91 protein-coding genes, 1 tRNA gene and 1 pseudogene (1 of these 93 running past the window's edge) are annotated in these 115,343 nt (G+C 67.5%); 47 read left to right on the top strand and 46 right to left on the bottom strand.

What is annotated here, in order from left to right:
- The 4 genes from J8I82_RS18905 to dnaA form a co-directional block, all read right to left on the bottom strand.
- Positions 1-826 carry the 5' portion of a DNA cytosine methyltransferase gene (locus J8I82_RS18905; protein ID WP_209760197.1) on the bottom strand. The gene continues 515 nt to the left of window position 1, outside the view, so 826 of the gene's 1,341 nt are visible here — the first part of the coding sequence; the start codon lies at positions 824-826; its stop codon lies beyond the left edge, outside the window.
- Between the two features lie 581 nt (positions 827-1,407).
- A complete protein-coding gene (gyrB, locus tag J8I82_RS18900) occupies positions 1,408-3,933 on the bottom strand; it encodes a DNA topoisomerase (ATP-hydrolyzing) subunit B (RefSeq protein ID WP_209760195.1) in 2,526 nt (841 codons plus the stop codon).
- 251 nt (positions 3,934-4,184) lie between these two features.
- Positions 4,185-5,300: a DNA polymerase III subunit beta gene (dnaN, locus tag J8I82_RS18895; RefSeq protein ID WP_115686551.1), complete on the bottom strand. Its 1,116-nt coding sequence runs from the start codon at positions 5,298-5,300 to the stop codon at positions 4,185-4,187.
- A gap of 369 nt (positions 5,301-5,669) precedes the next feature.
- Positions 5,670-7,502, bottom strand: coding sequence for a chromosomal replication initiator protein DnaA (gene dnaA / locus J8I82_RS18890; RefSeq protein ID WP_209760193.1), 1,833 nt, complete (start codon positions 7,500-7,502; stop codon positions 5,670-5,672).
- 804 nt (positions 7,503-8,306) lie between these two features.
- Here dnaA and rpmH point away from each other — a divergent pair.
- The 5 genes from rpmH to tam all read left to right on the top strand — a co-directional run bounded on the left by rpmH (position 8,307) and on the right by tam (position 12,057).
- The gene (gene rpmH / locus J8I82_RS18885; protein ID WP_008650850.1) at positions 8,307-8,441 is read left to right on the top strand and encodes a 50S ribosomal protein L34; all 135 of its coding nucleotides are present in this window, start codon (positions 8,307-8,309) and stop codon (positions 8,439-8,441) included.
- A 142-nt stretch (positions 8,442-8,583) separates the two neighbouring features.
- Positions 8,584-9,048 (top strand): ribonuclease P protein component, encoded by a 465-nt coding sequence (gene rnpA, locus J8I82_RS18880; RefSeq protein ID WP_209760191.1) that lies wholly within the window; start codon positions 8,584-8,586, stop codon positions 9,046-9,048.
- Between the two features lie 19 nt (positions 9,049-9,067).
- A complete protein-coding gene (yidD, locus tag J8I82_RS18875) occupies positions 9,068-9,388 on the top strand; it encodes a membrane protein insertion efficiency factor YidD (RefSeq protein ID WP_209760189.1) in 321 nt (106 codons plus the stop codon).
- A 21-nt stretch (positions 9,389-9,409) separates the two neighbouring features.
- Complete coding sequence (yidC, locus tag J8I82_RS18870; RefSeq protein WP_209760187.1) at positions 9,410-11,080, top strand: membrane protein insertase YidC; 1,671 nt, start codon at positions 9,410-9,412, stop codon at positions 11,078-11,080.
- A gap of 206 nt (positions 11,081-11,286) precedes the next feature.
- Positions 11,287-12,057 carry a trans-aconitate 2-methyltransferase gene (gene tam / locus J8I82_RS18865; RefSeq protein ID WP_209760185.1) on the top strand — a complete coding sequence of 257 codons (771 nt, stop codon included), beginning with the start codon at positions 11,287-11,289 and terminating at the stop codon, positions 12,055-12,057.
- A gap of 24 nt (positions 12,058-12,081) precedes the next feature.
- On the opposite strand, the gene J8I82_RS18860 is transcribed toward tam, so the two are convergent.
- The gene (locus J8I82_RS18860) at positions 12,082-12,468 is read right to left on the bottom strand and encodes a VOC family protein (protein WP_133096638.1); all 387 of its coding nucleotides are present in this window, start codon (positions 12,466-12,468) and stop codon (positions 12,082-12,084) included.
- Between the two features lie 29 nt (positions 12,469-12,497).
- Positions 12,498-12,935, bottom strand: a complete 438-nt coding sequence (locus J8I82_RS18855) for a PaaI family thioesterase (RefSeq protein ID WP_209760183.1) — start codon at positions 12,933-12,935, stop codon at positions 12,498-12,500.
- Positions 12,936-13,113: 178 nt separating this feature from the next.
- Between J8I82_RS18855 and J8I82_RS18850 the strand changes: the two genes are divergently transcribed.
- The 6 genes from J8I82_RS18850 (at position 13,114) to J8I82_RS18825 (ending at position 17,988) form a co-directional block, all read left to right on the top strand.
- Positions 13,114-13,944 (top strand): CHAD domain-containing protein, encoded by an 831-nt coding sequence (locus J8I82_RS18850; protein ID WP_209760181.1) that lies wholly within the window; start codon positions 13,114-13,116, stop codon positions 13,942-13,944.
- 98 nt (positions 13,945-14,042) lie between these two features.
- Positions 14,043-15,470 (top strand): tRNA uridine-5-carboxymethylaminomethyl(34) synthesis GTPase MnmE, encoded by a 1,428-nt coding sequence (gene mnmE, locus J8I82_RS18845; RefSeq protein WP_209760179.1) that lies wholly within the window; start codon positions 14,043-14,045, stop codon positions 15,468-15,470.
- Positions 15,470-15,769, top strand: a complete 300-nt coding sequence (locus J8I82_RS18840; RefSeq protein WP_209760177.1) for a hypothetical protein — start codon at positions 15,470-15,472, stop codon at positions 15,767-15,769. Before mnmE ends, J8I82_RS18840 begins: the two co-directional genes overlap by 1 nt.
- A 127-nt stretch (positions 15,770-15,896) precedes the next feature.
- Complete coding sequence (locus J8I82_RS18835; RefSeq protein ID WP_209760175.1) at positions 15,897-17,141, top strand: glycosyltransferase; 1,245 nt, start codon at positions 15,897-15,899, stop codon at positions 17,139-17,141.
- Between the two features lie 43 nt (positions 17,142-17,184).
- Positions 17,185-17,760, top strand: a complete 576-nt coding sequence (locus tag J8I82_RS18830; RefSeq protein ID WP_209760173.1) for an OB-fold putative lipoprotein — start codon at positions 17,185-17,187, stop codon at positions 17,758-17,760.
- A 27-nt stretch (positions 17,761-17,787) separates the two neighbouring features.
- Positions 17,788-17,988 carry a hypothetical protein gene (locus J8I82_RS18825; RefSeq protein ID WP_029046432.1) on the top strand — a complete coding sequence of 67 codons (201 nt, stop codon included), beginning with the start codon at positions 17,788-17,790 and terminating at the stop codon, positions 17,986-17,988.
- A 94-nt stretch (positions 17,989-18,082) separates the two neighbouring features.
- Here J8I82_RS18825 and J8I82_RS18820 read toward each other — a convergent pair whose 3' ends face one another.
- The gene (locus J8I82_RS18820; protein WP_280907491.1) at positions 18,083-19,189 is read right to left on the bottom strand and encodes an RNA-guided endonuclease InsQ/TnpB family protein; all 1,107 of its coding nucleotides are present in this window, start codon (positions 19,187-19,189) and stop codon (positions 18,083-18,085) included.
- 198 nt (positions 19,190-19,387) lie between these two features.
- On the opposite strand from J8I82_RS18820, the gene J8I82_RS18815 reads away from it, so the two are divergent.
- Entirely contained in the window at positions 19,388-19,936 is a 549-nt protein-coding gene (locus J8I82_RS18815) for an Sbal_3080 family lipoprotein (protein ID WP_209760168.1), read from the top strand.
- Positions 19,937-19,967: 31 nt separating this feature from the next.
- On the opposite strand, the gene J8I82_RS18810 is transcribed toward J8I82_RS18815, so the two are convergent.
- The 4 genes from J8I82_RS18810 to J8I82_RS18795 all read right to left on the bottom strand — a co-directional run bounded on the left by J8I82_RS18810 (position 19,968) and on the right by J8I82_RS18795 (position 24,433).
- Complete coding sequence (locus J8I82_RS18810; protein ID WP_209760166.1) at positions 19,968-20,939, bottom strand: M14 family metallopeptidase; 972 nt, start codon at positions 20,937-20,939, stop codon at positions 19,968-19,970.
- 269 nt (positions 20,940-21,208) lie between these two features.
- A complete protein-coding gene (locus J8I82_RS18805; RefSeq protein ID WP_209760164.1) occupies positions 21,209-22,180 on the bottom strand; it encodes a Bug family tripartite tricarboxylate transporter substrate binding protein in 972 nt (323 codons plus the stop codon).
- A 124-nt stretch (positions 22,181-22,304) separates the two neighbouring features.
- The gene (locus tag J8I82_RS18800) at positions 22,305-23,258 is read right to left on the bottom strand and encodes a LysR family transcriptional regulator (RefSeq protein WP_209760162.1); all 954 of its coding nucleotides are present in this window, start codon (positions 23,256-23,258) and stop codon (positions 22,305-22,307) included.
- Between the two features lie 119 nt (positions 23,259-23,377).
- A complete protein-coding gene (locus J8I82_RS18795; RefSeq protein WP_209760159.1) occupies positions 23,378-24,433 on the bottom strand; it encodes an AraC family transcriptional regulator in 1,056 nt (351 codons plus the stop codon).
- Positions 24,434-24,560: 127 nt separating this feature from the next.
- On the opposite strand from J8I82_RS18795, the gene J8I82_RS18790 reads away from it, so the two are divergent.
- Positions 24,561-25,175: a hypothetical protein gene (locus tag J8I82_RS18790; RefSeq protein ID WP_209760157.1), complete on the top strand. Its 615-nt coding sequence runs from the start codon at positions 24,561-24,563 to the stop codon at positions 25,173-25,175.
- An 8-nt stretch (positions 25,176-25,183) separates the two neighbouring features.
- On the top strand, positions 25,184-26,779 hold the full coding sequence (locus tag J8I82_RS18785; protein WP_209760155.1) for a GMC family oxidoreductase: 1,596 nt from the start codon (positions 25,184-25,186) through the stop codon (positions 26,777-26,779).
- A gap of 138 nt (positions 26,780-26,917) precedes the next feature.
- Here J8I82_RS18785 and J8I82_RS18780 read toward each other — a convergent pair whose 3' ends face one another.
- The 3 genes from J8I82_RS18780 to J8I82_RS18770 all read right to left on the bottom strand — a co-directional run bounded on the left by J8I82_RS18780 (position 26,918) and on the right by J8I82_RS18770 (position 32,889).
- A complete protein-coding gene (locus J8I82_RS18780; protein ID WP_209760153.1) occupies positions 26,918-28,405 on the bottom strand; it encodes an efflux transporter outer membrane subunit in 1,488 nt (495 codons plus the stop codon).
- 1 nt (position 28,406) lies between these two features.
- A complete protein-coding gene (locus J8I82_RS18775; protein WP_209760151.1) occupies positions 28,407-31,559 on the bottom strand; it encodes an efflux RND transporter permease subunit in 3,153 nt (1,050 codons plus the stop codon).
- A gap of 79 nt (positions 31,560-31,638) precedes the next feature.
- Positions 31,639-32,889 (bottom strand): efflux RND transporter periplasmic adaptor subunit, encoded by a 1,251-nt coding sequence (locus J8I82_RS18770; protein ID WP_209760149.1) that lies wholly within the window; start codon positions 32,887-32,889, stop codon positions 31,639-31,641.
- A gap of 573 nt (positions 32,890-33,462) precedes the next feature.
- On the opposite strand from J8I82_RS18770, the gene J8I82_RS18765 reads away from it, so the two are divergent.
- Complete coding sequence (locus J8I82_RS18765) at positions 33,463-34,209, top strand: TetR family transcriptional regulator (protein WP_209760147.1); 747 nt, start codon at positions 33,463-33,465, stop codon at positions 34,207-34,209.
- 30 nt (positions 34,210-34,239) lie between these two features.
- On the opposite strand, the gene J8I82_RS18760 is transcribed toward J8I82_RS18765, so the two are convergent.
- Entirely contained in the window at positions 34,240-35,427 is a 1,188-nt protein-coding gene (locus J8I82_RS18760) for an ABC transporter substrate-binding protein (protein ID WP_209760145.1), read from the bottom strand.
- Between the two features lie 170 nt (positions 35,428-35,597).
- Here J8I82_RS18760 and J8I82_RS18755 point away from each other — a divergent pair, with 170 nt between their 5' ends.
- Both J8I82_RS18755 and J8I82_RS18750 read left to right on the top strand, forming a co-directional pair.
- Entirely contained in the window at positions 35,598-36,272 is a 675-nt protein-coding gene (locus tag J8I82_RS18755) for a response regulator (protein ID WP_063239986.1), read from the top strand.
- A gap of 34 nt (positions 36,273-36,306) precedes the next feature.
- Complete coding sequence (locus J8I82_RS18750) at positions 36,307-37,770, top strand: sensor histidine kinase (protein WP_209760390.1); 1,464 nt, start codon at positions 36,307-36,309, stop codon at positions 37,768-37,770.
- A 78-nt stretch (positions 37,771-37,848) separates the two neighbouring features.
- On the opposite strand, the gene J8I82_RS18745 is transcribed toward J8I82_RS18750, so the two are convergent.
- From J8I82_RS18745 to J8I82_RS18685, 13 genes are all read right to left on the bottom strand, one after another.
- Positions 37,849-39,333, bottom strand: a complete 1,485-nt coding sequence (locus J8I82_RS18745; RefSeq protein ID WP_209760143.1) for a dihydrolipoyl dehydrogenase family protein — start codon at positions 39,331-39,333, stop codon at positions 37,849-37,851.
- Positions 39,334-39,399: 66 nt separating this feature from the next.
- Entirely contained in the window at positions 39,400-40,299 is a 900-nt protein-coding gene (locus J8I82_RS18740) for a patatin-like phospholipase family protein (protein WP_209760141.1), read from the bottom strand.
- Positions 40,299-40,721 (bottom strand): PaaI family thioesterase, encoded by a 423-nt coding sequence (locus J8I82_RS18735; protein WP_051320415.1) that lies wholly within the window; start codon positions 40,719-40,721, stop codon positions 40,299-40,301. The genes J8I82_RS18740 and J8I82_RS18735 overlap by 1 nt, the downstream gene beginning before the upstream one ends.
- A gap of 63 nt (positions 40,722-40,784) precedes the next feature.
- The gene (locus J8I82_RS18730) at positions 40,785-41,843 is read right to left on the bottom strand and encodes an AbrB family transcriptional regulator (protein WP_209760139.1); all 1,059 of its coding nucleotides are present in this window, start codon (positions 41,841-41,843) and stop codon (positions 40,785-40,787) included.
- A gap of 117 nt (positions 41,844-41,960) precedes the next feature.
- Complete coding sequence (locus J8I82_RS18725) at positions 41,961-43,475, bottom strand: tripartite tricarboxylate transporter permease (protein WP_209760137.1); 1,515 nt, start codon at positions 43,473-43,475, stop codon at positions 41,961-41,963.
- A gap of 28 nt (positions 43,476-43,503) precedes the next feature.
- A complete protein-coding gene (locus J8I82_RS18720; RefSeq protein WP_209760134.1) occupies positions 43,504-43,977 on the bottom strand; it encodes a tripartite tricarboxylate transporter TctB family protein in 474 nt (157 codons plus the stop codon).
- A 254-nt stretch (positions 43,978-44,231) separates the two neighbouring features.
- A complete protein-coding gene (locus tag J8I82_RS18715; RefSeq protein WP_209760133.1) occupies positions 44,232-45,200 on the bottom strand; it encodes a Bug family tripartite tricarboxylate transporter substrate binding protein in 969 nt (322 codons plus the stop codon).
- Positions 45,201-45,556: 356 nt separating this feature from the next.
- Positions 45,557-46,396 carry a ChaN family lipoprotein gene (locus tag J8I82_RS18710; protein WP_209760131.1) on the bottom strand — a complete coding sequence of 280 codons (840 nt, stop codon included), beginning with the start codon at positions 46,394-46,396 and terminating at the stop codon, positions 45,557-45,559.
- Positions 46,397-46,448: 52 nt separating this feature from the next.
- Positions 46,449-49,646 carry an efflux RND transporter permease subunit gene (locus tag J8I82_RS18705; RefSeq protein ID WP_209760129.1) on the bottom strand — a complete coding sequence of 1,066 codons (3,198 nt, stop codon included), beginning with the start codon at positions 49,644-49,646 and terminating at the stop codon, positions 46,449-46,451.
- Between the two features lie 3 nt (positions 49,647-49,649).
- The gene (locus tag J8I82_RS18700) at positions 49,650-50,909 is read right to left on the bottom strand and encodes an efflux RND transporter periplasmic adaptor subunit (protein ID WP_209760127.1); all 1,260 of its coding nucleotides are present in this window, start codon (positions 50,907-50,909) and stop codon (positions 49,650-49,652) included.
- 261 nt (positions 50,910-51,170) lie between these two features.
- The gene (locus tag J8I82_RS18695; RefSeq protein WP_209760125.1) at positions 51,171-51,809 is read right to left on the bottom strand and encodes an MOSC domain-containing protein; all 639 of its coding nucleotides are present in this window, start codon (positions 51,807-51,809) and stop codon (positions 51,171-51,173) included.
- A 174-nt stretch (positions 51,810-51,983) separates the two neighbouring features.
- Positions 51,984-53,168, bottom strand: coding sequence for an MFS transporter (locus J8I82_RS18690; protein WP_209760123.1), 1,185 nt, complete (start codon positions 53,166-53,168; stop codon positions 51,984-51,986).
- Positions 53,169-53,377: 209 nt separating this feature from the next.
- Positions 53,378-54,403, bottom strand: a complete 1,026-nt coding sequence (locus J8I82_RS18685) for a D-2-hydroxyacid dehydrogenase family protein (protein ID WP_209760121.1) — start codon at positions 54,401-54,403, stop codon at positions 53,378-53,380.
- A 521-nt stretch (positions 54,404-54,924) separates the two neighbouring features.
- Here J8I82_RS18685 and J8I82_RS18680 point away from each other — a divergent pair.
- Positions 54,925-56,781 (top strand): phosphoenolpyruvate carboxykinase (GTP), encoded by a 1,857-nt coding sequence (locus J8I82_RS18680; protein ID WP_209760119.1) that lies wholly within the window; start codon positions 54,925-54,927, stop codon positions 56,779-56,781.
- 176 nt (positions 56,782-56,957) lie between these two features.
- On the opposite strand, the gene J8I82_RS18675 is transcribed toward J8I82_RS18680, so the two are convergent.
- Both J8I82_RS18675 and J8I82_RS18670 read right to left on the bottom strand, forming a co-directional pair.
- Complete coding sequence (locus J8I82_RS18675) at positions 56,958-57,632, bottom strand: response regulator (protein WP_209760117.1); 675 nt, start codon at positions 57,630-57,632, stop codon at positions 56,958-56,960.
- Positions 57,629-59,047, bottom strand: coding sequence for a cache domain-containing protein (locus J8I82_RS18670; RefSeq protein ID WP_209760115.1), 1,419 nt, complete (start codon positions 59,045-59,047; stop codon positions 57,629-57,631). The genes J8I82_RS18675 and J8I82_RS18670 overlap by 4 nt, the downstream gene beginning before the upstream one ends.
- A gap of 399 nt (positions 59,048-59,446) precedes the next feature.
- On the opposite strand from J8I82_RS18670, the gene J8I82_RS18665 reads away from it, so the two are divergent.
- From J8I82_RS18665 to J8I82_RS18655, 3 genes are all read left to right on the top strand, one after another.
- The gene (locus tag J8I82_RS18665) at positions 59,447-61,519 is read left to right on the top strand and encodes a carbon starvation CstA family protein (RefSeq protein WP_209760113.1); all 2,073 of its coding nucleotides are present in this window, start codon (positions 59,447-59,449) and stop codon (positions 61,517-61,519) included.
- Positions 61,520-61,539: 20 nt separating this feature from the next.
- On the top strand, positions 61,540-61,734 hold the full coding sequence (locus J8I82_RS18660) for a YbdD/YjiX family protein (protein WP_012354346.1): 195 nt from the start codon (positions 61,540-61,542) through the stop codon (positions 61,732-61,734).
- A 226-nt stretch (positions 61,735-61,960) separates the two neighbouring features.
- Positions 61,961-62,413: a hypothetical protein gene (locus J8I82_RS18655; protein WP_209760111.1), complete on the top strand. Its 453-nt coding sequence runs from the start codon at positions 61,961-61,963 to the stop codon at positions 62,411-62,413.
- A 290-nt stretch (positions 62,414-62,703) separates the two neighbouring features.
- Here J8I82_RS18655 and J8I82_RS18650 read toward each other — a convergent pair whose 3' ends face one another.
- Positions 62,704-62,994 carry a hypothetical protein gene (locus tag J8I82_RS18650; RefSeq protein WP_209760388.1) on the bottom strand — a complete coding sequence of 97 codons (291 nt, stop codon included), beginning with the start codon at positions 62,992-62,994 and terminating at the stop codon, positions 62,704-62,706.
- Positions 62,995-63,192: 198 nt separating this feature from the next.
- Here J8I82_RS18650 and J8I82_RS18645 point away from each other — a divergent pair, with 198 nt between their 5' ends.
- Complete coding sequence (locus J8I82_RS18645) at positions 63,193-64,134, top strand: LysR family transcriptional regulator (RefSeq protein WP_209760109.1); 942 nt, start codon at positions 63,193-63,195, stop codon at positions 64,132-64,134.
- 58 nt (positions 64,135-64,192) lie between these two features.
- Here the strand turns inward: J8I82_RS18645 and J8I82_RS18640 are convergent, their stop codons facing one another.
- From J8I82_RS18640 to J8I82_RS18625, 4 genes are all read right to left on the bottom strand, one after another.
- Positions 64,193-66,895, bottom strand: a complete 2,703-nt coding sequence (locus J8I82_RS18640) for a DNA topoisomerase III (RefSeq protein ID WP_209760107.1) — start codon at positions 66,893-66,895, stop codon at positions 64,193-64,195.
- A gap of 147 nt (positions 66,896-67,042) precedes the next feature.
- Positions 67,043-67,447 carry a thioredoxin family protein gene (locus tag J8I82_RS18635; RefSeq protein WP_209760105.1) on the bottom strand — a complete coding sequence of 135 codons (405 nt, stop codon included), beginning with the start codon at positions 67,445-67,447 and terminating at the stop codon, positions 67,043-67,045.
- An 86-nt stretch (positions 67,448-67,533) separates the two neighbouring features.
- Positions 67,534-68,688, bottom strand: a complete 1,155-nt coding sequence (gene dprA / locus J8I82_RS18630) for a DNA-processing protein DprA (RefSeq protein ID WP_284183089.1) — start codon at positions 68,686-68,688, stop codon at positions 67,534-67,536.
- A 19-nt stretch (positions 68,689-68,707) separates the two neighbouring features.
- The gene (locus tag J8I82_RS18625; RefSeq protein WP_209760103.1) at positions 68,708-69,877 is read right to left on the bottom strand and encodes a LysM peptidoglycan-binding domain-containing protein; all 1,170 of its coding nucleotides are present in this window, start codon (positions 69,875-69,877) and stop codon (positions 68,708-68,710) included.
- A gap of 161 nt (positions 69,878-70,038) precedes the next feature.
- Here J8I82_RS18625 and def point away from each other — a divergent pair, with 161 nt between their 5' ends.
- The 9 genes from def (at position 70,039) to J8I82_RS18580 (ending at position 79,381) form a co-directional block, all read left to right on the top strand.
- A complete protein-coding gene (def, locus tag J8I82_RS18620) occupies positions 70,039-70,545 on the top strand; it encodes a peptide deformylase (RefSeq protein ID WP_209760101.1) in 507 nt (168 codons plus the stop codon).
- Between the two features lie 176 nt (positions 70,546-70,721).
- Positions 70,722-71,735, top strand: a complete 1,014-nt coding sequence (gene fmt / locus J8I82_RS18615; protein WP_209760099.1) for a methionyl-tRNA formyltransferase — start codon at positions 70,722-70,724, stop codon at positions 71,733-71,735.
- 182 nt (positions 71,736-71,917) lie between these two features.
- Positions 71,918-72,778 (top strand): zinc metalloprotease HtpX, encoded by an 861-nt coding sequence (gene htpX / locus J8I82_RS18610; RefSeq protein ID WP_209760384.1) that lies wholly within the window; start codon positions 71,918-71,920, stop codon positions 72,776-72,778.
- A gap of 180 nt (positions 72,779-72,958) precedes the next feature.
- Positions 72,959-74,374 carry a 16S rRNA (cytosine(967)-C(5))-methyltransferase RsmB gene (rsmB, locus tag J8I82_RS18605; protein WP_209760097.1) on the top strand — a complete coding sequence of 472 codons (1,416 nt, stop codon included), beginning with the start codon at positions 72,959-72,961 and terminating at the stop codon, positions 74,372-74,374.
- Positions 74,375-74,383: 9 nt separating this feature from the next.
- A complete protein-coding gene (locus J8I82_RS18600) occupies positions 74,384-75,298 on the top strand; it encodes a DUF4390 domain-containing protein (RefSeq protein ID WP_209760095.1) in 915 nt (304 codons plus the stop codon).
- On the top strand, positions 75,295-77,730 hold the full coding sequence (locus J8I82_RS18595; protein ID WP_209760093.1) for a sensor histidine kinase: 2,436 nt from the start codon (positions 75,295-75,297) through the stop codon (positions 77,728-77,730). The genes J8I82_RS18600 and J8I82_RS18595 overlap by 4 nt, the downstream gene beginning before the upstream one ends.
- Positions 77,731-77,784: 54 nt before the next feature.
- The gene (locus J8I82_RS18590) at positions 77,785-78,495 is read left to right on the top strand and encodes a response regulator (protein WP_209760091.1); all 711 of its coding nucleotides are present in this window, start codon (positions 77,785-77,787) and stop codon (positions 78,493-78,495) included.
- Between the two features lie 60 nt (positions 78,496-78,555).
- Positions 78,556-78,631: transfer RNA gene (locus J8I82_RS18585), tRNA-Phe, on the top strand.
- 285 nt (positions 78,632-78,916) lie between these two features.
- Entirely contained in the window at positions 78,917-79,381 is a 465-nt protein-coding gene (locus J8I82_RS18580) for a hypothetical protein (RefSeq protein WP_209760089.1), read from the top strand.
- A gap of 7 nt (positions 79,382-79,388) precedes the next feature.
- Here the strand turns inward: J8I82_RS18580 and J8I82_RS18575 are convergent, their stop codons facing one another.
- Positions 79,389-81,170: a diguanylate cyclase gene (locus J8I82_RS18575; protein WP_209760087.1), complete on the bottom strand. Its 1,782-nt coding sequence runs from the start codon at positions 81,168-81,170 to the stop codon at positions 79,389-79,391.
- 380 nt (positions 81,171-81,550) lie between these two features.
- Here J8I82_RS18575 and J8I82_RS18570 point away from each other — a divergent pair, with 380 nt between their 5' ends.
- Positions 81,551-82,318: an aquaporin gene (locus J8I82_RS18570; protein WP_209760085.1), complete on the top strand. Its 768-nt coding sequence runs from the start codon at positions 81,551-81,553 to the stop codon at positions 82,316-82,318.
- Here J8I82_RS18570 and J8I82_RS18565 read toward each other — a convergent pair.
- The gene (locus J8I82_RS18565; RefSeq protein WP_209760382.1) at positions 82,302-84,029 is read right to left on the bottom strand and encodes a carbohydrate porin; all 1,728 of its coding nucleotides are present in this window, start codon (positions 84,027-84,029) and stop codon (positions 82,302-82,304) included. The genes J8I82_RS18570 and J8I82_RS18565 overlap by 17 nt on opposite strands.
- Positions 84,030-84,562: 533 nt before the next feature.
- Between J8I82_RS18565 and J8I82_RS18560 the strand changes: the two genes are divergently transcribed.
- From J8I82_RS18560 to dinB, 3 genes are all read left to right on the top strand, one after another.
- Positions 84,563-85,699, top strand: coding sequence for a TRAP transporter substrate-binding protein (locus J8I82_RS18560; protein WP_209760083.1), 1,137 nt, complete (start codon positions 84,563-84,565; stop codon positions 85,697-85,699).
- Positions 85,700-85,818: 119 nt separating this feature from the next.
- Positions 85,819-86,721, top strand: coding sequence for an EamA family transporter RarD (rarD, locus tag J8I82_RS18555; RefSeq protein ID WP_209760081.1), 903 nt, complete (start codon positions 85,819-85,821; stop codon positions 86,719-86,721).
- A gap of 47 nt (positions 86,722-86,768) precedes the next feature.
- The gene (dinB, locus tag J8I82_RS18550; protein WP_209760079.1) at positions 86,769-87,872 is read left to right on the top strand and encodes a DNA polymerase IV; all 1,104 of its coding nucleotides are present in this window, start codon (positions 86,769-86,771) and stop codon (positions 87,870-87,872) included.
- Positions 87,873-87,926: 54 nt separating this feature from the next.
- On the opposite strand, the gene J8I82_RS18545 is transcribed toward dinB, so the two are convergent.
- Together J8I82_RS18545 and J8I82_RS18540 are read right to left on the bottom strand one after the other, a co-directional pair.
- Entirely contained in the window at positions 87,927-88,922 is a 996-nt protein-coding gene (locus tag J8I82_RS18545) for a DUF2272 domain-containing protein (protein ID WP_209760077.1), read from the bottom strand.
- A gap of 261 nt (positions 88,923-89,183) precedes the next feature.
- Positions 89,184-89,462: an HU family DNA-binding protein gene (locus J8I82_RS18540; RefSeq protein WP_012354324.1), complete on the bottom strand. Its 279-nt coding sequence runs from the start codon at positions 89,460-89,462 to the stop codon at positions 89,184-89,186.
- Between the two features lie 1,032 nt (positions 89,463-90,494).
- On the opposite strand from J8I82_RS18540, the gene J8I82_RS18535 reads away from it, so the two are divergent.
- Positions 90,495-90,998 carry an SET domain-containing protein gene (locus tag J8I82_RS18535; protein WP_209760075.1) on the top strand — a complete coding sequence of 168 codons (504 nt, stop codon included), beginning with the start codon at positions 90,495-90,497 and terminating at the stop codon, positions 90,996-90,998.
- Between the two features lie 13 nt (positions 90,999-91,011).
- On the opposite strand, the gene J8I82_RS18530 is transcribed toward J8I82_RS18535, so the two are convergent.
- From J8I82_RS18530 to phhA, 4 genes are all read right to left on the bottom strand, one after another.
- A complete protein-coding gene (locus J8I82_RS18530; protein WP_209760074.1) occupies positions 91,012-92,670 on the bottom strand; it encodes a sensor histidine kinase in 1,659 nt (552 codons plus the stop codon).
- Positions 92,671-92,753: 83 nt separating this feature from the next.
- Positions 92,754-93,458: a response regulator transcription factor gene (locus J8I82_RS18525; RefSeq protein WP_209760072.1), complete on the bottom strand. Its 705-nt coding sequence runs from the start codon at positions 93,456-93,458 to the stop codon at positions 92,754-92,756.
- A gap of 150 nt (positions 93,459-93,608) precedes the next feature.
- Complete coding sequence (locus tag J8I82_RS18520) at positions 93,609-93,914, bottom strand: 4a-hydroxytetrahydrobiopterin dehydratase (RefSeq protein ID WP_209760070.1); 306 nt, start codon at positions 93,912-93,914, stop codon at positions 93,609-93,611.
- A 143-nt stretch (positions 93,915-94,057) separates the two neighbouring features.
- Positions 94,058-94,990, bottom strand: a complete 933-nt coding sequence (phhA, locus tag J8I82_RS18515) for a phenylalanine 4-monooxygenase (protein ID WP_209760069.1) — start codon at positions 94,988-94,990, stop codon at positions 94,058-94,060.
- A gap of 169 nt (positions 94,991-95,159) precedes the next feature.
- On the opposite strand from phhA, the gene J8I82_RS18510 reads away from it, so the two are divergent.
- From J8I82_RS18510 to J8I82_RS18490, 5 genes are all read left to right on the top strand, one after another.
- Complete coding sequence (locus J8I82_RS18510; protein WP_029046491.1) at positions 95,160-95,645, top strand: Lrp/AsnC family transcriptional regulator; 486 nt, start codon at positions 95,160-95,162, stop codon at positions 95,643-95,645.
- A 146-nt stretch (positions 95,646-95,791) separates the two neighbouring features.
- Positions 95,792-101,878: an alpha-2-macroglobulin family protein gene (locus J8I82_RS18505; RefSeq protein WP_209760067.1), complete on the top strand. Its 6,087-nt coding sequence runs from the start codon at positions 95,792-95,794 to the stop codon at positions 101,876-101,878.
- Positions 101,875-102,579, top strand: coding sequence for a lysoplasmalogenase (locus tag J8I82_RS18500; protein WP_209760064.1), 705 nt, complete (start codon positions 101,875-101,877; stop codon positions 102,577-102,579). The genes J8I82_RS18505 and J8I82_RS18500 overlap by 4 nt, the downstream gene beginning before the upstream one ends.
- Before the next feature lie 5 nt (positions 102,580-102,584).
- On the top strand, positions 102,585-104,825 hold the full coding sequence (pbpC, locus tag J8I82_RS18495) for a penicillin-binding protein 1C (protein WP_209760062.1): 2,241 nt from the start codon (positions 102,585-102,587) through the stop codon (positions 104,823-104,825).
- A 58-nt stretch (positions 104,826-104,883) separates the two neighbouring features.
- Positions 104,884-105,837: a delta(1)-pyrroline-2-carboxylate reductase family protein gene (locus tag J8I82_RS18490; RefSeq protein WP_209760059.1), complete on the top strand. Its 954-nt coding sequence runs from the start codon at positions 104,884-104,886 to the stop codon at positions 105,835-105,837.
- Positions 105,838-105,855: 18 nt separating this feature from the next.
- Here the strand turns inward: J8I82_RS18490 and J8I82_RS18485 are convergent, their stop codons facing one another.
- Positions 105,856-106,485, bottom strand: a complete 630-nt coding sequence (locus J8I82_RS18485) for a TetR/AcrR family transcriptional regulator (protein ID WP_209760057.1) — start codon at positions 106,483-106,485, stop codon at positions 105,856-105,858.
- 141 nt (positions 106,486-106,626) lie between these two features.
- Between J8I82_RS18485 and J8I82_RS18480 the strand changes: the two genes are divergently transcribed.
- The gene (locus tag J8I82_RS18480; protein WP_209760056.1) at positions 106,627-108,603 is read left to right on the top strand and encodes an alkyl/aryl-sulfatase; all 1,977 of its coding nucleotides are present in this window, start codon (positions 106,627-106,629) and stop codon (positions 108,601-108,603) included.
- A gap of 279 nt (positions 108,604-108,882) precedes the next feature.
- Positions 108,883-109,608: an OmpW/AlkL family protein gene (locus tag J8I82_RS18475; protein ID WP_209760054.1), complete on the top strand. Its 726-nt coding sequence runs from the start codon at positions 108,883-108,885 to the stop codon at positions 109,606-109,608.
- A 76-nt stretch (positions 109,609-109,684) separates the two neighbouring features.
- On the opposite strand, the gene J8I82_RS18470 is transcribed toward J8I82_RS18475, so the two are convergent.
- Positions 109,685-109,885 (bottom strand): heavy-metal-associated domain-containing protein, encoded by a 201-nt coding sequence (locus tag J8I82_RS18470; protein WP_209760052.1) that lies wholly within the window; start codon positions 109,883-109,885, stop codon positions 109,685-109,687.
- 182 nt (positions 109,886-110,067) lie between these two features.
- On the opposite strand from J8I82_RS18470, the gene J8I82_RS18465 reads away from it, so the two are divergent.
- The 3 genes from J8I82_RS18465 (at position 110,068) to J8I82_RS18455 (ending at position 114,059) form a co-directional block, all read left to right on the top strand.
- Entirely contained in the window at positions 110,068-112,551 is a 2,484-nt protein-coding gene (locus tag J8I82_RS18465) for a heavy metal translocating P-type ATPase (RefSeq protein WP_280907462.1), read from the top strand.
- Positions 112,548-112,988 (top strand): Cu(I)-responsive transcriptional regulator, encoded by a 441-nt coding sequence (gene cueR, locus J8I82_RS18460; RefSeq protein ID WP_209760049.1) that lies wholly within the window; start codon positions 112,548-112,550, stop codon positions 112,986-112,988. The genes J8I82_RS18465 and cueR overlap by 4 nt, the downstream gene beginning before the upstream one ends.
- A 90-nt stretch (positions 112,989-113,078) precedes the next feature.
- The gene (locus tag J8I82_RS18455; protein WP_209760047.1) at positions 113,079-114,059 is read left to right on the top strand and encodes an alpha/beta hydrolase; all 981 of its coding nucleotides are present in this window, start codon (positions 113,079-113,081) and stop codon (positions 114,057-114,059) included.
- On the opposite strand, the gene J8I82_RS18450 is transcribed toward J8I82_RS18455, so the two are convergent.
- On the bottom strand, positions 114,056-114,943 hold the full coding sequence (locus J8I82_RS18450) for a LysR family transcriptional regulator (protein ID WP_209760045.1): 888 nt from the start codon (positions 114,941-114,943) through the stop codon (positions 114,056-114,058). The two genes, J8I82_RS18455 and J8I82_RS18450, sit on opposite strands and share 4 nt — an antisense overlap.
- 221 nt (positions 114,944-115,164) lie before the next feature.
- Between J8I82_RS18450 and J8I82_RS39365 the strand changes: the two are divergent.
- Positions 115,165-115,343 (top strand): annotated as a pseudogene (locus J8I82_RS39365) (methylmalonate-semialdehyde dehydrogenase (CoA acylating)); the annotation flags it as partial.

Here is a 115,343-nt window from a genome sequence, read left to right as displayed (position 1 = left end):
CAGTTTTTGGGCCAAGATAGTGGATTTCCTGAAAACCCTTAGGAGAAATAGGATCAGTACAAGGCTTAGTAAATGTTCGCTTGAGTAGGAGATCAGATATGGCGTCCTGAGCGGAAATCGATTTCGTTTTTGGAAGGCCATGCTTGGTGAGAAGATCCCCTCGCTTTGCTTCGAGTAGCTCGAAAGCTCGAATGACCCCGCCACTTAATCGGCTAGCAAGATCTTTTCTAAGACCTATTACAATCAATCTCGACCGCCGTTGAGGCACACCGAAGTGTGATGCATCAACAATCTCGCCATGTACCTCATAGCCGATTGCTTCGAGCCCTTTCTTAAGCTTCTCGTAGTATGACTCGGCGGCGTGTTTTTCTCGACCGTCGCTTAGGTCCATTTTGCTGGAATGCGCTACCTTCATCCCCGGTACATTTTCTAGGACCAGAGCTGATGGCTTAATTGCATCGACAGCCTCAATATATTTCTCAAAGAGCAAGTTCCGAGGATCTGCCTCCCGACGCTTGCCAGCGAAGCTAAATCCTTGACAGGGCGGCCCTCCCGCAAGGACTTGGATTTTTCCCTGTAATTCAGTGAGACGCTCAAAATGCTTAGCAAGTAGCTCATCAATGCCCCATGCCCGCTTTTCGAGCCAGGACGGCCACGCGAACTTGGTGATCGGCACCTTCCGCGGGCCAAGAAAGTTGTCGCAGAACGTTTCGAACGCCATCGCGTCACGCTCCACAGCAAAGTGGCCCTGAAGGCCCGCCATGGTCAGGCCAAGTGATAGGCCTCCACAGCCTGAAAAAAGGTCTACGAACTTGCCCTTGATCATATTTTAGACTTCCATTACGCCCTTATCCAACTAAGCAGAAAGGACTCGGTGCTTACGCAGCACGAGGGCGCTTTAAGATTCGTATGGAGAGTTTCGTTGCTCCGAAGACGGCCAGTCGTAAGTGGGTCGTGTTTTTTCGTGACATCCAGCCGACTACTGAGTACTCAAACACGCCGTGCTCCTGCCACTACCCTCCTATAGGAGTCAAAGACGCGATTGGAAGCGCCAGACTAGCGTGCACGGTTGGGCAATTGTAAGTGAGATTGAAGTGCCTAGATAGGTAACTTCAAGCTGCCATGCACCGGTAAAGGTTCGATGGGGCATAGGCTGGATCTAGTAACCGAGATTCGACCCAACCTATCAGCTGCCTATGCCGCAGAAGTCAGTGGCTACCCTGCCCAGATAAGTCTTTCCGCCAAAAAAAAGAGCTCGAGAACTTCGAGCTCTTGTACTTGGCACGACAATGGGGTCGCTCTTGTTCGTCCCCAGCCTAGTAAACACATTGCACTTACAAATGCTTGACAGCCGGCGACCATTGCGTCCACTGCAACTACTTCGACACCCTCAGAAGCCTACACTGCTCAAACGTCAATATTCCGCGCCACCAACGCATTACTCTCAATAAAGTTCCGCCGCGGCTCCACCTCATCCCCCATAAGGGTGGTAAAGATCTGATCCGCCGCAATAGCATCCTCAATCTGTACCTTCAGCAGGCGCCGCTGGGTAACGTCAAGCGTCGTCTCAAACAGCTGCTCGGGGTTCATCTCGCCAAGGCCCTTATAGCGCTGACGCGACACGCCACGCTCGGCCTCAGCCAGCAGCCACTGCATAGCCCCATGGAAGTCATTCACAGTCTGATCCCGCAGCTTATCCCCTTCACCACGCTGCACCTTAGTCCCCTCCGGAGTCAGCCCCTGGAAAGTCTTGGCAGCATTAGAGAGGGCAGCGTAATCAGCCCCGTGGACAAAATCCGCATCCAGGTGCGACAACCGCACATTGCCATGATGACGACGCGCAATCATCAGCCGATGCTTGTCAGTCTTCTCATCAAACTGCGCATACACATCAGCCGTACCATCGTCGTTAACGGCAGCGCCAATCAACGTCTTGGCATGCATCTCCGCCAGCTTGGCCTTCAGCGCCACCGCTGACGCCTCCGCCGCCGCAGCACTATCCAGATCCAGCGTCACGCCGTCCGCAATGGCACGCAGGGCGTCGGTATCAACAACGCGCGACAAGCGGCCAATCACCCCCTCGGTCAGCTGATACTGCCGCGCCAGTTCGGTCAGCGCATCCCCGCTGATCTCCGACCCATCCGGCCGCACCAGCGACGCCTTTTCCATCGCCAGCTTCAGCAGGTAGGCATTGAGCTCAACATCATCCTTGATATACCGCTCTTCCTTGCCGTGCTTGATCTTGTACAGCGGCGGCTGCGCGATATACACATAACCGCGCTCGATGATGTCAGGCATCTGCCGGTAGAAGAACGTCAGCAGCAGCGTGCGGATGTGTGAGCCGTCCACGTCCGCGTCGGTCATGATGATGATGCGGTGGTAGCGCAGCTTTTCCAGGTTGTAGTCGTCCTTGCCGATGCCGGTGCCCAGCGCTGTGATCAGCGTCAGCACTTCCTGGCTGGAGAGCATCTTGTCGAAGCGGGCGCGCTCTACGTTCAGGATCTTGCCCTTGAGCGGCAGGATGGCCTGGAACTTACGGTCGCGGCCCTGCTTGGCGGAGCCGCCTGCGGAGTCGCCCTCCACCAGGAAGAGTTCGGACTGGGCCGGGTCTTTTTCCTGGCAGTCGGCGAGCTTGCCGGGCAGGCCCATGCCGTCCATCACGCCCTTGCGGCGGGTCATTTCGCGGGCCTTGCGGGCGGCTTCGCGCGCGCGGGCGGCGTCTACGATCTTGCCGCAGATGGTCTTGGCGTCGTTGGGCGTTTCCAGCAGGAAGTCGGTCAGCGCCTTGCTGACGAGTTCTTCCACGGGCAGGCGCACTTCTGACGAGACCAGCTTGTCCTTGGTCTGCGAGCTGAACTTGGGCTCGGGCACCTTCACGGAGAGCACGCAGGCCAGGCCTTCGCGCATGTCGTCGCCGGTGGTTTCCACCTTGGCTTTCTTGGCGACTTCGTTCTCTTCGATGTACTTGTTGATGACGCGCGTCATCGCGGCGCGCAGGCCGGTCAGGTGGGTGCCGCCATCCCGCTGCGGGATGTTGTTGGTGAAGCAGAGCACCTGCTCGTTGTAGCCGTCGTTCCACTGCATGGCCACTTCCACGCCGATGCCGTCTTTTTCGGTGTTTGCGTAGAAGATGTTGGGGTGCAGGACGGTCTTGGCGCGGTTGATGTACTCGACAAAACCCTTCACGCCACCGGAGAAGGCAAAGTCTTCTTCCTTGCCGGTGCGCTGGTCGACCAGCTTGATATGGACGCCGTTGTTCAGGAACGAGAGCTCGCGAATGCGCTTGGAGAGGATCTCGTAGTGGAACTCGACGTTGGTAAAGATTTCTTCGTCGGCCAGGAAGTGGACTTCGGTGCCGCGCTTGTCGGTGGCGCCGATGACCTTCATCGGGGAGACTTCAACGGGCTGGCCGTCGGGGCCGGGCACGGTCTCGATGATGCGGTTCTGCACATCGCCCTTGGCGAACTCGATCAGGTGGACCTGGCCGTCGCGGCGCACGGTCAGGCGCAGCCACTTGGAGAGCGCGTTCACGCAGGACACGCCCACGCCGTGCAGGCCGCCGGAGACCTTGTAGCTGTTCTGGTTGAACTTGCCGCCGGCGTGCAGCTCGGTCATGGCGATTTCCGCCGCGCTGCGCTTGGGTTCGTGCTTGTCGTCGAACTTGACCAGGGGCGGGATGCCGCGGCCGTTGTCGACGATGGAGATCGAGTTGTCGCTATGGATGGTGACCTGGATCTCGGTGCAGTAGCCGGCCAGCGCTTCGTCGATGGAGTTGTCCAGCACCTCGAAGACGAGGTGGTGCAGGCCGGTGCCGTCGGAGGTGTCGCCGATATACATGCCCGGGCGCTTGCGTACCGCCTCCAGGCCTTCCAGGATCTGGATCGAGGAGGCTCCGTAGGTGTTTTCCTGTTGCGGTTTCTGCTGTTCGGTCATGTCTTTCCTACTTGCGGCAAAGCGTCGTGGCCGGGCGGGGTTCGGGCCGGGCCGGCATGCAGGGCATGCTGGCGGGGCGCGAAGGGTCCGCGTGGCGGGTTACTAAAAACGGCAAAAGGGGCGCGGATCGTTCCGATCCTGCCCCCGCTGCGGGATGGTCATCCCATGGACGTTCCGGCCGGGGCCGGGTGTCAAAGCGTGCCGTTTGCTGCTCCGGTATCTCGTGGTCTGCGTGTCCTGTTACCGGATCATCAGATGCGCATCGGCATGACGACGTACTTGAAGTTGTCGTCTTCCGGCACGGTAATCAGCGCACTCGAATTCGAGTCGCCGAGGCTGACCTGCACTTGCTCGGTCTTGAGGTTGGCAAGGACGTCGAGCAGGTAGGTCACGTTGAAGCCGATGTCGAGCGCGTCGCCCGAGTAATCGAGTTCCAGCTCTTCCTGCGCCTCTTCCTGGTCGGCGTTGGTGGAGCTGATCTTGAGCATGTGCGTGTCGAGGATGCAGCGCACGCCCTTGAATTTGTCGGTGGTCAGGATCGCGGTGCGTTGCAGCGCCTGCTGCAGGCGCACGCGGTCGATCGCGAAGGCGTTCTTGTAGCCCTTGGGGATCACGCGCTGGAAGTCGGGGAACTTGCCTTCGACCAGCTTGGAGATCAGTTCGATATTGGCGAACGTGAACTTGACCTGGTTGGCGGCCAGTTGCACCGTCACCGGATCGTCGTTGTCTTCCAGCAGGCGCTGCAGTTCCAGGATGGTCTTGCGCGGGATGATGACTTCCTGGCGCGAGCCAACGCCAGCGGCTTCCTGTTCCAGTTCCACGCCGCAGTAAGCCAGGCGGTGGCCGTCGGTGGCGACTGCCATGACCTTCTTGCCTTCCACCACCAGCAGCATGCCGTTCAGGTAGTAGCGGATGTCCTGCTGCGCCATGGCGAAGTGGACCATCGCCAGCAGGTGCTTGAAGGTCTTCTGCGGCAGCGTGACGCTGGCGTTGAATTCGCTGGCTTCGGCAACGGTCGGGAATTCTTCGGCGGCCAGCGTTTGCAGTGCGAAGCGGCTCTTGCCGGATTGCACGGTCATGCGCTTGTCGTTGAGCGACAGGGCCACGTCGCCGTCAGGCATGGCACGCAGGATGTCGAGCAGCTTGCGCGCGGCCACGGTGGTGGCGACGCTGTCGTTGCCGACGCCGCATTCTGCATGCGTGGTGATCTGGATCTCGATGTCGGTCGACAGGAAGGACACGTTCGACCCGGACTTGCGAATCAGCAGGTTGGCCAGGATCGGGAGGGTGTGGCGGCGCTCCACGATGCCGCTCACGATTTGCAGCGGACGCAGCAGGTTGTCTCGCGAGGTTTTGACCAATTGCATTGAATTTATCCTTCGTCGTTTGTAGTCGGCGACCGCAGAACGCAAACAACTCCAAATTCACTTAGGAATCAAGGAGTTAATGTGCCATTGTACCAAGGATAAGCCGCTGCGGTGAAGCGGGGCGGGACCGGCTGGCGGGCCAGCTGTGCACAAAAAGCCACGCTGGCACTGAACGCGCCTGCCATCCCGGCCCGACTCACCGCAAAGCCTTATCGGTGGCCACTTTCCGGACTTTTGCTCCGGCGATGCTGACGTTAATTCCCCAGGCGCCACGGGTTGTCCGTGGCGCGCACCCTACAGTATGCCAGCCTCGGGGGGCCGGCCCTTCAAAATGCGCCTTTCCCGGTCTACGGCCGGGAAGGCCCTACATCAACCCTTGAGCGTCTGCTCCAGCACGTGCAGCTCGTGATTGAGCTGCGCATCCTTGCTGCGTTCGTCGGCGATCTTGCGCACGGCGTGCAGCACGGTGGTGTGGTCGCGGCCGCCGAACAGCTCGCCGATCTCGGGCAGGCTCTTCTGCGTCAGCTCCTTGGCCAGGTACATCGCGATCTGGCGCGGACGGGCAATATTGGCAGGCCGCTTTTTCGAGTACATGTCAGCGACCTTGATGTTGTAGAAATCCGCGCAGGTCTTCTGGATGTTCTCCACCGAGATCTGCCGGTTCTGCACCGTCAGCAGGTCCTTCAGCGCCTCGCGCGTCACCTCGATGGTGATGTCCTTGCCGTGGAAGTTGCTGAACGCCAGGATCTTGCGCAGCGCGCCTTCCAGCTCGCGCACGTTGGAGCGCAGGTGCTTGGCGACGAAGAAGGCAACTTCTTCCGGAACGTTCACGTTCTCGGCGGCGGCCTTCTTCATCAGGATCGCCACGCGCATTTCCAGCTCGGGCGGCTCGATCGCCACGGTCAGGCCGGAGTCGAAGCGCGAGATCAGGCGGTCGTCGATGCCGGTGATTTCCTTGGGGTAGGTATCGCTGGTGATGATCACCTGCGCCCGGTTGGCGATCAGGGCCTCGAAGGCGTAGAAGAACTCTTCCTGCGTGCGGTTCTTGCCGGAGAAGAACTGGATATCGTCGATCAGCAGCAGGTCGAGGGAGTGGTAGTAGCGCTTGAACTCGTCGAACGCCTTGCGCTGGTAGGCCTTCACCACGTCGGACACGTACTGCTCGGCGTGGATGTAGCGGATGCGCGCGCGCGGGTTCTCCATCAGCATGTGGTTGCCGATGGAGTGGATCAGGTGGGTCTTGCCCAGGCCCACGCCGCCATAGAGATACAACGGGTTGTACGACTTGCCCGGGTTGTTGGCGACCTGGATGGCGGCGGCGCGCGCCAGCTGGTTGGCTTTACCGGTGACGAAGTTGTCGAACGTCAGGATCGGGTTCAGGCGCGAGCGCTCGTGGACCGTGTCGCTGGGCTGGTGGCCGGGCATGCCGTTGGCGCCGCCCATCGCTTGCTGCGACGGATGCTGCTGGTGCGACGGATGCGGCTGCTGCGGCTGCACGCGGTAGGAGCGGGCGCTGGCTTCGGCGGGGTCCATGTGGGCCACGTCGATATCGCCCATGTCACCGGCGTGCTGGTTGCCATGGGCGCCCATCTGGCCCATCTGGCCATGGTTCTGCTGGCCCATGCCTGGCATCGGCGCACGCGCGCCGGCCGGGACCGGCGCGGCGGACGGATTGCCCGGATTGCCATATGGTGGCTGGCCCATGCCATAGGAAGCGGCGGCGGGATAGTCGCCATAGCCCGGCTGGCCGGAATGGCCGGATTGGCCGGATTGGCCGGCCATGGGGTAGGGCGCCTGCGCGCCCATCTGCTGGCCGCCCGGGTAGCCGCCCATCCCCGTACCCGGGGCTGCGTGGCCGTCCATGCCCGGCATGCCCATGCCCCCTTGCTGCGCGTGCGCGCCCGGCCCGATGGCCGGTTGCGGCGCCTGCATATAGGCAGCGGCACGGCCGGAGGCCGCGGGATCGAGCACGAACTGGACGGTGACCTGGGCTTCCCAGTACTCGCAGGCCAGTGCGGTGATGCGCCCCGAAAACTGACTCTTGACCCAGTCGAGCTTGAAACGGTTGGGCGCAGCAATCCGCAGCGCATGCGTTTCTTCATCGAACGCAACGGGCGCCAGCGGCTTGATCCACGTTTTGAACTGTTGCGGCGTCAGCTCGCGCTCGAGTTGCGCGGCTGCCGCCTGCCAGAAATCTTGCATTGTTTGTTGTTTAGTAGTGGCACCCGGGGATCGCGGCCCGGGCACATCAAAAGCGGCGTTTACGTTGCGTCGACCGGGCCTTGCCTGCCGAACGGGTAATCACTACCAGTCGGCGTACCTTCGCGACATGCCGCGCTCCCAGCCAGCGAGCTACCGGCTCGCCGCACTGAGCGTGCGTTAACTCTTGCGTTCTTCGCGGAGGGGGCCCGGGTTGCGCCTGCGCCACGCAGCCCGTGATGTGTTTGGACCGGGATTGTACCCCCGCCCCCGAGTTATCCACAAAGGATAAGTCTGTGGACAACTTGTGCAAATTCAGTGGATTGCTGTGCACAACCCGTGCTGCAATGCGGGGTAGCGGCCTGTGGAAAGCCGCGAAAAACCAGGCAAAACAGGGACTTTGGTCCGGGTTGTCTTATATGTTGGCGGCGCCGCACGCACAAAAGTTTATGCACTGGCCACTGTGGACAATGGCGCACTGACAAGTTCTTCGGTATGTGGCATATGTGCCGGCGCACAACACCGTTTACCTTGACACCTTCGTCAAAACTGGATTAAATGCCGGGTTCTGCGATGCGGCAGGGGATCACGTATGCGCATCGCCGGGTCTGGCCTGTTCGTGCCGTCCGCGCCCACAGGCCTACGCCTGCACCGCGCCGCCGGCCGGCAGCAAGACAGAACCAGAATCGTCGGCATTACCGCGGCAGTTTCTTGCCAGCGGCAGCCCCATGCGAACCATACGCGGCGGCCACGGCACCCCGGCACCGGCCGAAGCCGGGCACGCCCAGATCAACCAGAGAGTGCAACATGAAACGTACCTACCAGCCTTCCGTTACCCGCCGCAAGCGTACCCACGGTTTCCGCGTGCGCATGAAGACCCGTGGCGGCCGTGCCGTCATCAACGCTCGTCGCGCCAAGGGCCGCAAGCGCCTGGCCATCTGAGGCCCGGGCAACCGGCCTGACGGCGCCGCTGGCGCCGTCGATGCCTCTTGCCTCGGGTCCAGGACGGCCTGCGCAGTTTGCGCCGGGTTGCCGCCGGGTCCAGCTAGTCAGTCAGCAGTATCTCTCGCCAGCCTTGCCCAGCGTGTCAGCCCATGCCTTCCCCAAAGCCGCGAGGCTAACAAAGACGGATGAGTTTTCATCCGTTTTTGCTTTGCGGCCCCGCCGGCGCAGCACGCATTTCGTGCTGTACGTGCGCGCCAACGGCCAGGCCGAAGCCCGGCTGGGCGTGGTCGTGGGCAAGAAGTTCGCGCCGCGCGCCGCCGAGCGCAACCTGGTGAAGCGCATGGCGCGCGAGCTGTTCCGCCAGCGCCGCGAGCAGTTGTCGGGACGTGATGTGCTGTTGCGCCTGCAGACAAAATTCCCGCGGGCGGAATTTGCCACGCGCGCCGCTGTCCGACGGGCGTGCGCGGCGGAAATCGCCAGCCTGCTGGAGGTAGCGGCAAAACCGCTGCCGCCGCCGCCGGCACCGTCCGCCACGCCTTCCGCCCCGCCAGCCCCACCGCCGGCGGGTGCTCCGCAAAGCCAGCCACCCGGCCTTCCGGCCTGATCGGAAGCCAACGCCCGCTATGAAGCGAATCCTGATAGCCCTGCTGCGTATCTACAAGATCGCCCTGAGTCCTTACCTGGGCTCGCAGTGCCGCTTCCTGCCGACCTGTTCCGACTACGCCCGCGACGCCATCGTCCATCACGGCGCCGCGCGCGGCAGCTGGATGGCCGCCTGCCGGCTGTGCCGTTGCCATCCTTTCGCACAAGGCGGGTATGATCCCGTGCCGGGCACGGAAACCGATACAGCCAGGCCGGACACAAAGCCGCAAACCAGCGCGGACCGTTCCGTCCATGCCGCGGCGGGCCATGCGCCTGCAGCGATCCGTCTGCCCAGACCCTGATTTCTCCGACCACAGCCAGACATGGATATCAAACGCACCATCCTCTGGGTCATCTTCTCGATGTCCCTCGTGCTGCTCTACGACAACTGGCAACGCTCCCAAGGCCATGCGTCGATGTTCTTCCCGAGCGCGACGCAGCAGCAGGCCGCTTCGGCGCCGGCCGCCAGCGGCGCGGCCGCGCAGGGCGACGTGCCCAAGGCCAACGTGCAGCCGGGCGCAGCCGCCCCGGCCGCCGGCGCTGCGCCGCAGGCCGCCGCCCAGCCCGCCGGCGAGAAGATCGTGGTGACCACCGACACGGTGCGCGCCGAGATCGACACCGCCGGCGGCATTTTGTCGCGCCTGGAACTGCTCAAGGAGCACGAGAAGGACGGCAAGCCGGTGGTGCTGTTCGAGCGTGACAACGTGCGCACCTACATGGCGCGCTCGGGCCTGATCGGCGGCGACCTGCCCAACCACACCACGGTGTTCACCGCCGCGCCGGGCCCGCGCAACCTGGACGGCGCCGAGCAGCTGCAGCTGGTGCTGACCGGCGAGAAGAACGGTGTGAAGCTGGTGAAGACCTACACCTTCCGCAAGGGCAGCTACGTGGTCGACACCAAGTTCGACGTGACCAACGCAGGCACCGCGCCGGTTTCGCCGACGCTGTACCTGGAACTGGCGCGTGACGGCAGCAAGGTCGAGCAGTCGCAGTTCTACAGCACCTTCACCGGCCCGGCGATCTACACCGACGCCGACAAGTACCACAAGCTCAGCTTCGAAGATATCGCCAAGGGCAAGGCCAGCGTGCCGGCCGCCGCCAACAATGGCTGGGTGGCGATGGTGCAGCATTACTTTGCCTCGGCGTGGATTCCGCAGACCGGCAAGGAGCACAGCTTCTACGTCCAGCAGATCGATCCGAACCTGTACCGCGTGGGCGTGCAGCAGCCGCTGGGCGAGCTGGCCCCCGGCGCCACGGTGAGCACCGATGCGCGCCTGTTCGCCGGCCCGCAGGAAGAGCACATGCTCGAGAAGATCGCTCCGGGCCTGGAGCTGGTGAAGGACTACGGCTGGCTGACCATCCTGGCCAAGCCGCTGTTCTGGCTGCTGGAAAAGCTGCACGGCTTCCTGGGCAACTGGGGCTGGTCGATCATCGCGCTGACGGTGCTGATCAAGCTGGTGTTCTTCCCGCTGTCGGCCGCGAGCTACAAGTCCATGGGCAAGATGAAGGACCTGCAGCCGCGCATGACGTCGATCCGCGAGCGTTACAAGAACGACCCGCAGAAGATGAACCAGGAGATGATGGGGCTGTACAAGACCGAGAAGGTCAACCCGCTTGGCGGCTGCCTGCCCATCGTGATCCAGATCCCGGTGTTCATTGCGCTGTACTGGGTGCTGCTGTCGTCGGTGGAAATGCGCGGCGCGCCGTGGCTGGGCTGGATCCATGACCTGTCGGTGCCGGATCCGTTCTACATCCTGCCGATCGTGATGGCCGTGTCGATGTTCGCGCAGACCAAGCTGAACCCGACGCCGCCGGATCCGGTGCAGGCCAAGGTCATGACCATCATGCCGCTGGTGTTCTCGGTGATGTTCTTCTTCTTCCCGGCCGGCCTGGTGCTGTACTGGGTGGTGAACAACATCCTGTCGATCGCGCAGCAGTGGCAGATCAACCGGATGCTCGGCAAGGGCAAGGCGGCGGTTGTGGCCAAGAGCTGATTGCCTGATCGCAACAAATCAATGCAGTAACCATGAAGCCCGGCAGTGATGCCGGGCTTTTTGTTTGGTCGTTCGCTGATGGAGCTGCACTGTCGCGCGGTGTGCTCCCCTCTCCCATGAAGTGGGAGAGGGGTGCCTTGTTCCCGCGGTGATGGCTGCGGCAGGCGTATGCTACTGGGCTGCACCTTACCGTCAGGAGATCCACCATGAGCTGGTCCGCCCGCCAATACGTTGCCTTCGAAGACGAACGCACCCGTCCCGTCCGCGACCTCGTCGCCGCGATTCCCAACGAGATCGTGCGCAACGCGGTGGATATCGGCTGCGGCCCCGGCAACTCCACGGAGGCATTGCTGGCGCGATACGCAGGCGCATCGATCACCGGCCTGGACAGTTCCGACGACATGGTCGACGCCGCGCGCAAGCGCCTGCCTGATGTGCAGTTCCGCGTGGCCGACATCGGCGCCTGGGATGATCCCGGCCCGTACGACGTGATCCTGGCGAACGCCGTGCTGCAATGGCTGCCGGACCATGCCAGCCTGTTTCCCAGGCTTGTTTCCAAACTCTCTGAAGGCGGCACGCTTGCCGTGCAGATGCCAGACAACCTGGAAGAGCCCGCGCACCGGCTGATGCGGCAGGTGGCGGCGGAAAGCCCGTGGGCGGCGCAGCTGGCCAGCGCCAGCAAGGCGCGCGCTGAGCGTTCCCCGGCGCAGTGGTACTACGAACTGCTGCGCCCGCTGTGCCGGCGCGTGGATGTGTGGCTGACCACCTACCACCATCCGCTGGCCGGCGGCGCGGCGGCGGTGGTGGAGTGGTTCAAGGGCAGCGGACTGCGGCCGTTCCTGCAGCCGCTGGACGAGGCCGGGCGCCTGGCGTACCTGGCGCGCTATGAAAGCGAGATCGCGAAGGCGTATCCCGCGCTGCCCGACAAGTCGGTGCTGCTGCCGTTCCCGCGGCTGTTTATCGTGGCGACGCGCTGAACGCCATCTTCCGGATCTTCCGGTTCAGGCCGGCTTGTGGCACACCGCTTCGATGTTGTGCCCGTCCGGGTCCAGCACGAAGGCGCCGTAGTAATCCGGGTGGTAGTGCGCCCGGAGCCCCGGCGCGCCATTGTCCCGTCCGCCCGCCTCGATCGCGGCGCGGTAGAACTTGTCCACAAGCTCGCGGCTGTCCACGCGGAAGGCCACGTGGACCGGCGGCCGGTTGGGCTCGCCGCGGTGGATCCAGAAATCCGGCTTGCCCGGTGGCCCGAAGCCTGCCACGTCGGTACTGCCGGTGACGCTGGCCGGGAATTCCTTGACGAGGCCGTAGCCGATGGCGCCGAGCGCGGCCAGGTAGAAGGCGCGGCTTTTGGCGTAGTCGCTGACGCTGGCGCCGGTATGGTCGATCATGCTTGGCTCCTTGCAAGGGTAGGGTTGGCTCAGGCCAGGTCCAGCACGCTCATGGTGGCGTTGAAGCGGCTTACCAGCACCGATTCGCCGTGCACGTCCGCAAACACATCCGCCTCGACCACGATGATCGAGCGGCCGGACTTGAGCACGTCGGCACGGCAGCGCAGCCGTTCGCTGCGCACGGCCCTAAGCAGGTTGATCTTGAATTCCGCGGTCACCACGTGCTGGCCCGCTTCGAGGATGGTGCTGGCCGCCGCGCCCGCGGTATGGTCGGCCATGGTGGCCTGCACGCCCGCATGGACGATGCCGCCGTGCTGCAGGTGACGCGGCGTGATGGCCAGCGTCGATTCGCACCAGCCTGGCCCGCAGTCCGCCAGTGCGATGCCGACGTCATTGACGAATGCGGCCTGGCGGAAGCCGGCTTCGATGGTGTCGCGCAGCAGGAGACGCTCCTGTTCGGTGGTCATGGCGGGTCCTCGGTCAGGTCACTGCATCACCAGGCGGTGTGCGCATTCCAGCGCGACGGCGGGCCGCTGTCAACCGCGGCAGCGCCTGATACGCCGCATCGAGGCATTCGCGCGTGCCTTCACCTACACTGTTGGCATCTGCGTCCCGCCGGCGCGCCTGCCCCGCATGAAGACCGCCATGACCGACGCCCCGCCGCCCATGCTGCGCCGCAAGACGCAGCCGGTCGTTGCTTTTGCCGCGCTGACACAGGCCAGTCTGGTGCGGATCGACACGTCCCTGCAGCATTTGCTGCATCGCGACGAGGCCGAAGACCTGCACCAGCTCCGTGTGGCGGTGCGCCATGCGCGCGCGGTGCTGTGGGCACTCGGGCGGGCGCTGCCGCGGCTGGAACGCGAGCACTGGAAGCGCGAACTGCGCACCCTGGCGCACGCGACCAGCGCGGTGCGCGATTGGGACGTCTTCCTGGCCGAGACCGTTGTCCCGGCGCGCAAGAAAGAACCCGAGGATCCGGTGCTGGCCTCCGTGGCCGACACGGCGGCCAAACAACGCAACACGGCTCGCGCGGCCATGCTGGCGGCACTGGTCAGCTATCGCGACGGACAGTTGCCGGTCGTGCAACGCGATCTCGCCCACCTGGGCCACCTTGCGGAAAAGGTCGCCGCCCAGGGCAAGACCAGGCGGCGCGACCGACTGGGCCCGTTCGCACGCCAGCGCGTGCGCCGGGGCCGCAAGCGATTGCGCGCACTCAAGCAGGCCGCACATGGCGGCGACCCGGGCGCGGTGCATGAACAACGCATTGCGGGCAAGCGGCTGCGCTACACAATCGAGGCGCTGGCACCGGTGTTGCCGTCGCGCTTTACCAAGCGGCTGCACCGCAAGCTGGTCAGGCAGCAGTCGCGGCTGGGCGGCTTTGTCGATGCCATGGTCGCGCGCCGGCTGATGCGCGAGTGCCTGGGCGTGCCGGAACTGCCCGACGACGTGCCGCCGCCACCGCCCGGCGCGAGCTGACACCCCGCCGGAGATGGCGGCCGACTTACCGCGCCGTGCGGCGCCCGCAAGTGCAACCTGCGCCACGCCAACCGCAATCGATCTGCGACAATACCGCCATGACTGCTCCCCAGGTTCCCATTGCCGCCATCGCCACCGCGCCCGGACGCGGCGGCATCGGCGTGGTGCGCGTGTCGGGCCCCGATGTCGGCCCCGTCATGCGCGCCGTCTGCGGCCAGGCACTGAAGCCGCGCCATGCCACCTACCTGCCGTTCCTCGACGGCCACGGCAAGGTCATCGACCACGGCCTCGCGCTGTACTTTCCCGCCCCCAATTCGTACACCGGCGAAGAGGTGCTGGAGCTGCAGGGCCACGGCGGCCCGGTGGTGATGCAGATGCTGCTGACACGCTGCCTGCAGGCCGGCGACGGCATCGGCCTGCGCCTTGCCGAGCCGGGCGAGTTCACGCGGCGCGCATTCCTCAACGACAAGCTCGACCTGGCGCAGGCCGAGGCGGTGGCCGACCTGATCGAAGCCAGCACCGAAGCGGCGGCACGCTCGGCGGCGCGCTCGATGGAAGGCGAGTTCTCCAATGCGATCCGCAAGCTGGTGGACAAGGTCATCCACCTGCGCATGCTGGTCGAGGCCACGCTGGATTTCCCCGAGGAAGAGATCGATTTCCTGGAGCAGTCCGACGCGCGCGGCCAGCTTGCAACGATCCGCAACGAACTGGGCGGCGTGCTGGCGCAGGCGCGGCAGGGCGCGCTGCTGCGAGAAGGCCTGTCGGTGGTGCTGGCGGGCCAGCCCAACGTGGGCAAGTCTTCGCTGCTCAACGCACTGGCCGGCGCGGAGCTCGCCATCGTCACGCCGATCGCCGGCACCACGCGCGACCGCGTGCGCGAAACCATCCAGATCGACGGCATCCCGCTGCATATCATCGACACCGCCGGCCTGCGCGAGAACGCTACCGACGAAGTCGAGCGCATCGGCATCGAGCGCACCTGGGACGCGATCCGCCGCGCCGACGTCGTGCTGCACCTGGTCGACGCCACCGACTACCTGCGCCACGGCCTGTCCGAGATCGACGACGCCATCGACGACCAGCTCAGCGGCCATCTGCCGCCGGGCTCGCCGATCGTGCGCGTGGTCAACAAGATCGACAAGGCGCCGGCCGTGGGCGACACGATGTTCGGCGGCAACCGCCCGCACGTGGTCGCCGCGAACGGGCCCAACCCGACCGAGATCTGGATCTCCGCGCGCACCGGCGCCGGCATCGAATTGCTGCGGCGCGAGTTGTTGCGGCTGGTGGGCTGGCAATCCGGCAATGAAGGCACCTTCCTTGCGCGTGAGCGGCACCTGACGGCACTGCGGCAGGCGCAGTCGCACCTGGATGTGGCCGCCGAGCAGAGCGAGCGCCAGGCACAGGCGCTTGACCTGTTTGCGGAAGAGCTGCGGCTGGCGCAGGAGCACCTGAACAGCATTACCGGCGAGTTCACCAGTGATGATCTGCTGGGGACGATTTTTACGCGGTTTTGTATCGGGAAATAGTGAAGCGCACTAGCTGGGCTGTCGCTTATCTCATTGCCGGACTGCTCGTTTCCTGGCAGGCCGCTCTGTTCTCCTACTGGCTGGCCGAGCGCTTATCGTGGCCGTTCGTGCCCCGCTGGCACGGCTGCTGGGATGCCGAGCATTGCGCCGCGCCATGGTGGGTCTATCTGGCGATGGCCCTGTTCGTCATCGGCCCTTCGATTGCATGGACAGCAATTGGACTTCAGCAGGTTTCAGTACCGTTCAGGCGCCGCACCATGACGCTTATGGCAATGGTCGCTGCAACGGTGCTTTTTTAGCTGCTCCACTACGCATTTGTCGGGCCGTAGTGGCAAGGCATTCGGACCAGGCAAGTACGACCGCAGGTAAACTGCACCGCACTTGCACAGCTGCCGGGCGTGCGCCCCGCGCCTCGTCCCTTGTCCCATGCGCCTCACCCTCATCACCTTCGGCACCCAGGGCGACTGCCGCCCCATCGTAGCCCTCGGCCTGGGCCTGCGCGACGCCGGGCATGACGTGCTGATGCTCGGCGAACGCTCCGCGGCGCCGCTGGCCGCCGGGCATGGCCTGCCGTTCGCGCCGATGGCCGGCGATATCCAGCAAACCCTGCAGCCCGGCGGTGCCTTGCACAAGCTGATGACCGAGGGTGGCAACGTGGCCGAGGCCACGCGCGCGTTCGGGCGCATTGCGGAGGACAACACCGAGGCGTGGATGGCTCAGCTGGCGGAGGCGGCGCGCGACGCGGATGGCATTGTGTTTTCGGGGCTGACGGCGTATGTGGCGTTGTCCGTCGGCGAGCAGCTAGGCAAGCCTGTCGTCGGCGCAGGCATGTTCCCGATCTCGCCGACGCGGGATTTCCCTTCGGCCTTGCTGCCGCCGTTGCGCATGCCGGGCTGGGCCAACCGGGCCAGCCATGCGGTAATCAACTTCGTGCTGTGGCGCATGTTCCGCAATGCCACCAACGCGGCGCGCGCGAAGCTGTTCGGCGTGGCGCCGCGGCGGGTGATGTGGCGCGATTTCCCGTCGCTGTACGCGATCTCGCCGCACCTGGTGCCGCGCCCGCGCGACTGGCATGCGGACTGGCTCGTGACCGGCGCGTGGAACATGCCGGCGCAGCCGGACTGGCAGCCCGACGCAGCGCTGCGCGAGTTCCTGGCGGCCGGCGCGCCGCCGCTGTATGTCGGCTTTGGCAGCATGGCGGGCTTTGACCGGCAGAAGGTGGCGACGGCCATGGTGCAGGCCGTGGACGGCCGCCGGGCGCTGTTCTATCCGGGCTGGTCCGGCATCGATGTATCCGCGCTGCCAGCCAATTTCCATGTGATCGGTGCCACGCCGCATGACTGGCTGCTGCCGCGCGTGGCGGCGGCGATTCACCATGGCGGGGCCGGCACCACGCATGCGGTGGCGGCGGCGGGCGTGCCGTCGATCGTGCTGCCGTTCGCGGGCGACCAGTTCTTCTGGGCGGGACGGCTGGCGGCGCTGGGCGTGGCGCCTGCGTACGTGCCGGGGCACAAGATCGATGCGGTGCGGCTGGCGTCGATGATCGCGTTTACCGAACGCTCGGAGACGCGCGACAAGGCCGCCGCGCTGGGGCGCGCCGTGGCGGCGGAGCGCGGGGTGGAACACGCGGTGGCCACAATCGGGCGCTTCTGCGCTCCCGGTGGCGCATAATCGCGCTTTCGCCTTTTCGCATGCCCCCAGGCAGGACCGCCCGATGTTGAACCGTACCCAGCAGATCCTCATTGCCATCGTCGCCGTGGCTGTTCTTGGCATGTTGTGGCTTGCCGGCAATGACCGGCATGAAGACGCCGCACCCGCGGATTCCGCGGCACCGGCGCAGGCCAGCGCGCCCCTTGCCGCGGCCAGCGACGTGCGCGGCGTGCCGCGCGACGGCACGCTGGACCCGGTCAGCATCGACCCGCAGCGCCCCGCCGACCGCCTGCCGCAATACCAGGCGAGCGCCATCCTGGACGACTACCGCAACGATCCCAAGGCCGCGGATGCGCGCTACCTGGACCGCTACGTGATCGTCGAAGGCGTCGCCAGCGGCGTGCGCCGCGAGGGCGAGCAAGTGTTTGTCGATATCCGCACCAACGATCCCGCCGCCAATGTGCGCGCCTTGCTGCTGCAGCGGCAGATCTGCGGCCCGGCGGGCCGCGTCTGCGAAGTGGAAGCCCGCGCAACCATGGTGCGGCGCGGCCAGAAGGTGGCGGTGGAATGCAACGGCGCCGGGCTGGCCGATGGCGTGCCGCTGCTGCGCGACTGCCTGCTGCGCGGCGGCGCCAACTGAGCGCACGCCCGAACCGGAGAACCTGCGATGCAATCCGTGCTGTCCGTGCTTGCGCTCATCATCCTGGCGGCGACCGCCGCCGGCCTGGCTTCGCCGCGCTGGCTCAGCGAAACCCTGCTGGGCGGCAGGCCCGTGACGCGGCTGCAGGTCGCGGTGGTAGGCCTGTGCCTGGCTGCGTTCTGCCTGATCCTGGTGGGCCGGCTGGCACAGGGCGGGGCGGGCGGCTGACGCGCCACGCCTGCGCAGCAACGCCGGTTTTGCGTCTCTGTTCCGGGAATTGACGGGCGCCGGCAGCGCCTACAGTTTGACGTCCTCCCCGCCCTCAGCCTGCGGCTGCCGCGCCTGGCGCGGAAAGGACGGAAATTCCTCCAGCGAGACGGTCACGTCCGACCGCGAGAATGTTCCGCGCAGCGTTGCGGTCACGATCGTGGATCGTGCCACATTCACTGCATGTCCATTCTCTTATTCCAAGACCTGCGATACCTTTCGGCCCCGTGCGAGAACCACAGCACGAACAGGTTTGGGAGGAAAACGCTTCATCGACCTCATCGAACCATACGCCTGCGTCAGCGCACTTGTACTGCAGCATGGTTCGGAACGCTGACCACCCGGCGTCCAGCACTGATTTTGCGTGCTGGGATCGCGCGAGGGCCTGCGCATTCACATTGCCGACAAAGATCGCACCATATTCGCGAGCGAGTTTGGTGCTGAGTTGATGCAGAAAATCCTTCCTGCGATTGGCAATCTTCGCGTGGATTGCCTTCACACGGGCCTTTTTGCGAGCGCGCTGGGCTGTGGCGAGAGCCGGCTCAAGGTCGCGGTAGAAGCGCTGAGCTTCCACGTTCTGAAGATTCTGGTCCGAGAAGCCAGCGAAGGTCTTGAGGCCCAGATCGATACCCAGTTCCCGCTTCGATTCGCTGCGCTGTGCCGACGTAGACCTGACGGTCACGTTCAGAAACCAGCGCCCGCGGCTGTCTTCACTGATGGTGCCCGCGCCAAGCTCGTAGCTTGACAGGCCATAGCTATCCCAGAGACCCAAATGCAGGCCCTGGAAATGTACCTGCCCATTACGCCAAACGATCGAGCGCGCCTTGAACGGTATCCAACCCAGCGATCGGCGGGCGCCACCGCTCTTGCGCCAGCGCAGCTTGACCTTGCGGTGCTGCCGTCTGCGCGTGGCGTACTCTTCTGCAATCTGCTGGAATACAGCCGATCCGATGCCCAGACCTTCCTTGGATGCACCGTTCAGGTACCGCTGGAGCTCAATGCCAGAAGCGAAACGACGCTCACGTTCGAATATCTTGTAGGAAAGCTCATTGCAGTAGTTCCAGACGAAGTTGACCTCCCGCGCCATCGCAGACAGCGCCGAAGCGTGTTTGTCCTTGAGGCGTAGGCGGAGAACCCGCACCGGAGTATTACAGCGAGCCATGAGGAGAACAGATCGTCGATTATTCGTATTAGGCACAGTACCATGACGGTAGGGCGGGTCAAGCGCGGTTGAAGTCGTGCATTGCACGACGCGCCTCTACCTCCCCGGCATGAATGCCGGGGCTGCACGCGCATCTCGGTGAAGGCACGCTGCCCGCATTGCGCGCGGGCGGCGGTGCCACAGCCATCAAGGATTCTCATGAACAAAGCCCTGCTGGCCGCCAGCGTCGGCCTGCTGCTGTGCGGCTGCTCGACCTATCAGGCCGTGACTCCGGTCGACCCGCTCGACCGTTCCGATCCCAATACCGCCTTCCAGGTACCGGCCGGCGGCGGCCCGCGCGGCGACTACGGCGCCAACGGCATACTGCTGTGCGTGGTGGTGAGCCCGGTAAGCGGCAACAACTATGTCGAGGCCTTCCGTGCCTCGCTGGAGCAGCGCAATTTCGAGGTGAAGATGCTGCAGGCCGAGGCCGCGGCACCGCTGGCGTGCCCGATGGTGGCGTATTACACCGCGCGCAGCGCCTGGTTCTGGACCTCGTACCTGGACAGCGTGGACATCACCGTGTTCCGCCAGGGCGACCGCGTCGGCAAGGCGATCTACAGCGCCAACCGCAGCGCGGGCGGGCTCAACCTGAGCAATCTCGTGGATCCGGCGTCCAAGCTGAACGAGCTGGTCGAGCAGCTGTTCCCGGGCATGCTGCCGGCGCCGTCGGCCGGCAGGCCGCAGGCACCGGCGGCGGGAGCCTGATCAGGTTCCCACGGCCCTCGGCAAACCCGGCTCAGCGCTCCAGCCGGCCCAGCCGCACCACGGTCACGCCGGGGCGAAGCTGGCGCAGCGAAGGCATCACCAGCACGCAGTCGGGATACGGCGTCACCACCGGCTCGCCGTCGCGCCACCCGATCACCGCGCCGGCCTCGGCAAAGGTCTCCAGGCCGGTATAGGGGCCGGCGAAACGGAAATCCATGCTGGCGGCGACCACCGGCTCGGTCACGCGTACCACCCGCTGCGCGGCGGGCAGCGGCTGCAGCCAGCCGGCGGGCAGGTCGGCGGCGTCGACCACGCCGGCGTGCAGCAGGAAGCGCGCGGTGCTGTCCTGCGCCACCGTCACGGCAGCGGGCTCCCAGTGCTGGCCGCATTCGATCAGCAGCGCATTGCGCGGGCTGGCGGGATCGCCGAAGCCGTCGTAGTCGCGCATGCGGCGGCCCTCCGGGTGGCCTTCGTCGACGATCACGTCGGCCGGCGCACCCAGCGCGCGCGACAGGGCGATGCCCTTGTCGAGCGGGCCCGAGACAATCAGCGGGCGGCTTTTCTCATGCATCGAATGCAGGTCGAGCAGCAGGTCGACGGTGTCGATCACCGGACGCATGGCGCGCGCGCGGCGCAGCTCGGAGGAATCGCGGCTGGTGTCATCCAGCGTGGCGGCGGTCCATACGCGGTTGAAGTCCTGGTCAACGAAGCGCGAGGCATCGGGCCGCGCGGGGTCGAAGCTGTGGTAGGCGTCGACGTTGGCGAAGGCCAGCGTCAGGCGGCCGCGGCGCGGGCGCAGGTTGTGGTCGAGCAGCGCCTTGACGGCGATGGCGCCGCAGACTTCGTTGCCGTGGGTGAGGGCGTTGACCATCACGTGCGGGCCGGGCTGGCCGCTGTCGAACGTGTACAGGTAGGGGATGCCGGTGTTGCCGGTGGCGTAGGGGCGGATGTCGGGGAAGGTGACGTCTACGGGGTAGGCGTCGAGGTGGGTGGGGTGGGTCATGGGAATCGGTGTTCTCAGGAGGTGCCCGGCGGCTCGGTGGCTGGCGGGTCGCCGCGATTTATTTTGAGGAGGGTAGTGGTACTGGCAGGCGCCGGCTCTCACCCCCGGCCCCTCTCCCGCGCGCGGGAGAGGGGAGCAAACCGGCGGCGAGGGGCGAAGCCTCCAGCCAGGCCTTTTCATGCTGGCTGTGGCCTCCCCTCTCCCGCCTGCGGATGAGGGGCGGGGGTGAGGGCCGGCGCTGGCAGAAGCGACCACGCCCGCGCTACCCCTCACTCACGAATTCCGGCCGCCTGCACGATCGTCCGGTAACGCCCGGTCTCGCGCTTGATAAAGCTGCCGAACTGCGAAGGATTGCCCGGCGTCACTTCCACGCCCGCCTCGGCCAGCTTCTTCTTCACGTCCGGCAGCGCCAGCACGGCCTGCATCTCGGTGTTGAGCCGGTCGACCACCGGCCTGGGCAGGTTGGCCGGCCCCATCAGGCCAAACCACACACCCATGTCGACGCCCTTCAGCGCCGGCGTCTCGGCCAGTGCCGGCACGTTCGGCGCCACCGCGGCGCGCCTGGCGCCGGTCACGCCATAAGCCTGCACGCGGCCCGCCTGGATATGCGGCAGCGCCGACGACAGCACCATCACCGCCAGGTCGATCTGGCCGCCGAGCAGGTCGGTGGCCATGGCCGAAGCGCCCTTGTACGGCACGTGCGTGATATTGACGTTGCCCTGCTGCTTGATCAGCTCGCCGGCCAGGTTCAGCGGCGTGCCCACGCCCGACGACGCATACGCCAGCTTGCCCGGCTGCGCCTTGGCCAGCGCGATCAGTTCGGCGGCGTTCTTCGCCGGCAGGCCCGGCTTGCCGACCAGCACCATCGGCTGGGTGCCGACGAAGGTCACCGGCGCCAGGTCCTTCTCGCCGTCGTAGCGCACCGCGGCGTTGGTCAGACGCGCGATCGACACCTCGCTGCCCGAGCCCATCAGCAGCGTGTAGCCGTCGGCCTCGGCCTTGACCACCTTGGACGCGCCGATGGTGCCGCCGGCGCCGCCCAGGTTCTCGATGACCACGCTCTGGCCGAGGCGCTTGCCCAGTTCCGGCGCGATGGTGCGGGCGACGAGGTCGACGCTGCCGCCGGCGGTATAGCCCACCACCAGCGTGATCGGCTTGGCGGGCCAGGTGCCGGCAAAGGCGCCGCTGGCGCCAGTGGCAAGGCAGAGTGCGGCAGCGGCCGCGCGCAGGATGGTCTTCATGGTCTTGGCTCTGGGGGTCCCGGAATCGATGTTGTGACCCGATGTTAGTGAGCGCGGGTCCGGCCGGCATGCGGCTTTGGCAAGGGGGGTTGCCGATTCGGCAATGGTGGCGCAAGGGCCGCGACTAGCGCGGCGCCGTCACCGCCGCGCGCCAGAACGCCTCGGCCAGCGGCCGCATCGGCGCGCGCGGGCGGTACAGGCGGATATCGAGGGCGAGGTCGCCGCCTTCGTCGGCCCCGCCGGCTGTGGCGCCGATCGCCCGCACCAGCCGGCCCGCGTGCAGGTCGTCGGCAATCAGCCGCGCGGGCAGCCACGCCAGGCCCATGCGCTGGCGCACCATTTCATGCACCGACTCCGCAAAGTCGCTGACCGCGATCACGTCCAGCCGCGGCGCCAGCTTGCGGCGCGCGATCTCCTGGTTGACCATGCGCCCCAGCGTCAGGGTCTCGGCATAGGCGATCATCGGCACCGGCTTTTCCTTCGTCGCCTTGCCCATGCGCAGCCGGTGCAGCGGCGCGCCGTGCGCGTCGGCGGCGCTGACGCAGACCAGCCGCTCCACGCCGGCCAGGTGGAACTGGTAGCGCGCGTCGTCCAGCATCACCGGCAGGTCGGGCGGGCTGTAGCACAGCAGGAAGTCGGCATCGCCCTCGGCGAACATCGCCAGCGCGTCGTGCATGGGGAAGGTCGACAGCCGCGTGCGGAAGCCTGCCGCGGCCGGGTCGCCGCGCAGCGTCTCGCGCAGGCCGGACAGCCACGCCGGCACCATCGAGCGCGCCAGCGTCTTGCCGGTGGCAATGGTCACGGTACTGGCGTCGGCCCGGTGCGCGGCGCGCAGCGCCAGCCGCGTTTCGTCCAGCGTGCGCAGCGCGCCCTGCGCGGCTTCCAGGAACAGGCGGCCCTCGGCGGTAAGACGCACCGGGAACACGCTGCGGTCGATCAGCGGGGCGCCGGCCCACACTTCCACGGCCTGCATGCGCCGGCCGAACGCGGGCGGGGTCACGTTGCGCAACTCGGCGGCGCGCGCCAGGCTGCCGGCCTGTGCCAGGCAGACGAAGTCTTCGAGCCAGCGGATATGCATGGAAGGCGGGCGGTGGGGGTTGGTCTGCCCTCATTATCGGCAAAAGCCTGGCAAAACCGCCCGCCGTCTTGCATGCCACCTGGCGCCATCGGCGTCGCGCGTGGTGGCGCGGATGATTGCTACGCCTGCGCCACCCGCCGGCGCCAGCCATGGGGCGTCTCGCCAGTCCAGCGTTTGAACGCGTGCGTGAACGCGCTCTGCTCGGAATACCCCAGCCGCATCGCGCACTGCGCCAGGCTGACCGAGGGATCGGCCAGGTATTGCTCGGCCAGCGCACGCCGCACGTTATCCACAAGCTGTGAATAACTGATGCCCTGCGCCTGCAGGCGGCGCTGCAACGTGCGCACCGGCAGCCGCAGGTGCGCGGCCACGTCGGCGACCGGCAGTTCGCCGTCCTGCAGGCGGGCGCTGATATAGGCACGCGCCTGCGCCAGTTCGTCGGCGCCGGCGAGGACGCAACGCTGCAGTTGCGAGTCGGCGATGCGGGTCATCTGCGCCTGCATGCCGGCATCGGCCTGCAGCGAGGGCAGCGCCAGCAGCGCCGGGGCGATATGCATGGCATGGCGGCCGGTGCCGAAGGCGACCGGGCAGCCGAACACCTCGGCGTGCAGGCTGGTGTCGGCTGGCGCCGGGTGCGGGAATTCAACCTGCGTGGCGATGTAGCGGTCGCCGATCAGCCAGCGCGCGAACACCGTCCAGGTCGCCATGTGCAGCTCATGCGCGTGGCGCGACAGCGGCCCGTGCTGCGCGGTCCAGGTCATGCATGCCATGCCCGGCGCTTCGACCAGGCGGGTGCGGCCGATATCGTTGGCCAGCACTTCATAGCGTATGCCCTGCAGGATGGCGTCGCGCACGGTCGGCGTGGTCAGCACCACATAGCCCATCTCGGCATAGTGGCGCGGCACGAAGGCGGCGCCCGCGCGCAGCCCGACATGCGCATCGCCGGTGGCCTCGCCGAGCCAGTCGAGCAGCGCGAGGTAGGCGGCACCCGGGATGCGCGTGGCGATCGGCGCACCGCTGGCGCCGAGGATGTCGGCCGCCACGCCGACGGCGCGCAGCTGGTCGGCGGCGGCAATGCCCTGGCGTTCGCCGTGGTCGAGCACGGCGCGCAGGTAAGCCAGCGACACGGTGCCAGATACCGTGGCACCGCCGGCGGGCGGGATGGCGCGTGGCATCAAATCACCTGTCATGCGAAATCAAGACGGGGCACCGATCTTTATCCAAACTACAGGTAGCGTCAATGCGGGCGGATCCCGGCCTGACATCCCGCCCTGACAACATCACCGACGCACAGGAGACCACATGCCCCCGCATTCCCAACCTGCGCCGCAACGGGGCGCAGATGCCGGCGCCGAGGCGCTGCACGCGCTGTCGCGCCGCGGCTTCCTCAAGGTCGGACTTGGCTTCTCGGCCGCGCTGGCGTGTGCCGCGCTGGTGCCGTCGCTGGCCGGCTGCAGTGCGGCCGATGCCGCGCCGCAGGCCGGCATGGCCTGGCTTCGGCCCGACGACGTGGCCATGTTCCGCGCGCTGCTGCCGGCCGTCGTCACCGAACTTGCCGAGGCGCCGCCGCCGCGGCGCGAGGCCCTGGTGCAGGAGACGCTGCGCAATATCGACACCAGCTGCGCCGCGATGAACGCCGGTGCGCAGGCCGAGCTGCGCAAGCTGTTCGGCCTGCTCGCCAGCACGCCGCTGCGCTGGGCGCTGGCCGGCATCCGCCAGCCCTGGAACGCCACCACGCCGGCGCAGGTCCAGGCCTTCCTGGAACGCTGGCGCGCCAGCCGGCTGGCCACGCTCAATGCCGGCGCGGTGGTGCTGGTCAAGCTCGCCAGCGTGAGCTATTACGTGCTGCCTGCCGCCTGGGCGGGCAGCGGCTATCCCGGCCCCAATGCGCCGGTCTACAAGGCGCTGCACGCCTGAACCCCGACATGGCCATCGACAATCTCTACGACGCCGGCATCGCCGCCGGCTGGAAGGTGCTGGATGCGGCCACCTTCGCCGCCTCCCGCACGCTCGACGCGGACGTTGTCATCGTCGGCAGCGGCGCGGGCGGCGGCATCAGCGCCGAAACGCTGAGCCGCGCCGGACTGCGCGTGGTGCTGCTGGAAGAAGGCGCGCTGCGCACCTCCGACAGCTTCCGCGACATGGACGAGAACCGTGCCTACCGCGAGCTGTACCAGGAGGCCGCGGCGCGCACCACTGCCGATGGCGCCATCGCCATCCTGCAGGGCCGCGCCGTCGGCGGCAGCACCACGGTGAACTGGTCGTCCAGCTTCCGTACACCGCCGCAGACGCTGGCGCACTGGGCCGGGCACCACGCCGTCAGCGGCCACGGCGAGGCTGACATGGCGCCGTGGTTCGCGCAGGTGGAAGCGCGCCTGGGCATCGCACCCTGGGCCATGGCGCCCAATCCCAACAACGACGTGCTGCGCCGCGGCTGCGAAAAGCTGGGCTGGGAGTGGCACGTCATCCCGCGCAACGTGAAGGGCTGCTGGAACTCCGGCTATTGCGGCTTCGGCTGCCCGGTCAATGCCAAGCAGTCGATGCTGGTATCGACCATCCCGGCGGCGCTGGCGGCCGGCGCGACGCTGGTGCACCGGGTGCGGGTACGCACGCTCGAACACGACGGGCAGCGCGTGCAATCGGTCATCGGCGAAGCGCTCGGTGCCGATGGCCGCATGCCCACCGGCGTGGGCGTGACCGTGCGCGCGCGGCACGTGGTCGTCGCCGGCGGCGCCATCAACACGCCGGGGCTGCTGCTGCGCTCGCGCGTGCCGGATCCGCATGGACGGCTGGGCGTGCGCACTTTCATCCATCCGGTGAATATCAGTATCGCCGTCATGCCGGAGAAAATCGATCCCTATTATGGCGCGCCGCAATCGGTCGCCTCCGACCACTTCCAGTGGGCCAACGGCGCCACCGGCCCGATGGGCTACAAGCTGGAAGTGCCGCCGCTGTTCCCCGGCATCAGCGCCGGCGTGCTCAACGGCGTCGGCGACGCACTGCGGCGCGATATCGCGCAGTTGCCCAACACCAACGCCATGCTGGCGCTGCTGCGCGATGGCTTCGTGCTACAGAGCGAGGGCGGGCGCGTGCGGCTGGCCGCCGACGGCAGCCCGCTGCTCGACTATGAGATGAGCGACTACGCCTGGGACGGCGTGCGCCGCGCATGGCTGAGCATGGCGCAGGCGCAGTTCGCCGCGGGCGCGGTCAAGGTGCGGCCAGCCCACCTGGATGCCACCGACTACCGCAGCTGGCCCGAAGCACGCGACGCGATCGCCAGGCTGCCGCTCAAGCCGTTCCGCACGGCGCTGTTCACCGCGCACCTGATGGGCGGCTGCGGCATGAGCGACGACGCCCGCCGCGGCGTAGTGGACAGCCATGGGCGCCACCACCAGCTGGCCAACCTGTCGGTGTTCGATGGCTCGGTCTTTCCCACCAGCGTGGGGGCCAATCCCCAGCTGTCAGTGTTCGCGCTGACGGCACAGAATGCAGAGGCGCTGGCACGAAATATCACGACATGATGGATCAGCGCCGCTGCGGTGCAGGTGAAAAAAAACCAGTGGCGGTGTGCCACTGGTTTTTTTCGCTTGAACCGCCGACTGTTTGCTCCCTCTCCCGCAAGCGGGAGAGGGAGCACACCCTCGGCAGGCGATGCTGCGTTACTGCGTCACCGGTTGCTGCCCCGCCGGCGCCGCCTGCTGCGCCACCGCGCTGTCCGCCTTCAACCCGCCACCCAGCGCGCGATACAGGTCGATCGCGTTGTTCAGCCGCAGCTGCCGCGCCTGGATCAGCGCCTGCTCCGCGGTGAACAGCTGGCGCTGCGCATCGAGCTCGTCCAGGTAGCTGGCCACGCCGGTGCGGAAGCGCAGGCGCGACAGCTCGTAGCGAGCGGCTTCGGCATCGCGCACCTGTTCCTGCCCCGTGACCTGGTCTTCCAGCGTGCCGCGCGCCACCAGTGCATCCGCCACTTCCGCGAAGGCCGTCTGGATGGTCTTCTCGTAGTTGGCGATCTGGATGTTCTTGCGCACGTTGGCCAAGTCCAGGTTCGACAGGTTGCGGCCATAGTCGAAGATCGGCAGCGTCAGCTGCGGCGCGAACGACCATGCGCGCGTGCCGGCATCGAACAGCCCGGAGAAGGTCGGGCTGATGGTGCCCACGCTGGTGGTCAGCGAGATGCGCGGGAAGAACGCCGCCCGCGCCGCGCCGATATTGGCGTTGGCCGACAGCAGCAGCTGCTCGGCCTGGCGGATGTCGGGACGCTGCTCCAGCAGCTCCGACGGCAGGCCCGCCGGGATATCGCTGATGATGCGCTCGTCCGACAGCCGCATCGGCTCCGGCAAGTTCTCGATGGTGCCGATGGGCTTGCCCACCAGCACTTCGAGCGCGTTCTGCGCCTGGGCGCGCTGGCGTGCCAGCTGCGCCGCGGAGACGCGTGCCTGCGCCACCAGTGACTCGTTGTCACGCAGGTCCAGCGCCGAGGTGGCGCCGGCGTCAAAACGCTTCTTGGCCAGGCCGTAGGTGCTTTCGCGCGCCTGCAGCGTATTGCGCGCCAGCTCGTACTGCTCGGCAAAGGAGCGCTCGGCCAGGTAGGCCTTGGCGACTTCCGACACCAGCGAGATATACGCCGAGCGGTGCGCTTCTTCGGTGGCGAAGTACTGCGCCAGCGCGGCATTGGACAGGCTGCGCACGCGCCCGAAGAAATCGAGCTCGTACGACGAGATGCCCAGGCCGACGCGGTAGACCTCGGTCACTCCCGGCTGGCCCAGCACGGTGGCCGCTTCGGCCGGCGTGGTACGGGCGCGGGTGTAGCCGCCTTCCACATTGATCGTGGGCAGCAGGTCGGCGCGCTGCACCTGGTAGGTGGCGCGCGCTTCCTCGATGCGCAGCGCGGCCTGGCGCAGGTCGCGGTTGTTATCCAGCGAGGTGGCGATCAGCGCCTGCAGGCGCGGGTCGCGGAAGAACTCGCGCCAGCCGATGTCGGTCGCGCGGCGGGTCTCGCCGCTCGTCACCTCGGCGGTGGCGTAGCCCTCCGGTGCCACCGGAAAGCTGCCGGCCACCGGCGGGGCGGGGCGCTCATACTTGGGCGCCAGGGTGCAGCCGCTCAGAACGCCGGCCACCAGCAGCAGTGTGGTCAGGGTCTTGGTCATGTCAGATTTCCTCTTGCGGGTCATGCCACTTCTTGTCCAGCATGCGCTGGCGCTCGCTGCCCTTGAAGCGCTTGCGCACCACGACGAAGAAGACCGGCACCAGGAAGATCGCCAGCACCGTGGCCGTGATCATCCCGCCCATCACGCCGGTACCAATCGCGCGCTGGCTGCCCGAGCCGGCGCCGGTGGCGATCGCCAGCGGCAGCACGCCCAGGATGAACGCCATCGACGTCATCAGGATCGGGCGGAAGCGCAGGTGCACCGCTTCCAGCGTGGATTCGATCAGGCCCTTGCCTTGCGCCTGCAGGTCCTTGGCGAATTCCACGATCAGGATGGCGTTCTTCGCCGACAGGCCAATCGTGGCGATCAGGCCCACCTTGAAGTACACATCGTTAGGCATGCCGCGCAGCGTCACGCCGAGCAGCGCGCCGAGCACGCCCAGCGGCACCACCAGCAGCACCGAGAACGGGATCGACCAGCTTTCATACAGCGCGGCCAGGCACAGGAACACGATGATCAGCGACAGCGTGTACAGGATCGGTTCCTGCGAGCCGGCCAGGCGCTCTTCATACGACTGGCCCGACCACTCGAAGCCGAAGCCCGGCGGCAGCTTGGCGAAGTTCTCTTCCATCGCGCGCATGGCTTCGCCGGTACTGCGTCCCGGCGCGGCCTGGCCCGCGATCTTCACCGCCGGCATGCCGTTGTAGCGCTCCAGGCGCGGCGAGCCCATGATCCACTTGGAAGTCGCGAACGCCGCGAACGCCACCATGTCGCCGTTGCTGTTCTTCACGCGCAGCTTGGTCAGGTCGTCCGGCAGGCGGCGGTCGGCGCCCTCGGCCTGCACGATCACCTTGCGCACCCGGCCTTCATAGATGAAGTCGTTGACGTAGCTGGAGCCGAACGCGATCGACAGCGTCGAATTGATCTCGGCCACCGACACGCCCAGCGCACGCGCCTTCTCGCGGTCGATGTCGATCTGCAGCTGCGGCGCGTCTTCCTGGCCTTCGGGGCGCACGCCCATCAGCACCGGGTTCTGCGCGGCCATGCCGAGCATCATGTTGCGCGCTTCCATCAGCTTGGCGTGACCCTGGCCGGTGCGGTCCTGCAGGCGGAAGTCAAAGCCGGAGGAGTTGCCCAGCTCGGAAATCGCCGGCGGGTTGAGCGGGAAGATGATCGCGTCCTTGATGAACGACAGCGCGCCGAAGGCACGGCCGACCAGCGCCTGCGCGTTCTCGCCCTCGCCGGTGCGTTCCTTCCAGTCCTTCAGGCGCACGAACGCGATACCGCCGTTCTGGCCGCGGCCGAAGAAGGAGAAGCCCGCCACCGTGATCATCTGGTCCACCACCTTGCTTTCCTTCTGCAGGTAGTAGTCCTCGATCTGTTTGAGCACGCCGATGGTACGGTCCTGGGTCGCGCCGTTGGGCAGCTGCACCACGGTGATCATGTAGCCCTGGTCTTCATCGGGCAGGAACGACGACGGCAGGCGCTTGAACAGCACCACCACGCCGAGGATGATCAGCGCGTAGATGATCAGGTATCGGCCGGTGCGCTTGAGGATGCGCGCCACTACGCCCTGGTAGCTGGTCGAGGCGCGCGCGAAGGTGCGGTTGAACCAGCCGAAGAAACCCTTCTTCTCATGGTGGTGGCCGGCTTCCACGGGCTTGAGCAGCGTCGCGCACAGCGCCGGGGTCAGCGTCAGCGCCAGCAGCGCCGAGAATGCCATCGAGGCAATCAGCGACAGCGAGAACTGGCGGTAGATGTTGCCCACCGAGCCCGAGAAGAATGCCATCGGGATGAACACCGCGGTCAGCACCAGCGTGATGCCGACGATGGCGCCGGTGATCTGGCCCATGGCCTTGCGCGTGGCTTCACGTGGCGAGAGTCCTTCCTCGCTCATGATCCGCTCGACGTTCTCGACCACCACGATGGCATCGTCCACCAGGATACCGATCGCCAGCACCATGCCGAACATGGTCAGCACGTTGATCGAGAAGCCGAACGCCAGCAGCGCGCCGAACGTGCCCAGCAGCGCGATCGGCACCACCAGCGTCGGGATCAGCGTGGCGCGGAAGTTCTGCAGGAACAGGTACATCACCAGGAACACCAGCACCACGGCTTCCAGCAGCGTCTTGATCACTTCCTCGATCGAGATCTTGACGAAGGCCGAGGTGTCGTAAGGCACCGAGTACTGGTAGTCCCCCGGGAAGGTCTTCGACAGCTCTTCCATCTTGGCGCGCACCGCGGTGGCCGTGGCCAGCGCGTTGCCGGTCGGGGCCAGCTTGATGGCGATGGCCGCCGAGGGCTTGCCGTTGGTGCGGGCCAGCGTCGAGTAGTCGGCGCCGCCCAGCTCCACGCGGCCCACGTCCTTGATGCGCACCGACGAACCGTCGGGGTTGGTGCGCAGCAGGATGTTGCCGAACTGCTCAGGCGTGGACAGCCGGCTCTCGGTGGTGACGGTGGCGTTCAGCTCGGTGCCCTTGGGCGAGGGCGTGCCGCCCAGTTCGCCCACGGCGACCTGCACGTTCTGCTCGCTCACCGCGGCGGTCACGTCCAGCGGCGTCAGGTTGTAGCCGGTCAGCTTGGACGGGTCCAGCCAGATGCGCATGGCGTACTCGGTGCCGAACAGGTCGGCCTGGCCCACGCCCGGCACGCGGCGGATCGAGTCGATCACCTGCGCCGAGACATAGTTGCCGAGCTGGATCGCGCTGGCCGTGCCGGACTTGGACGACACGGTCAGGAACATCATGTAGTTGTTCCCGGCCTTGTCCACGCGCACGCCCTGCTGGCGCACTTCCGCCGGCAGGCGCGCTTCCACGCGCTTGAGGCGGTTCTGCACTTCGACCGAGTTCAGGTCGACGTTGGAACCCGGCGCGAACGCGATGGTGATCGTCGCCAGGCCGGTCGATTCGCTGGTCGAGTTGTAGTAGAGCAGGTTGGGGGCGCCGTTAAGCTCCTGCTCGATCACCGAAGTGACGGAATCCTCCAGCGTCTTGGCCGACGCACCCGGATAGGTTGCCGTGACCGAGATCGTAGGCGGGGCGATGTTCGGGTACTGCGCGATCGGCAACTGCATGATCGACAATATCCCGCCCAGCACGATGATCAGCGCGAGCACCCACGCGAACACCGGCCGGTCGATAAAAAACTTGGCCATAAGACTGGCTCCCTCTTTGTCTAGCCCTGTGTGCCGCGGCGGCTGGCTTCAGCTGCCGCCGGGGCACACAAGGCGGTGTTCAGCCTTGCTTGCCCTCGGCCTTCGCTTCCTGCCTGGCCTCGGCGTTGGGGGCCGAGGCGGGGGCAGCCGAAGCGGAAGCCGGCGTGGCGGCAGGTGCCGAGGCATCCGCCTGCACGAACGGCACCGGCCTGGCCGGCGCGCCGACCTTGACCTTCTGCAGGCCCTCGACGATCACCTTTTCGCCGCCCTTCAGGCCCTCGGTCACGATCCAGCGGTCGCCGACGGCCTGCGGTGCCTTGACTTGCACCGATGCGACCTTGCCGTCGTTACCCACCACCAGCACGGTGGCGCCCTGCGCGCCGCGGATCAGCGCCCGCTGCGGCACGGTCAGCGCGTTCTCGTCCACGCCCTGCTCGATCTTCACGCGCACGAAGGTGCCGGACAGCAGCTCACGCTTCGGGTTGGGGAACTGCGCGCGCAGCGTGATCGCGCCGGTGGTCGGGTCGACCGTCATGTCCGAGAACAGCAGCTTGCCGGTGTGCTCGTACTCGCGGCCGTCTTCCACATACAGGTGCACGTTGGCGCCGCCGTTGACGCCCTTGACGGCGCCCGATTCGATGGCGCGGCGCAGGCGCGTGACTTCCGAAGCCGGCTGGGTGAAGGTGACCCACATCGGGTCGATCTGCTCCACCAGCGCCAGCTTGGTCGCCTCGCCCTTGCCCACCAGCGCGCCCTCGGTCACCAGCGCGCGGCCGGCGCGGCCGCTGATCGGCGCGGTCACGGTGGTGTAGCTCAGGTTGATCTGGGCGGTGCGCACGGCGGCCTTGGCCGATGCCACGTCGGCATTGGCCTGGCCGGCGGCGGCCACGGCGTCGTCGTATTCCTGCTTGCTGACCGCGTTGACGGCCACCAGCGGCTTGTAGCGCTCGGACTTCAGGCGCGCCGACACGGCGTTGGCCTCGGCGCGCTGCAGCGCGGCCTGGGCCGACGACAGCTCGGCCTGGTAAGGCGCCGGGTCGATGCGGAACATCACCTGGCCGGCCTTCACTTCGCCGCCCTCGGTGTAGTTGCGCGACAGCACGATGCCTTCGACGCGAGCGCGCACTTCGGCCGTGCGCACGCCTTCCAGGCGGCCCGGCAGTTCATTGACGACGGCGACCGGCGACGGCGTCACGGTGACCACGCCCACTTCCGGCGGCGGCGGGGCGCCGCCCTCGGCCTTCTTGTCGCCGCAGGCAGTGAGCGCCAGCGCCGACAGCGCAGCGGCTGCAAAGGTGGCAACGCAACTGATACGTTGGGACTTCCTCATCGATAACCCCATGATGGCAATTTGAGATCTGCCGCGAACGCCCCGGCCTGACTTCTCAGGAAAGCGGAAACGACGCAGCCCGCCGCAATATCTGCAGCGGATAAACGCGTGATGCTAGCCACAAATCGCGTCGACGCGGTGACGAATGCGACGAACGGTGGCTTTTGTATGACGACTGGATTGCCGTCCGGCTGGCCTGCGCAAGGAGTCGCCCAGGGTGCTGGCTATGTCACAGGGGGCGGCTGGCCGAAAGCCGGGCGAGCGCGTATTATATATACATTCAAGCATGTATGTTAAGTCGATTCATCAGCAGGGGCTTTCGGACGCACATCGCGTTGGGCGGAACCGGTAAGAACCATCGGATCCCAGCGAAAAGCCGGCAAACCTGATCCGGTATCCGGCGCAAACCGCCGACTCGGGTTAGGATGCGCGCCGTCCTGTCGGACCCAGGGCTTGCGACAACATCGCCATGTGACGACAACGACCCGCCGCGCGCCTTGCGCGGCACCGGGGAGATTCAACACGCCGGACCGTGGCCACCGTGGCCATGCGCCGCCGGCATATGAGACAGAAATGGTCAGACGCACCAAGGAAGAGGCGCTCGAAACGCGCCACCGGATTCTCGACGCGGCCGAAACCGTGTTCCACGCCCGCGGCGTGGCACGGCCGTCGCTGGCCGACATCGCCGAGGCGGCGGGGGTCACCCGCGGCGCGATCTACTGGCACTTCAAGAACAAGAGCGATGTGTTCGCCGCCATGTGCGACCGCGTGCATCTGCCGGTGGAAGCGCTGTGCGATCCGGAGCGGATCGCGCGCCAGGAAGACCCGCTTGGCGGCGTGCGCGACATCTGCGCCTACGTGATGCGCCAGACCGTGGTGAACCCGCGCCTGCGGCGCGTATTCGAGATCATCTTCCACAAGTGCGAGATGGTGCAGGACAACGGCGCCATCTTCGAGCGGCAGCGCCAGTCGCACAAGGAAGGCCTGGTCAAGATCCGCGAGCACCTGCGCCTGGCGCGCGAGCGCGGCCAGCTGCCGGAGGACCTCGACCTGGACCTGGCCGTCAACGCCTTCCATGCCAGCATCGGCGGCGTGCTGGCGCACTGGCTGTTCTCGCCCGAGGACTTCGACCTCGACGCCAATGCCGAGCGCATGGCGGACGCGTTCATCGATACCCTGAAATTCTCCCCGGCGCTGCGGCTCGGCTATGTGCCGCGCCCGATGGCGCAGCTCGACGACGAACTGTCGACACTGTGCGAGCAGGCCTGCATGAAGGCCGAGAAGGCCACGGGCCTGGACACCAGCGACCTGGTGCCCTGATCTCCTGGCTCCCTGATACCGGTCCGGGCGCTAGCCGCGCACGGCTTCGTGCCAGCGCGCCAGGAAGGCGCGCTTGCGCAGCGTGTCCTGCGCGGCCAGCAGGCCCGGTCCCACGCTGATCGGCTTGAGCGCATAGCCCAGGCGCTCCGACAGCGCCGCGGCGGTATGCACGCTGTCGGTATCGGTGCGGATGGTATAGAGCTGCGTGGTCGACTTGGCCAGCAGCGCCTGGCCCTCGCGCGACAGCAGGAAGTCCAGCCACAGCCGCGCCGCATTTGGCCGCGGCGCGCGCCTGGCGATAAACGCCACCCGCGACATCACCAGCGTGTAGTCGCGTGGCGCAATCACGTCGATCGCGGCGCCGCGCTCCATCAGCGACAGCGCGTAGGAACCCAGCAGGTTGTACCCCATCACCAGTTCGCCGCTGGCGATGCGCTCGACCATCTCGGCGGTCGACGACGACAACTGCACCCGGGCGCGTCCCAGCGCCTGCGCCAGGTACCAGAACTCGTTGCCCATGCGCGCGTCCTGCTGCGCCAGCAGGTAGCCAACGCCGGAGCGCTCCACGTCATACGTCACCACCTTGCCGCGCCAGCGCGGCGCATTTTCCTGCAGCAGCCGCGCCAGCCCGGTGCGGCTGCGCGGCGCGCGCATGCCGGCGAAGTGGTAGCGGTTGTAGACGATCACCGCCGGCTCGAAGGTGGTGCCCCAGGCTTCGTCGCGCCATACCGCCCAGGCCGGCAGGCCGGCGCGCTCGGGCGAGGCGTAGCGCTGGGCGTTGCCGTCGTTGACCAGCTTGATCTGCAGGTCCATGGCGGTGCTCCACAGCACATCGGCATAGCGCGCGCCCGGCGCCGGGCGGCCGCTGCCGAGCGCGGCGGTTTCCGCCAGGAAGCGCTGGTTCAGGTCGACGGTGTTCAGGTCCTCGTAGCGCACCCGGATGCCGGGATAGCGCGTCTCGAACGCCGTAATCAGCGGCTGCGCCACTTCCAGGTCGGTCGAGGCGTAGACCACCACCTCGCCTTCGCGCAGCGCGCGGGCGATGGTGGCGTCATACCCCGACGGGTAGCCAGGCGGCGGCGCCGGCAGCATGGACTGGGCCTGCAGCGGCAATGACGGCGACGTCGCGGCCAGCAGCGAGGCGCCAACCAGCCGGCGGCGCTGCGGTGAGGCGGGTGAGGCGTGATTGACGGGCGACCCATGCGCCGCGGGCGGCATGGTAGCGGACTGCTGGGGCGGACGCTTGGGCACGGTGGTCGGGAAACTGGAGGGCGGCCCTGCAGCGGGCGCGCCGGGACAGGCGGGGCGGGGTTATTATAGGCGCCCGCGGCAGGCGCGCCATAGCGCCGGGGCCGCCTGGCAAGAACCGGCAGAGGAGGGAAACCGGCATGCGCATCCTGCTGGTGGAGGATGAAGTCGAACTGGCACGCTGGGTCGCCCGCGCGCTGGAGCAGGGCGGCTTCGTGATCGAGCACGTCGCCGACGGCCTGCAGGCCGAGGCACGGCTGCAGGCCGAGGAATACGACGCGGTCGTGCTCGACCTGCGCCTGCCCGGCAAGGACGGGCTGGCCGTGCTCAAGTCCATGCGCGGGCGCGACGACCGCACCCCGGTGCTGATCCTGACCGCGCAGGACACGCTCGACGAACGCGTGCGCGGCCTGAACCTTGGCGCCGACGACTACCTGCCCAAGCCCTTCGCCATCGCCGAGCTGGAAGCGCGCCTGCTGGCGCTGATCCGGCGCAGCCGCGGCCGCGCGCACCCGCGCCTGCAGTGCGGCACGCTGGTGTTCGACGGCGAGACCCGCAGCTTTACGCTCGATGGCCAGCCGCTGGCACTGACGCCGCGCGAATCGACGCTGCTGGGCGCGCTGCTGGCGCGCAGCGGCCAGCCGCTGACCAAGGCGCAGCTGCTCGACAAGGTGTTCTCGCTCGACGCCGATGTCTCCCCGGACGCGATCGAGGTGCTGGTCTACCGGCTGCGCAAGAAGCTGGCCGGGCACGGCGTCACCATCGTCACGCTGCGCGGCTTCGGCTACCTGCTGGAGCCAGAGGCCGGGCGCTGACATGCGCTGGATGGCAGCGAATCTGCGCTGGCGCATGGGGCCACGCCATCCCGTGCTGCTGTGGCGGCGCGGCAGCCTGCGCCGCCAGCTGCTGTTGCTGCTGGTGCCGGCGCTGGCGGCGATGATGGCGATCGACACCTGGCTCACCTACGGCACCCTGCGCGATGCCGCCAACCGGGCCTACGACCGCTCGCTGTACGGCTCGATCCGCACCATCGACAACGCCATCGGCATGGCCGGCGAGAGTATCCAGCTCACGCTGCCCGACGCCGCCATGGAAATGTTCGAGAGCGCGGCGCAGACCCATGTGTATTACCGCGTGTCGCTGGAGCGCGCCGGCAAGGTGGAGACCATTACCGGCTACGACGACCTGCCGCTGCCCGCCGGCAACCTCGTCAACAACCAGCCGCGCTTCTACGATACCGAGTACCTGGGCGAGGCGGTGCGCATCGGCGTGATGGCGCGCCCCGTGTACCGGCCCGACGCGCGCATGCGCGTGATCATCCAGGTGGCCGAGACCGCCGAGCCGCGCAGCGCGCTGATCGCCACGGTGTGGCGCAGCGCGCTGGCGCGCGACCTGCTGCTGATCCTGCTGAGCGCCGCTATCCTGGTGGGCGGCGTCACTTACGTGCTGCGTCCGCTCAAGCGGGTGCGCGACGATGTCGAGGCGCGCTCGCCCGACGACCTCGCGCCGCTGGCCTTCGAGCGCGTGCCGTCCGAGGTACGGCCGCTGGTCGATGCGGTCAACCTGCACGTGTCGCGCTCGGCGGCGATGGCGCAGTCGCAGGCGCAGTTCATCGCCGATGCCGCGCACCAGCTGCGCACGCCGCTGGCGATCCTGAAGACGCAGGCCGAATACGCCCAGCGCCAGCTGCGCGGCCCCGATCCGGAAGCCGCGCGCCGCGCCGCGGGCGAGGCGGTGAGCGGCATCGTCACGCAGCTGGAGCAGGCCGCGCGCCTGACCAACCAGTTGCTGGCGCTGGCGCGGGTACGCCAGCACCACGGCGAGAACGCGCAGCCGGGCGAGGCCAGCGACACCATCGACATCATCGACGCCGTCGCCGTGGCCGAGCAGGTGGCGCTCGACTACCTGCCGCTGGCGCGCGGCAAGCAGCAGGACTTCGGCTGGGAGCCGGTGCCGGGGCTGAAGCTGCCGGTGCGCGCCGATCCCGCGCTGCTGCGCGAGGCACTGGCCAACCTCGTGCACAACGCGATCCAGTACTCGCCGCGTGGCAGCCGGATCACCTTGTCGGCAAGCCGCGATGACGAAACGGCCTGCCTGATCGTGGAAGACGACGGGCCGGGCATCCCGGCCGAAGAGCGCGACAAGGTCTTTGCGCGCTTCTATCGCCGCGTGGGCAATGCCGAGCCCGGCTCGGGGCTAGGGCTGGCGATCTCGCGCGAGATGGCGTCGCGCTTCGGCGGCACGGTGGAGCTGGGCGAAGGGCTGCAGGGCACCGGCGTGCGGGCAGTGCTGAAGCTGCCTGTCGGCGAATAACTCGGCCAAGGACGCATCGCGACCGACTGTGGTCTCCCTCTCCCGCAAGCGGGAGAGGGAGCAACCGGCGGCAATCAGCTAACCGAACAGCTCCTCCGCCACCGTCGGATGCAGCTGCACCGTGGTCTGCAATTGCGACTCGCGCACGCCCAGGCGCAGCGCCACCGCCAGCGCCTGCACGATCTCCGGCGCGGCGTTGTCCATCAGGTGCACCCCCAGCACGCGGCCGCTGCGCGCGTTCAGCACCAGCTTGAACACGCTCTGGTACGGCGTGCCGCCGAAGCGGTTTTCCAGCGAGACAAAGCGCTTGACCACGGTGCGGATGCGCTCCGGCTTGCCGGCATCGGCAATTGCCTGCGCCTCGGTCATGCCGACCGCGCCGATGGCAGGTTCGCTGAATACCGCGGTGGGCACGAAATCAAAGTCCGCACGCTCGCCGCGCCGGCCATACAAGCGGTCCGCGAGCCAACGGCCCTGGGCGGTCGCCACCGGCGTCAGGTGCAAGCCGTCGGTGGCATCGCCGATCGCGTAGATCTTGCGCAGGCTGCTGCGGTACTGCTTGTCGACATGGATGCCGCCCTTGTCGCCAAAGGCCACGCCGAGTTCTTCCAGCCCCAGCCCCTGCACATTGGAAATGCGCCCGATCGCCGCCAGCGCGGCCTGCGCGCGCACGGCCTCGGTATGGCCAGGGCGGTCGGTGGGACGGTAGCAGACTTCCACCGCGCCGTTGGCCTGGCTGAGCAAATGCACTTGCGCATTCAGGTGCACGCGCACGCCTCGCGCGGTCAGCGCATCGGTCAGCGCAGCGCCCATCTCATGATCGAAATGGGTCAGCAGCCGGTCGCCGGCGACGATCAGGTCGACCTTGACGCCATAGCGCGACAGGATCGATGCCTGCTCCACGCCGATATAGCCGCCGCCGATCACCGCGACCGAGGCGGGCACGGTCTGCCAGGTAAAGACATCGTCGGAGCTGGCCGCCAGCTCGCCGCCGGGCACGTCCAGCGTGCGCGGGCGCGCGCCGGTGGCGATCAGGATGCGGCGCGCATGGATGGTCTCGTCGCCGACGCGGACTTCATCGGGCGCGGTGACGCGCGCGTCGCCACGCAGGATTTCCACGCCGGATTCATGCAGGCGCTGGGTGTAGCCCGCGTTCAGCCGCGCCACCTCGGCGTTGACGCGCACGATCGCGTCGCGCCAGTCCTCACGCCCGCCGGTGTGCGACAGGCAGCCTGACAGGATCGCCGCCCACGAGGCGCCGTAGGACAGCATCTTCTTGGGTACGCAGCCTCGGTTGACGCAGGTGCCGCCGATGGCATCTCGCTCGACCAGGATCACGCGGGCGCCATGCGCCGCCGCGCGCCGCGCGCAGGCCACGCCGCCGGAGCCGCCGCCGATCACCACCAGGTCGGCTTCGCGCGCCTTGCCGTTGCGGCGCTTGCCTGCACCCTGGCCACGGGCGCGCGGAACGCGTTCCACGGGCGGCGCCGCGCTGACCTGGCGGGCACGCCGCGGTTCGTTGGTCCCCAGCGTTGCGGTGGGGGTTGTCTTGCGCTCGGTCATCCATGCCTCCTGTCGCGGCACGCGGGCCGCATCGACAATCGATCAGGCCGGTGCCACAACACGAAGCTAGGCGGCCGGCCGCAGTTCGGTATTCAGGATCGACGGCCACTCGCGCAGGAAGGTTTCCCCGTCGCGGCGGCCGAGTTCGTAGGCGTGCGTCATGGCATCGGGCCGGGTGTAGTCCCAGCTCGAGATCGGCACGCGTTCCGAGGGCTGCAGGTACAGGCGGCGCTGGCCGCCTTGCTCGATGACGAAACGGCGCGGGCGCGGATAGAGCCGCGTCACCAGCACCAGCACATTGCCCGGCGCGGCGTCGAGCGCATCGACCGGGACGTTATCCACAAGGCCGCCATCGAGCACCGGCCGGCCGTGGCGGCGCAGCACCGGCGTGAAAGGCGGTGTCGACGCCGATTGCAGCAGCAGGTCGGCCAGCTGGTCCGGCGAGGCGCAGTCCTGCGCGCGCACGAACTCGGGCCGGAAGCCCAGCTTGCGCCCCAGCCGCGGGTGCAGCGTCTTGAGCACATGCTTGTCGATGTTGTAGGCCAGCAGACCTGCGGCCACCGCCAGGCGCGGGCCGGTCCAGCGCGGGATATGCGCCACCCCGATGCGGATCTCGGGCGCCTGCTGCAGGTGCGCCAGGCGGCCGTCGGCAAAGATCGTCAGCAGAGCGGTGCGGTAGATGCCGTAGTGGGGGAACACGCGCTCGTTGCGCAGCAGGTTGCCCCAGTAGGCATTGCGGCGGTTGCTGGACAGCACCTCGCGGTAGTAGTCCATGGTCTGGTGCGAGTCGTGCGCATAGACCATGCATGCCGTGGCAGCGCCGGCGGAAATGGCCGCGATCACGCGCGGCCGCAGCCGAAGTTCTGGCGCGACCGTGTCCCACCAGCCCGCCTGCCACCAGCAGCGGTTGCCGCCGCCGGCAAAGACGACCTGGTCGAAGGGATTGGCGTCCGCGCCGGCCGGCATCAGAGCAGCGCGTAGGTGGTGGTGGCCTGCACCGCCAGCTTGCCGTCGGTGCCGGTCAGCTCGATCTCGCCGAACACCACGGTCTTGCCCAGGCGCAGCACGTTGGCGCGCACCAGCACGTCGCCGTCGATCACGGGACGCATGAAGTTGGTGGTGAGCGAGACCGTGGTCATCGGGCGGAAGCCGCCGAGCGCACTCGCGACGGCGACGATCATGGCGGTGTCGGCCGCCGACATCAGCACCTGGCCGCAGACCACGCCACCCGCGTGGCGAAATGATTCGTTGAACGGCAGCCGCAGCGTTACGCCGTTTGCATCGACGGCTTCGGCCCGCAGGCCAAGCTGGCGCACCCAGGGCGCCAACACCCGTTCCAGCGTGGCGTCGATGTCGGCAAGGGCAAGTTGCGGTGAGGCTTCAGACATGGCGGTCCTCGTTCTTGTATCCATGTTCCATGGCCGCGCCCGTGGCCGGCCCGTGGCGGACCGCTACGCTGTCTCCCCCGGCGCGACGCGATGCTTCAGGCAATGATACAGGGGGCCGGTGGCAAGCACCACGAAGGCCATCCGGATCACATGGAAGGCCGTCACCAGCGGCACGCCCAGTTCCAGCACCTTGGCGGTGATGCACATCTCGGCAATGCCGCCGGGCGTGGTGGCCAGGATCATCGTGGCCGGGTGCGCGCCCGACAGCGCCGCCAGCGCCCAGCCGAACAGCGCCGACACCACCAGCGCCAGCACCGTGTACAGCGCCACGCCCGACAGGAAGCGCGGCGCGGTGTGCAGGAACTCGCGCGAGAAGCGCACGCCCAGCGACACCCCGATCAGCAGCTGGCCGGCGCGGCTCATCCAGGTCGGGATCGCCGACAGCTCGATGCCCGATGCCGTCAGCACCGCGGCCGCCAGCAGCGTGCCGATCACGAACGGGTTGGGCATGTTCAGGCGCCTGACCAGCAGCGCCACGCCCAGCGTGATCGCCACCAGCGCCAGCAGGCCCGGCGCGCTGACCACGCGCGGCCCGGGGATGTACGTGTCGAGCCCATGGATGCCGCCGTACTGGAAGATCGCGGGCACCGTCACCACCACCATCAACACGCGCAGCGAATGCGCCGCCGCGACCTGGTCGATGCGGGCGCCATTGCGCTCGGCCAGGTTGGCCATCTCGGAAGCGCCGCCGATGGCTGTGGAAAAGTACGCGGTCTTGAACGCGACGCCGGTGGTCCGGCGCAGCATCAGCGCGCCGCCCGCGCCCATTGCCAGCGCGAACAGCGAGCCGGCGACGATGTACGGCAGGAACTCCACCAGCCGCGCCACCACGTCCGGCGTGAAATACAGCCCGAGCGATGCGCCGATCACCCACTGACCGGCATTGCGCGCCTGCGACGGCGCGCGCAGGTCGGCGCCCCACATGCGCGCCGAGGCGACGGCCAGCAGCGGGCCGATCATCCACGGCAGCGGGGTACGCAGGACGGTGCAGAGCAGGGCGGCGGCCAGCCCGAGTGCCAGCGTGGGCACCGCGGACAGCCAGCGGTTGGCGGCAAGACTCATCGGTCAGCGGCCTGGCGGAGGGGGGCGCCGGCGCTTGTTGTTGTAAGGGGTGGAAATGCAAGGGGCCCGCACGCCATGGCGCCGGGCCCCGGAGAGACTACCGCATGCTAACGCGCATCACGCCGCGTTGTCAGCCTGCGCATGCGCCGAGCCGCGCGCGGCATGCCAGCGCAGCAGGCGCGGGATCACCACCACCGCCACGGTCATGGCCAGGATGGTGGCCGAGATCGGCTGCTTGATGAACAGGCTCCAGTCCCCCTGGCCGATCGACAGCGCATTGCGCAGCTGCTTCTCCGCCATCGGCCCCAGGATCATGCCGACGATCACCGGCGCGGTCGGGAAGTCGAAACGGCGCATCACCATGCCGAGCAGGCCGACCACGAACAGCAGCAGCAGGTCGAACCACGACTGGCGGATGCCGTATGCACCCAGGCCCGCGAAGATCAGGATGCCGCCGTACAGCAGCGGTGTGGGCACGCGCAGCATGCGCACCCACAGGCCGATCGCGGGGAGGTTCAGCACCAGCAGCATGACGTTGCCGATATACAGCGACGCCAGCAGGCCCCACACCAGGTCGCCCGAGGTCTGGAACAGCATCGGGCCCGGCTGCAGGTTGTAGTTCTGGAACGCGGCCAGCAGGATCGCGGTGGTGTTCGAGGTGGGGATACCCAGCGTCAGCAGCGGGGCCAGCGTCGCGGTCACGGCCGAGTTGTTGGCGGCTTCCGGGCCCGCCACGCCTTCGATCGCGCCGACCTTGCCGAATTCGTCCTTGTGGTCCGACAGCTTCTTCTCGGTCGCATACGACAGGAAGGTCGGGATCTCGGCGCCGCCCGCTGGGATCAGGCCGAACGGGAAGCCGATGAACGTGCCGCGGATCCACGCCGGCAACGAACGTTTCCAGTCCGACTTGTTCATGTGGACCGAACTGAGCTTGTTGAAGGTGCCGTCCGGCTGCGGGAAGAACGCGTTGAACAGCGCCTCGCCCACGGCGAACAGGCCGACCGCCACCACCACGATGTCGATGCCGTCGTACAGCTCCTGCACGTTCATCGAGTAGCGCGTCTGGCCCGACAGCGAATCCATGCCGATCAGGCCGATGCCCAGGCCCAGGAACAGCGCCGTCATGCCGCGCAGCAGCGACGAGCCCAGCACCGCGGAGACCGTGGTGAAGGCCAGCAGCATGATCATGAAGTACTCGCCGGGGCCGAACTGCAGCGCCACGTCGGCCGCCACCGGCGCGAACAGCGACAGCATCACGGTGGCAATGGTGCCGGCCACGAACGAGCCGATCGCCGCGGTCGCCAGCGCCGGGCCGGCGCGGCCGTTCTTGGCCATCAGGTTGCCTTCCATGGCCGTGACCATGGTGGAAGACTCGCCCGGCGTATTCATCAGGATCGACGTGGTCGAGCCGCCGTACATCGCGCCGTAGTAGATGCCGGCGAACATGATCAGCGCAGCGGTGGGTTCGACCTTGGCGGTCAGCGGCAGCAGCATCGCCACTGTCAGCGCGGGACCGATGCCCGGCAGCACGCCGATGGCGGTGCCGAGGAAGCAGCCCACCATTGCCCACATCAGGTTGATCGGCGTGATCGCGACGGCAAAGCCGTGCATCAGCATGTTCAGCGTTTCCATTCGAAGACTCCTTGCTGGACGGGCGGGCTCAGAAGCCGGCGATGGGGAGCAGCGGCAGGTTGATGCCGAGCAGGAATTCAAACAGCGCCCACATCGGCACCGTGATGCACAGACCCACGATCAGGTCGCGCACGATGCGGCGGCTGCCGTAGCCGCGCGCCACGCACACCATCAGCAGCGTGGAAGAAAACACGAAGCCGAGCGTGCCGATCAGCGCCATGTTCAGCACCAGGCCGGCGGCGACCCACAGGAAGCCCTTGAAATTGTGCGGCGCGTTGGGCAGCTCGGCATCTTCCTCCGGCATGTTGCGGAAACCACCGCGCACGCCCTGCCAGGTCAGCAGCGCGCCGCACACGGCCAGCCCGACGGCCACCAGCGTGGGCACGAAGCGCGGCGACAGGCCGGCATAGCCCTCTTCGCCGGAGATGCCCGACAGGCCGACAAAGAAAAACAGCGAAAGCGCCAGGACGGCAACGCCGATGGCAACGTGCGAGGGTTTCATGGAGACTCCTTGGCCTTTGTCGCCAGCAAGGGGCTGGCGTCCGCGACGCTGGCTTGGCTGACCTTGCGGCCCGCGCGGCAATGAGGCCCGGCGACATATGGTTGTTGTCTTCGGTATCGCAGGTGGACACCGGGCCCCATGCCGTTTTCCTGCCGCCGGGATCAGCCGGCGGTGTCGGCAGGCACGACAGGTAAAGCGGTTTGATGCGGTAATGCGGTTTCACAGGCCGCGCCGGCTTGGCGCGGCAGCGGGCTTTACTTGGCGACGCCCAGCTCGCGCAGCGTGCCGCCCAGGCGAGCCGATTCGCTGTCGACGAACTTGCCGAACTCGTCGCCGGTCAGCAGGAACGGCGTCCAGTCGTTCTTCTGCAGCGTGTCCTTCCAGGCCTTGCTCTCGGTGGCCTTGACCACCGCGTCGATCATGGCCTTGCGCTGCTCGGGCGTGGTGCCGGGCGCGCCATACACGCCGCGCCAGTTGTAGATCTCGACGTTGACGCCTTGCTCCTTCAGCGTCGGGATATCGGCGGTGCGGTCCTTGGAGGTCACCGCCAGCGCGCGCATCTTGCCGCTCTTGATGAAGGGCAGGAATTCCGACACGCCGGCGATGCCCACCGTCACGTGGCCGCCCATGATCGAGGCCGAGGCTTCGCCGCCGCCCTGGAACGGCACGTAGTTGATCTTCTTGGGATCGACGCCGCTTTCCTTGGCGACCAGGCCGGCCAGGATATGGTCGATCGAACCCTTGGAGCCGCCGCCCCAGCTGACGCTGCCCGGATTGGCCTTGAGCTGCGTGGTCAGGTCCTTGATCGACTTGATCGGCGAGCTGGCCGGCACGGTGATGACCATGGTGTCGGCGAACAGGCGCGCGATCGGCGTGGCGTTCTTCAGCGTGACCGGCGGCTTGTTGGTCTCGATCGCGCCGACCATCACGGCGCCCACCACCATCAGCGCGTTGGGGTTGCCCTTGTCGGTGTTGACGAACTGCGTCAGCGCGATAGTGCCGCCGGCGCCGCCCTTGTTGTCGTACGAAGCGGTCTTGGCCTGGCCCGCGGCGATCATCGCGGCGCCCAGCGAGCGGCCGGTCTGGTCATAGCCGCCGCCGGGGTTGGCGCCGATCATGACCTTGACGCTGTCCAGCGCATAGGCGGGCGCGGCAACGACGGTGGCGGCAAAGGCGGCCGATGCCAGCGTGGCATGGGCGAAACGGGAAATCGAACGGCGCATAGCGGTCTCCTTGGTAGTAGTACCGGTGATCGCTTGCCAGTCACTGGCGACGCGATCCGACCCGGGGTTCCGGCGGCAGCTTGTGCGTTGCCGGGGGGACGGGGACACGGCTGGCGGCGGCGCGCTCGGCGCTGCCGGGGTTGTCTCCTGTCCGGCGCGGCGTGGCGTGGCCGGGACTGTTTTTGGTTTTTGGTGAACGTCAGACCGGGGTTAGCGGCCATGGGGCGGATTCTAGGCGGGGGAAACTGTCAAAAGGCTGTCAAAAAGCGCAGGAAGGGGTTGGGGTTTACGTGGATGGCAGGGGATTGACGTGTGGATGGGCGGGACTTCGTGGTGGCTCCGCCGTGCAACCCCACTCACCCGGCCGGCTTCGCCTCCAGGCAAGGATCCTTGCGCGCCACCGCCGGCACCACCACCGCCATGTCGAACTCGCCGTCCGCCGCCGCGCTCTCCACATACCCCACGCTGACAACCTTGCCGTCCTCGCCGGCAAGCCAGCGTGGCACCCCCACATCGCGCCGCACATGCCCGTTGCCCGCAATCAGCACCGCGCCGCGCTGCGCGTAAGGCCGCAAGGCCTGCGCCATCACCGCATCACGCGCCGCCTGTGCCGCCAGCATGCCGGGCAGCATCGCCTTCGGGAAATTGCCGCAGTGGCCGCGGTCGAGCACCGCGGTCTGCGCCGCCACCAGGTCAGGCGGCAGTTCGCCGGTCAGCCCAAGCTTCTGGCGTTCGTCCGCCGGGAACAACCCGTCCAGCCCGCCGCGAACAATCTTGCCCGCATCCGCGCGCGACAGGTTGGCCGCGACCAGCGGCAGGTCGTACTGCAGCGCCAGCGCCACCACCGGCCGGTACAGCGGCCACTGCCAGGCGCCGCCGCCTGCCTGCGCGATCAGGTAGTCGGCATCCTTCGGCCGCTCCCGGCGGGCGCGGTCGAGGTCAGCCTGCCGTTCGCGGTCGAACTGCTCCATGGCGATGGCGGGACGCCAGCCCTGCTCGAGCGCGCGCGTCAGCGCGGCCAGCCGCTGCTGCTGGCCGGCGGCATTGTCGTGGACCTCGCCCAGCAGCACGTAGGGCTTGCCGGCAAAGCCGGCGCTGACGGTAGCCGGCGAGGGCCCCGGGGCGGCACAGCCGGCGGTCAGCAAGGCAACCGTTGCGGCTGCCAGCATGGTCGGAACGCGCAAGCGGAATGGCATCACGCAGATTCTTTATGTTGTTTCGCTCCTCGGGACGGCCCGGCCAACGTCTTCAGTGCTGCGACACCGTCTCCCCAGGCACCTTCTCCGGCAGCTTGTTGCCTTCCGAGTCGATCTGCAGCGGCCCCGTGCCCGAGAACCTGTCGAGCGCCAGGTAGATCACCGGCGTGATGAACAGCGTGATCACCTGCGAGAACAGCAGCCCGCCGACCACCGCCAGGCCCAGCGGCTGCCGCAGCTCGGCACCGGCGCCGAGGCCCAGCGCCAGCGGCAGCGCGCCCATCACCGCGGCGAAGGTGGTCATCATGATCGGACGGAAACGCAGCAGGCACGCCTGCCGGATTGCCCTGGCCGGCGTCATGCCTTGCTCGCGCTGCGCCGCCAGCGCGAAGTCGATCATCATGATCGCGTTCTTCTTGACGATGCCGATCAGCATCAGCACACCAATGACAGCGATCAGGGACAGCTCGACATTGAAGATAAACAACGTCAGCAGCGCGCCGACCGCCGCCGAGGGCAGGCCCGCCAGGATGGTCAGCGGGTGGATGTAGCTTTCGTACAGCACGCCCAGCAGCGTGTAGATCACCGCGATGGCGGCCACCAGCAGCACGATCTGCGTGGCCTGCGATGACTGGAACACCGCCGCGTCGCCGCCCCAGCTGGTGAAGATCGACGTTGGCATCGCGATCTCCTGCTTGTAGCGGTCGATGCGCGCCGATGCGTCGCCCAGCGCCGCGCCCGGTGCCAGGTTGAACGACACCGTCACCGACGGCAGCTGCCCCTGGTGGTTGACCGCGATCGGGCCGACGCGGCGCTCGGTGGTGGCAAAGGCTGACAGCGGTACCATCTGGCCGGTCTTGCTGCGCACGTAGAGCTTGGCGAACGCGGTCTCGTCGACGCGGTCGAGGTCGGCCGCCTGCAGGATCACGTAGTAGTTGTCGATCGGCGTGTAGATGGTCGACACCTGCCGCTCGCCGAACGCCGAATACAGCGCGGTGCGCACGTCCTGCATCTGCACGCCAAGCGCGTTGGCCTTGTCGCGGTCGATCGACAGGTGCGCCTCCAGGCCCGACTGCTGCGAGTCGCTGGTGACGTCGCGGAACAGGCTGTCGGTTCGCATCTTCGCCATCAGCTTGTCGGAGTAGTCCTGCAACTGGCCGGCCTTCACGCTCTGCAGCGTGTACTGGTAGCGGCTCTTGCTCTGGCGCCCGCCAAGCTGCAGGTTCTGCACCGGCGCGAAATACACCGCCAGGCCGGGCACGCCGGCCACGTCGCGGCGCAGGGACTCGATCACCTTGGGCATCGCGGCGCGCTCATCGCGCGGCTTGAGCTCGACGAACATGCGGCCGGTGTTGATGGCCGGCGACGGGCCGCCGCCGATGGCCACCACGATGCTCTTGACCGCGGGGTTGGCGCGCATGCGCTCGGCCGCATCGCGCAGGCGCTCGGACATGGCGTCGAAAGAGATGTCCTGCGGGCCTTCGGCATTGACGCGGATCTGGCCGATGTCTTCCTCGGGGAAGAAGCCCTTGGGGATCGTGACGAACAGCACCGCGGTCAGCACGAAGGTCAGGCCTGCCGCCACCAGCACGGTGCGCCGGTGCGCCAGGCACCAGTCCAGTCCGCGCGCATAGCGGTGCAGCGTGAATTCGAACAGGTTCTCGAACCACTGCGTGGAGCGCATGCCCAGGGTCTGCTTCTGTGGCACGGCAGGCTGCGCGATCGCGTGGTCGCCGTAGGCGTGGTGCGACTCATCGACCGGCACGTTCTCGGCCGACAGGAAACGCGCGCACAGCATCGGGATCAGCGTCAGCGACACCGCTGCCGACACCAGGATCGCCAGCGACACCACCGCGGCGAATTCATGGAACAGCAGCCCGATCACACCCGGCATGAAGAAGATCGGGATAAACACGGCCACCAGCGAGATCGAGATCGACATGATGGTGAAGCCCATCTCGCGCGACCCCACCAGCGCGGCCTTCAGCGGCGGCACGCCTTCCTCGATATGGCGCACGATGTTCTCGAGCATGACGATGGCATCGTCGACCACCAGGCCCACGGCCAGTGTGATGGCCAGCAGCGAGACGTTGTCCAGGCTGTAGCCGAACGCCTTCATCAGCGCCACTGTGCCGATCAGCGAGATCGGCAGCGACACCGTCGGGATCAGCGTGGCGGCGGCGCGGCGCAGGAACAGGAAGATCACCATCACCACCAGCGCCACCGTCAGCGCCAGCGTGAACTGCACGTCGTGGATCGATTCGCGGATCGAGCGCGAGCGGTCGTTGACCACCGCCACGTTGACCGAGCCCGGCATCTGCTCGATCAGGCGGGGCAGGGCGCCCTTGATCGCATCGACCACCGCCACGGTATTGGCGTCGGGCTGGCGCAGCACGGCCAGCACGATCGAGCGCTCGTTGTTGAGCCAGCTGCCGGTCTTGATGGTCTCGACGCTGTCCTCCACCTCGGCCACGTCGGACAGCCGCACCAGCGCGCCGTTGGGCTGGCTGGCGACGATGATGTTGCGGAAGGCATCCGCATTGGTCATCTGCCGGTTGGCCTGGATGGTCAGGGTCTGGCGCGCGCTGTCGAGCGTGCCCACGGGGGTGTTGGCATTGGCGCGGTTCAGCGCGGTGGCCAGTTCGTCCAGCGTCAGGCCGCGCGCGGCCAGCGCGTCGGGGTGCGCGCGCACGCGTACGGCAAACCGCTTCTGCCCGAAGATCTGCACCTGTGCCACGCCCGGCAGCGTGGCCAGCGTGGGCGAGATCAGGTTGTCGCCGAAGGCATTCAGGTCTGCCAGGCTCATCGCCGGCGAGTTGATCGCCAGCAGCAGCACAGGCGCGTCGGCCGGGTTGACCTTGCGGTACGACGGCGGCGTCGTCATCTCGATCGGCAGCGAACGCTGCGCGCGGAACAGGGCCGCCTGCACGTCCACGGCCGCGTCGTCGATGTTGCGGTCGTTGTTGAATTCGATCGTGATGCTGGAGTTGCCGAGCGTGTTCGATGAGCTGATCACCGACACGCCGGGGATGGTCGCGAACTGCTTTTCCAGCTGCGTCGCCACCGATGCCGCCATGGTTTCCGGGCTCGCGCCCGGCAGCGTCGCGGTGACCTGGATCACCGGCGAGTTGAAGCTGGGCAGCGCGGCGATCGGAATGGTCGGGTACAGCACGATGCCGGTGACGATCACGGCCAGGCACAGCAGCACCGTCATCACCGGACGGCGGATGCAGAGTTCGGACAGCGTCATGGCTCAGTGCCCCGCGGCGGCGTTGGCGGCGTTGCCTGCGTTGGCCGGCCGTGCGGCGGCCGCACCGGAGGCGGCGCCGGCCGCCGCCTCGCGCACCAGCGCGCCCGGGCGCAGGTTCTGCGTGCCTTCGACGACGACACGGGCGCCGGGCTTCACGCCTTCCACCACGGCCGCGGCGGCGGTGGTGGTGGTCACCTGCACCGGCACGCGCGCGACCTTGCTGTCGGGCTGCACCACATAGACAAAGCGGCCTTCGGGGCCGGTCACCACCGCCTGCGGCGGCACCGACAGCGCGCCTTTTAGCGTCTGCACCACGGCGCTGACGTTGGCGTAGGTGCCCGGCCACAGCCGCTGCTCTTCGTTGCCGAACTGGGCCTTGACGCGAATGGTGCCGTACTGCGGATCGACCGTGTTGTCCACGAAGGTGATCTTGCCGGTCACCGGGGTCTTGCTGCCGTCGTTGGGCTGGGCGGTGACTTGTACCGGGCCGGCCTGCAGCGCCTCGCGCAGTGCCGCCAGCTGGCGCTCGGGCAGGCTGAAGGTCACTGCGATCGGCTGCACCTGCGCAATGGTGACCATTGGCACGGCGCCGCCGGGCAGCACCAGCGAGCCCGGGAAGGCATTGATCACGCCGGTGCGGCCGCTGATGGTGGCGCGGATCGAGCCATAGCTGATCGCCACGCGGCTGGCCTCGATGGCGGCCTGGTCGGCGCGCACGGTGGCTTCGGCGCCATCGACCTTGGCCTGCGCCGTATCGACTGCGCTCCTGGAAATGAAATTGCGCTCGAGCAGTTCCTTGCTGCGCGCCAGCGTGCGGCGGGCGTCCGCCAGGTCGGCCCGGTCTTTCAGCAGCTGCGCCTCGGCCTTGGCCAGGTTGGCCTCGTCCATGCGCGTGTCCAGCGAGAACAGCAGGTCGCCCGGCTTGACCGTCTGGCCTTCCTTGATATGGACCGTGCGCACCGTGCTGGAGACCTGCGGCCGCACCTCGACGGTGGACAACGCGGTGACGTTGCCATTGGCCGTGACCTGCAGCGGCACGTCACCCTGCTGCACCAGCGCTGTGGTCACCACCACCGCGGCGGGCGGCTTCGGCGCCGGCTTGGGCGCCAGCCAGGTACGCCAGGCAAACCAGCCCAGCCCGGCCAGCACCAGCACTGCCATGACCAATACCCACGGCGATACCCGGCCGCGCCCGGTCCCGGCGGCCGCACTCCAGTTGCTGTCGACAAACCCCTTGGGCTGGTCGATCCTGTCAGTTTTCATATTTGTGTGGACCCTCTGCACCGCGTCTTGCGCCACTCCCCGTGATCCGCGCCGGCTTGTTGTGATCGAATGTCGCCGACGCGTGTTGCGCAAAGACTCTACTAGTACCGCGCTTCGCCCGCCGGAGCCAGCGTCGCGTATTACAGTCCATTACTGAGGTGTAAGGGTCTCGTGACGGCAGGCGCTGGCACACGCGCTCCGGGCCACGGAAAAAGCCGGATGTGAATGAGGCGGGGCGCTTGTATTGTTAGACAAACATTATCAGAAAAGCTGCCGCCTGCTGTCACGGCGCCAGTGATTGACGCTGTCGACCGACAGCTCACGTGGTCCCGGCTGCACAATGACTGCATCGCCGGCGCGGACCTGGCCGGTCACCACCACGCTGAGGTAGACGCCCGAATAGCCGCTCTGCACCATGTCGCGCACCGCGTGGCGGTAGCCGAGCGCGGCATTGAACTTGTAGCAGGGCCGTCGCGGCGCTTCCACCCGCAGCAGCGCCGTCCCGGCGCGCACCAGGTCGCCGATCCACAGGTCGGACTCCAGCAGGCCTTCCATGCTCAGGTTCTCGCCCAGCGCGCCGAACGGCAGCGGCTGCGCCGATTCGGGCTGCCCGCAGGCGCGCCGGCGCGCATTCCACCAGGGGTAATGCTCGGACGGATAGGCGTAGACCGCCTTGTCCCGGCCGCCATGGACGGTCAGGTCGGCCTGCTCGTCGCCGGCCAGTCCCTGCGGGCGCACCTGCACCGATAGCGGGTGCAGCAGGGTGCTGACGGGATGCTTGCGGATGCCGGACAACACCACCGCCTCGGTGCCGGCGCCGGCCACGACCAGCGGGATCGCCTTGCCAAGGCTCACGGCCAGCACGCGTGCATCGCCTTGCCAGCGTCTGGAATCGCTCACATGCGCCCCCGCTTGGTGGTTGTGGAAAGGAATGTGGATAAGCTGCGGATATCCCTGAGGATAAGGGGGCGGATAAGGCTGTGGACAAGTGCTTGGTGCGGTGCCTCACAAGACGCCGTGAGCACGGCGAGGCAGGTACGTCCCCGGCGGGTATGATGCCCCGGGGACGCGGCTTCAGCTGGCGTTGGGCGCCTGCTGCGGGGCCGGCGGGCGCTGCCACTGGCAGCCCAGCGAGCGGGCGCGCTGGGACACCGCCAGCGCCGCCAGCATCAGCGCCGCGGCGCCCCAGTGCAGCGAATCGGCTCCGGCCAGGGTATAGATACCAGCGCCTGCCATCGCACCTGCCGCCTGCCCGAGGTAGATCGACGAAGAATTCAGCGAGATCGAGGCCGAGGCCCGCTCCGGGGCCAGCAGCACCAGCCGGGCCTGCTGCGCACTGTTGGTGGCAAACCCGCCCAGCCCCCACATCATGAACAGCAGCACCAGCGCCACGCTGCCCAGGCCCGCCAGCGGCCACAGCACCATGGCGGTCACGGAGGTCAGCAGGGCCACCTGCACGATCCGGCTCGGGGTGACCTTGTCCATGCGCGACGCGGCCAGTGCATTGCCGAACACGCCGCAGGCGCCATAGGCCAGGAACATCAGGCTGAGCGCGCCGCCGCTGATGCCGTAAACATCGCGCATCAGCGGCGCGACATAGGTAAACATGGTGAACATGCCGGCCGACGACACCATGGTGGTCAGCACCACCAGCATGACCGGCTTGTGGCGCAGCACCGCAGCCCAGGCCTCGCGCCCCACCGGCGCCACGTACAGCCCGCGTGGCAGCGCCCGCCACACCGCGGCCGACACCAGCAGCGCCAGCCCGCCCACCAGGCCCATGCTGACGCGCCAGCCCAGCGTGGTCGAGATCCACGTGCCCAGCGGCACGCCCACCACGCTGGCGACGCTCCAGCCCAGGAAGACGAAGCTGATGGCACGGCCGCGCGTCTGCGCATTGACCAGCAGCGGCAGCGTCGCCGCGGTCTGCGGCGTGTAGATGGCGGCGCCGATCGCCGTCAGGAAGCGGATGACCATCAGCGCCGCGAAGCTGGGCGCAAAGGCGGCCGCCAGGTGCATCACCGCATAGACCAGCAGCGACCCCGCCAGCAGCAGCCGGCGGTCGATGCGCGAGCCCAGCGTGGCGAACAGCGGCGCGCCGACGCAGGTGGCCAGCGCGAACACCGAAATCAGCTGCCCGGCACTGGCCGCGCCCAGCCCGAAGTCCCCGGCAATGTCGTTCAACATGCCAGTCACGATCATCGCGCCGGTGCCGATGACGAAATTGCCGACGCAGAGCGTCACGAGCCTGGGATCCATGCCGGCCTTGGGAAGTGGGGGTGCGCGCGGGCGCCTGTTATTGTCGGGGCTGCCGCCAGGGCCATTGCGGCCGGCGGTTAGGGAAGTCCCTGAGTGTAGCGGGATTGGGAGATTCGCGTTGACAAGGCAAGCAGCCGTGGCCGCAGCCCGCGTCATGGGACCCAGGCTCCCCTTTCCGTCGGGCGGGAGAGGAGAGCCGACCGTGCGCCTCAGCGCGACAGCGCCGGCGTCAACGCCTTGGGATTAACGATGCAGTCGTGATTGCCGCCCAGCACATCCAGGATGTTCTGGAACGCCGTGCGGAAGTACAGCTCATAGCTGTCGCGCTCGACATAGCCCAGGTGCGGCGTGCAGATGCAGTTTTCCATCCGCAGCAGCGCGTGCCCCTGCAGGATCGGCTCGGATTCGAACACGTCGACCGCCGCCATGCCCGGGCGGCCGCGGTTGAGCGCGGTGACCAGGGCATTCTCTTCCAGCAGCTCGGCGCGGCTGGTATTGACGAACAGCGCGGTGGGCTTCATCCGCGTCAGGTCGGTCAGCTTGACGATGCCGCGGGTGTCGTCGTTCAGCCGCAGGTGCAGCGACAAAACGTCGCTGTCGGCAAAGAACTGGTCCTTGGAGGAGGCCACGTCCAGCCCGTCGGCGCGTGCCGCCTCCAGCGAGGCCTCGCGGCCCCACACCATCACCCGCATGCCGAAGGCCTTGCCAAAGCCGGCCAGCAGGCGGCCGATCTTGCCGTAGCCCCAGATGCCCAGCGTCTGGCCGCGCAGCACCTGGCCCAGCCCGAAGTTGGGCGGCATGGTGGTCGATTTCAGCCCCGATTGCTGCCACGCGCCGTGCTTGAGGCTGGCCACGTACTGCGGAATGCGCCGCTGCGCGGCCATGATCAGCGCCCATGTCAGCTCGGCCGGCGCCACCGGCGAGCCGACGCCTTCCAGCACCGCCACGCCACGGTCCGTGGCGGCATCCAGGTCGATATGGCTGCCCGGACCGGCGCCGACCTTGCCGGTCTGGCTGATCAGCTTCAGTTTGGGTAGTTTTTCCAGCAGTTGCCGGGTAATGCGGGTGCGTTCGCGGATCAGCACCACGGCTTCCACGTCCGACAGGCGCGCCGCCAGCTGGCCCACGCCCTTGACGGTGTTGTTGAACACCTTGACGTCGTGTCCCTCCAGCAGGCTGAAGCACGGCAGCTTGCGCACGGCGTCCTGGTAATCGTCGAGTACGGCAATCTTCATCGGCAACTCTGGTTTGTCTTCCGGCGCTTGTGCCGGTTGGTGCGCGCGGCAACCGAGCCGCGCGCCGCCCAACAGTATTGTGGATAACCCAGCGTCGGCGCCAGCATGTCGGGCCGCCGCGAGGTGGAACATCTCTTGCGGAACAACGGTGTCAATTGTTGCGCAGCAAAAAACAGGGGGGTGCGCCAGTGGTATCCTTGCCCGCTCCGGTGCCGCCGCGGATTGTCGGTCGAGCTTTGCTCCCGACATGCGAACGCCACTGGACAAAGCCCGCCCGGCGCGCGCAGCTACCCCTGCGCGGGCGAAGCGCAACTTTAGCGCAGCCGCAGGGACCGCCGCGACCTTTTGCACAACACGGGCCGCCGCGGAGTTGTAACGGGATGTGACGATCGGGACATGGCGACCCCCATGCCGCGATCCAGCGATTCCGTCCACCGCGCGAGCAGCGCATCAACCGCCCGCCGGCCAGGCTTTGCAAGGTTTCCCTTCCCTTCTTCCCTTTACAAACCTGGAGTTGCAGTATGAACCACCCCACGATGCAAGGCACGGCGCCAGTGAATGCCCCGGCCTGGGTCAAGCACCCCAAGCTGGTGGCCTGGGTCGCCGGCATCGCCGCGCTGACCAAGCCTGACAATATCTACTGGTGCGACGGTTCGCAGGAAGAATACGACCGCCTGTGCGAGCAGATGGTCGCCGCCGGCACCATGAAGCGGCTGAACCCGGCCAAGCGCAAGAATTCCTTCCTGGCGCTGTCGGATCCGTCGGACGTGGCACGCGTTGAAGACCGGACCTTTATCTGCTCGGAACGGCAGGAAGATGCCGGTCCCACCAACAACTGGACCGCACCGGCCGAGATGCGCCAGACGCTGAATGGCTTGTTCGAAGGCTGCATGCGCGGCCGCACGCTGTACGTGGTGCCATTCTCGATGGGTCCGCTGGGCTCGCCGATCGCGCATATCGGCGTGGAACTGTCCGATTCGCCATACGTGGCGGTCAATATGCGCATCATGACGCGCATGGGCCGCGCTGTGTATGACGTGCTGGGCACCGACGGCGAGTTCGTGCCGTGCGTGCACACCGTCGGCAAGCCGCTCGCCGCCGGCGAGAAGGACGTGCCGTGGCCGTGCAACCCGACCAAGTACATTGTCCATTTCCCGGAAACGCGTGAAATCTGGTCGTTCGGCTCGGGCTACGGCGGCAATGCGCTGCTGGGCAAGAAGTGCTTCGCGCTCCGCATTGCCTCGACCATGGGCCGCGATGAAGGCTGGCTGGCCGAGCACATGCTGATCCTGGGCGTGACCTCGCCGGAAGGCAAGAAATACCACGTCGCCGCGGCATTCCCGTCGGCCTGCGGCAAGACCAACTTCGCGATGCTGATTCCGCCCAAGGGTTTCGAGGGCTGGAAGGTCACCACCATCGGCGACGACATCGCCTGGATCAAGCCGGGCAAGGATGGCCGCCTGTACGCGATCAACCCGGAAGCCGGCTACTTCGGCGTGGCGCCGGGCACCAGCGAGAAGACCAATTACAACGCGATGGCGACGCTGAAGGAGAACGTCATCTTCACCAACGTGGCGCTGACCGACGACGGCGACGTGTGGTGGGAAGGCATGACCAAGGAAGCGCCGGCGCATTTGGTCGACTGGCAGGGCAAGGACTGGACGCCGGAGCTCGCCAAGGCCACCGGCGCCAAGGCGGCACACCCGAATGCGCGCTTCACGGCCCCGGCATCGCAGTGTCCGTCGATCGACGAGAACTGGGACAACCCGGCGGGCGTACCCATTGATGCGTTCATCTTCGGCGGCCGCCGTTCGACCACGGTGCCGCTGGTGACCGAGGCGCGCAACTGGACCGAAGGCGTCTATATGGCTGCCACCATGGGCTCGGAAACCACCGCCGCGGCCGCCGGCCAGCAAGGGGTGGTACGCCGCGACCCGTTCGCCATGCTGCCGTTCTGCGGCTACAACATGAGCGACTACTTCGGCCACTGGCTGGAACTGGGCAAGAAGCTCGAAGCCTCGGGCGCCAGGCCGCCCAAGATCTATTGCGTGAACTGGTTCCGCAAGGATGCCGATGGCAATTTCGTGTGGCCTGGCTTTGGCGAGAACATGCGCGTTCTCTCGTGGATGATCGACCGCGTGGAAGGCAAGGGGCAGGGCGCCGAGCACGTGTTTGGCACGACGCCGCGGTATGAGGACCTGAACTGGAATGGGGTTGAGTTTTCGCCGGCGCAATTCGCGCAGGTGACCTCGATTGATCGCGATGCCTGGCAGAAGGAGCTGGTGTTGCATGATGAGTTGTTCACGCAGTTGAAGCATCATTTGCCGCAGGCGCTGGCGGAAACGCGGGCGGCTTTGGGTAAGCGGATTGAGGGTTGATTTTTTGTTTTTATCGCTGTGGCGGTATTAGCTAATAGTTAGCTCTAATTCTCTATTTCCTTTGATTTGAAACGCTCGCCTTCGAATTGGGCGAGCGTTTTTTTATTTGTCTTTTGGAATATTGGTTTTGCTGCGGCATAGCCGCAAGGCACCAAACCCAAAAACCTATCCGCCTTTTATCCTCCCTCAACCTCCCCCACCACCTCGACCGCATATTTCACCAACCCCGCCCGCCCCTCAATCCCAAGCTTCCGCTTGAGATTAAGCCGATGCGTCTCCACCGTCCGCACCGACACCCCCAGCTGCGCAGCAATTTCCTTATTCGCCATCCCCCGCCCAATACACCCAAGAATATCCCGCTCACGCCGCGTCAACGCATCAAGCGGTCCCGGGTTCTGTTCCGCCATGCCCCGAGCAATCCGCGCGCTATAAAACACCCGCCCAGCCAGCACCGCCTGTATCGCAGCGATCAACTCATCCGCCGGCGCATCCTTCAAGACATAACCCCGCGCCCCAGCCCGAACCGCCTGCCGCACATATTCCAGGTTGTCGTGCATCGACACGATCAACACCGCCAGTTCCGGATAGCGGTCATGCAACGCCGCCGCCAGCGCAATTCCTCCCATGCCGCGCATGCCGATATCGGTGATCACAAGATCCGGCATGTCAGCCTCGCCGGCATGCCCCAGCCAGGCCAGCGCCGCCTCGCCATCGTCGGCTTCCCCAACGACCCGCAAACCCGGCTGCAACGCCAGATGCATGCGCATGCCGTCGCGCACCAGCGCGTGGTCGTCGATCAGCAAGACACGCGCCGGCGCCTCGGCATGGATGGGCTCAAACGAAATATTCATGACTGCGAAGGTCCATCGGAAACAGGATCATGCGAAACGGCGGCAACGCGGGGCGCCGCCTTGGTCAGAGGCAAGGCAGCCACCAGCTCCGTACCGCCAATGCCGGAAACAATGCCAAACTGCCCACACAGCGCAGCGATGCGCTCGCCCAGATTGCGCAGTCCGATGCCGCGCTGCGGATCGACCTGCATGCGCGCCACGTCGAAGCCGCTGCCATCGTCGCGCACGGTCAGCCTGGTGGCGTCAGCATCAAATGCCAGCAACACGCTGACGTGCCGGGCATTCGCATGGCGCTCCACGTTGGTCAGCGCCTCCTGAGCAATGCGGAATAGCGCAGTGGCCTGCTCGTCCGGCAACTCGCGCGGGGTGCCTGATTGAATCACCGAGATCTGCAGCCCGCTGCCGCCTTGCATCTCGCGCGCCAGGTGCTGGAGCGCGGCAAAGAGTCCGAGGTCATCCAGCAACGCCGGCCGCAAATTGCGCGCCACCCGCCGCACTTCGTTGAAAACCGTGTCAAGCCGGTTCAGCGCCATGCCCAGCACCGGCGCCACCGCGGCGCCTTCTGCCGGGGCCAGCCGCAGCCGGTTGGTGGCGGTCTCCAGCACCAGCTTGACCGAAACCAGCAGCTGGCTGATGCCGTCGTGGAGCTCACGCGACAGCCGCGCGCGTTCCTCTTCCTGCGACTGCACCACGCGCTGTGCCAGCTGGCGCAGCTTGGCGTCGGCCTCCCGGTGCTCGCTGACATTGAGCGCAAGGCCGCTGGCCGCCACCAGCAGGATGCTCACCGCGGCAATCACGCCGATCCAGGCCATAGTCTCGCGGATGTCCGTCTCGGCGCGCGCATCGAGTTGGCGCAGCGTGCGCTCGACGTCATCGAGGTAGATGCCGGTACCGAGCATCCAGCCCCACTCCGGCACCGCCACGACGTAGCCAAGCTTGGGCGCAAGTTGTTGCGACGATGGCTTCTTCCACTGGTAGCGCACGGCGCCGCCTCCCGCCTTGGCGGCGGAGATCAGTTTCTGGATAGGTAGCGTGCCCTCGGCGTCGCGCATGGTCCACAAGTCCTTGCCGACCAGTTCCGGCTGGCGCGGGTGCATCAGGTTGCGGCCCTGCAGGTCGTACAAGAAGAAGTAGCCGTCAGGGCCATAGTCGAGGCGGGCCAGTGCCTCCATTGCCGCCTGCCGCGTGGCCAGGTCGGCGCGGCCGGACCGCACCATCGGAGCGATCGCGCTCTGTGCCAGTTCTACGTAGTGGCGCAGCTCCATTTCCTTGCTTTGCAGGTACGCGGCTTCGACCAGCGCACGCTCGTGCTGCGCCAGTTGCGTCGCCTGGTAGCGCACGGCAAGCGCGATACCCAGCATGGCCACCGCCAAGGGCGCCACCGCGAGTAACAGGATCTTCTGACGGAGTTTCATACAAGACCGGGAGGACCGGGGGTAAACACCGATGCCGCGCGGGCGGCATGCCACCGTCGATTTGCGTAGTACTACGCATAAGTGCTGCGTAGTTACGCGCTTGTGCGGGGTTTGGCGGGTGTCAATACTACACGCCGGACACGCAAGCCGCCCCAACAAGGCGCGCGCGTCCACGCAGCTGGTGCACCGGCCTACCCGGATGGTGCACCGCCTGCCTGCAAGACGAGATCCGGAAACGACACGAACCGGGCGAGCAGCAGCCAGATCCCAGGAGACACCTTCACCGCCGGATTGCCCCAGCTGCCCGCCCAGGCGCGCCCGCCGCCACCCACCCGTTGCCAGTTACCAGTCCTTCGCCGCCGCAGGCTTTCCAAATCCCGGTCTGAGGAGACCTTCACTATGAATCGCATCGGAGAACACCTGGTGTGGCTGGCCGTCGCCGTGCTCGGCGCGTTTGCCTTCGGCACCGTCGCGCTGGCGCGCGGCGAGGCCGTCAGCGCGCTGTGGATCGTGGTCGCCGCGCTCTGCATCTACCTGATCGCCTACCGCTACTACAGCCGCTTTATTGCCGACAAGGTGATGCAGCTCGACCCGAAACGCATGACACCGGCCTGGCGTCACAACGACGGCCTGGACTACGTGCCGACCAACAAGGCGGTGCTGTTTGGCCACCACTTCGCCGCGATCGCCGGCGCCGGCCCGCTTGTCGGCCCGGTGCTGGCCGCCCAGATGGGCTACATGCCGGGCATGCTGTGGCTGCTGGCCGGCGTGGTGTTCGCCGGCGCGGTGCAAGACTTCATGGTGCTGTTCATCTCCACGCGCCGCGACGGCCGCTCGCTGGGCGACCTGGTCAAGTCCGAAATGGGCACGGTGCCGGGCATGATCGCGCTGTTCGGCTGCTTCATGATCATGATCATCATCCTGGCGGTGCTGGCCCTGATCGTGGTGAAGGCGCTGGCGGACTCGCCGTGGGGCACCTTTACCGTGGCGGTGACCATTCCCATCGCCATCTTCATGGGCATCTACACCCGCTACATCCGGCCGGGCCGCATCGGCGAGGTATCGGTGATCGGCTTCGTGCTGCTGATGCTGGCCATCATCGGCGGCCAGTACGTGCATGAGAGCGCCACGCTGGCCCCGCTGTTCACCTACGACGGCAAGGCGCTGACCTGGATGCTGATCATCTACGGCTTTATCGCCGCCGTGCTGCCGGTGTGGCTGCTGCTGGCCCCGCGCGACTACCTGTCGACCTTCCTGAAGATCGGCACCATCATCGCACTGGCAGTGGGCATCCTGATCGTGGCGCCGGAGCTGAAGATGCCGGCATTCACGCAGTTCGCCCAGGGCGGCGGGCCGGTGTGGTCGGGCAACCTGTTCCCGTTCCTGTTCATCACCATCGCCTGCGGCGCGGTATCGGGCTTCCATGCGCTGATCTCGTCGGGCACCACGCCCAAGCTGCTGGAGAACGAATCACACGCGCGCTTCATCGGCTATGGCGCGATGCTGGCCGAGTCCTTCGTCGCCATCATGGCGCTGGTGGCCGCCGCGGTGATCGAGCCGGGCGTGTACTTCGCCATGAACAGCCCGGCCGCCGTGATCGGCACAACGCCGGAAGCGGTGGCGCAGGCCGTGTCGACCTGGGGCTTTGTCATCACGCCTGACGTGCTGGTGCAGACCGCCAAGGACGTCGGCGAGAACACCATCATCTCGCGCGCCGGCGGCGCGCCGACGCTGGCCGTAGGCATCGCACACATCCTGCACCAGGTGGTGGGCGGCCAGGCCATGATGGCGTTCTGGTACCACTTCGCCATCCTGTTCGAGGCGCTCTTCATCCTGACCGCCGTCGACGCGGGCACCCGCGCCGGCCGCTTCATGCTGCAGGACCTGCTGGGCAGCTTCGTGCCGTCGATGAAGCGCACCGACTCGCTGCCGGCCAACCTGATCGCCACCGCGCTGACCGTGGCGGCCTGGGGCTACTTCCTGTACCAGGGCGTGGTCGATCCGCTTGGCGGCATCAACACGCTGTGGCCGCTGTTCGGCATCTCCAACCAGATGCTGGCCGCGGTGGCGCTGGTGCTGGGCACCTGCGTGCTGGTCAAGATGAAGCGCGGCCAGTACGCCTGGGTCACGCTGGTGCCGACCGTCTGGCTGCTGATCTGCACACTGACCGCTGGCTGGCAGAAGCTATTCCACGCCGACCCGAAGGTCAGCTTCCTGACCCACGCCGCCAAGTTCAGCGCCGCCATTGCGGAAGGCAAGGTGCTGGCCCCGGCCAAGTCGATGGAGCAGATGCACCGCATCGTCTTCAACGATTACCTCGACGCCGGCCTGTGCGCGCTGTTCATGGTGGTGGTGCTGTCGATCGTGTTCTACGGCTTCAAGACCGCAATGCAGGCCCGCGCGGTGAACCGCCCGACCGACAAGGAAACGCCGTTCGAGCCGCTGCCGGGAACGGCCTCGGCCCAGTCCTGATACTCGACAAGGAGCCCGCCATGCTGGAACAACTGGGTACGATGGGGCGTTATCTCGGTCAGTCGCTGCGCTTGATGGTCGGATTGCCCGACTACCAGACTTATGTGGCGCACATGGAGAGCACGCACCCGGACCGAGCGCCGATGAGCTACGAAGAGTTCTTCCGCGAGCGCCAGGAAGCGCGGTACGGCGGCGGGCAGGGCAAGTGTTGCTGAGCACGCAGTGACAATGCATCCGGGCGCTGCTCCGGGTGCAGACAAAGAAGATAGGCGATCACATGGTCGCCTGTCTTTTTATTAGGTGTTGTATTTTTACCGCGTTTTTATTGCGCGGTTACGCCGTTTCTGTAGCGGGTTACAGGCCTTTACAGGTGGTTACAGCAAGGGTGGGGCTCCTTCTCTACACTTGCGACACATCATGGCAATTCAAAGGACAAAACAGATGACTCGCCATCCCGTTCGCAATCTGACCATTGCCCTCGCCCTGGCGGCCAGCGCGCTGCCGGCCTTCGCGGGCGACATGAACAACGCCCTGGGCGGCGCGCTCGGCGGCGTCGCCGGTGCCGCAGTGGGCGGTGCGCTCGGTGGCAGCACCGGCGCAGTGATCGGTGGTGCGGTGGGTGGCGGCGCAGGCGGCGCCGTGACGTCCAACCGCCGCGAGCGCACGGGTGCCATCATCGGCGGCGCGCTGGGCGGTGGCGCAGGTACCGCGGCCGGCAACGCCATGGGCGGCCGTACCGGCGGCCTGATCGGCGCGGGCCTGGGCGGCGGTGCCGGTGCAGCGCTGGGCGGCAATATTTCGCGCAGCAACTCGTATGACGATGACCGTCGTTATTACAAGAGCCATTACAAGCGCAAGAAGCACAAGCATCACCACCATCACTACGATGACTGATCGTCCGTGGTGGAGCAGAAACGGGCCGTAAGGGCCCGTTTTTCATTTGTGCCGTCTGGCATAATCGATCGCCATACGGCCCTCGACCGGCCGCGTACCGAAACAAAGAAGCCCGCAGCCGGGCGTGCCGGTTGCGGGCTTCTTCTCCAATAAAGTGGGAGAGGCATTTGACCCTCCCAAAGCCGGTTGGAGACCAGGCAGAAACAGAAGGGGCCGCTCTGGGGAGGAGCGGCCCCGGATCGCGCTTGCAGGAGCCTTGTTGCGGTAGCGGCCCCGGAGGGACGAGCCGCTTACAGCGGCGCGCGATCGGTACCGGTCTCGTACTTGGCGCCGTCGGCAAACGCGTCGAACTTGCCAGCGCGGGCGCCATCGGCGAAGGCGTCGAGCTTGCCAGCCTTCGCCCCATCGGTGAACGGGTTGAACTTGCCGTTCTTGGCCCCGTCCGTGTAGACGTCGAACTTGGCCACCTTGGCGCCATCGGCGAAGACGTCGAACTTGCCGGCCTTGGCAAAGGCAGGCGCGGCAGACAGGGCGGCGGCGATGGTGGCGACAGCGACGAGGGCGGAGCGGTTTTTCATGATTCAGGCCTTCTGTATAGCTTGGATGCCTCAGCCGGCACTTCGGCGAAAATGGATTGTTGCATTGCGGCATCCGATGGCTAGATATTAGGCATTTCCCTCATATCAATAAATACCAGGATCCACAATGATTAGTTCTGATTCCAACAATAAAACGGCTTGATCACGTAAGGATTCAGCGCAAAATCGGGAGACTATGTCATGGATCGCCTGCAATCGATGCGTGTGTTTTCCAAGGTGGTGGAACTGGGAAGCTTCGCGCGTGCAGCGCAACAGCTGGAAATGTCCAACGCCGTGGTCACCCGCTACGTCGCCGACCTGGAAAGCCACCTGGGCACCCGGCTCCTGAACCGCACCACCCGCAGCCTGTCGCTGACCGACGCCGGCGAAACCTACCTGCAGCGCTGCCAGCAGATCCTCGAGGATGTGGAAGAGGCCGAAAGCGTGGTCGCCGCGCGCAGCCAGTCGCTGTCAGGCACGCTGCGGCTGGTGACGCCGGTGATGTTCGGCCTGCACCTGCTGCCCGAACTGCTGTCGCGCTTCCAGCAGCTTTATCCGGATGTGGTGTTCGACGTGCTGCTGTCAGACCGCAATGTCGACATCGTCGAGGAAGGCCGCGACGTGGCCGTGATGCTGTCAGACCTGGGCCTCGGCTCGCACCTGGTGGCGCGACCGCTGATATCGGCAGAGGTGGTCCTGTGCGCGTCGCCCGGCTACGTGGCCGCACATGCACCGCTGCGCCATGCGCACGAGCTCAGCCACCACCGCTGCATCGCGATGCGGCTGCCCAACGCCGAACACGAGTGGACGCTGCTTGGCCCCGAGGGCGAGGTGACGGTGCCGATCCGCCCGGGCCTGCTGTGCAGTAACGCCGAGCTGGCGCACCAGGCTGCGCTGGCCAATATGGGCGTGGCCATGCTGTCTTCCTACCTGGCTCGGCCGAATATCGAATCAGGCAAGCTGGTCCACGTGCTGCCGCAATACCAGTTGCCGCGGCGCGACGTCAGCGTGGTCTACCCGAGCCGGAAATTCCTGCCGACCAAGGTCCGTGCGTTTATCGACTTCCTGCTGGAAGAAGGGCAGGTGAAGGGGAAGGTGGTGGGGGCCGAACCACGGCACGCGGCGCATAGCGTCAGCACGTAAGGCCCACAGCGGCCGGATTGCAAAAGGGGCCCTTGCGGGCCCCTTTGCCTTTACGGTGTCACTCGCCGGCTTCGACAGCGGTCTTGCGCGCCGCGCTCTTGGCGGGCACCTTTTTGGCCGCGGTCTTGGTGGCGGCCTTCTTCGCCGCCGTTTTTGTCGACGTTTTTGCGGCCGCCGTCTTCGTGGCCGCGGACTTGGCAGACGCCTTGCCGGCCGGTGCCGCCGCAGGCTCGGCATCGACCTCCTTAGCCTCGCCACGCGAAGCCGTCTTGGCCGCGGTCTTGGCGCCCGGCTTGGGCTCGCGCGCCTCGAACTCGAAGCCGATCTTGCCGTCCGGCTGCTTGACCAGGAAGGCCTTGAAGTTGCGGCCGGTGCGCGACGACTTGAAGCCGGTCAGCAGGTCGGTCTTGCCGTCATTGAGCAGCTTGCCGATCTGCTCGCGGCTGATCTCCTGCTGCAGGATGATCTTGCCGGTGGTGAAGTCGCAGCTCTTGGGGCTGGCCACGCTGTTTTCGCAGACATACTTCATGCCGTGCTCGAACACCGCGCCGCCGCACTTGGGGCAGGTGCCGACCGGCTCCTGGCCGCTGAAGTCGACGGGCTCGCCGTCGCCCTCGTCATCGTTCTGGCCGAAGTCGAATTCCATCTTGAAATGGCCTTCGTCGTCCTTGCCCAGCTTGAGGATGGCGGCAAACGGGCGGCCCATCTTGCTGCGGAAGCCCTGCAGCGGACCGATTTCCTTCTTCAGCAGCAGTTCCTCGACTTCTTCGATCTCGAACTGGCGCCCGCCCGGGATCTTGCTGATCGAGAATTCGCACGCGGTGCAGGCGAAGCGGCGATAGTTCTCCTTGACCTGTCCGCCGCACTGCGGGCATGGCGTGTCCAGCGTGGCGTAGTCGCCCGGGATGGTGTCGCTGTCGTATTCCTTGGCGCGCTTGACGATCTGCTGCGTCATCTGCGCGATCTCGAGCATGAACTCGTCGCGCTTCAGGCGCCCGCGCTCGATCTGCGAGAGCTTGTGCTCCCACTCGCCGGTCAGTTCGGCCTGCGTCAGTTCCTGTACCCCCAGGCCGCGCAGCAGCGTCATCAGCTGGAACGCCTTGGCGGTCGGGATCAGTTCGCGGCCTTCGCGCACCAGGTACTTTTCGGTCAGCAGGCCTTCGATGATGGCCGCGCGCGTGGCCGGGGTACCCAGGCCCTTGCCGGCCATGGCTTCGCGCAGCGCGTCGTCGTCCACCAGCTTGCCGGCGCCTTCCATGGCGGACAGCAGCGTGGCTTCGTTGTAGCGCGCGGGCGGCTTGGTGGTCAGGCCGACGCTCTCGACCTTGTCGGTCTTGACCTTCTCGTCCTTGGCCACCGGCACCAGGTTGGCGGCGTCCTTGTCGCCTTGCGCCTCGCGGCCATAGATCACCAGCCAGCCCGGGTTGACCAGCACCTTGCCTTCGGTCTTGAAGTGGTGGCCGGCAACTTCCGTGATGCGGGTCGTGACCTGGAACTCGGCGGCCGGGAAGAACACCGCCAGGAAGCGGCGCACCACCAGGTCATACAGCTTCTGCTCCGGCTCCGACAGGTTCTTGGGTGCCTGCAGCGTCGGGATGATGGCGAAGTGGTCGCTGATCTTGCTGTTGTCGAAGATCTTCTTGTTCGGCTTCACCCAGCCTTGCGACAGGATCTTCTTGGCGTGCGGCAGGTAGTTGGGCGAACTGTCGGCCAGCATGTCCATGGTCTGTTTGACCGTGTCCATGTAGTCCTCCGGCAGGGCGCGCGCGTCGGTACGCGGGTAGGTCAGGACCTTGTGCTTCTCATACAGCGCCTGCGCCAGGCCCAGCGTGTTCTTGGCCGAGAAGCCGAAGCGCGAGTTGGCCTCGCGCTGCAGCGTGGTCAGGTCGAACAGTGCCGGCGACTGCTGCGTCGACGGTTTGGATTCCTCGGTGACGGTGCCCGGCTTGTCGCGGCAGGCGGCAACGATGCTCTTGGCCTCGGCCTCGCTCCATAGGCGTGACTCGCGCGCCTCGGGGTCGAACTCGCTCTTCTTGAACTTGGGGTCGAACCAGCGGCCTTCGTACAGGCCCGCGGCCGCGATGAACTCGGCGCGCACTTCCCAGTAGTCGCGCGGGACGAAGTGCTTGATCTTCTCTTCGCGCTCGACCACGATCGACAGCGTCGGCGTCTGCACGCGGCCCACGGTGGTCAGGAAAAAACCGCCGCCTTTGCTGTTGAAGGCGGTCATCGCGCGCGTACCGTTGATGCCGACCAGCCAGTCGGCCTCGGAGCGGCAGCGCGCGGCGTCGGCCAGCGGCAGCATGTCCTCGTCCTCGCGCAGGCTGGCGAAGCCGTCGCGGATGGCCTGCGGCGTCATCGACTGCAGCCACAGGCGGCGGATCGGCTGTTTGGCCTTGGCCTGCTGCGCGATCAGGCGGAAGATCAGTTCACCCTCGCGCCCCGCGTCGCAGGCGTTGATCAGCCCGGTCACGTCCTTGCGCTTGATCAGGCGGTTCAGCACCTTCAGGCGCGACTCGGTCTTGGCGATCGGGCGCAGGTCAAAATGTGGCGGGATCACCGGCAGGTTGGCGAAGCTCCATTTGCCGCGCTTGACCTCGTATTCGTCCGGGGCGGCAATCTCGACCAGGTGGCCGACTGCCGAAGACAGCACGTAGTCGTTGCTCTCGAAATACTCGTCGTGCTTGGTAAACCCCCCGAGGGCACGGGCGATATCCGCCGCGACCGACGGCTTTTCCGCGATGATGAGGGCTTTTGACATGGGAAAGGGTCCTTGCGAGCCGCTTCCGGCAACCCGCTATTGCACTGCAAACGTAGTAATCAGAACGCCGGGAGGCTATGAGGCGCCAATAATAAGCGCGGTTTCGACGGCGGTGCAAGCAAGCTCGGTTGCCGTCGTGGGCACCGCCTAGGCGGCGTCACGGCCCCCGACAAGTAACCAGTCCAGCACCTGCGGCATATCTTCGGTGCTTGCCGGCATCGCGCCACCGCGCGTCAGCATGCGTTCCAGCACCTCGACATGCGGCAGCAGCGTGCCATAGAACTGCGGCGCGCCGCCCGACGCCGGCTGTACCAGCAGCGTCGGGAAGTTCTCGATGTCGATATCGCCGAGCGCGTCGGCATGGGTCTCGATATCGATCCAGACGAAACAGTCCTGCGGATGGCGCCCGGCCAGTGCCTCAAGCGCCTTCAGGTAATCCCGGCAGGTGCCGCACCACTGCGCGCACAGGCATGCCACCAGGCGGCCCTGCGGCCGCGCGGCCAGGCATTCGGCAATGGCGGCGGCGTCACGCTCGGGAAAGTAAACGGTCATGGCATCGGATTCGTGAGGCGCCCGCGGCATGCGGACGCCGGCGATTGTATCGGTATCGGGGCTGCGCCCCTCTTGCCGCGCCTGGTTCAGCCCAGGCGCCGGAACAGGTTTCCCGGTAGACGTTCGGCGACGCCGGCCAGTTCCAGCTCGAGCAGACGCGGCGCGACTGTCTCCGGGGGCTGGCCGCTGCGCTCGCACAGCACATCCAGCGTAACCGGATCGTAGCCGAGTGCCGGCAACAGGGTATCAGCCGGTTCTGAAAGTTGGGTCTTCCCGGTGGCATCGTGGTCCGGGGCCGTGGTGGCCCGCGGTGGGACGGGAGCACCAAGTTCGTCGAGCACGTCCTGTACCGATTCCACCAGCTTCGCCCCCTGGCCGATCAGCAGGTGGCAGCCGCGCGACAGCGGCGCGTGGATCGAACCCGGGATCGCGAACACCTCGCGCCCGAGGTCCGCTGCCAGCCGCGCCGTGATCAGCGAGCCCGAGCGTGCCGCCGCCTCTACCACCAGCACGCCGCGTGCAAGCGCTGCGATGATGCGGTTGCGCCGCGGGAAATTGGCCGCCAGCCCGCGCATGCCGAGGGGGAACTCGGTGACGATGGCGCCGCGCTGCGCCACCTCGCGAGCCAATGAGAGATTCTGCGCAGGATAGACGCGGTCGGCCCCGGTGCCGGTGACCGCCACGGTGCCGCCGCAGCCGCGCAGGCCGCCCGCATGGGCGGCCGCGTCGATGCCGAGCGCCAGGCCCGACACCACCGTCAGACCCGACTCCGACAAGCCTTGCCCGAACGTCAGCGCGTCGCGCGTACCCTGCGCAGTGGCCGAGCGAGCGCCGACGATGGCCACGGCGGGGCGGGCGAGCATGGCGGGATCGCCCTGGATATATAGCAGCGGCGGCGGATCGGCCAGGTCGAACAGGCGCCGGGGATAGGCGTCGTCGGCAAGCGTGACGAGGTGGTTGCCGGGCGTGTCGAGCCAGCGCAGCGTTTGTCCGGCCAGCGCCGACACCGCGGCGCCGGGCGCGGCCAGCACGGCGCGCGCCAGCCTGGCCGGCACCACCGCCGACAGCGCCGCCACGCCTTGCGCCAGCACCTGCTGCGGCAGCCCGAATGCCGCCAGCAGGCGTCGCACCGCCACAGGGCCGACCCCGGGTGCGTTGGCCAGCCGCAGCCATGCGAGCACGTCCGCAGGCTCGCGCGTGGTGTCCTGCCGGGTCTCGCCGGCCAGGGGCAATGCCTTCACGCCATCCCCCAGGGCCGGTTCAGCGCGGCGAGGTGGCGCGGTCGCCGACCGCGATCACGTTGGAGGCGTCGGTCACCAGCGCGTACGACACGCCGGGGAACACGCGGAAGACAAAGGCGAGCCCGTAACGCTCGTCGGGCAGGCGGATGCTGCGGTTCTGGTCGGTCCGGTCGTTCACGGTCTCGCCGGCGCGCGACAGCGCCAGCACTTGTCCGGGCTCGAGCCCGGCCTTGCTGCCGACGTTGAGCACCACCACCTGCTTGGCACCGCCGAATTCGACGCCACCATAGACCTTGGCAACGCGGCCATCGACCTCGGCATCGGGCGCGTGCGGCACGTAGCGCACCGCTTCGCGCGCCGGCTGCGGCATCAGCAGCGTGCCCACGCCCATCTCCTGCTGGGCCTGCGTGACCTGCAGCGTAGACACCGCATCGGGACCCTGCGCGCCGCGCGCCAGGCGGACATTGCCTTCGTACTCGGCCTCATAGCCCAGCTCGGCGTTGGTGACCGGATCGCGCACCGGCGTGACCGGCCGATAGGCCTGCCAGTCGCTGCCGGCCGGCGCATCGGCGGCAATGCCGCGCGCGTAGGCGCTATCGTCGCGGCCCAGGTACACCCGTGATTCGGGCACCGCGACGATCCGCGCGGACGTTGCCAGCGTGCCTTCATCGACCACCAGCGGGCGGATCAGGAACGGTTCGATATCGCTGGCGGAAATGCTGAGGATGGCGGCGCCGTCCGCGTCGCCACCGCGCATGCGAGGCGACAGCTGCACTGTTCCGTTTCCGGCGGGGGTGGTCGACAGCCAGGCGCGGCCGTCGCGCTGGATCAGGTACAGGATCTGGCCGGGGTAGATCAGGTGCGGGTTGCGGATCTGCTGCTGGTTCATGCCCCACAGCTCGGGCCAGCGCCACGGCTGGCGCAGGTATCGCCCCGAAATGCCCCACAGCGTATCGCCATTGCGCACGGTGTACTGCGAGGGCGCGTTGGGGGCGAGATCGGCAATCGGGATACCCTGGCGGGCAGTCCTCTGGGCCTCGGCCTGCTGCGCCGCCGTCACCGTCAGGTCGGCGGCCCGGACAGGCAGGCTCGCCGCAGCAGTGATGCCGGCAGCACTCAGCAATGTGAGGATGAACGCGTGCAGCCTGCGGCCCGACGCCGCCTGGTGTTCTTTGGTAAGATCGCGCATTTTCCTGAACCGGCCGGTGGTTCGGCCGGATTGACCCTGGAGAGCGTGCCTGCTTCGGCGCGCCTTGATTTTTTGTACTGGCGCCCCGATTCTGCATGTAAAGTCCCGACGCCGCAACGCGGCAGGGCCGCTCGCTCAAGCGGGCGTTGCGCCCTAGCATCATGGCAAAACTCGACATCCTGACCTACCCCGATCCCCGTCTGCACACCGTCGCGAAACCCGTCGCGGCCGTGGACGACCGCATCCGCCAGCTGGTGAAGGACATGGCCGAGACCATGTACGAAGCACCGGGCATCGGCCTGGCCGCGACGCAGGTGAACGTCCATGAGCAGGTGGTGGTGATCGACGTTTCCGAAACGCGCGACCAGCTCCAGGTCTTCATCAATCCGGAAGTCGTCTGGGCCAGCGACAACCGCAAGGTGTGGGAAGAGGGCTGCCTGTCGGTGCCCGAGATCTATGACCGCGTCGAGCGCCCCGACCGCGTGCGCGTGCGCGCGCTCAACGAGAAGGGCGAGACCTTCGAGCTGGACGCCGACGACCTGATGGCCGTATGTATCCAGCACGAGATCGACCATCTGCGCGGCAAGGTCTTCGTCGAGTACCTGTCGCCGCTGAAGCTGAACCGCATCAAGAGCAAGCTGCAGAAGCGCGAACGCACACGCATGTAAGCCGCGCGGCCTCCGCGCGAAGATGTAACAGCACAGCGAAATCCGCCGCCTGCGCTCGACACGCGCACGGGGTCTGATATCTTTATGACTTCCGAAGAACAAACGTACCGGCCGCGATAGCGGCCGGTTGCGCTTTCAGCCCGCGCTTTCAGCCAGTATTCACCTCGGAACCTGCCATGTCCCAAGCCCAACCCCTGCGTGTCGCCTTTGCCGGCACGCCCGAGTTCGCGCGCGTCGCGCTTGAAGCCATCCACGCCGCCGGCTTTCCCGTGGTGGCCGTGCTGACGCAGCCGGACCGGCCCGCGGGCCGCGGCATGCAATTGCAGGCAAGCCCGGTCAAGCAGTACGCGGTGGCCAACGGGCTCGGCCCGGTGCTCCAGCCCCGTTCGCTGCGCCGGCAGGGCAAGTATCCGGAAGAGGCCGCAGCGGCCGTGGACACGTTGGCCGAGCTCGCCCCCGACGTGATGGTGGTCGCCGCCTATGGCCTGATCCTGCCCGCCGAGGTGCTGGAGCTGCCGCACCTGGGCTGCCTCAATATCCACGGCTCGCTGCTGCCGCGCTGGCGCGGCGCGGCGCCGATCCACCGCGCCATCGAGGCCGGCGATGCCGAGACCGGCATCACGCTGATGCAGATGGACGAAGGCCTGGACACCGGCGACATGCTCACCCGCGAAGCCGTGCCGATCGGTGCCGACGACACCACCGGCACGCTGCACGACAAGCTGGCCGCGCTGGGCGCGCGCATGACCGTCGCCGCGCTGCAGGAACTGGCCGCGGGCCGCGCGCTGGCGGCGACGAAGCAGCCCGAGGCCGGCGTCACCTATGCCGAGAAGATCGCCAAGGACGAGGCGCCGCTGGACCTGCGCCGCCCGGCCACGGCGCTGGCCAGCCAGGTGCGCGCCTTCAACCCGTTCCCCGGCGCCACCGTGCAGGTCGGCGATACCGTCATCAAGTGCTGGCAGGCGCTGCCGCTGGCCGCGGCCAGCAGCCTGCCGCATCCGCCCGGCACGGTGCTGGCGGCCGATGCCGGCGGCATCATCATCGCCTGCGGCGACGGCAGCGCCCTGCAGGTTACCGAACTGCAGAAACCGGGCGGGCGGCGCCAGCCGGCGCAGCAGTTTCTGCAGGCCATGCCGCTGCCGCCGGGCACGCGCTGCGCGGTGCCCGGCAATGGCGCGGCGCAGGCATAATCGCTCTAATCAGCGCGGCAACCGCTTCGTGTGCGTCATGCGCCATGGTGCGGCGGCTAGGTAGCATCGTCCGCAAACAGTTGAATTTTCTGGTGTTGGCCACTATCTAACGGTCATCGCGCCGGCATGTTTTGCAAAGTCTTGCAGCGGCCGGCGCGGTCCACTACATGGAGATCACCGCAATGTTCAACTGGGTCAAGACCTTCATGCTGATGGCGGCCATCACGGCGCTGTTCATCGTCATCGGCGGCATGATCGGCGGACGCAGCGGCATGATGATGGCGCTGCTGCTCGCGCTCGGCATGAATTTCTTTTCCTACTGGTTCTCGGACAAGATGGTCCTGCGCATGTACAACGCGCAGGAAGTCGACGCCAGTACCGCGCCGCAGTTCTACGGCATGGTGCAGGAGCTGGCGCAGCGCGCCAACCTGCCGATGCCGCGCGTCTACCTGATCAATGAAGACGCGCCGAACGCATTCGCCACCGGCCGCAACCCGGAACACGCCGCGGTGGCGGCGACCACCGGCATCCTGCGCGTGCTGTCCGAGCGCGAGCTGCGCGGCGTGATGGCGCATGAGCTGGCGCACGTGCGCCATCGGGACATCCTGACCTCGACCATCGCCGCGACCATGGCCGGTGCCATTTCCGCGCTGGCCAACATGGCGATGTTCTTCGGCGGCCGCGACGAGAACGGCAACCGCACCAATCCCATCGCCAGCATCGCGGTGGCGATCCTGGCGCCGCTGGCGGCCTCGCTGATCCAGATGGCGATCTCGCGCGCGCGCGAATTTGAAGCCGACCGCGGCGGCGCCGAGATCAGCGGCGACCCGCAGGCGCTGGCCAGCGCGCTGGACAAGATCCACCGCTATGCGCAGGGCATCCCGTTCCAGGCGGCCGAGGAGCACCCGGCCACGGCGCAGATGATGATCATGAACCCGCTTTCCGGCGGCGGCATTGCCAACCTGTTCTCGACCCACCCGGCGACCGAGGAACGCATCTCGCGCCTGATGCAGATGGCTCAGACCGGGACCTATCCCGCCTGACCGGGCGGGAGTTCGCGGGCCCACCAGGGAGCCGTTGCGGCGGCAATTCCGGAGCGCGGCCCCCACACAAGGTAAACTGCCCGCTGGTTTAAACATGGACCAGCGGGCATTTTTCTTGTCCTCGCCCGGCTGCCCACCCATTCACGACTTACCTGCCGCCTCACCCGCTGCCTGACCGATATGCGCCTGCCTCCCGATTCGCTTGCCTTCCAGATGCTTGGCGCCGCCGCCGCAGTTCGCGCCGTCAGCGAAGGCACCGCCTTGCCGCAGGCGATCGAGGACGCCGCCGCGCAGCTGCGCCTGGACCGCGTGCGCGATGCCGCCACGCGTGGCGCGCTGCAGGACATCGCTTACCGCACCATGCGCCAGTTCGGCACCGCGCGTGCGCTCGTGACCAGGCTGGTCACGCGCCCGCCCGGCGCGCAGGTGGACTCGCTGCTGGCGGTGGCGCTAGCGCTGCTGCTCGAGCAGGCACCGGGCCAGCGGCAAGACAAGGACAACCAGGACGCGGCACAGGGCGCGCCCGGCCGCGCCGGCTACAGCACCTTCACGGTGGTCGACCAGGCGGTCAGTGCAGCCGCGTCGGAACCCAAGACCGCGCACGCGCGCGGACTGGTCAACGCGGTACTGCGCCGTTTCCTGCGCGAGCGCAAGGCGCTGCTGGCAGAGGTCAACCGCGACGAACAGGCGCGCTGGAACCTGCCGCCGTGGTGGCTGCGCATGCTGCGCGAGGCGTACCCGGAGCAGTGGACCGATCTCGCCGCGAGCGTCAACGTGCGCCCGCCGATGACGCTGCGCGTCAATACCGCGCGGGTCAGCGTGAAGCAATACCAGACCGACCTCGCCAATGCCGGCCTCGCCGGCACCGTGGTCGGCCCGCAGGCCGTGCGCCTGGTACGCGCAGTGCCGGTGACGCAATTGCCGGGCTTCGCCGAAGGCGCGGTGTCGGTGCAGGACGCCGGCGCGCAACTGGCCGCGCCGCTGCTCGAGGTGGCCGACGGCATGCGCGTGCTCGATGCCTGCGCCGCGCCCGGCGGCAAGACCGGCCACCTGCTGGAGCTTGCCGACATCGACGTGACCGCGGTGGAAAGCGACCCGCAGCGCGCCACGCGCATCAATGAGAATCTCGCGCGCCTCGGCAAGCAGGCCCGCATCGTGGTAGGCGATGCCAGCCGGCCCGCCGACTGGTGGGACGGCCAGCCCTTCGACCGCATCCTGGCCGACGTGCCGTGCTCGGCATCCGGCATCGTACGGCGCCATCCCGATATCCGCTGGCTGCGCCGTGAAACCGATATCGCCAAGCTGATCACCGAGCAGCGCCGCATCGTGTCGCAGCTGTGGCCGCTGCTCAAGCCGGGCGGCATCCTGGTCTACGTCACGTGTTCTATTTTCCCAACGGAAGGCGAGGAGCAGGCGCGCTGGTTTGGTGCACAACTGGCAGATGCGATACGATTGCAGGCGCCGGGGCAACTGCTGCCCGGCACCCGTACGACAACGCCTCCGGCCGGCGAACAAGGTGAAAAGGACCCCGGCCACGCCAGCCTGCCATCGGATCACGATGGCTTCTTCTACGCCCGCTTCCAGAAACGCGCCTGATCTGATCCGATGCTGAGCACGCCGCGCCCGTCAGACTGCCGCGTTATCGTGGATTTCGCCACGGGAATGACGCAACTGCGGACGCAACTGCCGATGCACCTGCGGCCGCAACTGCGGTCGTATCTGCCGGCGTGCATGCGGGTGGTGCTGATGCTCGCGCTGGCGCTGCTGCTGTGGCTGCCGCCTGCTGCCAACGCGCAGGTGATCGAGGCCACCGAGGCTCGCATCGAATACCAGGACGGCGGTTTCGATCTGGCCGCGAGCTTCGAATTTGACCTGCCGCCCGCGCTGGAAGACGCCCTGCACAAGGGCATTTCCCTTTATTTCGTGATCGATTTCGAGCTGACGCGGCCGCGCTGGTACTGGTTCGACGACAAGCCGGTCAACACCAGCCGCAGCGTGCGCTTGTCCTACCAGCCGCTGACGCGGCAATACCGTATTTCCACCGGCGGCCTGCAGTTGCCGTTCTCGCGGCTGAAGAGCGCGCTGCAGTTTGTCCAGCGGGTACGCGGCTGGCGCGTGTTCGAGCGCAACGCGGTCAAGCCCGGCGAAAGCTATCACGCGCAGGTGCGCATGCGGCTGGACCTGTCGCAACTGCCCAAGCCGTTCCAGATCAATGCGGTCAATACGCGTGACTGGAACCTGGCTTCGGACTGGCGGCGCTTTATCTACACCGTACCGACGGACCTGAACGCGGTGCCAACGCCGGTGCCGGTGCCAGCGATTCCGGCGCCGCCGCCGGCCTCGCCGCCGCTGCCCGCTTCACCTGCCGCGCCAATGCCCATGCCTGCGCCCGCGTCTGCCCCGGGCGCACCCGCCGCCGCGGCGGACCCGCGCAACACCGTGTTCGTGCAGGCGGTATCGACCGCGCTATCGACCGCGCTGCTGGCGCAGCCGCCGCTGCCCGCCTCCAGCCAGCCATGAACACTTCCCTGTGGGACAGCCGTTTCCGGCGCGTGCTGTATCGCGTCGTGGCAGGCATCATCGTGTTCCTGGCGCTGGTGCTGGTCGGCCTGCTGGCTGGGGCGTCGGCCAATACGGAATTCTTCGATCGCTATTTCACGCTGCTGTTCAAGGTGAACCTGGTGATCGGCGCGCTGCTGGTGCTGACCATCGGCGCGCTCGCGGTGACGCTGTGGCTGCGCTATCGCCGCGGCAAGTTCGGCACGCGGCTGATGACCAAGCTCGCGGTGTTCTTCGGCGTGGTGGGCGTGTTGCCGGGCGTGCTGATCTACCTGGTGTCGCTGCAGTTCGTTTCGCGCAGCATCGAGTCCTGGTTCGACGTGCGCGTGGAGACCGCGCTCGAAGCCGGCCTCAATCTGGGCCGCTCCACCATCGACAGCGCGCTGGCCGACCTGCAGGGCAAGTCGCGGCTGATGGCCGAGCAGCTTGCCGGTTCGTCGGGCGTGTCCACGTCGCTGCAACTGAGCCGGCTGCGCGAGCAGTATGGCGTGCAGGAGGCGGCAATCTTCACCGGCAGCGGCCGCGTGCTGGCGACCGCATCGAGCAACTACGCTGCGCTGGTGCCCGACCTGCCTTCGGGCGTACTGGCCGAGCAGGCGCGGCTGGCGGGCGGCTACGCCGCGGTCGAAGGCGGCACCGATCCGGCACAGGACGGCCAGAGCGCTGAACGCGCCGACGGCAGCCCCCTGTACCGGCTGCGCGTGATCATCCCGCTGGGCGCGGCGCCTACCACCGCGCAGGAGCAGATGGCCGCGAGCACGCCGCGCGCGACACCGCGCTCGCGCTGGGCCGGGTCGGGCCTGTCGGTGGAACGCCGTCCTGAGGAATCGCCGTCGAGCGGCTTCGGCCTGGTCGGCGAGACCGTGCGCGAGGAGCGCTACCTGCAGGTGCTGCACCCGGTGCCGGCGGTACTCGCGCGCAATGCCGACGAAGTGCAGCGCGCCTACCAGGAATATCAGGAGAAAGCGCTGGGCCGCACTGGCCTGCGCAAGATGTATATCGGGACGCTGACGCTGACGCTGTTCCTCGCGGTCTTTATCGCGGTGATGCTGGCCCTGCTGCTCGGCGGCCAGCTGGCGCGGCCGCTGCTGATGCTGTTGCAGGGGACCAAGGAAGTGGCCGAGGGCGACCTGTCGCCCAAGCGCGAACTGAAGAGCCGCGATGAGCTTGGCATGCTGACGCAGCAGTTCAACCAGATGACGCGGCAGCTAGCCGAGGCGCGCCTGGCGGTCGAAGAAAACCGCGCGGCGCTGGAGCAGTCCAAGGCCTACCTTGAAAGCGTGCTGCAGAACCTGACCGCGGGCGTGCTGGTATTCGACCGGCGCTTCGTGCTGATCACCGCCAACCCCGGCGCCGAGCGCATCTTCCGCCAGCCGTTCGGCGCCGTGCTCGGACTGCCGGTGGAACAGATCCCGGGGATGGGCCCGTTCGGCGAGATCGTGCGCCAGGCGTTCTCGGACCAGAACACCAGCGAGGTGCTGGGCGGCGCCGAGCATTGGCAGAAGCAGATCGAGCTGCCGCAGGGCCACGGCAGCATGGACGAACAGCCGCTGACTCTGCTGGTGCGCGGCGCGCGGCTGCCCGGTGGCGAGCGGGACGAGCCCGGCTACGTCATCGTCTTCGACGATATTTCCGATGTGATTTCCGCTCAACGCTCGGTAGCCTGGGGCGAAGTGGCCCGACGCCTCGCGCACGAGATCAAGAACCCGCTGACGCCGATCCAGCTGTCGGCCGAGCGGCTGCAGATGAAGCTCTCGCCCAAGCTGGCAGGCACCGATGTCGACGTGCTCAAGCGCGGCGCTGCCACCATCGTCAACCAGGTGGCGGCGATGAAGCGCATGGTCGACGATTTCCGCGACTACGCGCGCACGCCGCCCGCGGTGCTGCACCCGCTGCAGCTCAACAGCCTGGTGTCAGAGGTGCTGCATCTGTATGGCATCGACGATCCCGCGTTGCACGAGCATCCGGTGATCCATCCGGCGCTGGGCACTGCGCTGCCCGAGATCAAGGGCGATCCTACGCAGCTGCGGCAGGTCATCCACAACCTGCTGCAAAACGCGCAGGATGCGGCCGCCGAGAACGTCGCGGCGGGTAGGGCGGCGCCCCATATCACTCTGAACACCGAGACTGTAGAATACAAAGATTCTGCCGGCGAAAACCGGCAGGCCGTCAAGCTCACCATTGCGGACAATGGTCCCGGCTTTGCACCACGGATCCTGAGCCGTGCGTTCGAGCCCTATGTGACCACCAAAGCCAAGGGCACGGGTCTCGGGCTTGCGATGGTAAAGAAGATCATTGACGAACACGGTGCGCGCATCGAGCTGCGCAATCGCATGGAAGGTGCGGAGGTCGTCGGTGCACAGATCTCGATCCTGTTCGTTAAACTGGCATAGTCAACTTTTGGCGATCCGGTCCCGGAACGCTGCGGTGGGGTTAAGAGGGGAAGTATGGCAACCATCCTCGTAGTCGATGACGAAATGGGAATCCGGGAGCTGCTCTCGGAGATCCTCAGCGACGAAGGCCACGTGGTCGAACTCGCGGAGAACGCGCAGCAGGCGCGCGAATACCGCGCGGCCGGCACGCCGGATCTCGTGCTGCTCGATATCTGGATGCCCGATACCGATGGCGTCAGCCTGCTCAAGGAATGGTCCGCGCAGGGCCAGCTGACCATGCCCGTCATCATGATGTCGGGCCATGCCACCATCGACACCGCGGTCGAGGCCACCAAGATCGGCGCGCTGAATTTCCTGGAAAAGCCGATCGCGCTGCAGAAGCTGCTGTCCGCGGTAGAGCAGGGCCTGGCACGCGGCATCGAACGCCCGCGCAGCGCTCCCACCACCACTGCCGCGCCGGCAAGCGTCCCTTCGGCCGATTCCGCCAGCACCGCTGCCGCACCGGAAGCCGCAACCGAGACTGCCACCAACGGCAGCCCCGCGCGCGTGCCCGAGGCCGAGATGCAGTTCTCGTTCGACATGCCGCTGCGCGAAGCGCGTGACCTGTTCGAGCGCGCCTATTTCGAGTACCACCTGCTGCGCGAACACGGCAGCATGACCCGCGTGGCTGAAAAGACAGGGCTGGAGCGTACCCACCTCTACCGCAAGCTCAAGCAGCTCGGCGTCGAACTGGGCCGCAACAAGCCTGAGCCGGCCGAGCAGTGAGCCAGTGATGCAGATGTCGCTTGACGGCGGCTAAAACAACGGTTATAGTTTCGCTTCTTTGGCCCGGTAGCTCAGTCGGTAGAGCAGAGGATTGAAAATCCTTGTGTCGGCGGTTCGATTCCGTCCCAGGCCACCAGAATAAGAAAGCCCGGCTCTTGCAGCCGGGCTTTTTGCTTTGGGAAGCCGTGTCGATTGTTCGTCTGAATCATTCGTCCGGCGCGCTGATACAAGGCCAATGTCTTTGCCGGTAACACAACACCCAATCCAGAAGTAAATATCTTCTACTTGGCACCCGTTATAGGTATCTCTAGGATTGCCTGACGCCCTGCCACCTGGCAGCGCGTCGCGCGCCGGCGAACCGCACTCGGCTGCAGAATAATGCGGTACCCGGCCCAGTGGAGTCCTTTCTACCGGGGGCCAGATGGATACGTTGATCGGGACGGGCGGCGAGCGCGGCCTGTGGAAGAGCACCATGGCCGCGGCGAGCCAGGCGCTGGGCGCGGCCGGCAAGGTGCAGCAGGCGGTGACGCAGACGCTGAAACTGCAGCGCAAGATCCGCGAGTTGCGCGACGCGTTGCACCAGGCCGAGGCGGAGCGCGACGTCTATCGCGAACTCCATGCCCGCACCGTCGATGAACTGCACCAGGCGGTGGACCGCAGTCCGGCCGAGATGCGTCGGCTGCGTGCCGAGGCCGAGGCCATGCAGGTGCGCCATCGCGCCTACAAACTGCTGGTGCAGCACTACATCCGACTGGGTACGCCGATTGATCCGGCGGTCTTCGCCGAACAGCGCAGCCGCGTGCAGCAGCACATCCTGTTCCAGCGCCGCAAGGGCATCCCGGTGTCGCAGATCGGCGTCGACGATATCGCGTTCCTATTGCGCTGAAGCGAACTCAGGTCGACCACTCCGATAGATCTGCTTCGCCCGCATGCAGACCGTCGTCGCTGACGACGCGGTTGCGCCCGTGCGTCTTGGCATCGTAGAGGCGCCGGTCGGCAATGGCGAGCAGCGCGTCTAGCGCGAGCGGGGCATCGGCCGGCGATTCGGCCACGCCGATCGAGATCGTGAAGCGGATCACGCGCTCGGGGCCCGCGGCTCCCGCGTCTCCGGTATGGAGCGCGGGATCGGTCTCGGGCTCGGCTTCCGGCTCGGCCGCCACCGCGCAGCCGGCGATCGCCTCGCGCAGGCGCTCCGCGATCCGCACCGCATCGGCCAGGCCGGTCTGCGGCAACATCACGGCGAACTCTTCGCCGCCAAGGCGCGCGGGCAGATCGAACCCGCGCAGCGTGCCGCGCAGGGCCTGCGCCAGCGCGCCCAGCACGCGGTCGCCGCTGGCGTGGCCCCAGCGGTCGTTGACCTTCTTGAAGAAGTCGATATCGATCATCAGCAGCGACAGTGCGGTACCGCCGCGCTGCTGCCGCCTGGCCTCGCGCCCGAAGCTGGCGCGGAAATGCCTGCGGTTGGACAGGCCAGTAAGGGGGTCCTGCTGCGCTAGTTCCTGCAGCTTCTCGCCCAGCGCAAGGTAGTGGTCGAACAGCTGCGTGACCACGCGCATCGTGACCCACAGCAGCAGCGGCAACAGCAGCCAGACGATCAGCAGGGGTCCGCTCAATCGCCTGAACATCGCCGGTGCCAGCGCAGACAGCGGCAGCACGTCGACCACCAGCCACGGGCTTTGCCCGGCGCGCTGGAAGAACAGCAGGTCGCCGTTGTGGCTGAGCATGCCGGCGCCCCGTGCGAACAGTTCCGACACGCCATGACCGGACCAGTCTCCCGGCACGGCCTCGGGCCATTTCTGCAGGCTGGAGAACCCGCTGCCGGATGACGACACCACGTCGCCGTGCACATTGACCATGTAGTGCACCGTGCCCGGCACGCTGGCGGCACCGAGCAGCTCGTGCAGGCGCTGCTGCGCGACGTCGACGGCGATCACGCCGCGGAACTGGCTGCCGGCATAGACCGGGATGCTGATCGTGGTCAGCACGCGCGCGCCCTCGAATTCGGTATATAGCGGCGCCCAATGCATCGTGCGGGTCGGATTCTGCGCCGGCATGTGGCCGCGGTAGTAGTCCATGCTGTCGAATCGCCGCATTAGCCGGACAGCCCTGGCAGGATCCTGCGGCGGATAGATGGCAAAGAAGCCATTGGACGAGATAAACAGCGCATTGCCCTGGATCAGGTCGCCGCGCAGCCCCAGCCCGAGCAGCTGGCTCAGCGTGCGGCCGACCATCAGGTCGGACTTCAGGTCGGCGTCGCGACGGGCAAAGCCTGGCAGGCCGGCAAGGCTGCTCGGACTGACGCCGATCAATGGCGCATCGCCACGCGGCAGCGGCAACTGCCAGACCTCGTCATTGCGGGCGGCATAGGCGCGCTCGATATCGGCATCGGCCGTGCCGACATTGGCGTACAGCGCCAACAGGTGCTCGGAGAAGTCGCGCAGGAAGAACAGGCGGCGGCGTTCGGCGGACAGGATCGCGTCGACGGCCAGCGCGCGCAGCACCAACGCATGCTGGCGCTCGCCGATGACGCGCTCGCGCACCAGGTACAGCTCGCGCGCGGCGACCACCAGCGTGATCACGAACACCGCGCCGAAGCAAGCCAGCACGACCCGTTGCGGGCGCATGACGGCAAGGCGGGGCAGCCAGCGCGGCTGCGGCAGCAAACGTCGCCACATGGGGCGGGCTCCTGTCGGTGCGGTCACGGGTCGTGGCCTGACCTGGCTTGCGGCGAGCAGGCGCGCGATGTCGATGTGCTGGCCGTGCAGACTGGCTTAGTGTAGACGAGAGCCAGTCCGCGGTGTCGATTCGATACCCGGCGTCAGCACACAACAAAGCCGCCGCGCATTGACGCTGCGGGGCGCCGGCGGAACACTGTCGCGTCCGCGCGGGACCTGGCGCCGCGCACGGAAATCCCCGCTGAATGCCACCGTATGAGGGCGTCGTCTCAGGCGACGTTGCCGATCTTGCCGCTGCAAATTTTCCCAGTCCGTCCCGCACTCATGGCCGCTGCCTCGCGCTCGCCTGCCGGCCGCTGCGCTGGCATCGGAGCGCAGCGATGAGTACGCGCGCCCGCCGCCTGGTGGCAGAGGGACTGGGCACGGCGCTGCTGGTGGCGATCGTGATCGGTTCGGGCATCCGTGCCGAGCGCCTTGCCGCCGGCGATACCGCGCTGGCACTGCTGGCCAATTCGCTGGCCACCGGCGCCGGGCTGGTGGCGCTGCTGGTCTCGCTGGGTCCGGTGTCGGGCGGGCATTTCAACCCGGTGGTGAGCCTGTCCGCGCTGGTGCAGGGCACGCTGCCGCCGCGCGATGCGCTGCGCTACGTGGCGGTGCAGCTGGCCGGCGCCGTGTGCGGCGTGATGGCCGCGCATGCGATGTTCGGCGAACCGGCGCTGGCGTGGTCTGGCCAGGCGCGTACCGGCGCGTCGATGTGGTGGAGCGAATGCGTGGCGACCTTCGGGCTGGTCGGCGTCGGCATCGGCACGCTGCGCAGCCGGCCGCAGCTGGTGCCGTTCGTGGTGGCGGGCTATATCACGGCGGGCTACTGGTTCACGTCGTCGACGTCGTTCGCGAATCCGGCGCTCACCATTGCCTGCGCGCTGACCGATACCTTCACCGGGATCCGGCCGGTCGATGTGCCGGGCTTCGTGCTGGCGCAGCTCGGCGGCGGACTGGCGGCGACACTGGTGTTCCACTGGCTGTGCCGCAAGCCGGCACCCGCGGGGGGCGCGGCACCTGCGTCAAATCCTGCAAGGGCCGACAGCGCAACCACCGCCGCTTCCACGCGGCGCAGCTGGCAGGCGGGTGCTACCAGCGCCGATTGAGCTGCACGCCGAAGATCGAACCGCTGGCCTGCGAGGCCCACGCGTCGGCCGGCGCGGTATAGCCGATGCCGTCCACGTCGCTGGCGCGGCTGTAGGTATAGAACGCGCGCAGGTTGGCGTTGCCGGCCGACTTGCCCAGCGTCAGCGTGGGCGCCACCGTCAGCGCGGTGCGCTGGCCGCTGACGCCAAAGCCCGACGAAATCTGGTCGTGCGATACCTCGAAATTCAGGCGGAACTGGTCGCTTGCCACATAGGCGGGGCGTACGCGCGTGGTGGTCCACTGCAGCGTGCCGACCGGCGACCGGTCGAACTGCAGGCTCTGTTCCACCGCGCCGCCCAGTCCCGAGCGGCCCTTCCATTCGATCGATTCCGCCACGCGCATGCGCGACAGCGACGGCCCCATGCCGGTGTAGCCGGTCATGGCATTGCGCGACCCTGAGCCGAACTGCATGCCCAGGCGATTGGTGCCGTACAGCACGCCTTTCTGCTCGTGCAGCGCCGAAGCCCACCATGCGCCGCCGGTGTCTTGCAGCATGGGCTGGGCTTCGACGCGGGTGAAGCCCAGCTGCACCGAGCCCTTGTCATTGGTCGGGATGGGCGCGGTGCGCAGCGAGTGGTAGCTCGGCAGGTTCTGGCCGTTCTGGTCCGCGCGCGCGGTGTACTGGTAGTTCAGGCCGATGTCGCCGATCACCTTGGCGTTGTCGACGCCGAAGCGCATCGCCGTGGAATTGGGCGGCAGCAGGCCGGACGACATCAGGAACGGCGCATTGTCGCGCCGGCCGGCCCACATGGTGGCGCCGTCCAGCACCGCCAGGCCGCTGACGGCGGTATAGAACTGCGGCACCAGCGCGTAGGGATCGACTGCGGCGGGGCGGCCGTTGACGGTGGTGGCGTCGGTTCCGCGCGCCTGGGCGATCAGCATCACCTGCGCACCGCCATCGAGGTCGAGCACCGACTCGCGGAATTTCACTTCGCCGGCGCTGCGGCAGGCCAGACCGCTGCCGATGCCCGTGGACAGCGCGCCGCCGGGACAGGCGCGCATGGTCGCGGGGCGGTCTTCGACGGCGGCGCGGCCGCTGTAGCCCAGGCGCCACACCGAGTCGCCAGCGGGATCGTCGGCGGGAAGTTGCGAGCGCAGCACAGGCGGCGCTTCGGAAGGCGACTCGGCAGGCGCTGGCGCCGTGGTGGCATCGCCAGCGGCCTCCGCAGAGGCCTCGGCTCTTGCCGGGGGCGGCGCGGCCGGCGGATCCGCCTGGAATTCGCCCAGGCGTGGCGGGAACAGCACGAGCGGCGGCGGTGCCGGCGCCGTGGGCTCCGGCGGTCCTGCGAAAGCGGGATCCGCAGCGCCGGTGGTGGCGACGGTCGCCGGGGCGCCGCCTTCGGACTGCGCGGCTGCCGGTGAAATCCCAGCCGACGCTGCGGGCCCTGCAGCGGGGATGATCACGCTGGAAGCCGGGGGCGCATCGCCAGCGATCAGCGCCGCCAGCGGATCGTCCTGGGCAGCGGTGGCTGCCGGCGCGGCCTCCGCGGCGACTTGCGCGACTTGCGCCGCAGGCGCGGCCAGCACCACTGGCGGCACCGCCGGCCGCTGCGCAATGCGCGGGGGCTGCGTGCCGTCGTCCGGGGCGGCAGCCAATGGGGCGACCGTTTGCGCGCACGCCGCCAGGCCCCAGGCCGCCAGCACGGCAAAGCCGATGCGGCGCAGGGGCACGCCACCATGCCCGGCGACAGCGCGCAGGCAGGGCGGTTCGGCGGCAAGCCGGCAGGAGGAGGTCAGCAAGGCGGACGGCACGGCAGACAACAAGGCAAACGACGATTCCAGCGGGCTGATCACTCGGCTGGAGCAAACAAAACCCGCCGAAGGCGGGGACTGTTTTTTATCAGCCGGTCCATTTGACCGCAAGCCGGGTTACAAAATCCATCACAGTGTTGCCCGTCTCACAATGCGAAAATCACACGCTGCCTGTCGCAATCGACTAGCGAAAACCCGCATTGGCGCGATGCTCCGTGCCGAAAGGGCCACCGCTATAATCGGCTGGCTTGTCTTTCGGGTAAGACAGCCCTCGCCGCGCGACGCAAGTCCCGGCCGTGCAGGGCACGCCGCCGTGCCCGTTCGCAACAGGCACAGCGTGCGCAGGCCGCCTATCGACACGATCGCCGGCGGCATGTGCGTCACGGTCTGGCGCTGGCACCAAGCGAGCCGCGCTTGCATCCGAACCAAAATCTATAAGAGGAGAAGTAGAGATGGAACGTCGTTCCTTTCTGTTGAAGGCGTCGGCCGTGGCCGCCACCGGGGCACTGGCCGCGTGCGGCAAGGGGGAAGAGAAGGCAGCGCCTGCCGCCGCCAGCGGTCCGGCGGCACCGGCCGTGGTCGGCAGCAACCCGGCCGTGGAATGGCGCCTGGCATCGAGCTTCCCCAAGTCGCTCGACACCATTTTCGGCGCCTCGGAGCTGCTGTCGACGCGCGTGAAGGAACTGACCGACGGCAAGTTCAACATCAAGGTCTTCGCGGCAGGCGAGATCGTGCCGGGCCTGCAGGTGCTGGATTCGGTGCAGAACAACACCGTGCAGATCGGCCACACCGCCGGCTATTACTACTTCGGCAAGAACCCGACGCTGTGCTTCGACACCACCGTGCCGTTCGGCCTGACCGCGCGCCAGCAGAACGCCTGGATGCTGCAGGGCAACGGCATGAAGCTGATGCGCGAGTTCTTCAAGGAATACAACGTTGTCAACTTCCTGGGCGGCAATACCAACGCGCAGATGGGCGGCTGGTTCCGCAAGGAAATCAAGACCGTGGCCGACCTGCAGGGCCTGAAGTACCGTATCGCCGGTTTCGCCGGCGTGGTGCTGTCGCGGCTGGGCGTGGTGCCTCAGCAGATCGCCGGCGGCGACATCTACCCCGCGCTGGAAAAGGGCACCATCGACGCGGCCGAATGGGTCGGCCCGTACGATGACGAGAAGCTGGGGTTCTACAAGGTGGCGCCGTACTACTACTACCCGGGCTGGTGGGAAGGCAGCGCGCAGCTGTCGTTCTACGCCTCGGCAAGCGAGTTCGAGAAGCTGCCGGCGCTGTACAAGCGCGCGCTGGAAACGGCGACCATCGAGGCGCATACCAGCATGATGGCCAAGTACGACACGGTCAACCCGCAGGCGCTGGCGCGCCTGCTGGAAAACGGCGTCAAGCTGCGTCCGTTCTCCAAGGAGATCATGGAAGCGTGCTTCAAGGCGACCCAGGAAGCCTATGCCGACGAGACCGCCAAGAACCCGTCGTTCAAGAAGATCTACGACGACTGGCGCGTGTTCCGCAACAACGAGGCGGCGTGGTTCAACGTGGCCGAGCAGGCTTACTCGCAGTTCAGCTTCGCGCGCAAGCTCTAAGCACATTCCGGCCGGTGCCGGGCACAAACCCCATGCCTGTCCGCGGGCATGGGGTTTTTTGTTGCCCGGCGAGCTTTCCCCGGCGCCGGTAGAATCGCCGGCATCGACCGGAATTCCCTATGCAAATCGGCATCCTTTACGCGCTCCTGGCTTATGTCATCTGGGGGCTGCTCCCGCTCTATATCAAGTCACTGCCCGGCATTGCGCCAACCGAGATCCTGCTGCACCGGATGGTTTGGTCGCTGGTGTTCCTGGGGCTGATCCTGGCCTGGCGGCGCCAGTGGGCCTGGCTCGGGCAGTTGAGGGACCGGCGCCTGCTGCTGTCGTTCGGCGCCAGCGCGGCGCTGCTGTGCGCCAACTGGTTCCTCTATATCTGGGCGGTGTCGGCGAACCGCGTGGTCGATGCCAGCCTGGGCTACTTCATCAATCCGCTGTTCAGCGTGCTGCTGGGGGTGGTCTTCCTGCACGAGCGGCTGCGCCCGGTGCAATGGCTGTCGATTGCGGTGGCCACGGCCGGCGTGGCGTGGCTGACGATGGCGGCTGGCCAGTTGCCCTGGATCGCACTGGGGCTGGCGGCCAGCTTCGGCGGCTATGGGCTGTTGCGCAAGACGGGAGCGCTGGGCGCGCTCGAAGGACTGTCGCTGGAGACGCTGCTGCTGTTTCCCTTTGCCGCGGCGATGCTGGCCTACCTGTTCACCGCGGGGCAGGACGGCTTCACCCACGCAGCACCTGGTACGCAATTGCTGCTGCTGATGGCCGGGCCGGTGACGGCGGTGCCGCTGCTGTTCTTCGCCGCCGGCGCGCGGCGCATCCCGCTGTCGCTGCTGGGCCTGCTGCAATACACCGGGCCGACGTTGCAGCTGCTGCTGGGCGTGTGGCTGTGGCATGAACCGTTTCCCGCGCAGAAGCAGGTTGGCTACGCGCTCATCTGGATTTCGCTGGCGCTGTATGCGGTGGAAGGGTTGTGGGTGAATAGTCGGCAAAAGGCCGATCCCATCCAGGCGACAAATGAATCTATTTAAAATAATGAATCGCCCATTCCTCACGTAGATAAATTTGCTGTCCGGCCATGTCCGCGCCGCCTGATGCCACGCCCCCGGTCCAGCGCAAGATCATCCATTGCGACTGCGATTGCTTCTACGCCTCGGTCGAGATGCGCGACGACCCGTCGCTGCGCGGCCGGCCGATGGCCGTGGGCGGCTCGCCCGACCGGCGCGGGGTGATCGCCACCTGCAACTACGAAGCGCGGGCGTTCGGCGTGCGCTCGGCCATGGCGTCGGCGCAGGCAATCAAGCGCTGCCCGGATCTGCTGATCCTGCGACCGGCCATGGACAAATATCGCGAGGTGTCGCGCCAGATCTTTGCGATCTATCGCGAATACACCGAGCTGGTCGAACCGCTGTCGCTGGACGAAGCCTATCTCGACGTCAGCCTCTGCACGCGCCATGCCGGCAGCGCCACCCGCATTGCCGAAGAAATCCGCGAGCGCGTGCGCGACCAGGTCGGCGTGACCGTTTCGGCCGGCGTGGGGCCCAGCAAATTTGTCGCCAAGATCGCCAGCGACTGGAACAAGCCCGACGGGCTGTTCGTGGTCCGCCCGGCGGCGGTCGATGCCTTTGTCGCCGCGCTGCCGGTCGATCGCATCCACGGGGTCGGCAAGGTCACCGCGGCCAAGCTGCGGCGGCTGGGCGCGGAAACCTGCGCCGACCTGCGACCGTGGTCGCCGGACCGGCTGCACCGCGAATTCGGCGCGTTCGGGACGCGGCTCTACAAGCTGTGCCGCGGCGTGGACGAGCGCGAGGTGACGCCCGAGCGGGAACGCAAGTCGATCAGCGTGGAAGAGACCTATGCCGACGACCTGCCCGACCTGCAGGCATGCCTGGCCGAACTGGAATCGCTGATCGCCATGCTCGAGGCGCGCATTGCCCGCGCGCAGGCGCACGGCACCATTGACAAGCTGACGGTCAAGCTGCGCTTCTCGGACTTCCGCCAGACCACGGTGGAATGTCGCGGCCATGCGCCCGACCGCACGGTCTATGCGCGCCTGCTGGCAGAAGGCCACGCCCGGCGCGGGCTGCCGGTGCGGTTGCTGGGGGTAGGGGTGGCGACCAGCGACCGGGATCAGTCGCAGCTCGAACTGTTCGACCAGCGCCAGGATTATTCACGTGAATAATCGGGAGGCGAAATTTTTCCATCGAATGATTATTCAAGCTGATTGAATCGGTGCCTATTGCAGGTTGCTCCGCATTACCAGCACCCACGGCATATGCGAGTTGGTCACGCCGTCGATCCGCCCCGAAACGCCCAGTTCGATTTCCTCCATCGATACCGATTGCTGGACATTGCCGCCGATGGCACGCACCACCCGCGCTGCCGGATCGACGGCCACCACGATGTCGCAATGCATCGGCGTGGTGCCGAAGCCGATCTCGGCCACATCCTCGAGGTAGCGGTCGCGTCCACGCCCAGAACAGACGATGTCGCCCGGGCGGGGCATGGCCGGTACCGGTTCGATGCGGAAGGCGGGATGGGCAAGGATGCCGTCGCGTGCATCGACCACGTACATCGAATGTGACTGGCCGGTCAGGAACTGCTGCTCGTCCAGCCCGGCCTTGCGCAACACCCAGGAGATAAACACCGCCGACCACGCCCACGCGCCTTGTGTGACCTGCCGGCAGCTGGGGGTTTCGCCGACGATGCCCCAGTAGCGCCGGGCCAGCGTGCAGCCCAGCGGCGTGGCCTCCATGCCGGTGCCGTCCGGGAAGGTCATGCAATCGGCGCGAGGCCACTTGACGTTATTGCTGTCGGTGTCGGCGCTGGTGCCGCTGGCGGGCGCTCCGGTATCGGCCTTGTCGTCGGGTTGCACCTCCGGCGGTTCAGGCAGGGCCGGGGGTAATTCTGGCGCCGGCACCGGGCTGTAGGTGACGCAGGCGCTGTCGTCGCGGCCGAGGCGAACCACCTGCCCGCCCCAGCGCGACCATTCCTGCGTGGCGATCTCGACGATGCGCTCGCGCGGCGTGGCGCCGGGCGTGGTGACGGGCCGCTCGTTGTCGGGCAGCGGGCGTGCCTGCGGACGCGCGGGTTCGCTGACCGTGGTGCAGGCGCTCAGCAGCGCCAGTGCCGCGGCGGCGCAAATGGCTTGTGGAGAAACCTGTGGAATCCGCTGTGGAAAGCGCTGTGCATAACGCTGTGTAGATCTGCGGCGCAATGGACGGGCGAACATGGAAGCCCCACATGGCTCGGCGCCCTGTCCGGCCTGGCAGCGGCCCTGCATCGGCCTTGGCTGGACGCCTGTTGGAAGACCTGGCGCGCAACCGCTTCGGCAACGGCTTCAGCGATGCGGCGGATACTGCAGAAATCGTCGATCCCTGCTGTGGATAACGTCCCCCGCCTGGCGCTCACCTGCGCCCTGGTCGAAGCTTGCGGCCGGCGGCGGCATGGCGGGGTCAAACAAACACGGGCCGTGCAATGCAGCCCGTCAGGCTCACTGGTTGACAGCGTCCTTGAACTTCTGGCCGGCCTTGAACTTCACGGTCTTGGCGGCTTCCACCTTGATTTCTTCACCGGTACGCGGGTTGCGCGCCATGCGCTCGCCACGCTCGCCCTTGCTGAACGTGCCAAAGCCGATGAGGCTGAGCGTATCGCCCTTGGCCACGGCGTCCATGATGGCCGACAGGGTCACGTTCAGTGCCTGTTCTGCCTTGGCCTTGGTGAGACCGTCCACACCGGCTGCGATAGCGTCGATCAGTTCGGTTTTCGTCATGCTTCACTCCGTATCGAGTTGATAAAACACAGGCGTGCCGGTCGGCAGCAGCCAGGCTGGCGCCGCCCCGGCAAAGACGCCGCGGGCCACATGATACCGTGTCGGACAAGGCGCACCGGGAACAGATTGTTACCTGCAGGGTTGCGCCAGGCCGCATCAGGCCGTGGCTGGCGGCAAATCGACGCGTCGGCAGGGCAGGTTCTGAGCGCCGCCGTTGTGGCGCAAACGCCTCGCATCGAGCGCAGGGGCTGCCACATGGGGCTGCACTGGCAGGCAGCAATACCGCCAGGTAGATAGCCCCCCTAAAGGGCGTTACATGGCCATAGAGCGCTGCAGAGGCGTTTACAGCCCCTCTGCGATGGCGACGGGGCCTGGGGAAGCCGTCAGTACGTAAACGCGCCTGCACGCGCTCAGAAGCCCCACCGCTCAACTGCACTATGTTGCATGCGGGTTGGGCACTGTGGTCTCACGTCTGAGAGGTGTATTCAGCTGATGCATGCCCGAGTCCGCGTCGTGTCGTTCAACCGCGCGTATACGGCAACCCCGGTCACGGGGTATACGTGCCGGACGCCTGCCGCTGCCCTGGGTCTGTCTTTCGGTTTACATCTTTCTTTCATGTATACAGATAGTGGTAGTAGGTAAACAGCGCCCCTGCCTGTGGAAAACCACGTAAACGTCTTTGCCGTCAATGGTTTACGTAAACGAGAAGTGGTCGTATCCAGTGTTGGTCTCAGTGGATGAGTCAGCCTTCCGGATGAGGTCTCGCGGTAAACACCTCCGACTTATGCCCGAGGCATCCCCATGCGAGCCCCAGGCAGCCCACATCGAATCCGCGTGCTTTTCCACAGAAGGAGGCGTGTTTATCCACATGCGCGAGGCCTGCGTGACCAGGTCGCGAGTGGGTCGTATACGTCCCAGGCGCGGGTGCGCGCCGTTAACCCGGGGTCACGTATACGTGCCGCGGCCACGCCGGTATCATGCCGATCGCGCCGGAACGGCCGGCACAGGCAAGCGACACGCACGGGAAGTCAAATGGCGGACAAGGCAAAGCAGAAGGCAGCGGGCAAGAAGACAGCGAGCGACCGGATCGAGGTGCGCCAGTCGGGCGTGCACGGCAAGGGCGTATACGCGATCGCCCCGATCGCTGAAGGCGAGCGCGTGATCGAGTACAAGGGCGAGCACATCTCGTGGAAGAAGGCGCTGGAGCGCCACCCGCACGATCCCAGCGATCCCAACCACACCTTCTACTTCAGCCTGGACGACGGCAGCGTCATCGACGCCAAGTTCGGCGGCAACCGCGCGCGCTGGATCAACCACGCCTGCGAGCCCAACTGCGAGGCGCGCGAAAAGAAGGGCCGCGTCTATATCCACGCGCTGCGCGATATCGCCCAGGGCGAAGAGCTGTTCTATGACTACGGGCTGGTGATCGAGGCGCGCTATACGGCCAAGCTGAAGAAGGAATTCGAGTGCCGCTGCGGCAGCCCGCAGTGCCGCGGCACCATGCTGGCGCCGAAAGACAAGAAAAAGAAGAAGTAAGGCGGGAGGCGCTTCAGCCGGCCATCCCTGCCGGCTCGCACGGGATCCGGATCACAAAGCGCATGACCGGCCGGCGCTCCGGCTTGTCCTCGGTCCCCCGCGGGCTGGCCGGCTGCTGCGGCACATCCTCGATATGGATGGTGCCCTGGTGCAGGGTGACAATCTCGTGCACGATGGCCAGCCCCAGGCCGGCACCGCCACTCTGCGCCGCGCGGTCGCCGCGGAAGAAGCGCTTGAATACCTCTTCGCGCCGCTGCGGCGGGATGCCGGGCCCGTTGTCTTCGATCATCACCACCGCCATGCCGCGGTGACCCATGGCCTCGCCGCCTGCGCGCACCGTGATGCGGCCGCCGGCCGGAACGTACTTCACCGCATTGTCGATCAGGTTGGACAGTGCCTCGCGCATCAGCAGGCGGTTCCCGCGCACGACCGCGGGCGTGCTGCCGGTGAAGGTTGGCCCGGGCAGGATCTCGAAACCCAGGTCGATGCGTCGCGCGAGCGCCTGGGGCACCCATTCGGCGCCGATCTCGAAGGCAAGCTCCGCCAGGTCGAAGTGCTCCACCGGCCCCAGCCGCTCCAGCGACAGACCAGGCTCTGCGCGCGCCAGCGACAGCAGCTGGTTCGACAGACGCACCGCGCGGTCGGCGGCGGTCTGGACTTCGCGCAGGGCATGCCGGGCGACATCCGGCGAATCGGCTTCCATGGCGCGGTCGGCATGCAGCTTGACCGCGGTCAGCGGCGTGCGCAGCTGGTGCGCGGCATCGGCGATGAACTTGCGCTGCGCATCGAGGGCGTCGCGCAGCCGCGCCAGCAGCGCGTTCAGGCCGCGGATCAGCGGTGCCACCTCGGCCGGCACCTGGGTTTCGTCCAGCGCCGCCAGCGAGCGCGCGGTCTGGCGGTTGAGCTTGTCGGCCAGGATCTGCAGCGGCACCAGCTCTTCCTTGAGCACGTGCGACAGGATCAGGCTGCCGACCAGCAGCAGCAAGATCAGCGGCACCGATACCGACAGCAGGATCTCGTTGGCGGCGGTCTCGCGCCGGTCCAGCAGCTCGGCCACCTCGACCACGATGGGCCCGCGCGCGGGCTTGCCGGCCTCGCTGGTGCCGAGCTCGTCCACCGCGGCGCTGGGCAGCATCACCGGCAGCCGTACCGCGCGTACCTGGCGCCCGCTGAACCAGGCGTAGAACAGCCGGGCATCGTGCAGCGTGGTCTGGCCGGTGCCGTAGCCGAGCCACGTGTCCATGCCGCCGATCAGGCCATCGGGCCCGTGGATGCGCCAGTAGATGCGGTCGGTGCCCTCGGCCTCGACCAGCGTCTGCGCGATCATCGGAATGTCCTGCTCCAGCCGCGGGCCGGCGATGCGGATCTGCTGGGCGATGTTGTTGGCCACGCCATACAGCGCCCGGTCGAACACCTGCGTGGTGTAGTGCGCCGCCAGCCAGTAGGACAGCGAGCCGCTGGTCAGCACCAGCGCGAACAGCGGCGTCGCCAGTGCGCGCAGCAGGTGTACGCGCAGGCTGATATTGGAGCCGGGACGGGCGGCCTGACGCGCCGATGCGGGCGCGGCGCCGGCGGGGTCAGCCGCGGCGGAAGCGGGGCGCACGTTCCGCGTTGCGATGCGCGAAGCGGTGCGCCAGGAAACTCGGGTGGAGGTGCGGGAGCGGGGCCACATTGCCAGTTGGGCCGGAATCAGGGCCAGAAACCGGGCCGGGGATCAGGGCCGAGCGCCGGGTGGCGCAAGCGGCAGGAACGCTTTCATTGGCCGGCGCGGATCTGCAGCAGGTAGCCGAAGCCGCGCACGGTCATGATCTCGACATCGCTCTCCTCGAGCTTCTTGCGCACGCGGTGCACGTAGACCTCGATCGCGGTGTCGCCCACGGTATCGCCGCCTTCGCCGGCGGGGTGGGCAAAGGTGGCCAGGTGGTCCTGCAGCTGCGCCTTGCTGACCACGCGGCCCTGGCGCTGCAGCAGCAGCTCGAGCACCGCGAACTCGCGCGGCGACAGTTCCAGCGGCCGGGCGTCGATGAACATGCGGCGGTCGTTGCCGGACAGGCGCAGGCGGCCCAGGCGCACGTCGCGCTCGGGCGCGGCCTCGCCATGCTGGCTGCGGCGCAGCAGCACGCGCACGCGCGCTTCCAGCTCGGGCAGGGCGAAGGGTTTGATCAGATAGTCGTCGGCACCGGCGTTCAGGCCCGAGAGCTTGTCTTCCAGCTCGTCGCGCGCGGTCAGGATGATGACCGGGGTGGTGCGGTTGCGGGCGCGGTAGCGCGCCAGCAGGGTCATGCCGTCGATCCCGGGCAGGCCCAGGTCGAGGATGACCAGGTCGTGCTGCTCTCGCAGCAGGTGTTCGGTGGCATAGACGCCGTCGTGGACGACGCGTACCTGGTGGCCGGCGCGGGACAGGCCGGCTTCGACGCCGCTGGCAATCTGGCGGTCGTCCTCGATCAGCAGGATACGCATGGCGGCTCGGGCAGGAGGTTGGGCATGGCTGGAAGGAGGGCCCATGCAGCACACGCAGGTGCGGGCCTGCCGCAGATTGTACTAGGCGCGGACCGCTGCTTCCTTACGGTTTGCCTACATCCGCCCGGATATCTGCTGCCGCGCAGGCTCTCATTCCGGCACCACCAGCGCCGCCGCGGCGCGCTCGATAAAGTGGGCCAGGTCGATGTCGCGCTGCGTGAGGCCATTGGCGTCGTGGGTCGACAGCGTGATGTCGACGCGGTTGTAGACGTTGAACCACTCGGGATGGTGGTCGGCCTTGTCGGCCTGGATCGCCACGCGCGTCATGAAACCGAAGGCGGCATTGAAGTCGTGGAAGGTAAAGCGCTTGAAGATCGCGTCGCGGTCCTGGACTGTGGTCCAGCCGGGCAGTTCGGCGAGCAGCGTGGCTCGGGCTTGCGGAGAAAGAGGGGTCATGGTGGGCTCGATCTAAGTCTTGGAAAATCGGCAGGCAGCGTCCGAGGACGCCGCCAAAGCGGACAGCCGGCCCGCCCGCGCCGTGGCGGCGGGCATGCCGGCATTGTTTCACAAAGCGGGAAGCGGGGCAGGTGCCCTCGGACTCAGATGTCGTCGGTGTCGGCCCAGCCTTCGCGGGTGCCGACATTGATCACCTGGTCGCCCGGCACTACGTCGCCGGCGCCTAGCGTAGGCTGCGCGCGCAGTTCCTGGTACAGCGGGGCGAAGTCCGGCCGGGTCGCGTCGAACAGCTGCTCGAAGCTGTCGATCACGAAGTAGGTCTTCTGGAACGTGTCGATGCGATAGCGTGTGCGCATGATGCGGCGCACATCGAAGCCGATCCGGTTGGGGCTGGCCGAATCCAGGCTGTAGATCGATTCGCCCTGGCTCGACACGATGCCCGCGCCGTAGATGCGCAGCCCTTGCTCGGTGCGGATCAGGCCAAACTCCACCGTGTACCAGTACAGGCGCGACAGCATGTCGAGCGCACCCATGCCGGCCGCCTTCAGGCCGCCCTTGCCGTAGGCCTCCATGTAGTCGGCAAAGACCGGGTTGATCAGCAGCGGCACATGGCCGAACACGTCGTGGAAACAGTCCGGCTCCTGCAGGTAGTCCAGCTGCTCGGGCTTGCGCATCCACCAGCTGGCCGGGAAACGGCGGTTGGCCAGGTGCTCGAAGAACACCTCGTCCGGCACCAGCCCGGGCACGGCAACCACCTGCCAGCCGGTGGCGCGCATCAGGGTCTCGTTGAGCTGGCCGAAATCCGGCACGCGGTCCTTCTCCATGCCCAGCGTGGCCAGGCCTTGCAGGAATTCGTCGCTGACCCGGCCTTGCAGCATCGACGCCTGGCGCTCGTACAGCTTGCGCCAGATGGCGTGGTCGGTGCTGGTGTAGCGGTGCACCGGTTGCGCGATGGTGAAGTCGGGGCGCAGCGACTGGCCGGACAGCAGGCCTTCGTCGAACTGTTCCCGCAGCTTGTCGGTGAGGGTGCCCTGGAAGGCGGCGGGGGCTTCGGCGGCCATGGAGGGTGCGGACATGGGTTTGTGTCTCCTGTTATGCGTGATCGCTGCGGCGCGGCAGCCTCAAATGCGGATTTACTGCGTAGTTTAGTGACGGTATGCCGCATATATGCCGCAAAATCGGCTTGTCTCGAGTCCATCGTGCATGTAACGTGCGTGATGCGATGACTCAGTGCGGAATTTGTGTATGACTGCCCAAAGCGTCTCTCTCGACCCCTTCGACCTGGCCCTTCTGGCCGCGCTGCAGGCCGACGGCCGCTCCACCCACCAGCAACTGGCCGAGCGCGTGCATCTGTCGCCCAGCCAGGTCGGCCGCCGCCTCGCGCGGCTGGAAGCCGATGGCGTCATCACCGGCTATCGCGTCAGCCTGTCGACCCAGGCCTTGGGGCTGGGCGTGCTGGTCTTTATCAGCGTCAAGCTGGCGCACCACGGCGACACCATCGTCGAGCGCTTCCGCGAGGAAATCCTGCTGCTGGAAGAGGTGCAGGAGTGCTACTCGGTGGCGGGGGAGGCCGATTACCTGATCCGCGTGGTCGTGCCGGACCTGCCGACGCTGGCGGAATTCACCATGAAGCGGCTGATGCGGGTGCCCGGCGTGGAGAGCGTGCGTTCCAATATCGTGCTGACCGCGATCAAGTGCGAGGGGGCGCTGCCGCTGTCGCACCTGCGCTGAGCCGGCACTCTGAGTCGGCACGGAATCCGCGTTGAATCTTTTTCCCGGGGCGCCTTGCAGGATTGCGCGCCGGTGTTGCACTCCTGTGGCGTGCGTGTCACCCTCGCCGGGTGCCACAAAGTGGCGGAAAAGGGAGGGATGGCAGGATGAAGGGAATCGTCGCCGGAGCCGGTCGGAACCCTGGCAGGAAGCAGCCAGCGCGCGCGTCTTGCGCCGCGGCATTGGCGCTGGGCGCCGCGCTCGCACTGCTCGCCGGCGTCCAGCCTGCCGGGGCCGCCCAGGTCACCCGCTTTTCGCCGGAAGGCACGGTGGGGCAGGTCAGGCAGGTGGCGATCCGCTTCGACGAGGCCATGGTGCCGATGGGCGACGTGCAGGCCGCCGCGCCCGCCGCCGTGTCCTGCACCGGCGCCAGCACGAGCGGCCAGGCTCGCTGGGTGGATGCCAAAAACTGGGTCTACGACTTCGCCAGCGATCTTCCGCCCGGGGTGCGCTGCAGCGTGCGGATGCGCACCGGGCTGAAAAGCGTTGCCGGTACCGCCTACGCCGGCAAGCCGGAATACCGTTTCGAGACCGGCGGCCCGACCGTGATCGCCAGCCGGCCGTCCGGCGGCGAGATCGAGGAAGACCAGGTCTTCGCGCTGCGCTTCAACGGCCCGGCCACGCCGGTGTCGGTACGAGAACACGCCTGGTGCCAGGCGCAAGGGTTGGGCGAGCGCATCCCGGTGCGGCTGCTCGCTGGCAAAGAACGCGACGACCTGCTCGCGGCGATCCACTGGACCAGGCTGGCCAGGCCGGCGCCCGATGCCGTGCATCTGCTTGCCTGCCAGCAGCGGCTGCCGGCCGCGGCGCGCGTGCAGCTGGTGCTGGGCGCGGGCATCGCCACGCCGTCTGGGGTGGCCACGCGCGACGAGCGCCGCTTCGACTACACCGTGCGCGAACCCTTTACCGCCAGCTTCAGCTGCGAGCGCGAGCACGCGCAATCGCCATGCACGCCGCTGCGGCCGATGTCGGTCACGTTCTCGGCCCCGGTGCCGCGCAAGCTGGCGGAGCGGGTGGTGCTGAAAACACCGTCGGGCCCGCGCGCGCCGCAGTTCGATCCCGACCTGGCCCCGGATGCCAGCGTCAGCGCGCTGAGCTTTGCCGCGCCGTTCGCGGAGAAGGCGCAGTTCACCATCGAGATACCAAAGGAAATGAAGGACGACAGCGGCCGCACGCTGTCCAATGCCGACCTGTTCCCGCTCAAGGTCGCCACTGCATCCATGCCGCCCCTGGCCAAGTTCGCCGCCGCGCCGTTCGGCGTGGTGGAGCGCTTCGGTGAGCTGCCGCGCGGCAAGGCGCCCGCCGACTATCCGCCGCTGTTGCCGGTGACGCTGCGCAATGTCGAGGCCGATCTTGCCGTGCGTGGCATTCAGGCGCGTGCCGGCACGGTGATGAAACTGCGCGTGGACGACGATGCCGCGGTGATGCAATGGCTGGGCCTGGTGCGCCGTATGCATGAGTCCAGCTATACCCGCGGCGAGCTCGACGCGGTGCTGGCGGGCCGTTCGCCGTACCGCGTCAGCAATCCGCGCAACGCGGTGCCGATCGAGACGCGCTCGGTGTCGCTGCTTGAGCGCGCGTCCGGCGTGCAGAAGCTCGCCGTACCCAAACCATCGGGCGACGGCCCGCGGCCGTTCGAGGTGGTCGGCATCCCGCTGCCCGAGCCAGGCTTCCACGTGGTCGAGATCGCTTCGCCGATGCTGGGCGCGGCGCTGCTCGGCAAGCGCGCGCCGATGTACGTGCGCACCGCTGCGCTGGTGACCAACCTGGGCGTGCATTTCAAGCTGGGACGCAGCCTGGGCAACGAGGACGACGGCAGCCGCAGCGGCCTGGCGTGGGTCACGGCGCTCGACGACGGCAAGCCGGTGGCCGACGCCGCCGTCGCGGTGCGCGACTGCAGCGGGCGCCTGCTGGGCGAGGGCCGCACCGACGCGAGCGGCGTGGTGCGCTTTGCCAGGCTGGAAGCCGTGCCGGAATCGAATTGCGACCAGAACGGGTTGTCCGGCTATTTCGTGTCGGCGCGCATCGCCGCCGCACATCCGCAGGCCCGTGGCAAGGCCGACATGGCTTTCGTGATGTCGGACTGGAATCGCGGCATCGAGGCCTGGCGCTTCAATGTGCCCACCGACACCGGCATCGCGCCGACGGTGCGCGCGCATACCATCTTCGACCGTACCTTGCTGCGCGCCGGCGAGACCGTGTCGATGAAGCACCTGATCCGCGCCGAGACCGCGCAGGGCTTTGCCTTGCCGCCGGCCAGCCGCCCGCTGCCGACGCGCGTGGTGATCCGCCACGACGGCAGCGGCCAGACCTACGAGCTGCCGCTGCAGTGGCGCCCGACCGCCACGGGTGGGCGCAGCGCGGAAAGCACGTTCCAGGTGCCGCCTGCGGCCAAGCTCGGCGTCTATACCGTCGAGCTGGAAACGCAACCATCGCAGCAGACGCAGCAGGGCGAGGGCGCGAGCGGCCGCAACGAAGGCTCGCGTACCTATCCCAGCGGCAGCTTCCGCGTCGAAGCGTTCCGGCTGCCGGTGCTTGCCGGCACGCTGCAGCTGGCCGGCAAGGCCGGCGCCGCAATCGCGCCGGCCGAGCTGCCGGTCGGCGTGGAAATCCACTACCTGTCGGGCGGCGGCGCGGCCGGGTTGCCGGTGCGCGTATCGGCGCTTCTGCGCGACAAGAGCGTCAGCTTCCCCGGCTATGACGAGTTCTCGTTCAACCCGCCGCGTCCGCAGCGCGAAAGCGTCAGCGGCGACGAGGAAATGGATGACGCGGACCAGGCCGACGACGGCCAGAAACTGGTCGCGGACAAGCTGCCGCTGACGCTGGACAAGAGCGGCAACGGCACCGTCACGCTGCGCAAGCTGCCCAAGACCGACGCGCCGCGCGACCTGGTGCTCGAGGCCGGCTTTTCCGACCCCAACGGCGAGATCCAGACGCTGCGCCAGACCGTGCCGCTGTGGCCGGCCGGCGTGGTGGTCGGCATCCGTACCGAAGGCTGGGTCTCGGTGAAGCAGAAGCTGGCGGTGCATGGCGTGGTGCTGGATCTCAGCGGCAAGCCGGTGGCCGATGCCCCGGTCAAGCTCAATGCGCGCGCGCGCATCACCACCTCGGCGCGCAAGCGCGTGGTCGGCGGCTTCTACCGCTATGACAACCGCACCGAGACGCGCGACCTCGGCACCGTGTGCGAGACCCGCACCGATGCGCAGGGCCGTGCGCGCTGCGAAGTGGCGCTGGAGCAGGCCGGCCAGGTCGAACTGGTGGCAAGCGCGCGCGACAAGGAGGGACGCACCGCGCAGGCCGCTTCGACGGTATGGGTCACGCGCCAGGGAGAACTGTGGTTCGGCGGCGAGAACCACGATCGCATCGACCTGCTGCCGGAGAAGAAATCCTACGCGCCGGGAGACACCGCGGTGTTCCAGGTGCGCATGCCGTTCCGCCACGCCACCGCGCTGGTGGCGGTGGAGCGCGAGGGCGTCTACCAGACCCAGATGGTCGAGCTGCATGGCAGCGATCCCACGGTGCGCGTGCAGGTCAGGGCGGAGTGGGGGCCCAATGTCTACGTCTCGGTGCTGGCACTGCGCGGGCGCTTGCATGAAGTGCCGTGGTATTCGTTCTTTACCTGGGGCTGGCGCCAGCCGGGCGAGTGGTGGCGCGCCTTCCGCAGCGAAGGCCGCGAATACGCCGCGCCCACGGCACTCGTCGACCTGTCCAAGCCGGCGTTCCGGCTGGGGCTGGCCGAGATCAGGGTAGGCAATGCCGGACATCGGCTGGATGTCGCGGTGACTCCCGACAAGACCACCTATCCCGTGCGCGGCAAGGCGCGCGTGGCGATCCAGGTCAGGTTGCCCGACGGCAAGCCGGCCGCCAATGGCGAAGTCGCGCTGGCCGCGGTCGACCAGGCACTGCTGGAGCTGATGCCCAACACCAGCTGGGACCTGCTTGATGCCATGCTGCAGCGGCGCAGCTATGGCGTGGAAACGTCGACCGCGCAGATGGAAATCATTGGGCGCCGCCACTACGGGCGCAAGGCGGTGCCCGCCGGCGGTGGCGGCGGCAAGAGTCCGACGCGCGAGCTGTTCGACACGCTGCTGCTGTGGAACCCGCGCGTGCAGCTCGATGCCGAAGGCCGCGCCAGCCTGGAAGTGCCGCTCAACGACTCGCTGACCAGCTTCCGCATTGTCGCCGTGGCAGACCTGGGCTTGGGCCGCTTCGGCACCGGCAGCGCCACCATCGCCGCCACGCAGGACCTGCAGGTGATCTCGGGCCTGCCGCTGCTGGTGCGCGAGGACGATCGCTACCGCGCCATGTTCACGCTGCGCAATACCACGAAGCGCGCCATGACGGTCCAGGCGAGCGCGCGCGCCACGCTGCTCGGCAACGACGGCACGCTGCCGGCGCAGACCGTGCAGATTCCGGCGGGTGAAGCGCGCGAGATCGGCTGGGACGTGACCGCGCCCACGCTGCTGGCATATGCGCGCAGCGGCACCGTGATGTGGGAAGTGCAGGCGAGCGAGCAGGGCGGTGGCAAAGCCGGCGACCGCATCAAGGTCTCGCAGCAGATCGTCCCCGCGGTGCCGGTGACGGTGCAGCAGGCAACGCTGGCGCAGGTGGCGCCGTCGCTGTCGGTGCCGGTCAAGACGCCGCCGGGGGCGCTGGCGGATCCTGCCGGCAAGGTGCGCGGCGGGCTGCAGGTGAACTTCCAGTCGTCGCTGGCGGGCGGCATGCCGGGCGTGCGCGAATGGTTCCGCAACTATCCGTTCACCTGCCTGGAGCAGCGTGCCTCCAAGGCGATCGGCCTGAACGACACGGCCGCGTGGGAAGCGCTGATGACGCAGTTGCCGTCGTACCTCGATGCCAACGGGCTGGCTTCGTATTTCCCGCTGGCTTCGGATAGCGACCATGGCAGCGAGGTGCTGACCGCCTACCTGCTGGCGGTAACCGACGAGGCCGCGCGCGCCGGGTTGGCGCTACGCATTCCCGACGCGCAGCGCGCGCAGATGGAGCGCGGACTGGCTGACTTTGTCGCAGGCCGCATCCGCCGCGACAGCTGGTCGCCGGTGGGCGGCACGCAATACCTGGAGGTGCGCAAGCTGGCCGCGCTCGAAGCGCTGTCGCGCACCGGCCACGCGCAGCCGCGCATGCTGGATGCGATCCAGATCCTGCCGGCGCAGTGGCCGACCTCGGCGCTGCTCGACTGGACGCTGCTGCTGACGCGCATGACCGATATCCCACAGCGCGACCAGCGGCTGGCCGAGGCGCAGCAACTGCTGCGCTCGCGCCTGACGGTGCAAGGCACGCGGCTGGCATTCTCCACCGAGCGCAACGACAACTGGTGGTGGATGATGGCCGGCGGCGATACCAACGCCGCGCGGCTGCTGGCGCTGGCGACTGAACTGCAGGGCTGGAAGGAAGATGCGCCACAGCTGGCCACCGGCCTGATCGGCCGGCAGGTGCGCGGCGCCTGGGGCACCACCACCGCCAATGCGTGGGGCATGCTGGCGGTGACGCGCTTTGCGCAGGTGTTCGAGAAGACGCCGGTGGCGGGCAGCACGCGCGTCTCGGTGAGCAATGTCGCCGATGGCACGCGCAGCTTCGACTGGGCCCGTGCGCAGCGCAACGACGGCGTGGCGCAGGGCAGTGTCGACCTGCCGTGGCCGGCAGGCGCGGACGGCGGCACGCTGCAGGTCGAGCAGGCCGGCGCCGGCCATCCGTGGGCGACGGTACAGGCGCTGGCCGCGGTGCCGGTCACCGCGCCGCTGGCTGCCGGCTACCGCATCAAGCGCACCGTGACGCCGCAGGAGCAGTCGGTGTCGGGCAAGTGGTCGCGCGGCGACGTGTACCGCGTCAAGCTCGAGATCGATGCGCAGGCCGACATGACCTGGGTGGTGGTCAGCGACCCGGTGCCGGCCGGCGCCACCATCCTCGGCGGCGGCCTGGGCCGCGATTCGCAGATCGCCACACGCGGCGAGCGGCGCAAGGGCGTGGCCTGGCCGGCCTATACCGAACGCACGCCGCAGGCGTATCGCGAGTACTTCGGCTACCTGCCCAAGGGCACAGTGTCGGTCGAGTACACGGTGCGCCTGAACAACGCCGGCGAGTTCTCGCTGCCGCCGTCGCGAGTCGAAGCGATGTACGCGCCCGATGTCTTCGGCGTGGCGCCGAATGCGCGGCTGGTGGTCGGGGCACGTCCATGAGCTGGATCGCGCTGAGGATGCCGGCGCGGGTGCGCGAGTGGTGGCTCGCGGGCGCGCTGGCGGGCGTGATCTATGGCGCCTTGCTGGTGCAGGTGTCGATGGAGCTGCCCGAGGGCACGCCATTGACCGGGCAGATCGCCATGCAGCCGTTGTGGAAGACTGCGATGGCGCTGCTGCTGGCGCGTGCCGCGTGGTTCCACCGGCCGCTGCCGGAACGGCGCTGGCTGGTGGCCGCGCTGGTGTGTTCGGCCATCGGCGACTTTCTGCTGGCGGTGCCCGCGCTGTCGTATTCGTTCGTGGGCGGGCTGGGTGCCTTCCTGCTCGCGCACCTTGCGTACCTGCGGCTGCTGGTGCCGCTGGCCGGCGACCTGCGCCCGCACCGGCTGATCGCATGCGGCGCCATGCTTGGCGTAGCCGGGACCATGCTGGGCCGCTTCTGGCCCAATCTCGGCACGCTGGCGGTGCCGGTGTCGCTGTATGTGGGCGTGCTTGCGGCGATGGCGTGCAGCGCGCTGGTGGCGCGGCTGCCGACGCCGCTGGCGGCGCTGGGCGCGCTGTGCTTTGCCGCATCGGACATGATGATCGGCATCGCGCGTTTCCTGGTGCCGTTCGAGACCTTCGCGCTGGGCATCTGGTGGACCTATGCCGCGGCGCAGGTGCTGCTGGTGGCGGGCATCGTGTCGGGACGGTCTCAGTCATGAGGCTCATGAAGGCGCGAGCCGTGCGGCTGGCCTGGCTGGCGCTGCTGCCGCTGCTGTGGAGCGGCCATGCCGCCGCGCTGCCGGCCTTCGCGCAGGTGCGCGACGACTGGCGCAGCGCCGACGTGGTCGTGCTGGACCGCCACGGCGATGTGGTCGGCCGGGTACGCGACGACTTCCGCGCGCGCCGCGGCGACTGGGTCACGCTGGCGCAGACTTCGCCGGCATTGCGCACGGCTATCGTGCTGTCGGAAGACAAGCGCTTCTACGTGCATAGCGGCGTCGACTGGCAGGGAGTGGCCGCGGCGGCGTGGGCCAACCTGTGGAACACGCGCACGCGCGGCGCCTCCACGCTGACCATGCAGCTGGCCGGACTGCTGGGCGACGACCTGCGCCGGCCCGGCGCGGCAGCGCAGGGGCGCAGCTTCACGCAGAAGGTCGGCCAGGCCGCGGGCGCGGCGATGCTGGAGCGCAGCTGGAGCAAAGACCAGATCCTCGAGGCGTACCTGAACCTGGTGCCGTTCCGCGGCGAACTGGTCGGGCTGTCGGCGATGTCGCAGGTGCTGTTCGGCAAGTATCCGGAAGGGCTCGATGCGCGCGAATCGGCGCTGGCGGTGGCACTGGTGCGCGCGCCCAATGCGCCGGCCGTGCAGGTGGCGCGCCGGGCCTGTGGCATCCTGCGCGAAATGCGGCTGCCGCGCCAATGCGAAGGGCTGGAAGGCTTCGCGCAACTGGCGCTGCTGCGCACCGGGCCGGTGGCGCAGCGTAACGCCGCGGCGCTTGCGCCTGCGCAGCCGCTTGCCTCGCTTCCAGCTCCGCATCTCGCGCGCCGGCTGGTCAGCGACGCGCGCGCGCAGCTGGCGCCGGACGCGCTCATGCCCGCGCGCATCGTATCCACGCTCGATGGCCGCCTGCAGCGCATGGCGGCGGCAAGCCTCGACCGGCACCTGCGAGAGCTGGCCGGGCGCCATGTCGAGGATGGCGCGGTGGTGGTGATCGACAACGCCAGCGGGGACGTGCTCGCCTATGTGGGTTCGTCTGGCGAACTGTCGTCGGCCGCGCAGGTCGACCACGCCGCCGCGCTGCGCCAGGCCGGCTCGACGCTCAAGCCCTTCCTTTACGCGCAGGCGCTGGAGGAACGGCGCCTGACCGCGGCTTCGCTGCTCGACGACCGGCCGGTGAACCTGCCGGTGGGCGGCGGACTGTATGTGCCGCAGAACTACGACCACCGCTATGCAGGCTGGGTCAGCACGCGGGCGGCGCTGGCGGCATCGCTGAACGTGCCGGCGGTACGCACGCTGGTGATGGTGACTCCGCACCGCTTCCATAAGCGGCTGGTGGCGCTGGGACTGCCGCTGACCGAGGCGGGCGACTACTACGGCTACAGTCTGGCGCTGGGCAGCGCCGACGTGTCGCTGCTGGCGCTGACCAATGCCTACCGCGCGCTCGCCAGCGGCGGACGCTATGCGCCGCCGCGGCTGCGCGAAGGTGCAGCTGGGGTTGCGCCAGTGGCGGTCATGCAACCGGCCGCGAGCTACGTGATCGGCGATATCCTCGCCGACCGTCACGCCCGCGCGCGCACCTTCGGCCTCGACAGCCCGCTGACCACGCGCTTCTGGACCGCGGTGAAGACCGGCACCAGCAAGGACATGCGCGACAACTGGTGCATCGGCTGGTCGCAGCGCTATACCGTGGGCGTTTGGGTCGGCAACGCCAGCGGCGCGGCCATGCGCGACGTTTCCGGCGTGTCCGGCGCGGCGCCGGTGTGGCATGAAGTCATGGAAGCGCTGCACCGCGCGCAAGGCAGCCGCGCGCCGGAGATGCCCGCGGGCGTGCAGCGCGTGGCCGTGGATTTCGATGATGGCCTCGAACCTGCGCGGGAGGAGGTGTTCCTCGCTGGTACGGCCATCACGCGCGTGAGCGTGGGCAAGCCCGCGGCGGCGGCCAGTACCGCTCCGGCGATCGCCAACCCGGCCAACGGCACCGTGTTCGCGCTCGACCCCGACATGCCGCCCGCGTCGCAGCGCGTCTGGTTCCAGGCGGAAGGCGTCGCCGGCCAGTCCGCGCGCGCGGTCAGCTGGCGCATGGACGGCAAGACGCTCGGCCGCGGCGCGGAGGTGGCGTGGCTGCCATGGCCGGGCCGCCATCAGGTGGAACTGCTCGACGCGGCGGGCAAGGTCGTGGACCGGATCGGCATCGAGGTGCGCGGCGCATCAGTGCGGGCGCCGTCCACGCCTGCCAGGCGCTGACATCGCTGCGCGGCGGTCCCGCATAATGGCCGCTTCACCATCCAGCCGGAGCGCCCGCATGTCCCTGGTACCCCTCGATGCCGCCAGCACGGCGGCCCGCCTGCCGTATCCCGAACTGGCGCGCGCCATCGCCGACATGCTGGCCGAGCTGCGCGACGGCACGGCCATGGCGCCGCCGCGCATTGCGCTACCGGTGGGCAATGCGGAACACGGCGAGGGCACGTTGCTGGTGATGCCGGCGCGCAACCGCAACCTGGTGATGACCAAGAACATCACCGTGCACCCCGGCAACCCCGGGCGCGGGCTGCCCAACATCCTCGGCGAAGTGGTGGTGGCCGACGCGCATACCGGCGCGCGGCTTGCCATGCTCGACGGACCGACGGTGACCGGCCGGCGCACCGCAGCGGTGTCACTGCTGGCGGCGCAATGCTTCGCCGCGCGCACCGGCGGCGAACTGCTGATCGTGGGCGCCGGCGTGCAGGCGCTGACGCACCTGGAGGCCTTTGTCGCCGGGTTGGGCGTGCGCAAGGTGTGGCTGCAATCGCGCACGCGCGGCAAGGCCGAGGCGCTGGCCGTCCAGGCGCGTACGCTGGGCGTCGATGCCGAAGTGGCCGACACCGTTGCCGCGGTGCTGCCGCGCGTGTCGATGGTGGTCACGGTCACGTCCAGCCGCAGCCCGGTGCTGCCCGATCTGGACAGCGGGCTCTGGCGCGACGACCACTTTATCGCGGCTGTGGGCGCCTTCCGCCCCGACATGTGCGAGCTGCCGCCGCAGCTTTGCCATGCGGCCGCGGACCATGGGCGCCTGCTGGCCGATACGCTGTTCGGCATCGAGGACGAGGCGGGCGACCTGCTGCAGGCGGGCATTGACTGGGGCACCGTGCAGCCGTTCGAGACGGCGATCTTGCAGGCGGATGCGATCCGCGCGCGCGGCGGCAGCCCGCTGGTGTTCAAGAGCGTGGGCTATGCGCTGTGGGACCTGGCGGCGTGCGTGCTGGCCAGCCGCGCCTGACGCCGGCCGCCTGGCTGTTCAGCCCGCCCGGGCGCGCAGCCAGTCGCTGAACAAGGTACGCGCCGGTGCCAGGAAGCGGGCGATCGGCTCGCTGCGGTCGCTGGCGTACCAGTGGATATAGCAGCCGTGCAGCGTCGCCACGATCAGGCGCGACATCTCGGGCGGCAGCGGCTGGCCCGGCAGTGACAGCACCTCGGCCAGGTCGCGTACATGCGCGTCCCAGCTGTGCCGGATCTGCTCGCGCACGCTGGCCGGCACGCCGGCGGAGAACAGCAGGCCGAGCACCACGCCCTTGGCCTCGGGATTGGCCGTGAAATAGGCGGCGACTTCGTCGAACAGGTTTTCCAGCCGCTGCGGTGGCGTCTTGCCGTCATGCCTGGCGACACTCCCAAGCTCATGTCCGAAGTCTTCGAACAGGCTGGTCGCGGCCTGCGCCAGCAGCATTTCCTTGCTGCCGAAATGCCAGAGCAGGCTGCTCTTGGCCACGCCGGCTTGCGCGGATACCTGATCAAGCGTCACTTCGGAGTAACCATGTGCGCTGATCAGCTCACGAGCGACGGCAAGGATCCGGTCGCGGGTTTCCAGGCCGCGGCGGTTCTTGATCGCTGCGGGCGGGGACTTGGTGGACGGGGTCGTCGATGACGGCATACGAGGCGGGGCAGATTTCAGAATTTTCAGGCCGGCTGCGATTTGACAGGAGAAGCGCTCTCCAAGCAAACTGCGTTATTGTACTGAATGTTCAGAACAATGTTGGCGCGACCTCGCCGATAGCGCCTGAAGGAGACCCGCATGTCGTACCGGACTTCCACTGCCGCGGCCTTCGCCGCAATCCTGGCTTTCGCCGGCGCTTCCGGATCAGCCAACGCCGCGCCTACACCTGCCAACCCGGCCAGCGACACCACGGCCCGCGCCCAGGCCGCCGTGCTGCAGCAACTGCCGTTCCAGAACCAGCGCGATTTCGAGGACGCGCGCCGGGGGTTCATCGGCACCATCGACAGTGGCAAGATCCGCGACGCGCAAGGCGGGGTGGTGTGGTCGCTGGATTCATACCGCTTCCTCGACATGGATGCCGCACCGGCGACGGTCAATCCCAGCCTGTGGCGGCAGGCCCGGCTGAACATGAACCATGGCCTGTTCCAGGTGACCGACCGCATCTACCAGATCCGCGGGTTCGACATCTCCAACATGACGATCATCGAAGGCGACAATGGCCTGATCATCATCGACCCGCTGACCGCCACCGAGACCGCCCGCACGGGCCTGGAGCTGTACTACAAGCACCGCCCGCAAAAGCCGGTGGTGGCGGTCATCTATACGCACAGCCATGCCGATCACTTCGGCGGCGCCAAGGGCGTGATCAGCGAGGACGACGTCAAGGCGGGGAAGGTCAAGGTGCTGGCGCCCGAAGGCTTCATGGAAGAGGCGGTCAGCGAGAACGTCTTTGCCGGCAACGCGATGAGCCGCCGCGCGCAGTACATGTACGGCACCAACCTGCAGCGTTCGGCCACCGGACAGGTCGATGCCGGGCTGGGCAAGGCGGTAGCGCATGGCACGCTGACGCTGGTGCCACCGACCGACCTGATCACCAGGACCGGCGAAACCCGCACCATCGACGGCGTGCAGATCGAATTCCTGATGGCGCCCGGCACCGAGGCCCCCGCCGAGATGCTGATGTACCTGCCGCGGTGGAAGGCGCTGTGCGCGGCCGAGGATGCCACCCACAACCTGCATAACCTGTACACCATCCGCGGGGCGCAGGTGCGCGACGCCAACCAGTGGTGGCGCGCGCTGGACGAGACCATCGACCGCTTCGGCGGCCGCGCGGAGGTGCTGTTCGCGCAGCACCACTGGCCGACCTGGGGCCGCGACAACATCGTCACTTACCTGGGCAAGCAGCGCGATGGCTATAAGTACATCCACGACCAGTCGCTGCGGCTGGCCAACCTGGGCTACGTGCCCGCCGAGATTGCCGAGCGGGTGAAGCTGCCGCCGTCGCTGGCCTCCGAATGGCACCTGCGCGACTACTACGGCACCGTTAGCCACAACGCGAAGGCGGTCTACCAGCGCTATCTCGGCTGGTACGACGCCAACCCCGCCAACCTGAACCCGCTGCCGCCCGAGGAGGCCGGCAAGCGCTATGTCGAGTACATGGGCGGCGCGGCGCGCGTGCTGGAGCAGGCGCGTGCGTCGTATGCGCGCGGCGAGTACCGCTGGGTGGCCGAGGTGCTCAAGCACGTTGTCTTTGCCGACCCGGGCAACCAGGCCGCGCGCCGGCTGCAGGCCGATGCGCTGGAGCAGCTCGGCTACCAGGCCGAGTCGTCGACCTGGCGCAATGCCTACCTGACCGGCGCGGCCGAGCTGCGCGACGGCGCGCCCAAGTCAACGCGCCGCACCGCGAGTCCCGACGTGCTGCGGGCGATGACCGACACCATGTTCCTGGACTATCTGGCGATCAGCCTCAATGGCGACCGCGCCGCGGGCAAGACTGTCGCGATCAACTGGATCCAGCCTGACACCGGCAAGCGCTACGCGCTGACGGTCGAGAACGGCGTGTTCCGCTACAAGGCCGGCGCGCAGCATGCCGCACCGCAGGCCACGCTGACGATGCCGCGCGCCGTGCTGACCGGCGTGCTCACGGGGCAGACCACGCTGCAGGCGGAGACCCGGGCCAGCCGCGCCAAGGTCGATGGCGATCCGCAGGCGCTCGCCGCATGGGTGGCGCTGATGGACAAGTTCGAGCCGAGCTTCGCCATCGTCACGCCCTGAGCCCGGCACCCGCCGCGCGGGGAAGGGTGTCAGGCGCGCGCTGTTGCGCAGCCGGCCCCTAAAACCTCGTATCTTTCAGGGTTTTTTCCGGCGCGCGGCATAAAGCGTTGCGCCGATGCAGCGTTTACCCGGCCTGGTCACGCTGCTGCCCGGGGTTTTTTAGGGGTTAACCCTTCCTTTAGGGGGCGTCCTCTACGAATCTGTATCGTCGGTGAAACAGCCTGCTCCCACACGCCGGATAATGCATGCGGCAGTAAATGAATGAGGAGTAAGAGGACTATGAAACCGAATTACAAGAAGATGCTGGCGGCTGGCGCTGTCATGGCGCTGGCGGGAGCCGCACAAGCACAGTCGGCCGGCAGCAATATCGTCAGCCTGGGGTGGTTCCGCGTGATGCCGAACAGCTCCGCCGATCCGATGACCGTCGACAGTATCAATGGCCGGCCGGTCAACATGACCCGCGCCAATACCGGCGCCGATATCGAGAGCGCCGACACCCTGGGCCTGGCGTTCACGCACTTCTTCACGGACAACATCTCGGGCGAGCTGGTCGCCGGCATTCCGCCCAAGCATGACGTCACGGGCACCGGCGATTACGCCAAGTACGGCAAGCTCGGCTCGGTCAAGCAGTGGAGCCCGGCGCTGCTGGTCAAGTACCACTTCTTCGACGCCAAGACCAGGTTCCGCCCGTATGTCGGCATCGGCGTCAATTACACCTGGTTTACCGACGAAACCATCACCAACCAGCAATTCGTCGATGGCGCGTTCGGCATCCCCGGCGCCAGGATGACCGCCAGCGCCAAGCCGTCGTGGAACCCGGTGTTCAACATCGGTGCCAACTATGCGATCAACGACAACTGGTTCCTCGGCCTGTCGGTGTCGTACCTGCCGCTGTCGACCACAGCCACGCTGACCACGCAGGCCGGGCCGGTGACGATTGTTTCGCACACCAAGATCAAGATCGATCCGGTGGTGACATTCCTGAGCGTGGGCTACCGCTTCTGAGCGCGGCGCCACGGACCAAATGTGAAAAGGGACGCCCGGGGCGTCCCTTTTGCTGCAAGCCTGCCGCTTACGACACTTACGACACCGACTTGACCGGATAGCCGGCGTCTTCGATGGCGTGCCGCAATGCCTGCGTGTCGGCGCCGCTGTCCACGCGCACGGCCTGGGTCGGTACATCCGCGCTGACCTTGGCGGCCGGATCAACGGTCTGCACCGCACGCGTGATGGCGCCGACGCAATGGTTGCAGGACATGCCTTCGACCTGGAACTGGATCATGCTGGAAACCTCCTGAAGGGTTGAATGGCGGCACGGCGCCGCGACAGACATAGTGTGAACCTTGCCATGGTGGGAAGCGCAAGGGGATATCCGAAGTGGCGTGAAATGCTGTTCCGGCCTTGACCTTCCCATGATGGTAAGGTCCATGATGCTGACATCGACACTGTGGATGATGCAGAACCATGAGAAGTTCCAGCGCTGTGCTCGCCCCGCAACCCGCCAAAGGCCTCGCTGATGCGCCCGAATGGCGCCTGCCGGTCGATGGCATGACCTGCGCCTCGTGCGTGCGCCGCGTGGAGAAAGCGCTGGCGCGCGTGCCGGGCGTACACGACGTGGCCGTCAACCTTGCCACCGAGGCCGCCACCCTGCATGCCGACTCCGCTGCCGTGCTGCCGGCCGCCGCTCGCGCCGTGGCCGATGCCGGCTATGCGGTGCCGCAGGACACCGTCGAGCTGCAAGTCAGCGACATGACCTGCGCGTCATGCGTCTCGCGTGTGGAAAAGGCGCTGCGCGCCGTGCCCGGCGTGGTCGAGGCGCACGTCAACCTGGCCACCGAACGCGCCACGGTCACGGTGCTGCGCGGCACCGCCGATGACGCCGCGTTGGCCGCCGCCGTGACGCGCGCGGGCTATGGGGCCATGCCGGCGGCTGGTGCCGAAGCCGGCGCAGTCTTGTCGACGCAAGCCGCGCCAGCGTTCTGGGACGGCCCCTGGCCGGTCGCGATCTCGGCCGCGCTGTCGCTGCCGCTGGTCGCGCCGATGGTGCTGGCATGGTTCGGCGTGCACTGGATGCTGCCGGACTGGGTGCAGTGGCTGCTGGCGACGCCGGTGCAGTTCGTGTTCGGCTGGCGCTTCTACAAGGCCGGCTGGAAGGCGGTGCGCGCCGGTGCCGGCAATATGGACCTGCTGGTGGCGCTGGGCACGACCGCGGCGTACGGGCTGTCGCTATGGCTGATGTGGCGCACGCCTGCCGATGCCATGCCACACCTGTATTTCGAAAGCGCGGCGGTGGTGATCACGCTGGTGCGGCTCGGCAAGTGGCTGGAGACGCGCGCCAAGCGCCAGACCGCCGAGGCCATCCGCGCGCTGGCGGCATTGCGCCCCGATACCGCGCGCGTGCGCCGCGGCGGCGAGGAAGTCAGCGTGCCGCTGGCTTCGGTGCGGGTCGGCGACGAGGTGGTGGTGCGCCCGGGCGAGCGCATCCCGGTCGATGCCGAGGTGACCGAAGGCAGCAGCCATGCCGACGAATCGATGCTGACCGGCGAGAGCGTGCCGGTGCCCAAGAAGCCGGGCGACCGGCTGACCGGCGGCGCGATCAACTTCGAAGGGCTGCTGGTGGCGCGCACCGTTGCCGTCGGCGCCGAGACCGTGCTGGCGCGCATCATCCGCATGGTCGAGCATGCACAGGCGGCCAAGGCGCCGATCCAGCGCATGGTGGACCAGGTCAGCGCGGTGTTCGTGCCGGTGGTGCTGGTGATCGCGCTGCTGACGGTGCTGGGCTGGGGCCTGCTGGGCGGAAACTGGGAAGCGGCGCTGCTCAACGCGGTGGCGGTGCTGGTGATCGCCTGTCCGTGCGCGCTGGGGCTGGCCACGCCCACCGCGATCATGGCGGGCACCGGCGCCGGCGCGCGTGCCGGCATCCTGATCAAGGACGCCGAGGCGCTGGAGGTGGCGCATCGCGTCAGCGTGGTGGCGTTCGACAAGACCGGCACGCTGACGGTCGGCAAGCCGGAGGTGGTGGCGCTGCATGCCGCCGATCCTGCCGATGCCGACGGCGGTGCGCTGCTGGCGCGTCTGGCCGCGCTGCAGGCCGGCAGCGAACACCCGCTGGCGCGCGCGGTGCTGGCCGCGGCGCAGGTGCGCGGCATCGCCGTGCCCAAGGCAGGCAATGTCCAGGCGCTGCCGGGGCGCGGCATTGCCGGCGTGGTCGACGGCCAGGCGCTGCAGCTCGGCAGCGAACGCCTGCGCGAATCGCTCGCTGCTGAAGCGGGTACGCTGGCGCCGGTGGCGCAGCGGCTGCGCGATGAGGGCCGCACCGTGTCGTGGCTGGTCGAGACCACCCCACCGCGCGTCGCCGGGCTGGTTGCGTTTGGCGATGCGATCAAGCCGGGAGCGCCCGAGGCGATTGCCCGGCTGCGCGCGGCGGGTGTGCGCACCGTGATGCTGACCGGCGACAACGCCGGCGCGGCGGCGCGGGTGGCGCGCGAGCTTGGCCTGGACGACGTGCAGGCCGAGGTGCTGCCCGAGGACAAGGCCGCGCGCGTGCAGGCGCTGGGCCAGGGCGGTGCGGTCGTGGCGATGGTCGGCGACGGCATCAACGATGCGCCGGCGCTGGCGGCGGCAGATGTCGGCATCGCCATGTCCACCGGCACCGACGTGGCCATGCACGCCGCCGGCATCACGCTGATGCGCGGCGACCCGGCGCTGGTGGCCGATGCGCTGGCGGTCTCGCACCGCACCGTGCGCAAGATCCGGCAGAACCTCTTCTGGGCATTTTTCTACAATGTCGTCGGCATCCCGCTGGCGGCGGCAGGGCTGCTGAACCCGGTGGTGGCCGGCGCGGCGATGGCGTTCTCCAGCGTCAGCGTGGTCGGCAATGCCTTGCTGCTGCGGCGCTGGCATCCGCAATCCGGCGCGGCAGCCACGGCACGGGGAGGCAAGCGATGAATATCGGCGAAGCGGCGCAGGCGTCGGGCGTGTCGGCAAAGATGATCCGGCACTACGAATCGATCGGGCTGGTGGAGGCACCGCCGCGCACCGAGGGCGGCTACCGGCGCTATGACGAACGCGCGGTGCATACCTTGCGCTTCGTGCGGCGCGCCCGTAATCTGGGTTTCTCGCTCGACGAGATCCGCGACCTGCTGTCGCTGTGGCGCGACCGCGGGCGCGCCAGCGCCGACGTCAAGGCGCTGACGCTCCGGCACGTGGCCGATCTGGAGCAGCGCATTGCCGAGCTGGCGGCGATGCGCGATACGCTGCGGCAGCTGGCGCAGCATTGCAGCGGCGACGAGCGGCCTGATTGCCCGATCCTGGCCGATATCGCGGACGTGCCTGACACTGGCGACGCACGCCACGTGGCGCAGGCAGGACAGGGCTGTCACTGATCGCCTTTTGGCCTTCTGGGGCAGTCACGCAGCATGCAAACAACAATGCCGGCGCACACGCCGGCACGGCCGTTGAGGAGACCGTAGCGCATGGCACAACCGATGACGGACGATCCCGCTTCCGCTGGCGCCGCTGGCGCCGCTGGCGCTGCCGGGGCCCTGGGCACCACTACCGCCGCTGGCCCCGCCATTGCGCACGCACCGGTGCAAAGCCGCCAGCGTATGCGCGACGGCACCGAACTGCTGCTGCGCAGCTGGCTACCCGATCCTGGCCGCTTTGCAGAACCGCTTGGCTCGGTGCTGCTGGTGCACGGGCTTGCCGAACACGCCGGGCGCTACCAGCACGTCGCCGAACTGCTGTGCGGATTGGGATTGCGGGTACGCGCGTTCGACCTGCGCGGCCACGGCGCCAGCGGCGGCGCGCGCATGGTGGCCGATCATCCTGACATCTATCTGGAGGACCTGGCCGAGATCTACGACGCCGCGCTACATGGCTGGAACGAGCTGCCGATCCTGCTTGGCCACAGCATGGGCGGGCTGATCGCTGCGCGCTTTGCCACGGCGCGCGTGCGTCCGGTGCGCGCGCTGGTGCTGTCATCCCCCGCGCTGGCGTTGCGGCTGGCGCAGCCGATGCTGGCGCTGCACCGCGTGCTGCTGACGCTGGCGCCGCGCCTGCGCGTGCCCAACCCGATCGACGCGCGGCACCTGTCGCACGATCCGGCCGTGGTGGCGGCCTACCGCGCCGACCCGCTGGTGCAGACCACTATCACCGCCAGCGTTCTGGAGAGCTTTATCCGCGGCATGGCGCAGGCACAGGCCGACGCCGCGCGGCTGGAGGCGCCGATGCTGATGCTCGTCGGCGGCGCCGACCGCGTGGTCGATCCGGCGGGCAGCCGCAGCTTCTTCGACAATGCGCCGCCCGACCTGCGCGATGAGGTCTGGTATCCGCACGGCTTCCACGAGATCTTTAACGAAGCCCAGCCGCTGCGCGGCGAAGTATTTGCGGCGCTGAGCGACTGGCTGCGGCGGCACCTGCAACCCTCTGCGACCCCTGCGCCGCCATCGGCCTAAGTCCGGAATACCGTCTCCGCCACGCCGAACACCGCGGCTACCACCGGGTCGTCGCGGCGGGTTGCCAGGCAGACCAGCGTCAGCTCGGTCTGCACGGACATGCCCTCGACGATCACCAGGCCGTGTGCGTGCGACTCGCGCAGCGCAATCGAATCGCGCACCAGCGACAATCCCACGCCGGAGCGAACAAGATCCAGCATCGATGCTTCCTGGTCCACGTGCGCGACCTTGGGTACGCCGGCTGCGTCGACACCCGCCTGCGCGAAGCGCTCGCACAGCAGGCGGTGATGCGCCGACTCGGGCGGCGTCCAGATCCATGGCAGTGTCGCCAGCTGCGCCCATGAGCGCAGCGCGGTGCGTTCTTTCCAGCCTTTGGGCGCGACAACGTAGTACGAGAAGGGCGTCAGCGTGAGCGCATGGAAGCTCGCGTCGGCCGGCTGGCCCAGGTAGAAGCCGACGTCGAGCGCGCCGCTGCGTACCTGTTGCAGCACCCAGCCCGACATGCCATGGCGCAGCTCGGTGCCGATCTGCGGGTGGCGCTCGACCAGTGTGCGCAGCATCGGTCCCAGCCGCGTGAATTCCGGATCGAGGATGGTGCCTATCGCCAGCCGCCCGCGCACCGTGTGATGCATGGCATTGACGGTGAGCTGCAGGTCGCCCACGCCGTCGAGGATGCGCTCTGCCAGCGGCAGCAGCGCAGCGCCGTCAGCAGTCAGCGTCAGGCCGGCGGCGGTGCGTTCGAACAGCTTGATGCGCCACGCCGACTGCAGCGCCTTGAGCTGAAGACTGACCGCGGGTTGGGTCAGGTGCAGGCGCTGCGCGGCGCGGGTCAGGTTGCCTTCGCGTGCGACGGCAACGAATGCGCGCAGATGATGGAGGTCCAAGGCAATGGGGGCGTTCGCTACGCTGCGTGGTGCAGCGCAATATTTAGCGCGGCTTATATTGCGTTTGACGATAAATCATTGGACGGGACGGTGCAACTGCACCAAGCTTGCGCTCATCACGGCCCGCTGCGCCATGCGCGGCAAACGATGTTGCGGCGATGCCATTACCGCGCGCAATGATGCGGCCGATCTTCGATATCCAGAATGAAGCAGGAGTGGACGTGGAAGACATCCTTGCAGAAGCCAGCGCTGTGCAAACTACCGTTGGACATTTCATCGGCGGCCGTCAGGCACGTGGTGCCTCGCAACGCCTGGCCGATATCTTCAACCCTGCCACCGGCGAAGTTGCCGCGCGCGTGGCGCTTGCTACCGCGCAGGACGTTGCCGAGGCCGTGGCCGC

Origin of the sequence: Cupriavidus consociatus (assembly GCF_017814975.1) — a bacterium.
Taxonomy (GTDB): domain Bacteria; phylum Pseudomonadota; class Gammaproteobacteria; order Burkholderiales; family Burkholderiaceae; genus Cupriavidus; species Cupriavidus consociatus.
Note: the sequence above shows the minus strand (reverse complement) of the source record. Positions and strands in the feature narration are given on the sequence as shown.

Bases quoted from the DNA above. Each gene is read 5' to 3' on its own strand.
- gyrB (WP_209760195.1), bottom strand. From the start codon at position 3,933: ATGACCGAACAGCAGAAACCGCAACAGGAAAACACCTACGGAGCCTCC.
- J8I82_RS18665 (WP_209760113.1), top strand. From the start codon at position 59,447: ATGAATCGCATCGGAGAACACCTGGTGTGGCTGGCCGTCGCCGTGCTC.
- J8I82_RS18680 (WP_209760119.1), top strand. From the start codon at position 54,925: ATGAACCACCCCACGATGCAAGGCACGGCGCCAGTGAATGCCCCGGCC.
- J8I82_RS18635 (WP_209760105.1), bottom strand. From the start codon at position 67,447: ATGACCGTTTACTTTCCCGAGCGTGACGCCGCCGCCATTGCCGAATGC.
- J8I82_RS18485 (WP_209760057.1), bottom strand. From the start codon at position 106,485: ATGCCGTCATCGACGACCCCGTCCACCAAGTCCCCGCCCGCAGCGATC.
- rarD (WP_209760081.1), top strand. From the start codon at position 85,819: ATGCAAATCGGCATCCTTTACGCGCTCCTGGCTTATGTCATCTGGGGG.
- dinB (WP_209760079.1), top strand. From the start codon at position 86,769: ATGTCCGCGCCGCCTGATGCCACGCCCCCGGTCCAGCGCAAGATCATC.
- J8I82_RS18770 (WP_209760149.1), bottom strand. From the start codon at position 32,889: ATGAGGAAGTCCCAACGTATCAGTTGCGTTGCCACCTTTGCAGCCGCT.
- J8I82_RS18540 (WP_012354324.1), bottom strand. From the start codon at position 89,462: ATGACGAAAACCGAACTGATCGACGCTATCGCAGCCGGTGTGGACGGT.
- J8I82_RS18660 (WP_012354346.1), top strand. From the start codon at position 61,540: ATGCTGGAACAACTGGGTACGATGGGGCGTTATCTCGGTCAGTCGCTG.
- J8I82_RS18735 (WP_051320415.1), bottom strand. From the start codon at position 40,721: ATGTCTGAAGCCTCACCGCAACTTGCCCTTGCCGACATCGACGCCACG.
- J8I82_RS18755 (WP_063239986.1), top strand. From the start codon at position 35,598: ATGCGCATCCTGCTGGTGGAGGATGAAGTCGAACTGGCACGCTGGGTC.
- J8I82_RS18795 (WP_209760159.1), bottom strand. From the start codon at position 24,433: ATGCCACGCGCCATCCCGCCCGCCGGCGGTGCCACGGTATCTGGCACC.
- J8I82_RS18725 (WP_209760137.1), bottom strand. From the start codon at position 43,475: ATGGAAACGCTGAACATGCTGATGCACGGCTTTGCCGTCGCGATCACG.
- J8I82_RS18745 (WP_209760143.1), bottom strand. From the start codon at position 39,333: ATGACCGAGCGCAAGACAACCCCCACCGCAACGCTGGGGACCAACGAA.
- phhA (WP_209760069.1), bottom strand. From the start codon at position 94,990: ATGTCCGCACCCTCCATGGCCGCCGAAGCCCCCGCCGCCTTCCAGGGC.
- J8I82_RS18780 (WP_209760153.1), bottom strand. From the start codon at position 28,405: ATGACCAAGACCCTGACCACACTGCTGCTGGTGGCCGGCGTTCTGAGC.
- J8I82_RS18835 (WP_209760175.1), top strand. From the start codon at position 15,897: ATGCGCCTCACCCTCATCACCTTCGGCACCCAGGGCGACTGCCGCCCC.
- fmt (WP_209760099.1), top strand. From the start codon at position 70,722: ATGTCCCAAGCCCAACCCCTGCGTGTCGCCTTTGCCGGCACGCCCGAG.
- J8I82_RS18810 (WP_209760166.1), bottom strand. From the start codon at position 20,939: ATGACCCACCCCACCCACCTCGACGCCTACCCCGTAGACGTCACCTTC.
- J8I82_RS18465 (WP_280907462.1), top strand. From the start codon at position 110,068: ATGAGAAGTTCCAGCGCTGTGCTCGCCCCGCAACCCGCCAAAGGCCTC.
- pbpC (WP_209760062.1), top strand. From the start codon at position 102,585: ATGAAGGCGCGAGCCGTGCGGCTGGCCTGGCTGGCGCTGCTGCCGCTG.
- J8I82_RS18520 (WP_209760070.1), bottom strand. From the start codon at position 93,914: ATGACCCCTCTTTCTCCGCAAGCCCGAGCCACGCTGCTCGCCGAACTG.
- J8I82_RS18855 (WP_209760183.1), bottom strand. From the start codon at position 12,935: ATGACCACCGAACAGGAGCGTCTCCTGCTGCGCGACACCATCGAAGCC.
- J8I82_RS18490 (WP_209760059.1), top strand. From the start codon at position 104,884: ATGTCCCTGGTACCCCTCGATGCCGCCAGCACGGCGGCCCGCCTGCCG.
- J8I82_RS18670 (WP_209760115.1), bottom strand. From the start codon at position 59,047: ATGAAACTCCGTCAGAAGATCCTGTTACTCGCGGTGGCGCCCTTGGCG.
- rsmB (WP_209760097.1), top strand. From the start codon at position 72,959: ATGCGCCTGCCTCCCGATTCGCTTGCCTTCCAGATGCTTGGCGCCGCC.
- J8I82_RS18705 (WP_209760129.1), bottom strand. From the start codon at position 49,646: ATGACGCTGTCCGAACTCTGCATCCGCCGTCCGGTGATGACGGTGCTG.
- J8I82_RS18700 (WP_209760127.1), bottom strand. From the start codon at position 50,909: ATGAAAACTGACAGGATCGACCAGCCCAAGGGGTTTGTCGACAGCAAC.
- J8I82_RS18645 (WP_209760109.1), top strand. From the start codon at position 63,193: ATGGATCGCCTGCAATCGATGCGTGTGTTTTCCAAGGTGGTGGAACTG.
- J8I82_RS18655 (WP_209760111.1), top strand. From the start codon at position 61,961: ATGACTCGCCATCCCGTTCGCAATCTGACCATTGCCCTCGCCCTGGCG.
- cueR (WP_209760049.1), top strand. From the start codon at position 112,548: ATGAATATCGGCGAAGCGGCGCAGGCGTCGGGCGTGTCGGCAAAGATG.
- J8I82_RS18710 (WP_209760131.1), bottom strand. From the start codon at position 46,396: ATGCCATTCCGCTTGCGCGTTCCGACCATGCTGGCAGCCGCAACGGTT.
- J8I82_RS18800 (WP_209760162.1), bottom strand. From the start codon at position 23,258: ATGCATATCCGCTGGCTCGAAGACTTCGTCTGCCTGGCACAGGCCGGC.
- J8I82_RS18560 (WP_209760083.1), top strand. From the start codon at position 84,563: ATGGAACGTCGTTCCTTTCTGTTGAAGGCGTCGGCCGTGGCCGCCACC.
- J8I82_RS18785 (WP_209760155.1), top strand. From the start codon at position 25,184: ATGGCCATCGACAATCTCTACGACGCCGGCATCGCCGCCGGCTGGAAG.
- J8I82_RS18535 (WP_209760075.1), top strand. From the start codon at position 90,495: ATGGCGGACAAGGCAAAGCAGAAGGCAGCGGGCAAGAAGACAGCGAGC.
- J8I82_RS18500 (WP_209760064.1), top strand. From the start codon at position 101,875: ATGAGCTGGATCGCGCTGAGGATGCCGGCGCGGGTGCGCGAGTGGTGG.
- J8I82_RS18675 (WP_209760117.1), bottom strand. From the start codon at position 57,632: ATGAATATTTCGTTTGAGCCCATCCATGCCGAGGCGCCGGCGCGTGTC.
- htpX (WP_209760384.1), top strand. From the start codon at position 71,918: ATGTTCAACTGGGTCAAGACCTTCATGCTGATGGCGGCCATCACGGCG.
- dnaA (WP_209760193.1), bottom strand. From the start codon at position 7,502: ATGCAAGATTTCTGGCAGGCGGCAGCCGCGCAACTCGAGCGCGAGCTG.
- J8I82_RS18600 (WP_209760095.1), top strand. From the start codon at position 74,384: ATGCTGAGCACGCCGCGCCCGTCAGACTGCCGCGTTATCGTGGATTTC.
- J8I82_RS18640 (WP_209760107.1), bottom strand. From the start codon at position 66,895: ATGTCAAAAGCCCTCATCATCGCGGAAAAGCCGTCGGTCGCGGCGGAT.
- J8I82_RS18470 (WP_209760052.1), bottom strand. From the start codon at position 109,885: ATGATCCAGTTCCAGGTCGAAGGCATGTCCTGCAACCATTGCGTCGGC.
- tam (WP_209760185.1), top strand. From the start codon at position 11,287: ATGAGCTGGTCCGCCCGCCAATACGTTGCCTTCGAAGACGAACGCACC.
- J8I82_RS18740 (WP_209760141.1), bottom strand. From the start codon at position 40,299: ATGCCGGCCGGCGCGGACGCCAATCCCTTCGACCAGGTCGTCTTTGCC.
- J8I82_RS18530 (WP_209760074.1), bottom strand. From the start codon at position 92,670: ATGTGGCCCCGCTCCCGCACCTCCACCCGAGTTTCCTGGCGCACCGCT.
- rpmH (WP_008650850.1), top strand. From the start codon at position 8,307: ATGAAACGTACCTACCAGCCTTCCGTTACCCGCCGCAAGCGTACCCAC.
- J8I82_RS18475 (WP_209760054.1), top strand. From the start codon at position 108,883: ATGAAACCGAATTACAAGAAGATGCTGGCGGCTGGCGCTGTCATGGCG.
- J8I82_RS18750 (WP_209760390.1), top strand. From the start codon at position 36,307: ATGGGGCCACGCCATCCCGTGCTGCTGTGGCGGCGCGGCAGCCTGCGC.
- yidC (WP_209760187.1), top strand. From the start codon at position 9,410: ATGGATATCAAACGCACCATCCTCTGGGTCATCTTCTCGATGTCCCTC.
- J8I82_RS18790 (WP_209760157.1), top strand. From the start codon at position 24,561: ATGCCCCCGCATTCCCAACCTGCGCCGCAACGGGGCGCAGATGCCGGC.
- J8I82_RS18575 (WP_209760087.1), bottom strand. From the start codon at position 81,170: ATGTGGCGACGTTTGCTGCCGCAGCCGCGCTGGCTGCCCCGCCTTGCC.
- J8I82_RS18720 (WP_209760134.1), bottom strand. From the start codon at position 43,977: ATGAAACCCTCGCACGTTGCCATCGGCGTTGCCGTCCTGGCGCTTTCG.
- J8I82_RS18625 (WP_209760103.1), bottom strand. From the start codon at position 69,877: ATGCGCGATCTTACCAAAGAACACCAGGCGGCGTCGGGCCGCAGGCTG.
- mnmE (WP_209760179.1), top strand. From the start codon at position 14,043: ATGACTGCTCCCCAGGTTCCCATTGCCGCCATCGCCACCGCGCCCGGA.
- J8I82_RS18765 (WP_209760147.1), top strand. From the start codon at position 33,463: ATGGTCAGACGCACCAAGGAAGAGGCGCTCGAAACGCGCCACCGGATT.
- J8I82_RS18580 (WP_209760089.1), top strand. From the start codon at position 78,917: ATGGATACGTTGATCGGGACGGGCGGCGAGCGCGGCCTGTGGAAGAGC.
- J8I82_RS18570 (WP_209760085.1), top strand. From the start codon at position 81,551: ATGAGTACGCGCGCCCGCCGCCTGGTGGCAGAGGGACTGGGCACGGCG.
- J8I82_RS18545 (WP_209760077.1), bottom strand. From the start codon at position 88,922: ATGTTCGCCCGTCCATTGCGCCGCAGATCTACACAGCGTTATGCACAG.
- J8I82_RS18525 (WP_209760072.1), bottom strand. From the start codon at position 93,458: ATGCGTATCCTGCTGATCGAGGACGACCGCCAGATTGCCAGCGGCGTC.
- J8I82_RS18820 (WP_280907491.1), bottom strand. From the start codon at position 19,189: ATGGCTCGCTGTAATACTCCGGTGCGGGTTCTCCGCCTACGCCTCAAG.
- J8I82_RS18455 (WP_209760047.1), top strand. From the start codon at position 113,079: ATGGCACAACCGATGACGGACGATCCCGCTTCCGCTGGCGCCGCTGGC.
- def (WP_209760101.1), top strand. From the start codon at position 70,039: ATGGCAAAACTCGACATCCTGACCTACCCCGATCCCCGTCTGCACACC.
- J8I82_RS18815 (WP_209760168.1), top strand. From the start codon at position 19,388: ATGAACAAAGCCCTGCTGGCCGCCAGCGTCGGCCTGCTGCTGTGCGGC.
- J8I82_RS18715 (WP_209760133.1), bottom strand. From the start codon at position 45,200: ATGCGCCGTTCGATTTCCCGTTTCGCCCATGCCACGCTGGCATCGGCC.
- J8I82_RS18505 (WP_209760067.1), top strand. From the start codon at position 95,792: ATGAAGGGAATCGTCGCCGGAGCCGGTCGGAACCCTGGCAGGAAGCAG.
- J8I82_RS18860 (WP_133096638.1), bottom strand. From the start codon at position 12,468: ATGATCGACCATACCGGCGCCAGCGTCAGCGACTACGCCAAAAGCCGC.
- J8I82_RS18690 (WP_209760123.1), bottom strand. From the start codon at position 53,168: ATGGATCCCAGGCTCGTGACGCTCTGCGTCGGCAATTTCGTCATCGGC.
- J8I82_RS18760 (WP_209760145.1), bottom strand. From the start codon at position 35,427: ATGCCGCCCGCGGCGCATGGGTCGCCCGTCAATCACGCCTCACCCGCC.
- J8I82_RS18730 (WP_209760139.1), bottom strand. From the start codon at position 41,843: ATGAGTCTTGCCGCCAACCGCTGGCTGTCCGCGGTGCCCACGCTGGCA.
- J8I82_RS18480 (WP_209760056.1), top strand. From the start codon at position 106,627: ATGTCGTACCGGACTTCCACTGCCGCGGCCTTCGCCGCAATCCTGGCT.
- J8I82_RS18590 (WP_209760091.1), top strand. From the start codon at position 77,785: ATGGCAACCATCCTCGTAGTCGATGACGAAATGGGAATCCGGGAGCTG.
- J8I82_RS18510 (WP_029046491.1), top strand. From the start codon at position 95,160: ATGACTGCCCAAAGCGTCTCTCTCGACCCCTTCGACCTGGCCCTTCTG.
- J8I82_RS18685 (WP_209760121.1), bottom strand. From the start codon at position 54,403: ATGAAGATTGCCGTACTCGACGATTACCAGGACGCCGTGCGCAAGCTG.
- J8I82_RS18825 (WP_029046432.1), top strand. From the start codon at position 17,788: ATGCAATCCGTGCTGTCCGTGCTTGCGCTCATCATCCTGGCGGCGACC.
- yidD (WP_209760189.1), top strand. From the start codon at position 9,068: ATGAAGCGAATCCTGATAGCCCTGCTGCGTATCTACAAGATCGCCCTG.
- J8I82_RS18805 (WP_209760164.1), bottom strand. From the start codon at position 22,180: ATGAAGACCATCCTGCGCGCGGCCGCTGCCGCACTCTGCCTTGCCACT.
- J8I82_RS18830 (WP_209760173.1), top strand. From the start codon at position 17,185: ATGTTGAACCGTACCCAGCAGATCCTCATTGCCATCGTCGCCGTGGCT.
- dnaN (WP_115686551.1), bottom strand. From the start codon at position 5,300: ATGCAATTGGTCAAAACCTCGCGAGACAACCTGCTGCGTCCGCTGCAA.
- J8I82_RS18775 (WP_209760151.1), bottom strand. From the start codon at position 31,559: ATGGCCAAGTTTTTTATCGACCGGCCGGTGTTCGCGTGGGTGCTCGCG.
- J8I82_RS18595 (WP_209760093.1), top strand. From the start codon at position 75,295: ATGAACACTTCCCTGTGGGACAGCCGTTTCCGGCGCGTGCTGTATCGC.
- J8I82_RS18850 (WP_209760181.1), top strand. From the start codon at position 13,114: ATGACCGACGCCCCGCCGCCCATGCTGCGCCGCAAGACGCAGCCGGTC.